Annotated in this window: 105 protein-coding genes, 1 other RNA gene and 2 riboswitches (2 of these 108 running past the window's edge); of the genes, 56 read left to right on the top strand and 50 right to left on the bottom strand. The window is 39.5% G+C overall.

Features of this window, described 5'->3' with window-relative positions; all coding sequences use genetic code 11:
• The 3 genes in view from NK987_RS08930 to NK987_RS08920 are tightly spaced (at most 47 nt apart) and all read right to left on the bottom strand, a layout consistent with a single transcriptional unit that may run on beyond the window.
• A protein-coding gene (locus NK987_RS08930) for a DUF819 family protein (protein ID WP_259263563.1) crosses the window boundary here: on the bottom strand, positions 1–1,139 show its 5' portion. It extends 112 nt beyond the left edge of the window; 1,139 of the gene's 1,251 nt are visible here — the first part of the coding sequence; it begins with the start codon at positions 1,137–1,139; its stop codon lies beyond the left edge, outside the window.
• Between the two features lie 47 nt (positions 1,140–1,186).
• A complete protein-coding gene (locus NK987_RS08925) occupies positions 1,187–1,819 on the bottom strand; it encodes an NUDIX hydrolase (RefSeq protein WP_258422672.1) in 633 nt (210 codons plus the stop codon).
• Positions 1,806–2,489, bottom strand: coding sequence for a bifunctional isocitrate dehydrogenase kinase/phosphatase (locus NK987_RS08920; protein WP_259263562.1), 684 nt, complete (start codon positions 2,487–2,489; stop codon positions 1,806–1,808). The genes NK987_RS08925 and NK987_RS08920 overlap by 14 nt, the downstream gene beginning before the upstream one ends.
• 439 nt (positions 2,490–2,928) lie before the next feature.
• Here NK987_RS08920 and aceK point away from each other — a divergent pair, with 439 nt between their 5' ends.
• The 3 genes from aceK (at position 2,929) to NK987_RS08905 (ending at position 7,327) form a co-directional block, all read left to right on the top strand.
• Positions 2,929–4,656 (top strand): bifunctional isocitrate dehydrogenase kinase/phosphatase, encoded by a 1,728-nt coding sequence (gene aceK / locus NK987_RS08915; protein WP_259263561.1) that lies wholly within the window; start codon positions 2,929–2,931, stop codon positions 4,654–4,656.
• 132 nt (positions 4,657–4,788) lie between these two features.
• On the top strand, positions 4,789–5,886 hold the full coding sequence (locus tag NK987_RS08910; RefSeq protein ID WP_259263560.1) for a DUF6920 family protein: 1,098 nt from the start codon (positions 4,789–4,791) through the stop codon (positions 5,884–5,886).
• A gap of 79 nt (positions 5,887–5,965) precedes the next feature.
• Entirely contained in the window at positions 5,966–7,327 is a 1,362-nt protein-coding gene (locus NK987_RS08905) for a DUF5723 family protein (RefSeq protein WP_259263559.1), read from the top strand.
• A 30-nt stretch (positions 7,328–7,357) separates the two neighbouring features.
• On the opposite strand, the gene NK987_RS08900 is transcribed toward NK987_RS08905, so the two are convergent.
• The 3 genes from NK987_RS08900 to rsmA all read right to left on the bottom strand — a co-directional run bounded on the left by NK987_RS08900 (position 7,358) and on the right by rsmA (position 11,500).
• The gene (locus tag NK987_RS08900) at positions 7,358–9,265 is read right to left on the bottom strand and encodes a sialate O-acetylesterase (protein WP_259263558.1); all 1,908 of its coding nucleotides are present in this window, start codon (positions 9,263–9,265) and stop codon (positions 7,358–7,360) included.
• 97 nt (positions 9,266–9,362) lie between these two features.
• On the bottom strand, positions 9,363–10,730 hold the full coding sequence (mgtE, locus tag NK987_RS08895) for a magnesium transporter (RefSeq protein WP_258422666.1): 1,368 nt from the start codon (positions 10,728–10,730) through the stop codon (positions 9,363–9,365).
• Complete coding sequence (gene rsmA / locus NK987_RS08890; RefSeq protein ID WP_258422665.1) at positions 10,718–11,500, bottom strand: 16S rRNA (adenine(1518)-N(6)/adenine(1519)-N(6))-dimethyltransferase RsmA; 783 nt, start codon at positions 11,498–11,500, stop codon at positions 10,718–10,720. The genes mgtE and rsmA overlap by 13 nt, the downstream gene beginning before the upstream one ends.
• 197 nt (positions 11,501–11,697) lie before the next feature.
• Between rsmA and pdxA the strand changes: the two genes are divergently transcribed.
• From pdxA to NK987_RS08840, 10 genes are all read left to right on the top strand, one after another.
• A complete protein-coding gene (gene pdxA, locus NK987_RS08885; RefSeq protein WP_259263557.1) occupies positions 11,698–12,726 on the top strand; it encodes a 4-hydroxythreonine-4-phosphate dehydrogenase PdxA in 1,029 nt (342 codons plus the stop codon).
• 162 nt (positions 12,727–12,888) lie between these two features.
• Positions 12,889–13,461, top strand: a complete 573-nt coding sequence (locus NK987_RS08880) for a YceD family protein (RefSeq protein ID WP_258422663.1) — start codon at positions 12,889–12,891, stop codon at positions 13,459–13,461.
• 17 nt (positions 13,462–13,478) lie between these two features.
• The gene (gene rpmF, locus NK987_RS08875) at positions 13,479–13,670 is read left to right on the top strand and encodes a 50S ribosomal protein L32 (RefSeq protein ID WP_113922858.1); all 192 of its coding nucleotides are present in this window, start codon (positions 13,479–13,481) and stop codon (positions 13,668–13,670) included.
• Positions 13,671–13,946: 276 nt separating this feature from the next.
• The gene (locus NK987_RS08870; protein WP_259263556.1) at positions 13,947–14,945 is read left to right on the top strand and encodes a beta-ketoacyl-ACP synthase III; all 999 of its coding nucleotides are present in this window, start codon (positions 13,947–13,949) and stop codon (positions 14,943–14,945) included.
• 28 nt (positions 14,946–14,973) lie between these two features.
• Complete coding sequence (gene efp / locus NK987_RS08865; protein ID WP_258422661.1) at positions 14,974–15,537, top strand: elongation factor P; 564 nt, start codon at positions 14,974–14,976, stop codon at positions 15,535–15,537.
• A gap of 105 nt (positions 15,538–15,642) precedes the next feature.
• A complete protein-coding gene (accB, locus tag NK987_RS08860) occupies positions 15,643–16,119 on the top strand; it encodes an acetyl-CoA carboxylase biotin carboxyl carrier protein (RefSeq protein ID WP_259263555.1) in 477 nt (158 codons plus the stop codon).
• Between the two features lie 27 nt (positions 16,120–16,146).
• Positions 16,147–17,496 carry an acetyl-CoA carboxylase biotin carboxylase subunit gene (gene accC, locus NK987_RS08855; RefSeq protein ID WP_258422659.1) on the top strand — a complete coding sequence of 450 codons (1,350 nt, stop codon included), beginning with the start codon at positions 16,147–16,149 and terminating at the stop codon, positions 17,494–17,496.
• Positions 17,497–17,799: 303 nt separating this feature from the next.
• On the top strand, positions 17,800–18,840 hold the full coding sequence (locus tag NK987_RS08850; RefSeq protein ID WP_259263554.1) for a hypothetical protein: 1,041 nt from the start codon (positions 17,800–17,802) through the stop codon (positions 18,838–18,840).
• Between the two features lie 204 nt (positions 18,841–19,044).
• On the top strand, positions 19,045–21,678 hold the full coding sequence (locus NK987_RS08845) for a valine--tRNA ligase (RefSeq protein ID WP_259263553.1): 2,634 nt from the start codon (positions 19,045–19,047) through the stop codon (positions 21,676–21,678).
• 155 nt (positions 21,679–21,833) lie between these two features.
• Positions 21,834–22,889 carry a hypothetical protein gene (locus tag NK987_RS08840; protein WP_259263552.1) on the top strand — a complete coding sequence of 352 codons (1,056 nt, stop codon included), beginning with the start codon at positions 21,834–21,836 and terminating at the stop codon, positions 22,887–22,889.
• 191 nt (positions 22,890–23,080) lie between these two features.
• Here the strand turns inward: NK987_RS08840 and NK987_RS08835 are convergent, their stop codons facing one another.
• From NK987_RS08835 to NK987_RS08770, 14 genes are all read right to left on the bottom strand, one after another.
• On the bottom strand, positions 23,081–24,163 hold the full coding sequence (locus tag NK987_RS08835; protein ID WP_259263551.1) for a sugar transferase: 1,083 nt from the start codon (positions 24,161–24,163) through the stop codon (positions 23,081–23,083).
• 81 nt (positions 24,164–24,244) lie between these two features.
• Entirely contained in the window at positions 24,245–26,284 is a 2,040-nt protein-coding gene (locus NK987_RS08830) for a hypothetical protein (protein WP_259263550.1), read from the bottom strand.
• A gap of 5 nt (positions 26,285–26,289) precedes the next feature.
• Positions 26,290–27,363, bottom strand: coding sequence for a DUF354 domain-containing protein (locus NK987_RS08825; protein ID WP_259263549.1), 1,074 nt, complete (start codon positions 27,361–27,363; stop codon positions 26,290–26,292).
• Positions 27,364–27,400: 37 nt separating this feature from the next.
• Positions 27,401–28,075, bottom strand: a complete 675-nt coding sequence (locus tag NK987_RS08820) for a class I SAM-dependent methyltransferase (protein WP_259263548.1) — start codon at positions 28,073–28,075, stop codon at positions 27,401–27,403.
• Between the two features lie 142 nt (positions 28,076–28,217).
• Complete coding sequence (locus NK987_RS21505) at positions 28,218–29,066, bottom strand: O-antigen ligase family protein (RefSeq protein WP_476727004.1); 849 nt, start codon at positions 29,064–29,066, stop codon at positions 28,218–28,220.
• Positions 29,067–29,496: 430 nt separating this feature from the next.
• Positions 29,497–30,117, bottom strand: coding sequence for a hypothetical protein (locus tag NK987_RS08810; protein ID WP_259263546.1), 621 nt, complete (start codon positions 30,115–30,117; stop codon positions 29,497–29,499).
• 519 nt (positions 30,118–30,636) lie between these two features.
• A complete protein-coding gene (locus tag NK987_RS08805; RefSeq protein ID WP_259263545.1) occupies positions 30,637–31,878 on the bottom strand; it encodes a lipopolysaccharide biosynthesis protein in 1,242 nt (413 codons plus the stop codon).
• 26 nt (positions 31,879–31,904) lie between these two features.
• The gene (locus NK987_RS08800; protein ID WP_259263544.1) at positions 31,905–32,546 is read right to left on the bottom strand and encodes an acetyltransferase; all 642 of its coding nucleotides are present in this window, start codon (positions 32,544–32,546) and stop codon (positions 31,905–31,907) included.
• Positions 32,547–32,676: 130 nt separating this feature from the next.
• Entirely contained in the window at positions 32,677–33,639 is a 963-nt protein-coding gene (locus NK987_RS08795) for a Gfo/Idh/MocA family protein (RefSeq protein ID WP_259263543.1), read from the bottom strand.
• Entirely contained in the window at positions 33,636–34,220 is a 585-nt protein-coding gene (locus NK987_RS08790; protein ID WP_259263542.1) for an acyltransferase, read from the bottom strand. Before NK987_RS08790 ends, NK987_RS08795 begins: the two co-directional genes overlap by 4 nt.
• On the bottom strand, positions 34,217–35,344 hold the full coding sequence (locus tag NK987_RS08785; protein ID WP_259263541.1) for a DegT/DnrJ/EryC1/StrS family aminotransferase: 1,128 nt from the start codon (positions 35,342–35,344) through the stop codon (positions 34,217–34,219). Before NK987_RS08785 ends, NK987_RS08790 begins: the two co-directional genes overlap by 4 nt.
• 383 nt (positions 35,345–35,727) lie before the next feature.
• Complete coding sequence (locus NK987_RS08780) at positions 35,728–38,157, bottom strand: GumC family protein (protein ID WP_259263540.1); 2,430 nt, start codon at positions 38,155–38,157, stop codon at positions 35,728–35,730.
• Positions 38,157–38,975, bottom strand: a complete 819-nt coding sequence (locus tag NK987_RS08775) for a polysaccharide biosynthesis/export family protein (RefSeq protein WP_259263539.1) — start codon at positions 38,973–38,975, stop codon at positions 38,157–38,159. The genes NK987_RS08780 and NK987_RS08775 overlap by 1 nt, the downstream gene beginning before the upstream one ends.
• Positions 38,976–39,228: 253 nt before the next feature.
• On the bottom strand, positions 39,229–39,510 hold the full coding sequence (locus tag NK987_RS08770; protein WP_259263538.1) for a hypothetical protein: 282 nt from the start codon (positions 39,508–39,510) through the stop codon (positions 39,229–39,231).
• Between the two features lie 142 nt (positions 39,511–39,652).
• On the opposite strand from NK987_RS08770, the gene ffs reads away from it, so the two are divergent.
• From ffs to secG, 10 genes are all read left to right on the top strand, one after another.
• Positions 39,653–39,739: signal recognition particle sRNA small type (ffs, locus tag NK987_RS08765), an RNA gene on the top strand.
• A gap of 138 nt (positions 39,740–39,877) precedes the next feature.
• Positions 39,878–40,537 carry a fructose-6-phosphate aldolase gene (fsa, locus tag NK987_RS08760; protein WP_258422642.1) on the top strand — a complete coding sequence of 220 codons (660 nt, stop codon included), beginning with the start codon at positions 39,878–39,880 and terminating at the stop codon, positions 40,535–40,537.
• Positions 40,538–40,686: 149 nt separating this feature from the next.
• The gene (locus NK987_RS08755; RefSeq protein WP_259263537.1) at positions 40,687–40,890 is read left to right on the top strand and encodes a fructose-6-phosphate aldolase; all 204 of its coding nucleotides are present in this window, start codon (positions 40,687–40,689) and stop codon (positions 40,888–40,890) included.
• Positions 40,890–41,600, top strand: a complete 711-nt coding sequence (locus NK987_RS08750) for a cell division ATP-binding protein FtsE (RefSeq protein ID WP_259263536.1) — start codon at positions 40,890–40,892, stop codon at positions 41,598–41,600. Before NK987_RS08755 ends, NK987_RS08750 begins: the two co-directional genes overlap by 1 nt.
• Before the next feature lie 106 nt (positions 41,601–41,706).
• Positions 41,707–43,116 carry a S41 family peptidase gene (locus NK987_RS08745; protein ID WP_259263535.1) on the top strand — a complete coding sequence of 470 codons (1,410 nt, stop codon included), beginning with the start codon at positions 41,707–41,709 and terminating at the stop codon, positions 43,114–43,116.
• A gap of 130 nt (positions 43,117–43,246) precedes the next feature.
• The gene (gene miaB, locus NK987_RS08740) at positions 43,247–44,707 is read left to right on the top strand and encodes a tRNA (N6-isopentenyl adenosine(37)-C2)-methylthiotransferase MiaB (RefSeq protein WP_259263534.1); all 1,461 of its coding nucleotides are present in this window, start codon (positions 43,247–43,249) and stop codon (positions 44,705–44,707) included.
• 16 nt (positions 44,708–44,723) lie between these two features.
• On the top strand, positions 44,724–46,010 hold the full coding sequence (locus tag NK987_RS08735) for a sigma-54 interaction domain-containing protein (RefSeq protein WP_259263533.1): 1,287 nt from the start codon (positions 44,724–44,726) through the stop codon (positions 46,008–46,010).
• On the top strand, positions 46,003–46,542 hold the full coding sequence (lptE, locus tag NK987_RS08730) for an LPS assembly lipoprotein LptE (protein WP_420841176.1): 540 nt from the start codon (positions 46,003–46,005) through the stop codon (positions 46,540–46,542). Before NK987_RS08735 ends, lptE begins: the two co-directional genes overlap by 8 nt.
• A 36-nt stretch (positions 46,543–46,578) precedes the next feature.
• Complete coding sequence (locus NK987_RS08725; RefSeq protein WP_259263532.1) at positions 46,579–47,400, top strand: hypothetical protein; 822 nt, start codon at positions 46,579–46,581, stop codon at positions 47,398–47,400.
• 10 nt (positions 47,401–47,410) lie between these two features.
• Positions 47,411–47,776 (top strand): preprotein translocase subunit SecG, encoded by a 366-nt coding sequence (secG, locus tag NK987_RS08720; protein ID WP_258422634.1) that lies wholly within the window; start codon positions 47,411–47,413, stop codon positions 47,774–47,776.
• 31 nt (positions 47,777–47,807) lie between these two features.
• Here secG and NK987_RS08715 read toward each other — a convergent pair whose 3' ends face one another.
• Positions 47,808–48,515: a hypothetical protein gene (locus NK987_RS08715; protein ID WP_259263531.1), complete on the bottom strand. Its 708-nt coding sequence runs from the start codon at positions 48,513–48,515 to the stop codon at positions 47,808–47,810.
• 217 nt (positions 48,516–48,732) lie between these two features.
• Between NK987_RS08715 and NK987_RS08710 the strand changes: the two genes are divergently transcribed.
• The 7 genes from NK987_RS08710 (at position 48,733) to NK987_RS08680 (ending at position 60,130) form a co-directional block, all read left to right on the top strand.
• Positions 48,733–49,011, top strand: a complete 279-nt coding sequence (locus NK987_RS08710; RefSeq protein ID WP_241125064.1) for a co-chaperone GroES — start codon at positions 48,733–48,735, stop codon at positions 49,009–49,011.
• Between the two features lie 43 nt (positions 49,012–49,054).
• Positions 49,055–50,683 carry a chaperonin GroEL gene (groL, locus tag NK987_RS08705; RefSeq protein WP_258422632.1) on the top strand — a complete coding sequence of 543 codons (1,629 nt, stop codon included), beginning with the start codon at positions 49,055–49,057 and terminating at the stop codon, positions 50,681–50,683.
• A gap of 179 nt (positions 50,684–50,862) precedes the next feature.
• Positions 50,863–51,237, top strand: a complete 375-nt coding sequence (locus NK987_RS08700) for a response regulator (protein WP_259263530.1) — start codon at positions 50,863–50,865, stop codon at positions 51,235–51,237.
• Positions 51,234–52,244 carry a magnesium/cobalt transporter CorA gene (corA, locus tag NK987_RS08695; protein WP_259263529.1) on the top strand — a complete coding sequence of 337 codons (1,011 nt, stop codon included), beginning with the start codon at positions 51,234–51,236 and terminating at the stop codon, positions 52,242–52,244. Before NK987_RS08700 ends, corA begins: the two co-directional genes overlap by 4 nt.
• Before the next feature lie 376 nt (positions 52,245–52,620).
• On the top strand, positions 52,621–57,672 hold the full coding sequence (locus NK987_RS08690) for a T9SS type A sorting domain-containing protein (protein WP_259263528.1): 5,052 nt from the start codon (positions 52,621–52,623) through the stop codon (positions 57,670–57,672).
• A 138-nt stretch (positions 57,673–57,810) separates the two neighbouring features.
• Positions 57,811–58,896: a glutamate 5-kinase gene (gene proB / locus NK987_RS08685; protein ID WP_259263527.1), complete on the top strand. Its 1,086-nt coding sequence runs from the start codon at positions 57,811–57,813 to the stop codon at positions 58,894–58,896.
• A complete protein-coding gene (locus tag NK987_RS08680) occupies positions 58,889–60,130 on the top strand; it encodes a glutamate-5-semialdehyde dehydrogenase (RefSeq protein WP_259263526.1) in 1,242 nt (413 codons plus the stop codon). Before proB ends, NK987_RS08680 begins: the two co-directional genes overlap by 8 nt.
• Positions 60,131–60,157: 27 nt before the next feature.
• Here NK987_RS08680 and NK987_RS08675 read toward each other — a convergent pair whose 3' ends face one another.
• A complete protein-coding gene (locus NK987_RS08675; RefSeq protein ID WP_258422626.1) occupies positions 60,158–60,667 on the bottom strand; it encodes a hypothetical protein in 510 nt (169 codons plus the stop codon).
• A gap of 416 nt (positions 60,668–61,083) precedes the next feature.
• Here NK987_RS08675 and NK987_RS08670 point away from each other — a divergent pair, with 416 nt between their 5' ends.
• Positions 61,084–61,647 (top strand): hypothetical protein, encoded by a 564-nt coding sequence (locus NK987_RS08670; RefSeq protein WP_259263525.1) that lies wholly within the window; start codon positions 61,084–61,086, stop codon positions 61,645–61,647.
• On the opposite strand, the gene NK987_RS08665 is transcribed toward NK987_RS08670, so the two are convergent.
• On the bottom strand, positions 61,644–62,003 hold the full coding sequence (locus NK987_RS08665; protein WP_259263524.1) for a DUF2237 family protein: 360 nt from the start codon (positions 62,001–62,003) through the stop codon (positions 61,644–61,646). The two genes, NK987_RS08670 and NK987_RS08665, sit on opposite strands and share 4 nt — an antisense overlap.
• Positions 61,993–62,379, bottom strand: a complete 387-nt coding sequence (locus NK987_RS08660) for a DoxX family protein (protein ID WP_259263523.1) — start codon at positions 62,377–62,379, stop codon at positions 61,993–61,995. The genes NK987_RS08665 and NK987_RS08660 overlap by 11 nt, the downstream gene beginning before the upstream one ends.
• Before the next feature lie 210 nt (positions 62,380–62,589).
• On the opposite strand from NK987_RS08660, the gene NK987_RS08655 reads away from it, so the two are divergent.
• Entirely contained in the window at positions 62,590–63,993 is a 1,404-nt protein-coding gene (locus NK987_RS08655) for an alkaline phosphatase (protein ID WP_259263522.1), read from the top strand.
• 65 nt (positions 63,994–64,058) lie between these two features.
• Here the strand turns inward: NK987_RS08655 and NK987_RS08650 are convergent, their stop codons facing one another.
• Positions 64,059–64,445: a DUF983 domain-containing protein gene (locus NK987_RS08650; RefSeq protein ID WP_258422621.1), complete on the bottom strand. Its 387-nt coding sequence runs from the start codon at positions 64,443–64,445 to the stop codon at positions 64,059–64,061.
• 589 nt (positions 64,446–65,034) lie between these two features.
• On the opposite strand from NK987_RS08650, the gene NK987_RS08645 reads away from it, so the two are divergent.
• Positions 65,035–65,916, top strand: coding sequence for an HAEPLYID family protein (locus NK987_RS08645; protein WP_259263521.1), 882 nt, complete (start codon positions 65,035–65,037; stop codon positions 65,914–65,916).
• Between the two features lie 40 nt (positions 65,917–65,956).
• Here NK987_RS08645 and NK987_RS08640 read toward each other — a convergent pair whose 3' ends face one another.
• From NK987_RS08640 to NK987_RS08615, 6 genes are all read right to left on the bottom strand, one after another.
• Complete coding sequence (locus NK987_RS08640; RefSeq protein ID WP_258422618.1) at positions 65,957–66,166, bottom strand: hypothetical protein; 210 nt, start codon at positions 66,164–66,166, stop codon at positions 65,957–65,959.
• A gap of 5 nt (positions 66,167–66,171) precedes the next feature.
• A complete protein-coding gene (locus tag NK987_RS08635) occupies positions 66,172–66,597 on the bottom strand; it encodes a hypothetical protein (RefSeq protein WP_258422617.1) in 426 nt (141 codons plus the stop codon).
• Positions 66,590–67,099 (bottom strand): DUF4920 domain-containing protein, encoded by a 510-nt coding sequence (locus NK987_RS08630; protein WP_258422616.1) that lies wholly within the window; start codon positions 67,097–67,099, stop codon positions 66,590–66,592. Before NK987_RS08630 ends, NK987_RS08635 begins: the two co-directional genes overlap by 8 nt.
• Before the next feature lie 65 nt (positions 67,100–67,164).
• Positions 67,165–67,734, bottom strand: coding sequence for a peptide-methionine (S)-S-oxide reductase MsrA (gene msrA / locus NK987_RS08625; protein ID WP_258422615.1), 570 nt, complete (start codon positions 67,732–67,734; stop codon positions 67,165–67,167).
• Between the two features lie 129 nt (positions 67,735–67,863).
• Complete coding sequence (locus NK987_RS08620) at positions 67,864–68,130, bottom strand: DUF3253 domain-containing protein (protein ID WP_259263520.1); 267 nt, start codon at positions 68,128–68,130, stop codon at positions 67,864–67,866.
• A 162-nt stretch (positions 68,131–68,292) separates the two neighbouring features.
• On the bottom strand, positions 68,293–68,841 hold the full coding sequence (locus NK987_RS08615; protein ID WP_258422613.1) for a class I SAM-dependent methyltransferase: 549 nt from the start codon (positions 68,839–68,841) through the stop codon (positions 68,293–68,295).
• Between the two features lie 88 nt (positions 68,842–68,929).
• On the opposite strand from NK987_RS08615, the gene NK987_RS08610 reads away from it, so the two are divergent.
• Complete coding sequence (locus NK987_RS08610) at positions 68,930–70,960, top strand: LTA synthase family protein (protein WP_259263519.1); 2,031 nt, start codon at positions 68,930–68,932, stop codon at positions 70,958–70,960.
• On the opposite strand, the gene NK987_RS08605 is transcribed toward NK987_RS08610, so the two are convergent.
• Genes NK987_RS08605 through NK987_RS08585 form a run of 5 tightly spaced genes read right to left on the bottom strand, consistent with a single transcriptional unit; the run spans position 70,957 to position 76,836 of the window.
• Positions 70,957–72,171, bottom strand: a complete 1,215-nt coding sequence (locus NK987_RS08605; RefSeq protein WP_259263518.1) for a hypothetical protein — start codon at positions 72,169–72,171, stop codon at positions 70,957–70,959. The two genes, NK987_RS08610 and NK987_RS08605, sit on opposite strands and share 4 nt — an antisense overlap.
• Positions 72,171–73,412 (bottom strand): YaiO family outer membrane beta-barrel protein, encoded by a 1,242-nt coding sequence (locus tag NK987_RS08600; RefSeq protein ID WP_259263517.1) that lies wholly within the window; start codon positions 73,410–73,412, stop codon positions 72,171–72,173. Before NK987_RS08600 ends, NK987_RS08605 begins: the two co-directional genes overlap by 1 nt.
• A gap of 7 nt (positions 73,413–73,419) precedes the next feature.
• Positions 73,420–74,883 carry a glycosyltransferase family 2 protein gene (locus NK987_RS08595; protein ID WP_259263516.1) on the bottom strand — a complete coding sequence of 488 codons (1,464 nt, stop codon included), beginning with the start codon at positions 74,881–74,883 and terminating at the stop codon, positions 73,420–73,422.
• The gene (locus NK987_RS08590) at positions 74,876–76,468 is read right to left on the bottom strand and encodes a hypothetical protein (protein WP_259263515.1); all 1,593 of its coding nucleotides are present in this window, start codon (positions 76,466–76,468) and stop codon (positions 74,876–74,878) included. The genes NK987_RS08595 and NK987_RS08590 overlap by 8 nt, the downstream gene beginning before the upstream one ends.
• Before the next feature lie 5 nt (positions 76,469–76,473).
• Entirely contained in the window at positions 76,474–76,836 is a 363-nt protein-coding gene (locus NK987_RS08585) for a response regulator transcription factor (RefSeq protein ID WP_259263514.1), read from the bottom strand.
• Between the two features lie 253 nt (positions 76,837–77,089).
• On the opposite strand from NK987_RS08585, the gene NK987_RS08580 reads away from it, so the two are divergent.
• From NK987_RS08580 to NK987_RS08565, 4 genes are all read left to right on the top strand, one after another.
• On the top strand, positions 77,090–78,787 hold the full coding sequence (locus NK987_RS08580) for an amidohydrolase family protein (protein WP_338021197.1): 1,698 nt from the start codon (positions 77,090–77,092) through the stop codon (positions 78,785–78,787).
• A gap of 19 nt (positions 78,788–78,806) precedes the next feature.
• Positions 78,807–80,189: an amidohydrolase family protein gene (locus NK987_RS08575; protein WP_259263512.1), complete on the top strand. Its 1,383-nt coding sequence runs from the start codon at positions 78,807–78,809 to the stop codon at positions 80,187–80,189.
• Between the two features lie 31 nt (positions 80,190–80,220).
• Positions 80,221–81,522, top strand: a complete 1,302-nt coding sequence (locus NK987_RS08570; RefSeq protein WP_259263511.1) for an amidohydrolase family protein — start codon at positions 80,221–80,223, stop codon at positions 81,520–81,522.
• 123 nt (positions 81,523–81,645) lie between these two features.
• Positions 81,646–81,969 (top strand): YbjQ family protein, encoded by a 324-nt coding sequence (locus NK987_RS08565; RefSeq protein ID WP_259263510.1) that lies wholly within the window; start codon positions 81,646–81,648, stop codon positions 81,967–81,969.
• Here the strand turns inward: NK987_RS08565 and NK987_RS08560 are convergent.
• The gene (locus NK987_RS08560) at positions 81,966–82,922 is read right to left on the bottom strand and encodes a DUF4097 domain-containing protein (RefSeq protein WP_259263509.1); all 957 of its coding nucleotides are present in this window, start codon (positions 82,920–82,922) and stop codon (positions 81,966–81,968) included. The genes NK987_RS08565 and NK987_RS08560 overlap by 4 nt on opposite strands.
• A gap of 297 nt (positions 82,923–83,219) precedes the next feature.
• Positions 83,220–83,327, top strand: a riboswitch (SAM riboswitch).
• Between the two features lie 188 nt (positions 83,328–83,515).
• Here NK987_RS08560 and NK987_RS08555 point away from each other — a divergent pair.
• Both NK987_RS08555 and NK987_RS08550 read left to right on the top strand, forming a co-directional pair.
• Entirely contained in the window at positions 83,516–84,814 is a 1,299-nt protein-coding gene (locus NK987_RS08555) for an O-acetylhomoserine aminocarboxypropyltransferase/cysteine synthase family protein (RefSeq protein WP_258422601.1), read from the top strand.
• Between the two features lie 45 nt (positions 84,815–84,859).
• Entirely contained in the window at positions 84,860–85,915 is a 1,056-nt protein-coding gene (locus NK987_RS08550; protein WP_258422600.1) for a homoserine O-acetyltransferase family protein, read from the top strand.
• A 49-nt stretch (positions 85,916–85,964) separates the two neighbouring features.
• Here NK987_RS08550 and NK987_RS08545 read toward each other — a convergent pair whose 3' ends face one another.
• Complete coding sequence (locus NK987_RS08545) at positions 85,965–87,104, bottom strand: DUF4221 domain-containing protein (protein WP_259263508.1); 1,140 nt, start codon at positions 87,102–87,104, stop codon at positions 85,965–85,967.
• 173 nt (positions 87,105–87,277) lie between these two features.
• Between NK987_RS08545 and NK987_RS08540 the strand changes: the two genes are divergently transcribed.
• Positions 87,278–87,667: a VOC family protein gene (locus NK987_RS08540; protein ID WP_259263507.1), complete on the top strand. Its 390-nt coding sequence runs from the start codon at positions 87,278–87,280 to the stop codon at positions 87,665–87,667.
• 70 nt (positions 87,668–87,737) lie between these two features.
• Here NK987_RS08540 and NK987_RS08535 read toward each other — a convergent pair whose 3' ends face one another.
• Both NK987_RS08535 and NK987_RS08530 read right to left on the bottom strand, forming a co-directional pair.
• A complete protein-coding gene (locus tag NK987_RS08535) occupies positions 87,738–88,301 on the bottom strand; it encodes a hypothetical protein (protein ID WP_259263506.1) in 564 nt (187 codons plus the stop codon).
• A gap of 94 nt (positions 88,302–88,395) precedes the next feature.
• On the bottom strand, positions 88,396–88,839 hold the full coding sequence (locus tag NK987_RS08530) for a DUF2147 domain-containing protein (protein WP_258422596.1): 444 nt from the start codon (positions 88,837–88,839) through the stop codon (positions 88,396–88,398).
• A 112-nt stretch (positions 88,840–88,951) separates the two neighbouring features.
• On the opposite strand from NK987_RS08530, the gene pdeM reads away from it, so the two are divergent.
• The 12 genes from pdeM (at position 88,952) to NK987_RS08470 (ending at position 100,945) form a co-directional block, all read left to right on the top strand.
• Positions 88,952–89,626: a ligase-associated DNA damage response endonuclease PdeM gene (gene pdeM, locus NK987_RS08525; RefSeq protein WP_259263505.1), complete on the top strand. Its 675-nt coding sequence runs from the start codon at positions 88,952–88,954 to the stop codon at positions 89,624–89,626.
• Between the two features lie 51 nt (positions 89,627–89,677).
• The gene (locus NK987_RS08520) at positions 89,678–90,568 is read left to right on the top strand and encodes a cell division protein FtsX (RefSeq protein WP_259263504.1); all 891 of its coding nucleotides are present in this window, start codon (positions 89,678–89,680) and stop codon (positions 90,566–90,568) included.
• A gap of 1 nt (position 90,569) precedes the next feature.
• The gene (locus tag NK987_RS08515; protein WP_259263503.1) at positions 90,570–90,779 is read left to right on the top strand and encodes a DUF3098 domain-containing protein; all 210 of its coding nucleotides are present in this window, start codon (positions 90,570–90,572) and stop codon (positions 90,777–90,779) included.
• Positions 90,780–90,782: 3 nt separating this feature from the next.
• Positions 90,783–91,577 (top strand): undecaprenyl-diphosphate phosphatase, encoded by a 795-nt coding sequence (locus tag NK987_RS08510; protein WP_259263502.1) that lies wholly within the window; start codon positions 90,783–90,785, stop codon positions 91,575–91,577.
• 1 nt (position 91,578) lies between these two features.
• Complete coding sequence (truB, locus tag NK987_RS08505) at positions 91,579–92,262, top strand: tRNA pseudouridine(55) synthase TruB (protein ID WP_259263501.1); 684 nt, start codon at positions 91,579–91,581, stop codon at positions 92,260–92,262.
• Positions 92,249–93,181, top strand: coding sequence for a bifunctional riboflavin kinase/FAD synthetase (locus NK987_RS08500; RefSeq protein ID WP_259263500.1), 933 nt, complete (start codon positions 92,249–92,251; stop codon positions 93,179–93,181). The genes truB and NK987_RS08500 overlap by 14 nt, the downstream gene beginning before the upstream one ends.
• Before the next feature lie 19 nt (positions 93,182–93,200).
• Complete coding sequence (locus NK987_RS08495) at positions 93,201–93,899, top strand: CoA transferase subunit A (RefSeq protein WP_259263499.1); 699 nt, start codon at positions 93,201–93,203, stop codon at positions 93,897–93,899.
• Positions 93,900–94,053: 154 nt separating this feature from the next.
• On the top strand, positions 94,054–94,713 hold the full coding sequence (locus NK987_RS08490; RefSeq protein WP_259263498.1) for a 3-oxoacid CoA-transferase subunit B: 660 nt from the start codon (positions 94,054–94,056) through the stop codon (positions 94,711–94,713).
• Between the two features lie 108 nt (positions 94,714–94,821).
• On the top strand, positions 94,822–95,166 hold the full coding sequence (gene gldC, locus NK987_RS08485; RefSeq protein ID WP_258422587.1) for a gliding motility protein GldC: 345 nt from the start codon (positions 94,822–94,824) through the stop codon (positions 95,164–95,166).
• Between the two features lie 279 nt (positions 95,167–95,445).
• Entirely contained in the window at positions 95,446–98,409 is a 2,964-nt protein-coding gene (locus NK987_RS08480; protein WP_259263497.1) for a TonB-dependent receptor, read from the top strand.
• A 167-nt stretch (positions 98,410–98,576) separates the two neighbouring features.
• Entirely contained in the window at positions 98,577–100,328 is a 1,752-nt protein-coding gene (locus tag NK987_RS08475; RefSeq protein ID WP_259263496.1) for a SulP family inorganic anion transporter, read from the top strand.
• Positions 100,328–100,945 carry a carbonic anhydrase gene (locus NK987_RS08470; protein WP_259263495.1) on the top strand — a complete coding sequence of 206 codons (618 nt, stop codon included), beginning with the start codon at positions 100,328–100,330 and terminating at the stop codon, positions 100,943–100,945. The genes NK987_RS08475 and NK987_RS08470 overlap by 1 nt, the downstream gene beginning before the upstream one ends.
• Before the next feature lie 63 nt (positions 100,946–101,008).
• Here NK987_RS08470 and NK987_RS08465 read toward each other — a convergent pair whose 3' ends face one another.
• Positions 101,009–101,662, bottom strand: a complete 654-nt coding sequence (locus NK987_RS08465) for a Crp/Fnr family transcriptional regulator (RefSeq protein WP_258422583.1) — start codon at positions 101,660–101,662, stop codon at positions 101,009–101,011.
• Positions 101,663–101,776: 114 nt separating this feature from the next.
• Entirely contained in the window at positions 101,777–102,541 is a 765-nt protein-coding gene (locus NK987_RS08460) for an SDR family NAD(P)-dependent oxidoreductase (protein WP_259263494.1), read from the bottom strand.
• A 146-nt stretch (positions 102,542–102,687) separates the two neighbouring features.
• Between NK987_RS08460 and NK987_RS08455 the strand changes: the two genes are divergently transcribed.
• A complete protein-coding gene (locus tag NK987_RS08455; protein ID WP_259263493.1) occupies positions 102,688–103,512 on the top strand; it encodes a universal stress protein in 825 nt (274 codons plus the stop codon).
• 64 nt (positions 103,513–103,576) lie between these two features.
• Here NK987_RS08455 and NK987_RS08450 read toward each other — a convergent pair whose 3' ends face one another.
• A complete protein-coding gene (locus tag NK987_RS08450) occupies positions 103,577–105,229 on the bottom strand; it encodes a Na/Pi cotransporter family protein (RefSeq protein ID WP_259263492.1) in 1,653 nt (550 codons plus the stop codon).
• A 52-nt stretch (positions 105,230–105,281) separates the two neighbouring features.
• Positions 105,282–105,839: a PepSY-associated TM helix domain-containing protein gene (locus NK987_RS08445; RefSeq protein WP_258422579.1), complete on the bottom strand. Its 558-nt coding sequence runs from the start codon at positions 105,837–105,839 to the stop codon at positions 105,282–105,284.
• Between the two features lie 331 nt (positions 105,840–106,170).
• On the opposite strand from NK987_RS08445, the gene NK987_RS08440 reads away from it, so the two are divergent.
• Entirely contained in the window at positions 106,171–107,223 is a 1,053-nt protein-coding gene (locus NK987_RS08440) for an acyloxyacyl hydrolase (RefSeq protein ID WP_259263491.1), read from the top strand.
• A 47-nt stretch (positions 107,224–107,270) separates the two neighbouring features.
• On the opposite strand, the gene NK987_RS08435 is transcribed toward NK987_RS08440, so the two are convergent.
• From NK987_RS08435 to NK987_RS08420, 4 genes are read right to left on the bottom strand one after another with little or no spacing between them, the layout of a single operon-like run.
• Positions 107,271–108,119 carry a hydroxymethylglutaryl-CoA lyase gene (locus tag NK987_RS08435; protein WP_258422577.1) on the bottom strand — a complete coding sequence of 283 codons (849 nt, stop codon included), beginning with the start codon at positions 108,117–108,119 and terminating at the stop codon, positions 107,271–107,273.
• 22 nt (positions 108,120–108,141) lie between these two features.
• Positions 108,142–109,095, bottom strand: coding sequence for a methylenetetrahydrofolate reductase [NAD(P)H] (metF, locus tag NK987_RS08430; RefSeq protein ID WP_258422576.1), 954 nt, complete (start codon positions 109,093–109,095; stop codon positions 108,142–108,144).
• A 5-nt stretch (positions 109,096–109,100) separates the two neighbouring features.
• Positions 109,101–111,806 carry a methionine synthase gene (gene metH, locus NK987_RS08425; protein ID WP_259263490.1) on the bottom strand — a complete coding sequence of 902 codons (2,706 nt, stop codon included), beginning with the start codon at positions 111,804–111,806 and terminating at the stop codon, positions 109,101–109,103.
• Positions 111,799–112,842, bottom strand: coding sequence for a homocysteine S-methyltransferase family protein (locus tag NK987_RS08420; protein WP_258422574.1), 1,044 nt, complete (start codon positions 112,840–112,842; stop codon positions 111,799–111,801). The genes metH and NK987_RS08420 overlap by 8 nt, the downstream gene beginning before the upstream one ends.
• Before the next feature lie 58 nt (positions 112,843–112,900).
• Positions 112,901–113,001: riboswitch (SAM riboswitch) on the bottom strand.
• 138 nt (positions 113,002–113,139) lie between these two features.
• Here NK987_RS08420 and NK987_RS08415 point away from each other — a divergent pair.
• Positions 113,140–113,730, top strand: a complete 591-nt coding sequence (locus tag NK987_RS08415; RefSeq protein WP_259263489.1) for a RidA family protein — start codon at positions 113,140–113,142, stop codon at positions 113,728–113,730.
• Here the strand turns inward: NK987_RS08415 and NK987_RS08410 are convergent.
• The gene (locus NK987_RS08410) at positions 113,727–115,034 is read right to left on the bottom strand and encodes a hypothetical protein (protein ID WP_259263488.1); all 1,308 of its coding nucleotides are present in this window, start codon (positions 115,032–115,034) and stop codon (positions 113,727–113,729) included. The genes NK987_RS08415 and NK987_RS08410 overlap by 4 nt on opposite strands.
• Positions 115,035–115,096: 62 nt before the next feature.
• Positions 115,097–115,343: the 3' portion of a PAS domain S-box protein gene (locus NK987_RS08405; protein WP_259263487.1), read on the bottom strand. The gene runs 4,067 nt beyond the window's last position; 247 of the gene's 4,314 nt are visible here — the last part of the coding sequence; the start codon falls outside the window, past its right edge — the gene reads right to left on this strand; its stop codon occupies positions 115,097–115,099.

The raw sequence follows: 115,343 nt of genomic DNA, 5'->3' as shown, positions 1-115,343 counted from the left end.
GCAGAAGCGACAATAGGTGCAGATGCTGCACCTCCGATATTTGCCTGCGATCCTACTGCCACATAAAAGAATGGAGCCTTGATCAGAAAAGCGACCAAGAGCATGATCATAATATGGAAAAGAATCCAAATGATTCCGATCAAAAATAAGACAGGATTGTCAAATATAGCCATCAGGTCCATTTGCATGCCGATGGTCGCCACTAAAACATAGAGAAGTACAGAACCCAATCGGGACGCTCCCGCTCCTTCGAGTTCACGGGCTTTGGTAAAAGACATCAACAAACCACCGGTAGTGGCAATGACCACTATCCAAAAAAATGTAGAATCTAAGGAATATTGACTTAACTGAGGATAATTTTCTCCAATAAAAGGTGCAACAATATCTGCAACCCAATGCGAAAAACCTGTAACAGCAAAGCCAATTCCCAATATCAGCATGGTATCCGAAAGCGTTGGAATCTTCAAAATTCCAGCCCTATATTTTTCTACTTTCAATTGTAGCTCCAATATCGCAGAACTGTCAGCCTTGAATATACTGTCAATTTTCCTGGGCTTTGCAGCCCAAAAAAGCAATACTGCCATCCAAAGATTGGCTACCAATACATCCACCGCAATCATTTGACTGAATAGAGAGGGACTTGCTCCAAAAACCTCCAACATTGCAGTCTGATTGGCACCTCCGCCTATCCAGCTTCCGGCGATCGTTGACAAACCTCTCCATACTTCATCAGGCCCTACGCCATTTAACATCTCAGGATAAATACCAGACACTACCAACAATGCAAAGGGTCCACCCAAAACAATTCCTATTGTCCCAGCTACAAACATCACCAAGGCCTTGGGCCCAAGTTTTAAGATTCCTTTGAAATCAATACTCAGGGTCAACAAAACCAATGATGCCGGAAGTAAATACCTTGATGCTACTTTATACAAACCTGATGATTCACCTGAAATAATCCCGAATGAATTGAAAAGTGCAGGGATGAAATAACACAAAAGGACAGAGGGAACAATTCTATAAAATTTAACCCAAAAAGGTGATTTACTTGAGGAGGTAGAAAAGACCAAAGCCAGAATGGTCATCAATAATCCAAATACAACGGCATCATTACTGATCAGGGGACTGCTTTCTTGCATGCTTGTAAAATGTTAGACATACAACAATACCACAATTAGGAGAAACTTCAAAACCTGGAATTCTCCCATAAATAAGTGAATTCGCCCAACATCATGGCTGTTGCACCCCACACTACTTCATTGTCAATATCAAAATAAGGCGTTTCAAATCTTGAACCTGAACTTCCCACCACTTGGGTAAGTTTTCTGATTTCTTTGTCTACAAGAACAGGAAAAGGACAGCTAATAATTCTTTCCACTTCTATGGGATCAGGAATAAAATCCGGCTTTTCGGAGATAAAACCAATAAATGGTGTAACCAAAAAATTGCTTGGCGGAATATATACATCGCTAAGTTTTCCCAGCAAAGTCACTTTTTCAGCATAAACTCCTATTTCCTCTTCGGCTTCTCTCAATGCAGTGACGCTCAAATCTCCATCCTCAGGTTCCCATTTTCCTCCAGGAAATGCTATTTGTCCGCTGTGTACTCCCGGATATTCCGGCCTTTTGATAAAAGGAACAAAACTGCTGTCGGAATCAGGAAAAAAAAGCATCAGAACTGCTCCCTTTCGGTGGTCATCCCTGATTGAAAATCTCTCTTCATTGACCCCTCCCGGTAACATCCGGAGCTGTCCTACCCTACCCGGCAATGGGTCTTTCAACAGCTTTTCTAATTTTCTTACAACTTTAATTAGCTCCATTTGAAAAATCGATGTTTTGGAGCTTTTTGGTAAGGTATCCGTTCTTTGGATAATTGGAGGTATAAAGCGGATGTTTAAAAGTCAGGTATTTGTGATCATTGGGCATAATTATCCAAATCTTGGGAGTAATTCCTCCCTCCTCTTCAAAAAACCCTGCGACCATCAAATGGTCCGGACTGACCCAAATGGCATCTTCAAAGCCACCTGAAGGCCCCATAAACATCAATCTTTCTCTCATCCCATTTGATTTGAAATAAATGACTTCAGAATCAGGATTGAATGAAACCTGGGCTTCTTCCGGACGGACCACTTTATAACTATAGATATCAACCACACCCTGACCTTCAGGATTAGGGACAAGGTATCTATAGAGCGGATGGTCCTGTTTTATAAAATTATCCTCGGGCCATTCCAAAGGTTCATAGGTTATTTCCCTTCCTATTTGAAATCCGGAAACATCAAAAGTCGGTACTTGGGATTTCCAATAACCTGTCCAATTATCCAGCTGTTGAAGTCCTGATGCCAAAAGTTGGTTGATCTCCTCTTCCTCAGAAACAGACGACACTTCCTCCGTTTCTTCTGTCTTTTCTTTTTGAAATGAGCAAGAAGCAAAGAAAACCAAGAAGCCAAGAGAAAATCTATTGAGAAGGGATTTGGAAAACCGTCGCATCTATTGATAGGATAAAGAATACGAATGAAATATAAAAACCTCAAAAATCAAAAAAGGTCGGAACATTGTCCCAACCTTTTTTATCTCTCAAACCTATTAAACCTATTGTAGATATTCATTGAATGAATAACGTGCTCGAAAGGTAAATAATGTTTTTATATTGTCCAAACAATCGATTGCGAAAATTATATTTTGTGCTTCTCAAAATCTTAAAACAAACATTTTTAACAGCTTTTTGGATCAGATATCTTACCTTATAACATGTTGAAATACTTAAAAATAACCTCATCCAACAGAAATTTTTATACTTTTTAATCAGCTTTATATTTTGTGAAAAAAAACCAAAATCAATTTTTTTCACAAGGACATAAAAAAAAACCTTGTTATATTCTCGATTTATAAAAAGTCAAAACCAAAAAAGGTCATTTGAGCTATTTCCATGAGTGAGCAATTGATAGATAAGACCGCACAATTCCTCCTTGCAGGATTTGAAACCTACATAAGGGTCTTCAGCGAATTGACGGATTTGACGCCAATCTTTTTCAAAACAAGGAACTGGAAAGCTCTTCAGCAAAACCATCGAAAAAGACTTCGTCTTTATAAAGATCAGGTAAATGCTACCCGCCAGATTTTGAATGAAATTCTCTTGGAAAATACCAACAGTTTTGATTTTTGGAAAAGCGCAAAGGCACATTATTCAATGCTGATTTCAAACAAAAAGGATAAAGAATTGGCAGAAACTTACTTCAATTCTGTAATCCGCAAATCTTATTCAGGTCTTGTCATCAATGAAGATTTGATGTTTGTCCATGAGGGTTATAATTCTTGTGCCATTTATCCAAATGACAACCTTTATCATAGCTATCCTTCGGATTGGGGATTGGACAGAATTATCCAAAAAATTCTTGAAGATTTCGATTTTGGTGTTCCTTATATGAACAAGGAAGAAGATATTAAATTTTTGATCAAATCTGTGAAAGATGTGATTTTGACCAGATACATACCCACTTCAGACAGCACAACCCAAGTTCTGAAATCTGTTTTTTACAGAAACAAAGGTGCTTATGTCATCGGTAGAATCAGGTTTGGGGGAAAATGGATGCCATTCATCATCCCTTTTCTCAACGGACCAAAAGGTGTGTTTGCTGATACCATGATCTTTGACCCAAACCTGATGTCAGGACTTTTCAGTTTTTCCCGTTCCTATTTTATGGTAAAAACAGACATCCCGTCTCAAATGATCTCCTTTCTGAATGCCGTGATTCCAAACAAAAAAATCCATGAACTTTACAACGCCATCGGATTCAACAAACACGGGAAAACAGAATTTTATCGGGATTTCCTGAATCACCTCAGCCAAAGCCAAGACAATTTTGTCCTTTCAGAAGGAGTCAAAGGTATGGTTATGACTGTTTTCACCCTTCCCTCCTACAATGTCGTTTTCAAGATGATCAAGGATTATTTTGACCCGCCCAAAACCATGACGCGACAGGAAGTCCGGGAAAAATACAAGATGGTCGGACTTCATGACCGGGTTGGAAGAATGGCGGATACGCATGAATTTGAAGAATTTCATTTGCCTCTAAATAGAATTGATCCTTTGTTGTTAGAAGAACTCCGCAGTACTGTCAATTCTTTGCTATATACCACTTCCGATGAACTCATCCTCAGGCATGTTTACATCGAAAGGAGGATGACTCCCCTAAACATCTACCTTGACACCTGCTCCACCGAAGATGCCAAACAAGCTGTGGAAGAATATGGCAATTCAATTCTCGAAATGGCCAAAGCAAATATTTTTCCCGGGGATATGATGACCAAAAATTTTGGGGTCACGAGACAAAAAAGAGTGATTTTCTATGATTATGATGAAATCGAATTTTTGACTGACATGAACTTCAGGGAAAAACCAAAACCTGAGACTTTCGAGCAGATTTATGCATCTACACCTTGGTATGACATTGCGCCAAACGATGTTTTTCCCCAAGACTTCAAGCGCTTTATGATCGGAAGACAAGATGTCAAAAACTATTTTTTCGATTACCATACAGATCTTTTTAATCCCGAAAACTGGAAAAAAATCCAGGAAAAAATCATTTCCGGATCGGGCATCCACGCATTTTCTTACCCTCAAAAAATCCGCTTCAGGCCGGATGAGGAAATATAAAATCATTTTCAACCATAGAAAAGTCTTTAGACAAAATCCATTTTCAATGTAAAATCACCTGAAAACCTGACATCTGTCAGGGAATTTTAATTCGGTCTGGATTACATTTGATTATCAAAAATCCAGAAAGCCATGAAAATCTTATTCATGATTATCCTTCTGATTCACGGCCTAATTCACCTACTTGGGTTTTTGAAAGCGTTCCTTCTCGCTGAACTTAACGAAATCACCAACCCCGTATCCAAACCGATGGGATTGCTATGGCTATCAGCAGCTTTGATATTGGTCATTTCAGGTGTATTTATCTTCCTCAAAAATCCACTTTGGTGGCTATTTGCGATCATAGGTGTTCTGATATCCCAAGTGCTGATTATTCTTTTTTGGAAAGACTCTCTATATGGAACCTTACCCAATATTCTGATCCTGACAATATCGTTGATTGCATGGGCAAATTATGATTTTGACAAAAAAATCCAGTCTGAAGTTTCTTCTATTTTGGAAAAAGTACCAAAAGAAATACCCCCAATAATTACTATTGAAGATATTTCTCCCCTACCTGAACCGATCCAAAACTGGCTTAAAGTTTCGGGTATTATTGGAAAACCAGCTATCCAAAGTGTCTACATGTCACAAAAATACCAGATCAAGCTAAAGCCAGAACAAAAAAAATGGTATCCGGCATTTGCAGAACAATATGCGACAGTAATTGATCCGGCATTTGTCTGGCAGGCAGAGATTAAGATGATGCCTGTGATCAGTGCATTTGGTAGAGACAAGTTTATAAATGGAGAGGGAGAGATGGATTTTAAGCTTTTATCAGTTTTTGCTGTGGCTAATGATGGTCCGAATCCGCAAATCAATGAGGCTGCTTTGCAGCGCTTTCTGGGAGAAATGGTATGGTATCCTTCCGCTGCTTTAAGTAATTATGTTGTATGGAAAGATTTGGGTCCACAAACAGCAAAAGCCACAATGACTTTAAAAAGCCTTTCAGGATCCGGAATTTTCACCTTTGATGAAGTGGGCCATGTTAGGAGTTTTTCAGCCCTAAGATATCAGGGTAGTGGTCCTGATGCCAAAAGATCCGAATGGACAGTAAATATCACCTCAACAAAAGAATTTGAGGGGATTATGGTGCCTTCTTCCGGTGAAGTTACCTGGAAATTAGAATCAGGGGATTGGACTTGGGCAAGGTTCGAAATAGAAGATTATATTTTGAATCCTGAAGATTAGAATTTCCGATTTTCCAATTTGTAAAAATTCCTATGCATATCATTTTAATCTTTAATTTGCGAGAGTTTATCCAGATAATATGAATAAAGCGCTACTACTTCTTTTAATTACTTTTTTGATCCCAACAGCTGTAATGGCTCAGTTTCCTTACGTCGGAATCCAAAACAGCCAAAGAAAAGGGATAATCAGTGCGATGATGAATCCTGCTGAAATGAACAACTTGTCCCGATCAGTTGAAGTGCAGTTTTTTGCAGGAAATGCGGCCTTTGGAAATAATGTACTCACTTTTTCGGAAACACTGGAATACAGCAATGACCTTTGGAACAAAATGATGGAAAGGGCGGATCAGCCTGTCAATGGAAATACTGACGGATCGGTAATCATTCCTTCCTTTGGAATGAGGACAGGAAAATGGTCTTTTGGTCTTATTTCCCAAGTACAGAGTAGGGCCACCATCTTGAATCTCAATCCTGAATTGGGAAGGTATGTAACTGAAAATGAAGTGAATTTCGATTTAATCCGCCTGGCAATAAACAATCCTAACAATCAAAGGGCCAACACCGCGACATGGTTTGAATCGGGTATAGTAGTCGGTAGAGAAATCTGGAAAAGCCCAAAAAGCAAATTATCGGTGGGTACAAATTTCAAATTACTCTTCCCTACAGGATATACCAATATTGGGGTGGGAAATTTGAGGGGTACTTTGGTAGTGGATCAAAGTGAAGTCAGTTTGACTAATGCTGAAGGTATCATTAATTTTTCTTATAATGAATCTGTGGTGGATACAAGGAATTTTAATATAGATTACAATAACCTGTCATTTGGAAATTTGAATGGGTTGGGATTTGACATTGGGTTCAATTATCAATTGAAAAATAACAAAGGAGTATGGTTGAATACCGGTATGGCATTTAGAAATATCGGTAAGTTAACTTTCGGAGGTGGTCAAAACAATCAGACCTTCAGGATGTCCATCCCTGAAGGAGAATCATTCCGGATAGACCTTTTAGAACCCGATTTAAAAGCAATAGAAAGGGATTTTTTGGAAAGTGGCTATTTTTCCAGAGAATCCAATCAGGATGGTTTTGTAGTAGGACTACCTACGGTATGGGCTGCAAATGCAGATTTGAAATTAACGGATAAGTTTTTTGTAAGCCTTTATGGACAGACATTCATTCAAAACAAAAACAATAACCTTCAGATTCCGGCCATCAACCTTATAGCCCTGACTCCCAGTGCAATTTTTGGAAAATTTGAAGTTTATTCTTCTTGGGGATATTACGACATTACTGGATTTACAGGCGGACTTGGATTCCGGTATGGCGGATTCTTTATAGGTTCACAATCCGTGATGACGGCTTTGATAAATCAGTCAAAAAAAGCCGACATACAGATCGGCTTAAGTTGGGGCTTTGGAAAGAAAACTTCAGGAAATTTTTAAGTTATCAATCCTTTCGAAGTCTTCAGGAATTTACTGAATCTTTTGTCTAAAAGGCACTGCAGGCAAGTCGAGACTATTGTATAAATTGACTTCGGGATTGTCGGCCCAAGCATACCTGATTTCGGTCGGGTTTTTGATTGCGGCACTATACACCTCTACTTGGTTTGGACCAATGATACTTCCTTTTGCGGATTCAAAATTCCCATCTTCCCCTTTAAGAATAAAGCCCAATACTTCAGTTCCTGAAGTCAATTTCAAACTATCCCCAACAAAATCAAAAGTGATGATTACTTTGTCACCTTTCTTTTCGGCTTTGGAAACAGTAGGACCTGCATGAACTACTTCTTCTCCATAAGCCACTTTTTTGGCAGCCTGCCACAGTCTATGACCCACATCTTTTTTATTTCTCGGATGAATATCATCAGCATTGCCAACATCAATGGTCACAGCCATTCCGGTGTTTGGCAGTTCTAAAGTTTGGGTCTGAGCCTCTCTCAAAAATGCCCAATCAGAATCCGGCTGAACATCCTTCCTTTCCATAAAATTGGCTAATTGAACAAATAGAAAAGGAAAATCACCTATTCCCCATGCCTCTCTCCAGTTTTGGATCATTGTGCCAAATAACTGTTTGTAGTATTGATGTTCTCCGGCATTACTTTCTCCCTGATACCAAATCACACCCTTTATTGGATATTTCACGATAGGAGCAATCATGGCATTATACATCATTCCAGGAAGCCAATTGTACCATTCTACCTTTGGTATTTCCTCCTCCACTTTATTGTTATATTTCCACTCTCCCTCAAGGGATATTTTCTTCCCTCGTGATTTGATAAAAAACTCACCGCTTTTGCCCAAAACAGGTGAATTGTTCCAAGTATTGACGATCCTCACAACCAATAAATTTTCTCCTTTGACTAGCATTCCGGCTGGGAGAGTAAATTCTTTTACCGCATCTCCATAATCTTTTACTAAGAGTCTGCCACCATTGAGGTAGATATAGGCCATTTGTTGGATATCACCAAGGTTTAAAGTGATATTTTCGGTTTCTGTCAAAGTGAACTTCTTTCGAAACCAAGCTATGTCAGAGAAAGGATTGTCTCTGGGAAGGTTAACAGTCTGCCAATTGCTGTCATCGAAATTGGTATTGACGACTCCTTTGATTTCACCGTTTTGTGGGGCAGCGACAAGTTCATTTCTTTTTAATTCCCTAAGCTTGTTATCGATTACTTCTTGGATCCAATATTCTTTTCTTTCTTCGACATCTTTTGCTTTTTCAGAATACGGCGGGAAATCAATCAATTTGCTCGAGGCCGTCCAACCTTCTGCGGGTGTTCCGCCCCAATTGCTTTCAATGATCCCGATCGGAACTCCTTTTTCAAGATGATTTCTCTTTGCAAAAAACCAAGCTACAGCGGAAAAATTGAGGATATTGTCCGCATTAGCCATTCTCCATTCCCCTCCTCTGACATCATTTTTTTTGACGGCATCATAATCATGGGGGATTTTGAAAAATCGGATCAGGGAATAATCACTGTCTGCAATTTCTTCCTGAAGCCCTTCCACCTGTGCACTCATCACCCACTCCATATTGGACTGGCCACCGGCTACCCACACATCACCGACCTGCACATCCCGGATTTTTTTTCCGTTAACATCTAGTTCGAATGGTCCTGAGGCAGGCATGGGATCGAATTCTACCATCCAAAAACCCGCATCGTCAATCTCCGTTTCCTTTTCCTGATTATTGAATTTGGCAAGCACTCTTTTGCCGGGAGTGCCGTCCCCCCAAACTCTTATGGGTTGATTTCTTTGTAAAACCATGTGGTCAGCAAAAAACTTAGGCATATATACTTCTGTCAAAGGTTCGTTAGATTGACAGGAAAAAGTTGCCACAGCAAATAAAATGAGCGTGGTTTTGAAAATCGAATTTAACATAGATACAGGTTATTTTGGGTACGGACGAAATTATTTATTCAGCGAAATTGTGTCAAGAAAATTTGTAAAAACCTTGAAATTCATGACCAAAATCCGTTTATAACTTTAACAAAAGCATCGCCACACCAAAATAAACCGATAGACCTAAGAGGTCATTGGCAGTAGTGATAAATGGACCAGAAGCAATGGCCGGATTGATTCCAAACCTATCCAAAACCAAAGGAGTGACGGTCCCCATAAAAGACGAAAGCAAAACAACACAAAACATTGCCAGGCCGATCGTAAATCCAAAAATACTTTCAAAACCATATATGAAAACAACAACCAAAAATACAAAAGTAGCCAAAACAACGCCATTGACTAAAGCAATCAACAATCCTTTGATAAAACGCTGCCATGGAGTATCATCAAAAACAGATTTGGATGCCAAAGACTGCACGACCAATGAGGAAGACTGGATACCGACATTTCCTCCCGTAGCCGCCACCAAGGGGATAAAGGAAGCCAATGCAATATATTTGCTGAGGCCGACTTCAAAAAACCCGATGATCTTTGCTCCCATTAATCCTCCGATAACCCCGATCAACAGCCATGGCAAACGTGCTTTAGAAATCCTAAAGATGGAATCCGATTCCTCCACATCTGCCGAGATACCTGTCATAGCCTGGATGTCCTCTTCAGATTGCTCTCTTATCAAATCCAAAATATCATCCACTGTAATCCTGCCGACGAGCCGGTTTTTTGCATTTACCACAGGAACCGATTCAAGGTCATATTTTCTCATGATCTCGGCAACTTCCTCACCCTCCATATGGGTAGGGATGGAAATCAATTCCGGCTCATAGATATCAGAAATTTTGGTATCTGAAGAAGCAAGGATGATCTTTTTAAGCGAAACCCTACCCAAAAGATGTTGCCTGTTGTCCACCACATAAATGGAATAGATTTTCTCTACTTTTTCAGCCTGCCTTCTGATTTCTTCTATAGTCTGGACTACATTCCAGTTTTTGTTTGCCCTGATAAATTCTTTGGCCATCAGACCCCCTGCTGAATCCTCATCATATCGGAGGAGATCTAGGATATTGGCCGACTTCTCTTTTTCTTGCAGGTGACTGATGACATCTTCCCTGTCTTTGGTGGGCATCAGGATCAGGATATCGGCGGCATCATCAGATTCCATCTGATCGATCAAACCTGCCAATTCGGTAGTTTCCAATTCTCGGATTACCTGAATCAAAGAATCTTCATCCAACTCTATCAAAATATCAGCTGCAGTAGTTGCCGGAAGCAACCTCAAAACATAGATCGCCTCATCCATATTGAGTTCGTCCAATAAGGAAGCGATATCCGCTACATTAGCCCCTTCAAAGGACTCAATGATGAAACTGTTGTTTTGGATTTCAATACTGTCCTGAAGGCTTTCCAGATATTCTTTGGAAAGTTCAAATGATTTTATTGGTTCCAAGATTCCTGTATTTTAAGCGTTAAACCGATAAATTCCTGCACATCCAACTGCTCTGCCCTTTTGTCCATGATGGGATCTTTGCTAAGTTCCTCAGAAATGCCTAAAGATTTTAGACAATTTCTCAATGTCTTTCTCCTTGTTCCAAAACCTTGCTTCACGACCCTGAAAAACAGTTTTTCATCACACTCCAATTTGTTCACCTGATTTCTTTTCAATCTGATCACCCCTGAATTTACTCTTGGTGGAGGATTGAATACCCCGGGAGGTACCGAAAACAAATATTCAATATCATAAAACGCCTGCAACAAAACGGATAAAATCCCATAATCTTTGTTTCCTTTTGGAGAAGCTATCCTTTGGGCCACTTCTTTTTGCAACATACAAACTACCTCTGTCACTTGATTTCTTTGGTCCAATACATTGAAAAGTATCTGTGAGGAAATGTTATATGGAAAGTTCCCGATAATAGCATAAGGGTCCCGCATAAGTGACGCAAAATCCTTTCTCAAAAAATCAGCTTCAATGATCTTTTCACCAAGATCAGGATACTTCTCTCTTAGGTATTTGATCGATTCCCTGTCGATGTCGACAAGGTAAAGGTCCCATTTCTCCTTTAAAAGGAAATCAGTCAGCACCCCCATTCCAGGTCCAATCTCAAGGACTTTGGTGATGGCTCCATGACCCGTAATGGCCTTGGCAATATTCTCGGCAATTCCCAAATCTATCAGGAAATGCTGTCCAAGGTGTTTTTTGGGTTTGACCTTTTCCATGCGGTATACTCTAATTATTTTATTTAAATTGCGTGTCAAAAATAAGAGAATTATCACAAAGCCCTACTATTATTTAAAAAGGCATTGCGGTGCTTTTTCTCACTTTGGAAGTATTCATTTTCTCCAAAAAAAGGAAATCCCGGAGTTTTGAACACAATAAATCTAAATCAATAACCATCAGTAGTCGATAAATTTTAATGAACCAAAGAAAAAACAAACCGGTCATTGGCATCAGTATCGGAGACATTAACGGGGTAGGTGCTGAAGTCACTATCAAAGCACTTTTAGACAACAGACTGATCAAACTGGTCACTCCCGTGATTTATGCCCATGGCAAAGCGCTTACTTTTTACAGAAAACATCTCGGTATAGAGGATTTTAACTTTATGCAGATAAAAAGCATTGATGAAGTCCACCACAAAAAAATCAATGTCATCAATGTCTTAGAGGAAAGTCCTGAGGTATTACCCGGAATGGAAACCAACGAAGCTGGAAAACTTGCACTTGCAGCCCTTGACCATGCCATTAAAGACCTAAAGGACAATAAAATTGAGGCTTTGGTCACTGCACCTTTGAATAAAAACAACATCAACAGTCCCGAAAAGAAGTTTGTTGGACATACTGAATATTTGACTGAAGCTTTTGGAAGTAAAGACAGCCTTATGTTTTTGGTAGCCGAAGGGATTCGGGTAGGTTTGGTGACCGGACATATTCCCCTAAAGGATGTATCCAAGAACGTCACTCCCGAAAAAATAAAATCCAAGCTTAATATCATGATGAAGTCCCTAAAGGATGACTTCGGAATAGCAAAGCCAAAAATTGCCGTATTGGGTCTTAATCCACATGCAGGAGAAGAAGGTCTCTTGGGTGATGAGGAAGAAAACATTATCAAGCCTCTAATTAAAGAATACAAAGACAAGGGTCATTTGGTTTTTGGCCCATATTCAGCAGATGGTTTTTTTGGAATGATGCACCAAAAGAAATTTGATGGAATTCTAGCCATGTATCACGATCAAGGCCTTATACCGTTCAAATCACAGGCATTTGAAACAGGGGTGAATTTTACGGCTGGTCTTCCTGTAATCCGAACATCACCAGACCACGGCACAGCTTACAATATTGCAGGAAAAAATGTTGCTGATGAGGGTTCCATGAGGGCAGCAATTTTACAGGCCTATGATATCATCAGACACAATGGAAACTGGGAGGAAGAAGGAGAATTGTAATAGTTTGAAAAAGAATGATTTGTAAGATAAAACTTGAAACAAAAGCATAGAAAAACCATCCTTCATCCTTTATCTTTCATGCTTGCCAAAATAATTTTACACCAAATTTTATTTTTCTAAAGCATTTTCCTAAATTTGCGGTCTTGAAATAGCAGGAGGTTCGTGAAATTCTTAAGAAACTACGATATTGATATCATCAAATTAAAGGATGGAAAGCATTCTTTTACTTTTGAAGTCAATGATGAGTTCTTCAAGTATAATGAAGCTGAAGATTGGGTCAACGGAGCCAACATCACTGTTTCGATCAATGTGAATAAAACTGTTTCCGTCATGGAAGTGGATTTTGTCATCAATGGCACAGTGGGATTGACTTGTGACAGGAGCTTGGAGGAATTTGACCATCCTTTGGAATTGACCGAAAAAGTCATTTACAAATATGGTCCGATGGTGCAGGAAATCAGTGAAGACGTCTTCATGATTACCAAAGATACTCCGAGTATCAACGTCGCCCAACTGATTTATGAATTCATCCTTTTGGCTATTCCTGCCAAAAAAATCCATCCTGATTACATGGATGAAACAGATGAGGATGATTTCGATGAGGAAGGAAGTTTAATTTATCTTTCTGATGAAGATGATGAAATAGAATCCGGTAATTCAGATGAAGAAATTCAAGAAGAAAAACCGGCAGATCCCAGATGGGAAATATTAAATAAATTAAAGAAAAAAGAATAATCTAAAATAGTATAGAGATGGCACATCCTAAACGAAAAATTTCGAAAACCAGAAGAGACAAAAGAAGAACTCACTATAAGTTGACAGCTCCAGGTCTTGCACAATGCCCTACCACAGGCGAATTTCATTTACCTCACAGAGCGTTTTGGCTTGATGGCAAACTGTACTACAAAGGACAGGTTATCATGGAGAAAGAAGTTCTTGCATAATTATCATAGAAATTTCCATTTGATAAAATCCATCCCGGAGCTGTTCGGGATGGATTTTTATTTTCAAGAAAATCCGTTTTGAAAAGCCCCAAAGGGTCTATTTGTCAATGCTGCTATTCTAAAACCAAAAACCTTTGGTGGAAAAGCACATTTTAGATAATTTTGTCGCCTTGAATGGAAATCTGAAAATCTCCTCAAGGTCAAATTCCATTACCACATCAAAGCCTGATATATTAGGATTATTCCTCCTACATTAGGGCCTCAAACAAAATTTGAATGAAAAAAACCAGAGCAGTCATTACGGGGGTCCAAGGTTGGGTACCTGATTATATCTTGACCAACCGTGAATTGGAAACCATGGTGGATACCAATGATGAATGGATAGTCACAAGGACAGGGATCAAAGAAAGAAGGATACTCAAAGGTGAGGACAAGGGAACTTCTGTCATCGGTATCAACGCTGTCAAAGGACTTTTAAAAAAAACCAACACCAATCCAGAAGACATAGACCTGATAATATGTGCCACGGTCACACCTGATATGCCTTTCCCTGCTACTGCCAATATCATAGCGGACGGAGTGGGTGCTGTAAACAGTTATAGTTTTGATATATCGGCAGCCTGTTCGGGATTTTTATATGCATTGACTATTGGAAGCCAGTTTATCGAAACAGGTATGCATAAGAAGGTAATCATCATTGGTGCAGATAAAATGTCTTCCATCATAGATTATCAAGACCGTGCAACCTGCATCATATTCGGTGACGGTGGAGGTGCTGTCCTATTAGAACCAACAACGGAAGACGTCGGTGTCATGGATTCACTCCTACACTCCGATGGTTCCGGGGCACCATATCTTCATATGAAAGCCGGAGGTAGCCGTAAGCCTGCTACCATGGAGACTGTCGCAGCCCGAGAGCATTATGCATTCCAAGAAGGTGCTTCAGTATTCAAATTTGCCGTTACCAACATGGCAGAAGTCAGTGCGGAAATCATGGAACGAAATAGCCTCACAGCGGAGGATGTCTCATGGCTAGTACCACATCAGGCAAATAAGCGAATCATCGATGCCACAGCCAACAGAATGGGTATCGGTCCCGATAAAGTAATGCTCAATATTGAAAAATACGGAAATACAACCGCAGGAACACTTCCATTGTGTTTATGGGATTATGAATCCAGACTAAAAAAAGGTGATAACATCATCTTGGCCGCGTTTGGAGGCGGATTTACGTGGGGTTCTATTTACCTGAAATGGGGATATGACCCAAAATAACGAATAACAAAAAAACCAAAATATAATAATGGCAAGTACCGCAGATTTCAAAACCGGATTGTGTCTGGAGATGAATAATGACATCTACACAATTGTGGATTTTCAACATGTCAAACCAGGAAAAGGAGGAGCTTTCGTCAGAACCAAACTGAAAAGCCTTACTTCAGGAAAAGTTTTGGACAAAACCTATACAGCAGGTGAAAAAGTAACCACTGCAAGGGTTGAAAAAAGACCACATCAGTTTATCTACCAAGATGACTTGGGTTATAATTTCATGGATACCGAAACTTTCGAGCAAATCTCCATTCAAGAAAAACTCATCGAAAGACCAAAGCTTCTCAAAGAAGGCCAGACTGTAGACATTTTGGTACATGCAGAAACAGAGACACCTATTTCGGTGGAACTCCCTCCTTTTGTAGAGTTGATGATTACCTATACAGAACCGGGCATCAAAGGAGATACTGCGACAAATGCTTCCAAGCCTGCAACTTTGGAAACAGGCGCTGTGGTGATGGTTCCCTTGTTTGTTGAACAAGACATCATGATCAAAGTAGATACTAGAGACGGCTCTTATTCCGAAAGAGTAAAATAATTTTAATAAGCTATGTGATTTACCTAAATTACATAGCTTCTTTGTTTTTATACAACATCAACCATTAACCCGAAAAAGAAGCGGGTTTTAACAAAAAGACATATCATGAAAGCAAAAGAAATCCAGGATTTAATAGATTTTATTTCAAATTCCGGCTTAGCCGAGGTGAAAATTGAAACAGAAGAGTTTAAACTTTCTATCAAAAAATATTCTGAAGCTCCTGCTGTAAAGTTTGAGGCTGCTCCTGCTGCTCCCGCTCAGGTAGCACACCCTGCCCCTATGTCTTCAGCACCAGCCGCGGCACCTATAGCTGCTCCTGTCAAGGAAGACACTTCCCGTTTGATTGAGATAAAATCACCGATGATCGGAACTTTCTACCGTACATCCAATCCTGATGCAGATCCATTTGTATCCGTGGGTGATTCAGTGTCTTCGGGTCAGACTGTATGCATTATCGAAGCCATGAAACTTTTCAATGAAATCGAATCTGAAGTTTCGGGAAAGATTGTAAAAATCTTGGTGGATAACGCCACCCCGGTTGAATACGACCAGCCACTTTTCCTAGTTGATCCTGCGGGATGATTTTTGTTTCACTAACCTGAATTAATTGTGTTTAAAAAAATATTAATAGCCAACCGAGGAGAAATTGCCCTTAGGGTAATCAGAACCTGCAAGGAGATGGGCATCAAAACCGTCGCTGTATATTCTACAGCTGATAAAGACAGCCTTCATGTTCGCTTTGCAGACGAAGCTGTTTGCATAGGTCCTCCTCCAAGTAGGGAATCTTACCTCAATATTCCCAGAATCATCGCCGCTGCGGAAATCACAAATGCTGACGCCATTCACCCGGGATATGGTTTCCTATCTGAAAATGCTGAATTTTCCAGAATCTGTGAAGAGTATGGAATCAAATTTATCGGAGCAAGCCCTGAAATGATCAATAAAATGGGAGACAAGGCTACAGCCAAAGCTACCATGAAAGAAGCTGGCGTACCAACAATACCTGGTTCTGAAGGATTATTGGATTCGATAGAGCAAGGAATTAAAATTGCCAAAGAAATGGGTTATCCTGTCATCCTTAAAGCAACCGCCGGCGGCGGTGGACGCGGAATGAGGATAGTTCGAAATGAAGGAGAATTCAAAAAATCATGGGATGATGCACGTCAGGAATCAGGTGCTGCTTTTGGAAATGATGCGCTATACCTCGAAAAATACGTAGAGGAACCAAGACATATCGAAATCCAAATTGTAGGCGACAGCACAGGAAAAGCGTGCCATTTGTCCGAGAGGGATTGTTCAATCCAAAGAAGACACCAAAAATTAGTAGAGGAAACTCCCTCTCCTTTCATGACAGACGAACTCAGGGAAGCCATGGGAAAAGCTGCTGTCAAAGGTGCCGAAGCCATCGCCTATGAAGGTGCCGGTACTGTGGAGTTTTTGGTGGATAAGCACCGCAACTTCTATTTCATGGAAATGAATACCCGAATTCAGGTAGAGCATCCCATAACTGAAGAAGTAACTGATTTTGACTTGATCAAAGAACAAATCAAAGTTGCAGCAGGTGAGAAAATTTCCGGTAAAAATTACTTTCCTAAGCTTTATGCCATGGAGTGCCGGATCAACGCTGAAGATCCAGCCAATGGTTTTAGACCTAGTCCCGGTAAAATATTGAACCTTCACATGCCAGGAGGAAGAGGTGTCAGGGTGGATAGCCACGTCTATGCAGGGTATGTTATTCCGCCAAATTATGACTCCATGATTGCAAAGCTTATCGTAAGCGGCCAATCAAGAGAAGAGGTAATCGTCAGAATGAAAAGGGCATTGGAAGAATTTGTCATTGATGGCATCAAGACCACTATACCTTTCCATATCGCCTTGTTGGATGATTTTGAATTCCGAAATGGTAATTATACCACCAAATTTTTGGAGACTTTTGACTTTTCAGTCATCAAAAAATAAAATTTCATAGCTTTAAAAGTGATCATAAAACCGGGGATAATTCTCCGGTTTTTTTGTTTTGAAAAGAATTTAGGAAAAAATTATTACAAGATTTTGCCCTTTTTTTTATTTTTTCTCCAAATGATGATTTTAATGAACCAATCGCATTTTTTATGATAAAACTAACATTTTTATTTATATACAACTGATTTATAATACATTACAAAATAATTAAAATATAAAGTACTGGGTCTTAAGGTTTACTTTTTCGAATTCCAGTAATATATTTGACCTTATTAATCACCCTTAACTATTTAATTTATAATGAAAATTCAACCTATTTTAATCTTTTTGGTTGCAGCATTTTTTGCTTTTGGTTGCCAAGAAGAATCAGACGAATTACTGTGGGAAACTACAGAAGTATATCACCAAGATTTCAATGGTGATGGGAAACCGTATTGTTATTGTACTGAAGGAAATACTTTCCCAGGTCAAACTTTCGGTTATAAAAATTGGGGATCTTATGAAACTCATTCTAGTGAAGGCCAACGCTGCAAAGACCTTGGCTATACTATTGACGAATTAGGGATTTACTATAGCCCTAATGGGAAAGAATCACCAGGATCTACAAGCTATTTTGGGGACAAATATGGCGTGTTCAACTCAGGAAATTCTGGAGGTAGTGGAAGTGGAACTGCCGCCCCGGCCGGTACTAGCTATTGGAAAAGGTCTGATGGAACAAATACTCTCGTTTCCCTCGGAGGCTCGACAGCTAAAGTATGTACAAACGGAACAGAAACAGTTGGGACATTCAATTCATCCACACCTTCGATGACTTTTGTTGTCAGCAACAATACAATTGTTTTTCCGCTGATATTTAAAAGCAGCACTGAACTCATTGTCCGGGTACCCTCTCAGGCTTCAAATTCCCATGAAGATGTCCTTTACACCAAAGTAAGCACCTATTCCTGCGGAGGTTCCTCGAATGTGAACCCTTCTACCCCTCCTCCAACAGGGAACTTTAGACTCAGGGTATACGCTCCAAAAGGCGCATGTGCCAATTCAACAGGCATCACAGGATTCCGTGGAACTCTAAAGGGATATTGGTATAGCCCGCAAACTAAACAGTTTAAAACAACATCGATTGGTATTCCTTCAGGTTCCGGAAAATCCGACTCAAAAGGCACATATTGGGAATCCCTTTATAACAACACTCCAGCCTCCGCGGATGGATCTAGGCTTTATAAAATAGAATGGGAATTTTATCCAAACGTTTCGTTTACTTTCCCTAATTCCTGTTGGAAAAAAGGAAGTTCCTCAATTGACTCAGATGGGCAAACTAAAAATGTTACAGTTGAATGGTAATTATTGCCATTTAGGCATAAATAACCATTCAATTTAAATTCAATCCAAAACAGCCAAAGATTCAATCCGGCTGTTTTGGATTCTTTTTTCGAAAATTGCCCTATTTTTTTTGATTCCTACAAAGTGTCTTTATCCGGATTTCATGACTGACATAGAGAAATTCTCTTAATTTTGCGCCTTGAAGTTTTAAGCTCAAAATCAATTATGTCATTAGCTACCAAATACAGTCCTGAAGCAACCGAGTCAAAATGGTATGCCTATTGGATGGAAAACAAATTTTTCTCCTCCAAAGTAGACCACAGCAAAGAGCCATATACCATTGTCATCCCTCCGCCAAACGTCACCGGAGTGCTGCACATGGGACACATGCTCAACAATACGATTCAGGATGTATTGATCCGAAAAGCCCGCATGGAAGGCAAAAACGCCTGTTGGGTTCCCGGGACTGACCATGCTTCCATCGCTACGGAAGCCAAAGTCGTAGCCATGCTCAAAGAAAGAGGCATTGACAAAAAAAACATCTCTAGGGAGGAATTCCTCAGGTATGCCATGGAGTGGAAAGAAAAATATGGCGGTATCATCCTAGAACAACTGAAGAAATTGGGAGCTTCCTGCGATTGGGACCGAACCAAATTCACCATGGATGCCGACCTTAGTGATGCTGTGATTTCGGTTTTTGTGGACCTGCACAAAAAAGGAAAAATCTACCGGGGCATCCGCATGGTCAATTGGGATCCACAGGGCAAAACCGCCCTTTCTGATGATGAGGTAATCATGAAAGAAATTGCCTCGAAGCTTTATTATATCAATTACAAAATCGAAGGATCCGAAGATCAATTCCTGACCATCGCCACTACCCGACCCGAAACCATCATGGCCGATGTGGCTATCTGCATCAATCCTAATGATGCACGATTCTCACACCTAAAAGGAAAAAAAGCCATCATCCCAATTATCAACCGAACTATCCCAATCATCGAGGATGACTATGTTGATATGGAATTTGGTACAGGCTGCCTGAAAGTCACTCCGGCCCATGATATCAATGATTATGAATTAGGGATCAAACACAAACTACCCGTCATAGATATCCTGAATGACGATGGGACTTTGAATGAAAAAGCGCAGATTCTCATCGGAGAAGATAGGTTTATCGCAAGAAAAAAAATGGCCAAACTTCTCGATGAAGCGGCTCAATTGGATAAAATCGAGGACTATAAGTCTAATGTAGGTCACTCAGAAAGAACCAATGCTGTGGTGGAGCCAAAGCTCTCCCTACAATGGTTTTTGAGAATGGAAGATATCACCAAACCTGCCCTCAGTTCGGTGATGGATGACATTATACAACTCCATCCTCCCAAATTCAAAAATATGTACCGGTCCTGGATGGAAAATGTCCGGGATTGGTGTATCTCACGCCAACTCTGGTGGGGACATCAGATCCCTGCTTTTTACCTTCCTAATGGGGAATATGTCGTTGCCAAAACAAAAGAGGAAGCACTAAAATTGGCAAATGAAAAATTCAAGAGCTCTTATTCTTTGGAAGACCTGAAGCAAGATGAGGACGTTTTGGACACATGGTTTTCCTCTTGGCTTTGGCCGATTTCGGTTTTCGATACTGATATATTTTCCACAGGCGAGAAAAATGAAGACCTGAAATACTACTACCCAACCAATGACTTGGTAACTGCCCCAGAAATTTTATTCTTTTGGGTAGCACGTATGATCATTGCGGGATATGAATACACGGGAGAAAAACCTTTCAGTAATGTCTACCTGACCGGAATCGTGCGGGACAAACTCGGTAGGAAAATGTCAAAGTCTCTAGGGAATTCCCCGGATCCACTCGAATTGATCAAAACCTTTGGCGCTGATGGAGTACGGTCAGGAATGCTGTTTAGCTCTCCTGCAGGAAATGACCTGCCTTTTGATGAAAAACTGGTGGAACAGGGTAGGAATTTTTCCAATAAAATATGGAATGCTTACAGATTGGTACAGGGATGGGAAATTGATCCCAATCTTGATGGAAATGAAAATGAGGCAGCTATAATTTGGTTTGAAAACAGGTTCAATGAAGGTTTGACTGAAATCGAGGAACACTTCCAGAAGTTCAGGATTTCAGATGCACTGATGGCTACTTATAAACTGGTTTGGGATGACTTCTGTTCTTGGTACTTGGAGATGATCAAACCTGCTTACCAGCAGCCAATTGACCAAAAGACTTTTGATAAGACGATCGTTTTCTTTGAAGATATTCTCAAAATTCTCCATCCTTTCATGCCATTCCTAACCGAGGAACTTTGGCATCAAATCAAGGATCGGAAAAAAGAAGAGGCCCTTATCATCGCCGCTTGGCCAAAACCGAAAAGCTTTGATTTCAAAATCATTGCCGAAGCATCTCAGATTTTTGAGGTAGTTTCCCAAATCCGAAATACCAGGGCTTCAAAGGGAATTTCTCCAAAAGAAGCTTTTTCCCTTACCGTCAATACCAAGCAAGGAGAGATTTACAGGAATTTCGAAGCCGTATTGAAAAAATTGGCAAACTTATCCGAGCTTTCTTTTGGTGAAAAAGTGGACAATGCCATGAGTTTTGTGGTGAAGGCCGATGAGTGTTTTATCCCAATGGGAGATAAATTGGATGTGGAGAAAGAAAGGGAAAACATCCTGAAAGAATTGGAATACACCAAAGGCTTTCAGAGTTCCGTACTCAAAAAACTCAGCAATGAGCGATTTGTCGCCGGCGCACCACCACAGGTGATCGAGATGGAAAGGAAAAAACTCGCAGATGCCGAATCTAAAATCAAAGCTTTGGAAGAATCGCTGGCGAAATTGTCCTAACATTTGTTTTAAAGCTTCAAAGTCAAAAAAAATCCCGTCATCCAAATAAAATTTGGGTTACTGGATTTTTTTTAATTCCATAAAAGCTATTTTTAAAACTCTAATTCAAACTTGACCGTACGACATAGTATTATTTACCATAAAACCCGTTAGCCATGAGATATTCTTTCAAACTCGTTTTAATTTTGGTAGTACTATTAGGCTTTCAGACCTGTAATCAGTCTGAGGATAATGTCCCTGAAATAACCAAAGAAGAGTTTCCCGATCTAAAAATTTTTCTAGACAAATTTGAAGCAGAAGCCAAACTTAGAGGCTATAATTTTGATTTTTCCAATTTAGACCTTGTCTATGTGGATAAACTTACGATGCCGGATGGATCTGAATATTGTGGACTTGGAATAATTAAACACCCTGTTTCCGGTAAAAGAACCATACAAATTTCAAAATCTCCCGGCCATTGTGATTGGGCCAAAAAAACAGATATTGAAAGAGAAAATCTTTTTTTCCATGAGATGGGGCATGCATTTCTAGGTTTATTACATGATAATGCCCTGATGTGTAATGGCAAACCATTGTCAATGATGACTGATGACTTCAATCAATTCTTTATCTATAAGGAAAATGAACCTGAACTCAGAGAATATTATTTAGACGAACTTTTTGACAGGTTAGCAGCCAATGAAAAGTGCATTGATTTCGGGCAAAATTTTGCAGAAAATCCAGTTTTTTTCAAAAACGATTTGGCTGACCCTATGTGGAGATTTTCTAATGACAATGGTAGATATCAAGTTTCAAGAGGAATTCATCCAAATTCATTCAGCACCACGTATTTGGGGATTTCATCTTCAGGTACAGGCCAAAATAATGGTTACATTTATAAAGAGTTAGAAGTACCCAATATTCCTGAAGGTGCCACGGTAATTTTGCGAACAAAAGTCAACGCTGAAAACCTTGAAGGGCCCGGAGTAGCTATCGCCATGAGAGTTTACGATACCAAGATCGGTACAACTGGAGCTACTACAAATGAATCTCACACCTTAACCACAGAACCTAATCCGGTAAATGGGAAATTAGAGAACCATGTTTTGGAATTGAGACTCCCCAATTTTACCAGAAAGACAATATTTATTTTACCCTTTGCAGTTATGATGCCGGGGACAAAAGGGGAGGCATTTTTTGATGATTTTGAGATTCTGGTGGAACCGGTCTAAAAAGATTGTAAAGCTGAAAAATTAGAAAGTTGGGGAAGTTCAAAAGTTTTAAGATTAAGAAAAGATTGAAAGATTGGTACCAACTTGGCTACAAACACTGATCACTTCCCCTAAAACCCTCTTCTGCCAACTTTCTTACTGTGACTGATTTCACTGGATACTGACCACCGCGACTGCCTATTGAATACTGCCTACCTACTCCTAGCTCCTTTGAAAAGAATGTTTTTCAAAATCTTGAAAAAATAGCTGAGGTCGGTATATACCGGCGATTTGGAATATGCCTCCAGATACCGCATTTCGGACTCCATGATTTCCTCCAAAGTATTTGGCATATCAGCATAATAAGGAGGAATCAACCCGGGTTTAAACTGGATCCTTTTTTCCTTTAACTCGCCATTGTAAAGGTTAAAGTATTGCTTGCTCAATGGCCTGACTCCAACGATTTTTATTTCTCCCTTAATTAGGTTCCAAACCATTGGGATTTCGTCTAACCAGAATTTTCGTAAAAACCTCCCTAAGCTTGAAATCCTGAAATCATCCTTGAATTTTCCTCCTTCCGAAAGGTTGTTCTTTTGGTAAACCATATCCTGAAGGTATTCAGAATAAGGATACATTGTCCTCAGTTTGTACACAGCAAACTCCTTCCCTCCTATTCCAATCCTTTTAAGTCTGACGATAGGCCAAAATGTAGGATGGGCATTTTTGGATGGATTGATTATTTTTTTTGCTACAAAATATAACCTATCTCCTATTTCTTGCTGATCGATCATTTCAAAACCGGATGCATATATCCGACCCAATGCCTCCACCTCAGACATCAAATTACTTTTTCCCTTGTACGCCATTCGGTAAATTCTACCAGTAATTGGCATTTTCGGGATAAACCGATGGAGAACGGAATCCCAATTGTACGCTAAATTGCCAAGAAAAGCAGGGTACTTTGACTTTATCTGAATTTTCCTGTTGGTATATGTCTCCACAGATCCTATCAACAAACCTCCAATTGAAAGTGATTGATTGGCTGCTGACAAAAATTGGTCACAATATGGATAATCATTCAGCCTTAATTGACTCACCAGACATGAGAATGTGGAGGAATTGACCGAAAAAAGTGCAATAGGATCATTAAGATATAGGATATTGGAATCCGATTTCTCAACATGTTTTTGGATAAAATACCTGGCTTTAATTGGAAGTTCAAAAAGCTCCTTTCTTTCCGAAAGGAATTTCGATTGCGGTAAAATTTCTGAATCCGGATATGCGTTGAAACTCATTTGACTTAAAATACTCTTTTTGACCAGAAAAGAATTGACAAATTAATAGGTCAATCAATTCGCAATTTATTGATAATTCACTCAAAATAGCTTTGGAATGCTATTGATTTTTTGGATTGCTTCCTGAAAATCAATGCCTACTATCTCAAGATACCAACGGATAGTTTCGAATCTAGGCTTATTCTCTTCATAGACAAGTTTCAATGCATCTTCTCTTGTGATCATTCCTTCCCGTATTTGGTTTGACCTGAAAGTATCGACCTCCGAAAAACCCGCAACAGTATGGTAGATATAATTATAAAAACCCGCCGTACCATCCCCTATCCTCCAAGTGGAATTGGTATCGGGGGATTTTTCCCAATCATATTCTGACAAAATCAGATTGTTTATCTCATTTTCATCCCAAGGATAGTAATCAAATAATTGAATATAGTCCTTTTTGGGGGCCAAATACCTTACCGCAAAAGAGCCAAGACTATCCAAAACAGATTGATTGAGATATGTAGGATTTGAAAGAACTTCCTTTCCAACAAACCCAAAAAGCTTCAATTGGTTGATGGCAGAAAGGGAAAATATTCGCTGTTTTTCAAACTCCGGTTTCAATCCTGCAAAACCCACCTTGAAATCAGTATTTTCCAGGTGATTGACTCCCCAGATATTGAGGTTGATACCTGTTAGCTTTTTGAGCCTGTCTGTATAATAAAAGAAGTATTTGTCACCGGCCATGAAAAGAGGAATCATTCCCAAGGCAGGTTTGCGCAGCCAAGCCTCAATGTTTTTTTTGATGTTTTGCCGCTTCCAATGTATGTCCGCCGCCACCACAATATTTTCCACCCCGAGCTTCCCACAAACCCTTGAAATGTTTCTTCTTGCCAGATCGGTGACCATCCCCCAATCATAAGTAAATGCAATGGGATTCATTCCAAGCTCTTTTTTGACCATATGCAAGGCAAAAGTACTGTCTCTCCCTCCACTAAAAGGAACAATGCAATCAGGTTTAGAAGAATTGCTTTTATAGGGCTCAAGAAGCTGTCGCAAGTATTCCTGATTATTTGCTTTGGGCTTGGGTTTGTGGTTTCTGCAGTAATTGCAAACTCCCGCCTGATCAAAATCTATGAAAGGAAACGTTTCGGGCAAGACACACCTGCTACACCTTTTTATCTTTTCGATCTTTTCAGACTGATTTTCCAATAATCCAAACAGGTGCCTTTCCCTATTTCTATTGAAATTTAGCTCCGGCTCGATGACGATTTCCTTTCCAAAATCAGGGTTTTTGACCGTTGATACGGTGACCATGTAAGGAAGATTTTCTTCAGATTTGATCTTCCTTTTTGGTTCTTTACCAAAATCAAGCTTTTCTAATTCCAAATCAGGTATGCTAAAAAGCAATACTTCACCGGGATTGATTTTCGTAATTGCTAGCTTGGCTGATTCTGATATTTTTGAAGGCAGGTATTTTACCAAATTCTCCAGGTAATATGCTTCTGAACCAAAAATCAGGAATTTTTTGCTGTCAGTAAGGCAATACAGGGATCCGGTATTGGTGGCTAAAATGTATTTCCCAATCTGCGGTATAAAAGCCATAATGGAATAAGTGCCTTCCAATTGGGAAAGGGAATTTCTGATGGCCAACCCCAAATCATTTGGGTTTTGCAAAATGGCTTGGTGCAAAAGAGCGAGGATAATCTCCGAATCGATTTTAAATTCCCGCTTCAATTCCTTGTACTTTTCCCAAAGTGAATCAGTATTGACAATGATACCGTTGTGGATGAGAAGATTGCCATCTTTGATGACAGGTTGGTTGTTTTCCTCCTGCAACTGTGACCCGTTGGTGACCAATCTCGCATGGCCAAAAACCGAAAAAGAGCCATGAAGGCTCCTGTATCTCTTCAATGAATTTGAAAGGGAGGTTTGGAATGGCTTGGTCGAAATCAATTTTCTGATTCTGACATCTCCTTTGGTCACCTCGATTTGCCTGCTTTCTTGGTTGACAAATGCCATTCCTGAGGAATCTTTTCCCCTTGACTCGCTCAATAGGGCAAGTTTGGAAGTCAGTTTCCTGATATCGCTCTCAGAAAAATCAGATTCAGGATTGATGAATAGACCAAAGATTCCGCACATATGCTCTAAAATTTGGTTTTGGGATCAACTTCTCCAAGAAGCAATTTTTTCTTGGATTCAGGATATTCTGTTACCAACCAAGTTAAAAAATCGGTCAGGTTATACCTTTCCTGATTTAATGCTTTTACTTTTTCTTTCAATAGGATTTTAGCCTTCTCATCATTTAAAATTTCGTAGGCTTTTTCAAGTGTACCATCTTGATATCGCTTATTGATTATCAATCCATCTGATTCCTGTCTTTGCAAAGTACCCGCGTCAAGTGAGTTCACATAAATGGCGGGGGTACCCAAAGCAGCACATTCAGAAGCCATTGTGGCACCTTCCCCAATAAACAAAGCAGCATAATACAAAACATGGTGAATGCGATTGGGTTTGATTTTGATGTGGAAAGGCTGAAGTTCAAGCGGTAATGTTCTTTCTGAAGAGATAAAAATTTTGTATTCTTCGCTGAGCTTTTTTATCAATGAGATTTTGTATTCATCCGAAAAACCCATTTGCCCTTGGTCATGCAAAGCTCCCCAAGACACAAATCTCAGGAAAATAAAAGAGGTATTTTCATCTATTCCCATTTCAGAAAAAATACCTGTATCGGGCTTAAAATACTTCTTATTCAGGTAAAAAAGCTCCATATGCCCTTTAAATTTGAATTGCTTGGACCCCAAATCGAGAAGGTAACTTTCAGGATTCAGGACAAGGTCAGTAAATGGCAGGTAAAGTTTTCTGTTCAACCCGGCATGCTCTGTATCATCAAAAGAAATGTGGGGCAACCTAAAAATCCATGACATATGGGCCACATAGGAAGCTGCAAAACTTAAAGCAATATCAGGTCTTTTCTTTAGGTAAAGTTTAAATATATTCCATTCACATTTAAACAGAAACAGGAATTTCCCCAAAACGGACTTTGGATTCTTTCCCATAGGAACATAATCCAAGCCTTCCAAATCCAATAATTCATAAGTAATTTCTTTATTTCTGCAGGTAATGATAAGCTCATAACCCATCGCTTTCCAATTAGAAATCGCATGCTTGAAATAATGCACATTCGCAGGATGAATGATGTCGATGTGGATGGATTTCAATTAGGTTTTTTTAGAAAGGTGATTAAATTATTCCTGATCAAAATTTTTGAAAATCGGAAATATTATAAATATCTTCAATGCGTTCATAAATATAAAAATCTGATACAGAGGTCATTTCTGTTCCATTAAAAGGATATTTGTTTGGGATTCTTTTAATTAATTTAAATGAAGAAAAGTTATTCTCAATCCAAATACTAAAGTCCCTATTTTTAAAATGAGGAGGACAGTTCGAAGTATTTTTGTCAGTATCAGAGGAATAAATAATAACGAATTTTAAAGATGAAGAAAAAAGCCTGTTCATATAATTTTCAAAAACTTCGTCTTCAATTAAGTGAAAAATAACATCTAAAGACAGCACCAATTCTGCTTTGTCGTCATCTTGATAGTCCTTTGTAAGTTTAAATCCTTTGGATTTATCCTTTCTTAATTGAGTCCTACAAAGTTCAATAGCACTTTTGGAAATGTCAAAACCCAAATAATTCTGTATCTGTAAATATCTAAGTTGATTTCCATCACCACAACCAAACTCTACTACACTTTGAATCTTATTTTCCTTCAAAAAATCATTAATAACGGAACCTTTAAATTCTGCTAAATGGCCATAAGAACCCGACCCTGAATTTCCTCCCTTATTATATCTATTTTCCCAATATTGCTCTGAACCTAAGAAAGTAGCTTGTTTAAGTAGCCGTTTTAATTTTGAATAAAACATAAAAAAAATCCATTTTTCTAATTTTAATGAATTGAAGTTTTATTTCTATAGAATATTGTTAGAATATTTTGAAAAGGGGATAATTCCCAAATCCAAAAATTAATTCGACCCAAAATAGGAAAGGAACAAGACTCAATAAAACTCAAATTTCAATTAAATTATTTTTCTTTTTTTTCGCTAAATACAACCTAGAATTAAATTGGTGCTTCCTCTGTATATCATGGCTTAATTTTAAAAAGTAACCAATTAATATGTAACAAAAGGCATTATACCCCAAATAGGTAATACCAGAACTGAAATCGCTGATCAATCTTAAACTGACAAAAACTAATCCAAAATAAAACAGGAGTTTAAAAGGATTTAATTTATTTCTAAAAAGTTTGAATGAAACATACATCGCTTTGATCTGTATCCAATAAAAGTATAAAAACAGCCCCAAACCAATTATCCCTCCATTCCAAAAAATTCTCGCGTATGAACTATGTACTTCTCTATCTTCTTCGTAAAAAGTATAGGCAATGTATTTCCTGTCATTAAAGACTTCTCCGGACCCAAAAATCAGTTTCAAAGGATTGTCTTTCATGAGAGAAAAAACATAGAAATTTTCAGTCACTCTTCCTTCATTCATGATGTTATACTCAGTATTAAACCTGCTTTCCCTGGATTCAAAGGTTTTTTGGAAGTCCGAATAGAAATACCTGAAAAAAATCACTCCTGAAAAGAGCAGAGTAATTCCAATTTTTAATAAAAATCTCAAATTAAAATTATACGCTACCAAAGCAAAAAGGCCCAAAACCAAGATCAACAAAAGGGTACGCTTCAAAATGGATAAGGCAATAGCAATTGCCAGAATGGAAAACAGAAAGGTGATAAATTTGATTTTGGAATTTGAAATTTTTTGGAAGAAAAAAGAAATCAATAACAGGGAAAAAACAGGGACATACAATCCATTCAATGAATAAAAACCAGTCTTTACCCCTCCAAAGTACATTTCATACCCCAATCCGAAATAATTAACAATCAAAAAGTAAAAAACAAAATAGGCTAAAAAAACCCAAACATAGTTTACTACGAAATAACTCAAGTAATAAGACGGTAGAGAATACCCTATTAATAGAAAAATAAGAGGAATCGAAAATTTCAAAAACATATTCAAGGACAACAATAAATCAGTGCTGAAAAAGCACATTACAAAAAACAAAAGGATCAACAATAAAGGGGCAATAAAATCCTTTGAAAATTGGATCTTGAATTTTTTAAAGTAGAGGAAAAGGAAAAAACCCAGATTCAAAAGTAATTGGGCTAGAATTATAGTAAACCTGTCTTCAAAATATAAAAGAAAGGATTCGATGACGGTATTTCCGAACAGAACCCAAAAGGCTGCCCTAACCACTTTTTTCTCCAAACTATTTGCAAATTGGTTATTCATAGAACTTCATCCAATCTTCAAGTACACTGTAATGGTAATCTCTTATAACCACCTCCCTATTATGATTCAGTTTATCAATAAGTTCATCATCCGAAAGGATTTTTTCAATACATGGATTGATTTGGTGAAATTCAGAAATCACTTCAATTTTTACTTTTTCCAAATAATATTGGTAAGGAAGCCAATCACCTGTAATGATTTGACAATAAGCCATATTACTCTCAAACATAGATGCTGCCATCATATCTATCTTCCTCAAATGAAGAAAAATTTCACTTGCCATCCGGAGTGAGGCAATTTCCTTATGAGAAACAAAGTCAGGAATAAATTTAAAATTCCCTTCCCCCAGTTTCTCGTTTGCAAGATTGGTTATTTTTTTTAGCCTTATCCCGGATGTATCCAACCGGTTTGAAAATGGAATGATAAAATAATAATTTTCCAGATTTTTAAGCCTATGAATTTGCTCAATCATTTTCTCATGTTGCTCATTATCAGTACCATTATTCCCAACCATAATCACAATCCTGTTTTCAGGAATTCCCAGCTCTCTTTTAAATTTGACCTTATCCTCAAAACTGAATGGTTCATATAATTTAAAATGGTCTTGAGGCAAAAAAATTACTGTCTTCTTTTTTTCAATTTTTGCTTGATCAAAGTATTTGTCAAGTATTTTAAAAATTGATTTGTTGGTTGCAATTAATCTATCTGCTGAATAGAAAAGCCTTTTAAAATTATTCTTGATAAAATTCCTGTCATTCAAATCACTTCCATAGAAAAAAATATATAATTTCTTGCCCAACCCTTTAATCAGTCTTGGAATCAACTGGAACTCTTCCCTGCAATAATTAATTTGGACAAAGTCGTATTTTCTTTGGTTTTTTAAACAAAAATAGATCAGAACAAGAAAGTTTAATCCCAAATAGGTCTTTTCCAAAAAAACCCATTTTGGCCAAAAATTATAATTTGTCTCAACTTTATCATTAACTGAAATATGGATTTTCCTTCTGGTATCGTATATATCCACCCTATTTCCATTTTCAATTAATTTAAAGATAATGTCGTCAATGTCTTTTCTGTTTGAAAAAAAAGGAGGTACAGAGCGAACTAAGAATAAGATGTTTTTCATAATCTATCAAACCAACCAAATCCCTGTCTCTCTTTTTACCAAACCAAACAGAAGCAAAAAACCAAAAAGGCCATTTAAAACTACCGCCCAAACTGCTCCTCGCAAACCGAAATTATATGCCAAGATCAAGGTAGACATAACAGTAAATACAAGAAGTAAAAATGTCCTTTGGAAATTTTCCTTCAATTTTCCCGTCATCACCAAAATTGAACCTCCCCATGAAATAAGAGCAAAGGGAATAATTCCCGCTATTGATAAAGCCAAATAACCAAGGGAATTGGCAAACTCAGGCTTATAATTATCCGTCAATATTTTATAAAAAACCAAAATAGTAGCAGCCTGTACAAAAACCACCACGATGTTTATATTTTTGATGTTTTGGAGGCTATGGGAAAGTTCTACCATGGTTCCTTCCACCCAGTGTTTCCCAATTAACGGGTTGATATTTTGCTGCAGAATTCCCGGAAATATGTAAAGCGATTTTGCGAAAAAAATAAAAAAACTATATACGCCAACCTCTGTGCTACTGATCAGATAGCCGATGATGATCAGGTCAAGTTTGTCATTCAATATTGAAAATGCCTCGGCAAAAAAGCTTTTTAAGCCGAAGGATAAATTGTTTTCTATGTCACTAAAAGTAAAATTGAATGTCAGCAGGTTGGAATACTTTGCAACACAAAACAAAAAAATGCCTACCTCGGCAGCCAAAAAAGAATAGTAGAGCCAAATCGTATCGGATGAAAAAAAAGCAACTGATCCAACAAATCCAATGATCATCAGCCAACGGAAAGAGCGCACATTGGAAAAGAGTTTTTGGTTTCGGGTACCTGTGGCAAAAGCCATGAAGTTTTTGTTCCAATTGAAAAAAGGCAATGAAAGTGTAGCTATAAACAAAGCCTTGGCCAATTCCATGGAACTGAAAACCGATGGAAATGAAAAACAAATAATTAAAATTAAAGCTGAAAAAAGAACCGTGCTGAAAGTTGTGATGGCAAGATTTGAAGCAAATATCCTAGGATGAAATTCTATGGAGCTTGAAGATATTTTTTGGATCAAGCAGTTATTGATGCCCAAAGAAATGAACGTGGAAAGGATCAGGTAAAATCCCAAGACTTGGTTGAATACTCCTAATGTGGTAGCCCCATATTGGTAGCCTATTATCAGATTGACCAAAAAGCCTGATATGATCAAGATCCCTTGAGAGGATATCAACCAAAAAGTATCGACCGTAAACTTCTTGTCTTTCAAATTGCTTAAAAAAAACTGATTTGACTTCAGTGATTTAATCCCTTGATTCGCTTCGCCGGATTTCCTACCCATACTTCATTGGCAGGAATGTCTGAAATCACCACTGAACCTGCACCGATGACACTGTTGTCGCCTATAGTAATTCCCTGCTTTGCCACTGCCCCAACACCAAAAAAGACTTTCTTGCCCAAAGTTACGTTTCCAGCCAAGGTTGCATTGGGAGCGACATGCGAAAAATCACCGATAACACACTCATGTTCTATAACCGCCGCGGTATTGATAATGACCCCGTCTCCGATCTTTGCTAAAGAATTAATGCATGCATTCTTTCCAACAAAAGTGGAAAGTCCGATAGTTGCTTTTTCGGAAACCAAAGCAGTTTTATCGATAATTGCCAATTGTGAAAAACCTTTGCTAGCAATAAAGCCAATAACTCTTTCCCTGACCTTATTGTCTCCAATGCAGGGAAAAATGTAATGATTTGTCAAAATCTGACCGACATCTTCTGCCATTTCATCGCCAAAAAAGTCAAGTTCATATGGATTGTCTACGTTATAATCCTTCGCAAAATAGCCGCCGACAACCAATCCTTGCTCTAGGATACTGTCCAAAACCACATAGGCATGGCCTGAGTAGCCGATGATGAAGATTTTTTTTTCTTGATTCATGTAGTTTTAGAATTTTGTATTAAGCCTTTTCGTTTTCTCTGCAAAAAGATTAAACTACTTCTTAGCCTTTGGAAGCCAATCTCAAAACACTTGATTTCTCAGTGAACTCAGTGTCCTCTGCGGTGATTCTTCAATGAAAGGGATGGTCTGCTAATGGTTTTTTGGAAAACGGGTGATAATCCCCCACCAATCCTACTCCTTTCTGTAATCTGATATCATGGACCAACTCCACAGAACTTCTTGCAGCTTCCAACCCAAATCCTTTTCCCTCTAAAATCTCTGAATAACTCTGTGTGTGTAAGTCAACAAAACCTTCACTGAATTCTATTTCATTTCCTTCTATTGTGAGAGACCGGTAAATGGTTTTTCCTTTAGACAATACAGATTCGGGCAATGTTTCTTGGTTAATGCTCAAAAACCACCTGACTCTTGCCCTTTCCAAATCTAGAAAACCCGAGGCCCTGTCATGGTTCTGAATATGTACAATATTGGTTTTGACTTTCCCAAAAATCCAGACCAGCATGTCAAAAAAATGAATCCCGATATTGGTTGCGATGCCTCCGGATTTACTTTCGTCACCTTTCCATGAGGTATAGTACCAATTGCCTCGGGAGGAAATATAAGTGAGGTCGATATCATGGATTTTATCGGAAGGTTCTGCCATCACTTTGCGTCTGAGTTCCAAAATCGCAGGGTGAAGTCTCAGTTGGAGGATGTTGAATACTTTAGAGCCTGTTTCCTTTTCAACCGACTCTAGCCCATCCATATTCCAAGGATTGAGAACCAGCGGTTTTTCGCAGATTACGTCCGCTCCAAGTCTTAACCCAAACCTGATATGCGAATCATGCAGGTAATTTGGAGAACATACGCTGACATAATCGACAGGATCCCCTTCCCTTTTGAGTTTTTCCATATGCCTGTCAAATCTCTCAAATTCGGTAAAAAATGAAGCTTTTGGAAAATAGCTGTCCATTACCCCAACAGAATCAAACTTATCAAATGCTGCCACCATTTGATTTCCGGTTTCTTTGATGGCTTTCATATGCTTTGGCGCGATATACCCCGCTGCACCTATCAGCGCAAAATTCTTCATTTTGGAACTTCAGATTTATAGACTTTCTTATTTTCCAATACATACACTTCGCCGCTTTCCGGACATATTGCTTTTCCTTCTTTGTCAAAATCAAGCTTATGGCCAAATTCACTCATCCATCCTGTCTGTCGGGAAGGATTACCGATCACTAAAGCATAATCAGGAACGTCTTTGGTCACTACTGCCCCGGCCCCGATAAAAGAATAAGCTCCGATTGCATTGCCGCAAACAATTGTCGCATTGGCACCTATTGTAGCACCTTTTCCAACTTTCGTGGATAAATACTCATTCTTCCTGCTGATGGCAGAACGTGGATTGATGATATTGGTAAACACCATAGAAGGTCCTAGGAAAACATCGTCTTCGCAGGTAACTCCGGTGTAAATAGAAACATTGTTTTGGACTTTGACATTGTTCCCAAGGACAACTTCCGGAGACACTACCACATTTTGACCGATGTTACAGTTTTTTCCGATTTTGCAATTGGCCATAATATGGGAGAAATGCCAGATTTTGGTCCCCTCTCCTATTTCACAGCCCTGATCGATATAGGCAGATTCGTGGGCAAAATAAAGTTTCATTGGAAAAAGCTGTTGATGGTATTTATAATCAATTCTAATTGCCCGGGATCCATTTCCGTATGGATGGGAATTGAAATTACTTCATGGCTGAGTTTTTCAGCAACAGGGAAATCTCCTTCTTGAAACCCATAATCTTGGTAAGCAACCTGAAGATGAACCGGAACCGGATAATACACCATGGTCGGAATTCCGAAGGAAGCAAGATGTTTTGAAAAATTCTCCCTGTTTACACCATTCAGCTTGACTGTATATTGGTGAAACACATGGGTGGAATTAGAATCACGCTTTGGAATGGAAATATGGCTGTGGTTTTCAAAAGCCAAATCATAGGCCGATGCGACTTCATTTCGAGCTTTTTGGTATTGTTCCAAATACCGGAGCTTGACCCGAAGCATTGCGGCCTGAATGGTATCCAAACGGGAATTTACTCCCAAAGAATGATGGTGATACTTCTTTTTTTGACCGTGGGTAGAAATCATCCGCATCTTCTCTGCAAGATCATGGTCATTGGTAAACAATGCACCGCCGTCGCCGAAACAACCCAGATTTTTGGAAGGAAAAAAAGAAGTTGTGCCTATATCTCCCATAGTTCCTGAAAAGGCCCGGTTGCCATCAGTGAAAGTGTAAACTGAACCAATGGATTGGGCAGCATCTTCAATGACTTTCAAGGTATGTTTTTTAGCAATTTTTAAAATGGATTCCATGTTGGAGCATTGTCCAAACAAATGTACAGGGACAATCGCTACGGTCCTATCTGATATTAGTGGTTCTATTTTGGAGGCATCAATCTGAAAAGTATCCGGATCAACATCCACAAAAACCGGTTTCAAACCCAAGAGTGCAATCACCTCTACGGCTGCGATATAGGTAAATGCAGGAACAATGACTTCATCTCCAGGCTTAAAATCCAAAGCCATCATCGCAATCTGCAATGCATCAGTTCCATTGCCGCAGGGAATGACATATTTACAATTCAGATATTGCTTCAATTCATCAGCAAATAACCTAACCTGAGGTCCATTTATAAATGCAGTCTGATCAATGACTTCCTGCATGGCAGCGTCGACTTCTTCCTTTATTTTTTCATATTGGGACCTCAAGTCCACCATTTGGATTTTTTTCATTTATTCACACATTTGCAACGGACTGTGCACAGCTTCGCCACCTGGGTCACAGTAAAATAAGTGAAAAGATAAATTTCTTCTTACTTTAGTCGAAGTGGATGGGAAACTACCAAGATCTAAACTGGCTTTACCAAACCATTTCCTTTTTAATAAAAACAGTTTTATTGTTTAGTTTGAAGCCGATTGGCTAGACCTGCGACGTCACTCTGAAAGAAGCGAAGAATCTCACCTATAGAAATGAGCTTCATGGGTCTTGCCTCCTTCAGGATGACGCTGTACCATTCATCATTCCCTTTGTGACCAAAATTAAAATGTAAATGAATAGGGATACTTTTCACACCTTTTCTCCATCCGCCATTTTAAATTTTTAATTCCTAATTCCTTTACCCTCTTCTCATCGCACGCTTCCACCAAGGCAACTGTACTTCGTCATGGTAGCCATAATGGCTGGAATAACCGTAGCCATACCCATACCCATAGCCGAATCCATATCCTTTGTCTATGTGTACGTCGTTGAGAATAGCATAAATTTTGGAAACCCCTCCTTTTTCGATCAGATTATTCAATATCTGGATATTGCTTTTATTGGAAAATCCCTGTCTGAAGATGAAAAAATTCACATCGGAATGTTTAAAAAGTTCCTTGGTCTCGGAAACCAATCCTGCCGGAGGACAATCCAAAATAATCACTTCATATTCCTGCTTGATTTCAGCCATGATTTTGGAAAATTTGCTTTGAAGCAAAAGCTCTGCAGGATTTGGCGGAATTGGTCCAGAAAGGATGATGTCAAGGTTTTCGTATTTGGTCTGTTTTACGACATCTCGCCAAGGCATATTCATACTCAAGCAAGTACTCATACCTTTGTCATTGATCAGTCCAAACTCTTCTGCAATTTTTGGTTTTCTAAGATCCAAGCCTACCAACAAGGTCTTTTTGCCCAAAAGGGAATATACTGATGCCATATTGACTGAAGCAAAAGTCTTTCCTTCGCCCGAAATGCTCGATGTAAAAAGGATTGTTAAGTGTTCCTTGTTTGGGCTGAGATAGGACATATCGGCCCTGATATTTCGGAATGATTCTGTCACCGATGACCTTGGATTATTCAATACCGGTTTGGGGTCATTACTTTGATTCCTACCTATCATGCCGATCAATGGCGTATTGATTTGTTTTTCAAGTTCTTTGGGATCTTCGATCTTGGTATTCAAAAAATCACGGATAGAGATATAACCGATAGAAAAAAACAGACCTATCGCCAGACCAATCACCAGGTTGACTATTTTCTTTGGGAAAACTGGTATCTGCCCTGCTCTGGCAAGATCTAAGATTGCATTTTTGGGCATATTGGATGCCCTTGTGATTTCCGATTCAGCCCTTTTTTGGAGCAGGTAAACATAAATGTTTTCATTGACAGTGAATTTCCTTTGTATTCCCAATAGCCTTCTTTCTGTTTCAGGAAGTGAATTGATTTCTCTTTCCACTCTTTTTATTTGAGAATTGACTTCTTGAAGATAGGTATTGGTATTGCGGATAGAAGAGGCAATGTTTTCTTGAAGGGCCTTTTTGGTCATCCTTATTTGGGAATTGATCTCCCTGATAGGTGGAGCTTCTTCCGAAAAATTGTTAGATAGTCTCATTTTCTCGGCTTGTAGTTCACTGATACTTACCACCAAGGACTGTAACAAAGGATCTGTATTCCCAATTATGGACGGAGCGACGATTTCTTCAATATCGTCCCTATTGATGTAATTTTGAAGTGTCTGATAATATTTAAGGTTGATTTCGGCTTGGGATTTGTCTTTCTCAAACTCCTGCAGCCTTTGGAAAATCTGAGAACCTTCTTCGCTCAGATTGAAAATCTTGTTTTCAGACCTATATTTTTCAAGGCTTCCTTCAAAAAAACTCAATGAATCAGTAATACCGCTGAGTTGATCTTCGATAAAACGAATGGTATTTTCTGATGCTTTGTTTTTTTCATCCAATTCTCTTTGAAGGTAAACTTCCATCAGCTTATTAAGGTATTCCTCACCCATCCTTCTGACAGGCGTTTCAAATGAAATATTTAAAATAGAAGCCTGTTTGTTGATGGGTGAGACGCTGATTTTATCTTTTAAAAAAAGAGCCAACGACGGGGTATCCACCAATTGGAAGAAGATTCTATCGCCTTCTTTAGCCTCAATACTTTCAATCTTAATTTTAAGGAATTCTGATTCGATATTTTCTCCAAAAGCATAAACCGGTTTTAACTCGGGAATATCATTGATTTCTTGTTTGTAAAAAGGATCGGAAGGGTTGAAAATTTCAAAATCATCTCCGTCCGGTTCAATGCTGAAGGTCTGATTATCCAAAACCTCAATGACAAATTTGCCTTTGACCAATTGGGGATGGGTCCAATCCACATCTACCTTCACCGGAACTCCTGAATGGACCTGGATGCTGCTTAATAAATCATCTGTAAAATAAAAAACATCAAGTCCAAGTTCCAAAATTGCTTCTTCCGCCAAGGTGTAGGATTTGAGAATGCCAATTTCGTTTTCGACATTGTTTTTGATCGGCATCATTCCAACTGCATCAAAAATTTCTGATCCCAAAGGTTGGGGTTCTTCTGTGATAATTACCGAAGATTGGACTAGGTATACCGGGGTAGCGTATTTGTTGAAAAGGAATGCTGCCAATACACAGACCAAGGTGCAGGTCACAATAAATGGCCAATATTTCAGATAATTAAAAAGTACAACCTTCAATTCAATGTCATCCTCATGGGGTGGCAAAAATGGATCAGGAATATATGGATAAGGATTGCTTTTACTCATCAATTTTGTAGAATAAGATTCAAAATCAAAGCGACGGCCGTGACAGATGAAAGGATCAAAGCGACAGTTTGGGCGGTATTTTCTCCCGTACCTATTTCTCTTGCTTTCAAAGGTTCGGCGTAAATCTGATCATTTGGCTGAATGAAGTAAAAAGGAGTCTGAATAATCTGCCTGTCATTGAGATTGATTCTGTGCAATTTGGTACCGTCAGGATATTGTCTGATCAAGAGAATCTCATCTCTCTTGGCTACGGTAGTCATGTCGCCTGCCTGAGCGATTGCTTCAAAAATAGTCAATCTATCCTGTAGAACAACATACTTCCCAGGTCTGCGGAATTCCCCCAAAGTCGAAAATCTGATCCCGCCAAGTTTGACCCGAACAAAAATCTCAGAGGTCACATACTTTTTCAAAGCTTCTTCTACAATCACCCTGACTTCATCTAGGGTCTTGTCATTGACTTGGATCTCTCCAAGAAGTGGCATTCTGATAAAGCCATGTTTGTCGATGGTATAGCCCGTCATGTAATAGATATCGCCACCGCTTTGGGCAATCTGACCAAAAACGGCATTGTTGGCTTCATTTTGAATTTTGGAAGTAATACCATTTTCAAGAATCTGCTCCACAGTTTGGATCTGAATATCAATGATATCATTGAATTGCAATCTATACTCCGGCAACTCATAGCTGATCAATTCCCCATCCTGAATAGCTTTGTTTCCTTCAAGATTTTGGTAGTACATAATTTTTTCATTAGGTACACAAGAGGAGTAGGCAAGGATGACAATCAATACGAGAAGACTCCAAACGACCTTTCTCATGGCTAGATAAAAGGAAATATTCATAGGCAACTTAATGCGTAAACTTAACCAAATAATTTAATTTTTGAACAGGTCTGTAAACTACCCGAAACCTGACTTACAGCATAGGGGCTAATTACAAAAAAAAGCAAAGATTCAGCATTGTTTGTTTCTTTTTTAGGAAAAAATATAGGAATCACTCTGAATTTTAATTCAAAAACCCAAAAGCAATTCCTTAAATATAGAATTTGGAGAAAAATGCCAACAAATAAAATTATTGGTCTTTTATCAATTCTTCCATCATTTCAGGTCCAAATTCCTTTTCCTCAAGTTTGACAAGATATCCATCTTCGAATGTGGCAAGCACATAAAATTTCTCATCTCTAACCACCCTGTATGTCCTCTGATTTCCATCAAGGTGACTGATTACGGCGGCATCGTTCCGTCTCAAAAATTTTTTTTCCTTCATACCCTGATAATATTCCGGGTTAGGGCCAAATGCTCCACACGAACTTAAAAGGAATACGGAAAGGAATAATACGAGTAATTGCTTCATTTTTTTTATTGTTTTTTCAAGTTAAAATATTGCAAAAACTTTGCCACGAAATTTATCGCTGATTTTGAGCGACTTAAGAATAAATGGTTTTGTTTTTATTTCAACTGTTTGAAACCGGAGAATTTTGCCCTACATTTGCGTCCTAGCGGCACGACCAGCTCCTGCTGAATCCCCCAGGTCCGGAAGGGAGCAAGGGTAAGCAGTCGTAGCGGTGCGATGCCGCTTCTTTTTTTTTAATTTTTTCCCATTTTTTGAATTTTGGATTACACAACATTTCAATTATCCATTTATCATTTTACATTCTTTTTCCCCTTCCATTTCCTGATTTATCAATTAACTTTGTACAATCAACATAAACAAACAACATATGAAATTCTTTATTGATACCGCCAACCTGAATGATATCAAGGAAGCCTACGATCTTGGCGTATTGGACGGCGTCACCACCAATCCATCCTTGATGGCCAAAGAAGGCATCAGCGGAGAAGATAAAGTTAGAGCACATTACAAAGCCATCTGCGATATCGTGGATGACAATGTCAGTGCTGAAGTCATTGCCACAGATTTTGAAGGTATGATCAAAGAGGGTAAAGAACTTGCAAAAATCGATGACAAGATCGTGGTAAAAATCCCGATGATCAAGGACGGTATCAAAGCCATCAAATACTTTTCCAATGAAGGTATCCGAACCAACTGTACTTTGATTTTTTCAGCAGGCCAGGCACTTCTTGCCGCAAAAGCCGGAGCAACCTACGTTTCACCATTTATCGGAAGACTGGATGACATCTCTTACGATGGCTTAGAGCTGATCGATCAGATTGTCAATATTTATGAAAATTATGGCTATGCCACCCAAGTTTTGGCGGCATCAGTAAGACATACCATGCACTTGATCAAATGTGCCGAACTCGGTGCAGATGTAGTGACATGTCCTTTGAAAGTTATTTTGGGATTGTTGAACCATCCGCTCACGGATTCAGGGTTGGCGACTTTCCTTGCAGACCATGCTAAAGCAGCAGGAAAGTAATTGACTTAAAATAATGAACCGGACTATTGGCAACATAATCCGGTTCCTTCGTTTCAATAACATAGTCCCCCAGTTTGATTAGAATCAAAAAAAAACAGAATCCGGGAAAAAGTTGTTTAGCATACCTAATAGAGAAAATAAACAAACTTATGTATATCTTAAAAGTAAAAGGAAAAGCCAAAATCCCGGATTATATACAGATCAGAGATGATAATTTTGTCTTGGTGGCTTACTTCAGGGCCGACAGACCTTTGAAGAATATTGAGAAATTCGGTTTGGAAGGAAAGGAAGCAGAACTCGAGACCTTGATAAGGGAACTGCCATTTGGCAAAACACAAAAAATTGAGATTTAATGGAATTTGGAAAGAATGCAGTAATTGAGGTAAAAGACGCCTGTATTTTTCAGGGCTTGGATGCAGTCCTGCAGGATGTAAATTTTTCAATAGAAAAAGATGAATTCGTTTTTTTGATCGGGAGGACAGGAAGCGGTAAAAGCTCCCTTTTGAAAACCCTTTATGCCGATCTTTCCCTTAAAATGGGCCAAGCTGAAATAGTTGGTTTTCAACTTTCAAAAATCAAGAAAAGCGAAGTCCCCTACCTCAGACGAAAGCTTGGGATAGTATTTCAGGATTTTCAGCTTTTCCCAGACAGGTCCATAGCCGAAAACCTTTTCTTTGTCATGAAGGCTACTGGATGGAAGGATAAAGAAAAAATGAAAAACAGGATGATTGAAGTTCTCCTCAAAGTTGGTCTTGCAGATGCAGCCACCAAAATGCCCCATCAACTTTCGGGAGGTGAACAGCAGCGGGTTGTCATTGCAAGGGCTCTTATCAATCAACCTTCCATAGTTTTGGCGGATGAACCAACAGGAAACCTAGATCCAGATGTCGCAGATGGGATTTTTAAACTTTTTCAGGAAATCAATAACGAAGGCACTGCTATCCTGATGGCGACCCACAACCATGATTTATTGAGAAAATATCCCTATCGTGTATTGAAATGCGAAAAAGGGAAACTCCTTGACAGTAAGACCTCCGACATTACGATCAATACCTCTTATTGAGTCCCAATAATTTGAAAATACCAATTATATTTCAAATCAATTTGACTGATATCTGCGTTTAGTTCTTTGTTAGAACCTAGAGATCAATCCATTAAAGTAAATGCTTATGAAATACCTATCCTATAATAAAGCCGGTCTTGCCCTGGTTTTTGGGGCGTTGATATTCTTAAACGCCTGCAAAGACAAAACCGATGATCCTGTACCAGAACTGTCTGCCAATGCCAAAGTAAATACCTGGATTCAAGAAGTAATGGATGAAGTTTACCTGTGGCTTGATGATATGAGAAATCCCATTTCTCTTGAATCTGAACCCGAAGATTATTTTGAATCTTTACTTTTTAGACCTACCGATAGGTTCTCTGTCATTTATCCGGATTATCAGGAATTGATCAATAGCCTCTCAGGAGTATCCAAAGAAGCGGGATATGAAATCACACTTGCCCGCGAAAGCAGTACAAACAACAATGTAATTGCTTTTATTACCTACACAAAAAAAGGTAGCCCTGCAGAAACCGCAGGCCTCAAACGTGGCGATTTGATCACGCACATCAATGGTGTGAGGATGACACTGGACAACTACCAAGAAATATTAGGACAAAGGTCAGAGGCTCATTCTATTTCCTATTTGAGATACAATGAAAGCTCTTCTAATTATGTCGCACAGACTCCCGTGGACTTAACGACATCAGTGCTTTCTGAAGACCCTAACTTCCTTGACTCCATTTACACCATTGGGAATCAAAAAATCGGATACGTGGTTTATCATTTCTTTGCTCCGGGCATTGAAGGCCAAGCAACTAGGTATGATGATGAAATGGATGCTGTCTTTGCAAAATTCAAAGCAGAAGGCATCAACCACCTGATTTTAGATTTTAGATATAATGGAGGAGGATACCAATCAAGTGCTATAAACTTGGCAAGCTTGATCGCTCCTAATGTGACCAACGATGATGTTTTTACCAAAATTAAATACAACAGTTACCTGATGGGATTTGATCAATTGAAAAATGTACAGATCAAATTTGAAAGTAAGCCTCAAAACCTTGGTCCGATACTGTCGGGAAACAAAGTTTATATCATAACCTCTTCCAGAACAGCATCTGCAAGCGAACTGATTATCAATGGGCTTAAACCATATATGGAAGTATTTATGGTTGGAGGATTGACTTACGGAAAAAACGTTGGTTCCATCGCCATCGAAGATGAAGAAAATCCTTCCAACAAATATGGTCTTCTGCCGATTGTATCTCAATCATTCAACAAAAACGATCAGTCTGACTACGCTTCAGGATTCCAGCCTAACATTCAAGGCAACGAGCTGTCACAACCTACCTTATTGCCATTGGGGGATACGAATGAATTTTTGTTGAAACTCACATTGGAACAGATAACAGGAACGCCTTCACCTGACAGAATCCAAATGATAGAGAGGATTGACATGGGAAGTTCTATAGAAAAACAGACAAGGTTTGGGAGATTAATTGATGATCAAACCAATCTAAAGGTCAAGCACTAAATTAAATCGAGCTCCTTCCTCTACGGAAGGAGTTTTTTTTGACAAAAGAATTCAATTAACAGAAATGATAGAATAAAACCTGTCAAATTGTCGGTATTTTTTTAATTTCGCAATCCAAAGTAAAATATCCATGGAAAATATCATCAAAGATATAGATATCCTCAGTCCTGAGGAGGCGCAAGCCACTGATTACAAAACAACCGAGGAAGTCAATACCGGCAAGCAAAAAAAGCTCTACATCGAGTCTTACGGTTGCCAAATGAATTTTTCTGACTCCGAAATCGTCGCTTCCATCATGAAGGACAATGGTTATGATACCACCTCGGATTTTGAGCAGGCAGATGTCATATTTTTAAATACCTGCTCTATCAGGGACAAAGCAGAACAGACAATCCGCAAAAGACTCAGCCAATTCAATACACTTAAGAAAAATAGGCCCGAATTGACAGTAGGCGTTCTTGGTTGCATGGCTGAAAGGCTGAAAGAAAAACTACTTGACGAAGAAAAAATAGTAGATGTGGTCGTTGGTCCGGACGCTTACAGGGATCTTCCAAATCTTGTGACCGGTGCTGAATTCGGTAATAAAGGTGTGAACACTTTCCTTTCAAGGGAAGAAACTTATGCAGACATCGCTCCTGTCCGACTCAATTCCAACGGCGTCAATGCCATGATTTCAATCATGAGAGGATGTGACAATATGTGCTCTTTTTGTGTGGTTCCTTTCACAAGAGGAAGGGAAAGAAGCCGCGATCCACATTCCATTGTAAGTGAGGCAAGAGACCTTTTTGCGCAAGGCTACAGAGAAGTAATGCTTCTCGGCCAAAATGTAGACAGCTACAAATGGTCTCCGGAAGAAAACAACAAAGCGAGACTCAGTAAAAAAGAAGATGAAGTATCCGAGGTGGTCAACTTCCATCATTTATTGGAGATGGTCGCTGAGATCAGTCCCTTGCTGAGAGTCCGGTTTTCGACTTCCCATCCAAAAGACATCACCGATGAGGTATTGTACACCATCAAAAAACACGACAACATCTGCAAATACATTCATCTTCCTGTCCAAAGCGGTAATTCCAGAATACTAGAACTGATGAACAGAACTTATGATCGGGAATGGTACTTGGAAAGGGTAAGTAAAATCAGAGAAATTCTTGGTGAGGAATGTGGGATTTCATCCGATATGATTGCAGGATTTTGTACCGAAACAGAGGAGGAACATCAGGATACACTCACATTGATGGATATTGTAAAATACGATTTTTCATACATGTTTTTCTATTCAGAGCGTCCGGGAACTTTGGCTGCAAAGAAATTTGCAGATGATATTCCTTTGGAAGTAAAGAAAAGAAGGTTGGCTGAAATCATCGACAAACAAAGTCAGCTATCCTATGAAAGAAATAAACTTGACTTGGGAAAAATCCAGGAAATCTTAATAGAAGGAAAATCAAAAAGATCAAATGAGCAGCTTAAAGGAAAAAATTCCGCCAACAAGGTGGTGATTATTCCTGATGGCCCATACCAAAAAGGAGACTATGTCATGGTAAGAATTACCGATTGCTCACCGGCAACATTGTTTGGAGAAGTTGTTTCCTGATATTTAAGATGAAATAATGATCACATCCTCAGAGATTCAAAGTATAAAACAACGATTTGGCATTATTGGAAACAGCCCATTGCTGAACCATGCCATACAAGTGGCAATGCAAGCCTCTCCCACCGATATGACTGTTTTGATCACAGGAGAAAGCGGCAGTGGAAAGGAATCATTTTCAAAAATCATCCACTCACTTAGCCTCCGCAAACATGGTAAATTTATTGCCATCAACTGTGGCGCTATTCCAGAAGGAACAATAGATTCAGAACTCTTTGGCCATGAAAAAGGCTCCTTTACCGGCGCACATGAAGCGAGGAAAGGATATTTTGAGGTGACAGACGGTGGTTCCATTTTTCTCGATGAGATTGGGGAAATGCCTTTGGGAACACAGGCAAGGCTTTTGAGGGTCTTGGAAAATGGCGAATTCATAAAAGTTGGCTCCTCCAAAGTACTCAAAACCAACGTACGCGTCATTGCCGCTACCAATGTCAACCTGATCAAAGCAGTAGAAAAAGGGGAATTCAGAGAAGACCTTTATTACAGATTGAATACCGTGCCTATCTATGTGCCGCCTTTGCGTGAAAGAGGCGATGATGTCGTCATGCTGTTCAGAAAATTTACGACTGATTTTTCAGAACGGTACAAAGTGAAGCCGATTTCCTTGGATGATGCTGCCAAGAAATTATTGGTAAAATTCCCATTTCCCGGAAATATCCGACAACTCAAAAACATTGCAGAGCAGATTTCCTTATTGGAAGAAACAAGAGAAGTTGACGCAGCTACATTATCAAAATACCTTCCCACTGACCAAAGCAGACTTCCAGCCCTGACAGGAAGTTCAGGAGGCTCAAATGAATTCTCAGATTTTTCGGAAAGAGAAATCCTGTACAAAGTTCTTTTTGACATGAAAAAGGACATGAATGAACTCAAAAAACTGGTACTTGAGGCATTTCAATCCGGAGGGCTCACCTCCAATATCATGACCAAGCATCAAAACCTGTTTGATGATTTGGAACCGTCTTCCTCGTTTGAGGAGAAAAAACCAGCAACACCTTCCACAAATATGCCGTTGGTAATTGACCACCAAAACCAAAACGAGGAAACAGAAGATTATGATGACGATACTATTGAGGACATTATCCATGAGGAAGACGATAATTCACTTTCTTTGGAGAAAAAAGAAAAAGAAATGATCCTCAAAGCACTCCGCAAACACAATAACAAAAGAAAATACGCTGCAAGTGACCTAGGGATATCCGAAAGGACGTTATATAGAAAAATCAAACAATATGACATTGAGTAGGAAAAAAAGAAGCTTTGTTTTGACTTTGCTTATACCGGTTTTCTTACTTCAGGGATGTGCTATCAATTACAGCTTTACCGGAACGAATATTAATTATGAATTGACTAAGACATTTTCGGTAGAAAACTTCTTCAATGATTCTGGAGGTGGGCCTGCCAATATGGAACAGCTTTTTACTGAATCCCTCAAGGAGTTTTATCAGCGAAATACCCAGCTTGAATTGGTTAGGAACAACGGAGACATACAATTTCTGGGTGCAATCAAACGCTATGCGATAACTCCTCAGGCGACTGTGACCAGTACAGATCCTAATCTACCGGATAGAGCCGGACAAATGAGGTTGACCATTTCCATAGAAGTCGAGTACCTTAATACAGTGAATGAGGAAGAAAACCTCAAGCGGACTTTCTCCTTCTTCAAAGACTATGACCCGAGAACTACTTCCATTCTTCAGGTCGAAAGCCAGTTGATAGAGGAAATTTTCCAGAATATTATTCAGGACATCTTTACAGCCACAGTTGCCAATTGGTAAAAATGAGTAAATTGGAATTTATTCGATGACCAAACCGTGAACAGCCACCAACTTCTCTCCATATTGAAAGTGAGCAACAACCTCCAAAAGGAGGATATTGCCCATCTGATCAAATTACATGAAAGTTTTCCTTTTTTTCAGGTTCCAAAAGTATTGCTTGCCAAATATGAATTTGAAAAATCAAGAGGAAAATCTCTTGATCTGCTTCACCAGGCATCAATTACTAGTCCAGACCGGGCTTGGCTTAAACTAATGATTGAGTCAGATACTCCCTTCCGGTTTTTAGAAAACAAGATTGAAGAAAATATGGAGACTTTCTCCAGCTTAAAATCAAGCAATCAAAAATCAATAATTTTAGAAGGATTCGAACAATCCCTAATTCCTGAACCCCCCAAAGAAACAGATCCAGAGATAAGAGCTAAAATCCTTAAAAAACTTGAGGAAAACCTCAACAGCCGAAAAGAAAATGTGGCTAACTTAGAAAAACCTGAGTCCAAAGAACAAACGAAACCCAAAAGGAAAAAGCCTAACGATGATTTGATTGAAAATATCCGTAAAAGAGAAAAAAAGGAAATCCTCGATGAAAAGAAAAGGGAACAAATTGACCTGATCAAAGCATTCAGTAAAAAAGAGTTTAAACTTGCAACACTGAAAGAGATGGAAGATTTCCAAAAACAGGCAGATCTATCTGAAAACAGCACGCATCTTCACCCTACCCTATTATCAGAATCCTACGCCAAATTGCTGGTAAAACAAGGTAAAAAACAAAAAGCAAAAGAAATTTATCAAAAATTAATGGTGAAATTTCCAGATAAAAACATTTACTTTGCGGACTTAATAAAAGGCTTGGATTTATAAAATCACTCATATGTTTACATTTCTTATTACACTTATTATCATTTTGGCTGTTCTGTTGGTTCTTGTTATCCTTGCTCAGGATTCAAAAGGAGGAGTTGGTGCAGCATTTGGTGCAGGTGCATCGCAAATCATGGGAGTCACAAAAACCGGAAATATACTTGAAAAATCAACTTGGGTTTTGGCAATAGCCATATTGGTACTTTCCCTATCTTCATCGGCTTTTTATTCTACTATTCAGCCGGGACAATCCTCATCTCCAAACATTGAAAATGCAAGGAAGCAAATAGTCAGTCCTTCTTTTGGTGATTCGGAAAGCCTGTTGCCGACTGAAGGAACCGAAACTGCTCCGGCAGATACCACAGAAAACGAAAAATAAATTGTTTAAAGCCCTCTTCTAGCGGGCTTTTTTATTCCACTGTTTTTAGAAGCAACCTTTTACTGATCGGAACAAAACTTTCCTCCATTGGAATCTGCTGTGTACAACAGATACTGTATGTTGCAGGATTTGGAAGTTCCCTGTTTGTTTTAATAAGATCAAGCTTGATTTGTTCGTAGGTATTCAAAATAGACCTTCGCACTTTTTGAATCAATTGCATCATGATACCTTTGAAAGTATCTATGCTGTTTTGAAACAGGTTGACTTTGTACCTATAAACAAAAACCTCTTTGGACTTATCGAACGAAAGAAAAACATACCCTTCTTTTTGATAAAGGGGAGAAATTCCGATTGGTTCGATTTTCATTTCACGTTCCAAAAAATCATAAATATTCTTCCCATCTTCTATATGGTTTTTGAGTTGTGGAAGGGAAAATGCTACAATTTCTTCAAGCTGTTTCATCATTTCATCATCAATGACCAATGGCTTGTAAGTAAATCTCAATTCTTTTGTATCAGGTCCTTGAAGCATTTTTGGAAAAGCAGATTTAATCTGATCTCTATTTTGTTCAAAACTCTTGAGCCGGCTGTAATGCTGGATCAAATCGGCCAAGGGAGGGTAAAGTTTCACCTCTTTAAACTGTCCGCCTACATGTTGCAAATAGGCCAAAAGAAGGTATTTTTTGTATTCAAAATCAATCCAACCTTCTGTAATCCAATTTTCAGATAAGTTTTTCATAACATTCCGTTTATGAAAATTTAAAAAAAACTGACAGGTTTAAAAAGCGTATTGGAAAAATTGACAGAATTATTTTTTGACAAAAGCGAATTATGACATGACATGGGGCAAATTGACGGACTATATGTCAGTTGATGAATTCTAATTTATATTGGCACAAGAAGTGATAATCATGCATTACAAGATTTTGTTACTAACCTTTAAAAATTCAATAATTATGTCAAAAGTAAACATCAAACCTCTTGCAGACAGAGTTCTGGTGGAGCCTGCTGCAGCAGAAGAAAAAACCGCATCCGGACTTTACATTCCTGATACTGCCAAGGAAAAACCTCAGAAGGGCACAGTAATCGCAGTGGGAAGCGGTAAAAAAGACGAGCCGTTGACTGTAAAAGTAGGTGACCAAGTGCTTTATGGCAAATACGCAGGTACAGAACTTGCAGTTGAAGGACATGATTACCTTATCATGAGAGAGTCAGATATTTTTGCCATTCTCTAATTATCTATTTCAAACAATCAAAAGAACCTAAAACAACAAAAAAATGGCTAAAGAACTATTTTTCAATACCAACGCAAGAGACAGATTGAAAAAAGGAGTGGATGCTCTTGCTGATGCAGTAAAAGTAACCCTAGGACCAAAGGGTAGAAATGTGATTATTGACAAAAAATTCGGTGCACCTGCAATCACCAAAGACGGTGTAACTGTGGCAAAAGAAATCGAATTGTCTGAGCCAATTGAAAATATGGGAGCCCAGCTAGTAAAAGAAGTAGCTTCAAAAACCGCCGACAATGCCGGTGATGGAACTACTACTGCTACTGTTTTGACCCAGTCAATTTTTGGGCTTGGAATTAAAAACGTAGCGGCGGGTGCCAATCCAATGGATTTGAAGAGAGGTATTGACAAAGCAGTATCTGCTGTTGTAGCTCAATTGAAAGCCAATTCAAAAGCAATCTCTACAAGCAAAGAAATACAGCAAGTAGCGACTGTTTCTGCCAACAATGACGAAGAAATCGGTAAAATGATCGCCGATGCTATGGACAAAGTAGGCAAAGACGGTGTCATCACAGTAGAGGAAGCAAAAGGCACTGAAACTGAAGTACGTACCGTAGAAGGTATGCAGTTTGACAGAGGTTATCTTTCCCCGTACTTTGTAACCAATACGGAAAAAATGGAAGTCGAATTGGATAGACCATATATTTTGATCTATGACAAGAAGATTTCATCAATGAAAGAATTGCTTCCAGTATTGGAACCAGTTGCACAATCCGGCAGACCTTTGTTGATCATTTCTGAAGATGTGGACGGTGAAGCTTTGGCAACATTGGTAGTAAACAAAATAAGAGGTGCTTTGAAAGTGGCCGCTGTTAAAGCTCCAGGTTTTGGAGACAGAAGAAAAGCAATGTTGGAAGACATCGCAATCTTGACAGGTGGAACAGTAATTTCAGAAGAAAGAGGTTACAAACTTGAAAACGCTACAGTTGATTACCTTGGAACCGCAGAAAAAATCAACATCGATAAAGACAATACTACAATTGTCAACGGTGCAGGTGATAAGTCTGCTATACAGGCAAGGATCAATGAAATAAAAGCTCAGATAGAAAAAACAACTTCTGACTATGATAAAGAAAAACTTCAGGAAAGATTAGCAAAACTTTCAGGTGGTGTTGCCATCCTTTATATCGGAGCTGCTACTGAAGTCGAAATGAAGGAAAAGAAAGACAGAGTTGATGATGCTTTACACGCAACAAGAGCAGCAGTTCAAGAAGGTGTTGTTGTAGGTGGCGGTGTTGCCTTGGTAAGAGCAGTATCAGCATTGGACAACTTGAAAGGTGAAAACGAAGATCAGGATACAGGTATCAATATCATCAGATTTGCGATCGAATCTCCATTAAGAACAATCGTGGCAAATGCCGGAGGTGAAGGATCTGTTGTTATAAACAAAATCAAAGAAAATAAAGGTAATTTCGGTTACAATGCCAGAACAGATGTTTATGAAGATCTATTTGAAGCAGGTGTAATTGATCCTACCAAAGTGACTAGATTGGCCCTTGAAAATGCCGCTTCTATCGCAGCATTGCTATTGACTACCGAATGTGTGGTTGCAGATGTAAAAGAAGAGTCTCCTGCAATGCCACCAATGGGTGGAGGAGGAATGGGCGGAATGATGTAATTCCAAAATCTGCCCTATTTGAAGAGAGGAACTAAATTAGTTCCTCTCTTTTTTATTTTAAAATTCTTTACTTGATGTGATTTTATAAAAAATCAATTTCATCTAAATCAGTTATTTTATAAATTAGAGAAGTATATTTGAAATAACTTAAACAACTTTCATAATTCGGAGAATCGTTCATGCAAAGATTTTATTCCATTATTTTAGTAGATGACGATCCTATCAATAACCTGATTAACAGAAGGTTGATATCTAAATTAAAATTAACTCCTCAGATAGAAGAATTTTTAGAGGCAGAACAGGCAATCGAAAGGATTAGGGAAATTGACAATGAAGAAAGTATACTGATTTTTTTGGATATCAATATGCCTGTAATGAATGGTTGGGATTTTCTTAACCAATACTTGAAAGAATTTAAGCTCAGAAAGGACCGAATTATCGTTCTTTCGAGTTCAATTGATTTTCAGGACAGACAAAAAGCAAAGGAGTTTTCATGTGTAGAAGGATTCATAGAAAAGCCACTTTCTCCTGAAAAAATCAAAAACATTTTATGATCAAATCGGAAAAAGCTTCTCCAAAGGATGTAATTATTGAAGTTTATGAATTTGGTGAGAATGTTTTGAAAAAACACCACATTAAAAACACCGAAGATATCAGACCTTTTCTGGAGGTCAGTCATAAATTTTGGCTCAATCTATGCGGTCTGGAAAATGAGGCGGTACTGAAAGAAATAAGTGAACTTTTTAATATTCATCCATTGACCCTTGAGGATATAAAGAACACCTCTCAACGTCCAAAATTTGAGGAATTTGATGATAATATTTTTGTGGTAACAAAAATGATTTATCATCAAAATAAATCCCACAGTCCTATCACCGAACAAGTGAGCATCTTATTTGGAAAGAATTACATAATTTCAATTCAGGAAAATCCTTATGATATTTTTGACCCAATAAGGACAAGGTTAGAGAATCCAACAGGAAAAATGAGGAAAATGGGCACAGATTATTTTGCCTATACGCTTCTAGATATCATCGTTGACAAATATTTTGATTGCCTGGAGTTTGCAGTAGAAAAAATTGAGTCTCTGGAGGATCAGATCATTAGCCAATCCAAAAAAACGAAGTTACCTGAAATTTTTAATCAGCGAAAGGTAATCCAACAGATAAAACGGAATGTTTGGCCGACAAGGGAATTGTTATCGGCTTGGAAAAAATCAGAAAATCCCTTGGTTAAGAAAAAAACCAATCCTTTTATAAATGACGTCTATGAACATGTCATTGAGATAATTGAAAACCTTGAAATACAAAGAGAATCTATTTCAGCTTTGGTCGAATTGTTCATGTCTAATCTTAGCCTAAAACAAAACGAAGTGATGAAAACCCTTACCATCATCGCTACTATTTTTATTCCTTTGACTTTTATTGCAGGTGTATACGGCATGAACTTCCAGTTTATGCCTGAATTAGGCTGGAGATATGGCTACTTTTTTATTTGGATCCTTTTCTTGGGATCGACACTTGCCATGGTATATTATTTTAAAAAGAAAAAGTGGTTCTGATCCATTTCGCTTTTTTGATTTCTAGTATAATCTCTCAATAGTCATTCATTCAAGATGAATTCCTAAGGAATCAACTTGGAATTGACCTTCTGCAAGCTCCATTCGAATTACCTATTTAGAAAAATTTTATCCGGACATAGCTAACAAGATTACAGTGTCGAATACCTAAGATTAATTCTGCTCCCGTTTATTTACATAAATATTCCTTTTATTTTAATATTTTTTATTTATTTTTCTGAAGTGATCACCCTAGAATTACAAAAAACATCTGATAAGTATTGAAGTCCGAATAATTGCATATGAAAAATGTACAATTATTTGGATTCTAAATGACCCAGTTTTCAAGGCCTATGTGACCCTCATTTCTCCAAGAAAAATGAAAAAAATTTTATTGTTAAATCTTATTTTTATTTCCGTTGTTTTTGCCTCCTTAGGCCAAACTTGGAATGGTAGCGTAAGTTCCGATTGGAACAATGCTGCAAACTGGACTCCGGCAAATATTCCAAATGCCAACAACGAAGATGCTGTCATCAATGGTGCAGGTACATTTCAGCCGGTTCTTACTTCTAATATTGCTATCAGAGACCTTACTATCTCCGGAGGGACCCTCAATCTTGGAGGTTTTACACTCACTTTAGGAGACGATGGGTTTTTTAACGGCGGTACAGTAAGCAATGGTACTATAAATGCAGTAGATTTCAGTTCAATGCAGAATACTACTTTTTCCGGAAACATCGTATTGACAAAAACAGCCGGGGGAAACAATGACCTCTCCGGAGGAAATATTTTTAATGGACCGACAACGATTACAAACAATGACAATAATAGATTGAGATTTGCATCCACCAATGGAGATACTTTCAATTCAACATTGATAGTAAATAAAGGAGGAACAGGGAACGTTGAATTGGCTTATAACGGGGCCACCACATACTCAAGCTTGACCATAAACAATACCAGTACCGGCGGGCAGATGAATTTCGGGGCCGGGGGTGGCACATCGACACTCAACACAGGTGGATTGGTGACCTCAGGATTTGTAGGAACTTTGGTGATCAATAACTTGACCCAAGTAATGAGTGTCGCCAACAGTACATTTTCCTTGGCAGTATTTACAGTTGCAAACAGTACATTTTTGGGAGATTTCCAAGTCACGACTACTGGCGCGATCAACTTTAATGGAAACAATACCTTTGCAGGAAACAATACCTTTGTTGCCGGAAATGGGATGACTATGCCAACTGGTAATAATTCCTTTAGCAACCCCGGAGGAACAACCAATTTTACCAGAAATGCAGGTGGAAACTCTACTTGGGCAGGGGGTAATTCTTTCGGAAACCTAAACTTTACAGATAATGCACCCGGATTTTTCTATTGGAATGGTGGTAATACATTTAATGGAAATTTGGTGATTACCAACAATACCAATTCCAACTTCAGGATGGCAAGTGTAACAGGAGATACTTATAATGGCTTGGTTACTTTCCAAAACAACGGAACTGCCTTCATGGACATTTCATACAATGGCACTAATGTTTTTGCACAGCAAATCACAATAAACAACACTTCTACCACTGGCGAAGTAAGAATCGGGGAAGTGGGCGGTACTTCAGTATTACAAACAGGAGGTTTGGTAACTACAGGATTTCCGGCATGCAATATCTTGGAAATCAATAATTTCACCCAATTAACAAATGCTCCCAACGGGAATTTCAATACGGTAACATTCACTTCAGCAAACAATAATTTTTTGGGGGACTTCGGGGTTACGACTTCAGGTAACATGACCTTTACCAACGCCAATACATTTGAAGGAAACAACTCGTTCATTTCAGGGGGGCAAATTACAATGACTGCTGGGGGTAATACCTTTAGTTCACCTACCAATGCGACTACCATTATTAGAAATGGTGGTGGCGGTATCACTTGGGGACAAGGAAATACTTTTGGAAATCTTACTTTAACTGATAATTCAACTAGCACACTTACTATGCAAGGTGGAAACACCTTTAATGGAAATACACTGATCACCAATAATTCCAATACCAATTTAAGGTTTGCAAACACTTTGGGAGATACTTTCAATGGACCTGTTACTTTCCAAAATAATGGCACTGCTTTCATGGATATTGCCTACAGAGGGGCTAATACTTTTGCGCAGCAAATCACAATCAATAATTCTGCTCCAACCGGTGAAGTCAGATTCGGTGAATTGGGGGGAACTTCTGTGCTGCAATCAGGGGGATTGGTAACTGCTGATTTTGCAGCATCAAATGTGCTTGAAATCAACAATTTCACCCAATTGACCAACGCTCCAAATGGCACTTTCAATACGGTAACCTTCACCTCAGCCAACAGCACTTTCTTGGGGGATTTTGCGGTCAATACCACGGGAACAGGTACTTTGACATTCACAGGTTCAAATAGGTTTGACGGGACTAATACTTTTAATTCCAATGCCCGAATAGTCATGGGTGGTTCCAATTTTTTTAGCACAGTTCCAGGAAACAATTCTACTTTCATAAAAGGAGCTGCTTCAAATACCGATGATGCTTGGTTTGGGGGAAATACTTTTGGAAATGTCCACATCACAAATAATTCTCCGGGTGGGTATTTAAGGCTTGCCAATACAAATGGAGATACATTCCTCGGTACAAGTACCTTTATCAACAACAGCCCAGATATCTTCGATATAGCTTACAATGGGAATTCATCATTTGCCGGCCAAATTACAATAGACAACAATGCCGGCGGGACAATGAGATTTGGAGGAACAACAACTCAAAACGGTACTTCCACACTCAGCAGTGGGGCCTTGACCACTACCAACTTTAATTCAGGGGTATTGAATATCAGAAGGTTTACCCAAACCAATCCGGTTGCTAACAGCACTTTTAATCCAGTAACTTTTGAGTCAGAAAGCAGTAATTTCCAGGGTGATTTCAATGTAAATGCAACGACTATCTCATTTTTGGGAGGAAGTTCTTTTGCCGGAAACAACTCATTTATATCTGCCGGGCAAATGAATATGGTGACAGGTGGCAACTTATTTAGTAATCCCGGAAACACGACAATTTTGACCAGAAACGGAGGCCCAGCCGCGGTGGTATGGGGTCCAGGAAACACTTTTGGTACATTGGTATTGACAGATAATTCCGCTCAAAATCTAACCATGCAGGGCGGTAATATTTTTGGTCCGGCTACTATTATCAACAATGGAAACAAGCTTGTCAGATTGGCTAATACCCAAGGAGATACATTTGCGAGTACAAGTACATTCATTAACAATGGCACCAATACATTCGAAATTGCCAGGGCGGGTATTAATTTATTTGGTGATGACATTACAATCAACAACCTGAATGCCGGGGGAACTATGAATTTTGGTATCAATGGAGGAACAACCACCTTGATATCCGGGGGCTTGTTGACGACAGATTATTCGGCAGGAAATACCTTGACTTTGAACAATTTTTCGCAGATCTCTTCAGATCCAAATGGGAATTTTTCCATGAACACATTTTCTGCATCAGGAAGTACTTTGAGGGGTGACATAGGTATCACCACACTTTCAGGCTCCATTACTTTACAAAACGGGAGTTTGTTTGCAGGTAATGATACTTTCAATTCTGCAGGTTTGATTTCAATTCTGAATAATAGTTCCTTCCCAGGAAATGACATTTTCAATGCTGCTACTTCTATTGCCATTTCCAATAGCAATACCTTTTCAGGTAGTAATGAATTCCACGCAGGTACTACTATCTTAATAGCCACCAATAATAATATTGGGGGAGATAATATTTTCACAACCACTACAGGTGGAATCACTATTTCCAGTGCCAATTCATTTCCTGACAACAATACTTTTAATTCAGGCGCCGGTATAGCATTTACAGTTGCAGGCGGAAACAGCTTTAGCACCAATCCTGGAACCTCAACCGTCATGACAAGAACAGGGGCCACAAACAATGATTGGATAGGTGGAAATACTTTTGGTGATTTCACATTGGTCAACAATGGAACAGGAAGGGTACGTACCGCAAATTCAGGAAGTGGTGACAATTTCGTCGGGGATGTGACTTTCATCAAAAATTCAACAGGAGCTATCGAACCGGCCTACAATAATGTGAGCACTTTTGGAGGTGATATTTCTACAGTGGGATCTAACTCAGTATTGACTTTTGGAATTGGCACAGGTACAGTTGAAATAAATGGAAATACTACCCAAGAACTATTTGCAGATCCTGCCAATATTCCGCTAGTCAGAAGACTTACCATGAATACTTCAGGTACTTTGGAATTGAATATTCCCTTGACAATTTCAGTCACACTAACTCTCGACAACGGAATAATCAATAACGATGAAAACTTACTTACCTTAAATTCCGGACTATTGGTTTTGGGATCTCCTTCCAATGCTTCCCATGTCAATGGCAGAATCAGAAAAATCGGAAATACAGCGTTTACTTATCCTTTTGGTAATGATGGATTTTATGCCCCTCTCACTTCATCTGCATTAGGCGGAGCTGCGACGCAGCACTTCACAGGAAGATATTTCCATGTCAATCCAGACCTAATCCCTTACGATAGAGAAAGTAAAGAACCATCAATCGGAATTGTAAACGAGTGCGAATATTGGGAATTTGAGAATACCAACTCAAGTGCCATCCCTACCCTGACGATGACCTGGTCCTCAGACAGAACATGTCCGATTGACGATTTTAATGAATTTATGGTGACCCAATGGGACGGAAGCCAATGGATAGATTTGGGTCAAACAGCATTATCGGGCGATGCCAATTCCGGATCTGTCCGAAACCAAACAGCAGTTCCCGGTTTTTCTTCAGGAATATTCACTTTGTCCCAATCGTTCAGAATCCTACCTGTAGAGCTGCTATCCTTTACCGCAGAAATCATTGAAGATGATAAAATCAAAGTTTCATGGTCCACCGCCCAAGAGAAAAATAATGCTTTCTTTACTTTGGAAAAATCTTTTGACGCTTCGACATGGTCTCCTATAGGCCTTATTCCTGGAGCAGGAGATTCTGATATTGTCCTTCATTATGACTTTATAGATGAAAGTCCTGTTTTTGGAAGGCAATATTACCGGCTTACCCAAACAGACTTTGACGGAACAAGTGAGACTTTTAAAGTTGTGGGAGTTACTATCAATTCTAAAAATGAAAAAATAGACTATAAAGTATATCCTAATCCTTCAACAGGTTTGGTGAAAATCCTTTCAAATAACACCAATATGGAGGATGCTGAGATTACAGTCTTAGATTATCAAGGTCAGATAGTTAGAAGCATAAAGGGTGTTACAGGCAGGCTTGTGGAAATGGACCTCAGCAATTGTCCAAAAGGGCTTTACCTCATCAAGATCAAAAACAATCATTATTGGGAAACCAAAAAAGTCGTAATCCATTGATTTGAATTAAAATCATACAAATCAAAGTCCTGCTAGATTTAGCAGGATTTTTTTGTTTTCTTTTATTCAGTTCCTTTCTTTTGAAAAAAGTCAACATAAAGGCTAATATTGTAACATAACTGCAACAACACATAGGGAATGTTACAAAAACCCAAAATATTGGTTATCAAAATAGGTTCAAACGTCCTAACAAAAGAGGGCGGGCAGCCTGACGTCGAAAGGATGGATTCTTTGGTAAACCAGATTGCTTCCCTAAAATCAGTAGGTATAAAAATATTATTGGTTTCCTCCGGCGCAGTTGCATTTGGAAGAGGGGAAATTAAGCTTCCTGAAAAAACAGATCCCATTTTGAAAAAACAGATTTGGGCATCAAGTGGACAGATCGAATTGATCAATACCTATAAGAGACTATTTAAAAATCACGAAATCAACATTTCACAAATCCTCGTTACCAAAGAGGACTTCAGGGACAGGAAGCATTACCTCAACATGAGAAATTGCCTCCTTGGACTTATTGCTCAGGGAATAGTGCCTGTGATCAATGAAAATGACACTGTGGCTATCACTGAACTGATGTTCACTGACAACGATGAATTGGCTTCTTTGACGGCAGCAATGGTCAATGCCGACAGTTTGATTCTTTTGACCAATGTAGATGGAATATTTGATGGCAACCCCACCGATCCGGACTCGAAACTTATCAACTCGATAGGCCACAAAATGCCTGACCTTGGAGGAATAATCAGCCCGCTAAAGTCATCCTTTGGTCGGGGAGGCATGTTGACCAAAACAAACATGGCAAAAAAAGCCGCAGAATTGGGGATTCAGGTTTGGATAGCCAATGGAAAAAAAGAAGATATCCTCCTTGATGTATTTAGTCAAAAAGCTCCTTCCACATATTTCGAGCCCAACCAAAGGAAACAAAGTCCCAAAAAATGGTTAGCACACGGGGACCAATATTTTAAAGGAGAAGTGTTCATCAATGACGGTGCAAAAACAGCACTTTCTTCCAACAAAATCAGCAGTCTGCTTCCCGTAGGAATCGTTTCGGTCAAAGGAGATTTTTCAAAAGGGGATATTATCCGGATTACCGATGAAAATGGTCTGAAAATCGGTCTGGGCAAAGCCGAATATCCGGCTTCACTTGTGAAAGAAAAAATCGGATTGAAAAACCAAAAACCTTTCATCCATTACGATTATCTCTACCTATTTCAAAATGGCTGAATACATAGAAACTTTTAAAAAAGTAAAATCGGCAACCCGAAAATTAATGGCTGCAGATGATGCTTTAATCAAAAAAACATTGGCCTCTCTGGTCAAAATCACTTTGACTGAAGTTCCTTTCATTTTGTCAGAAAATAACAAGGACTTATCGCTGATGGACATCAGCGAGCCAAAGTACGACAGGTTAAAACTCACTGAAGAAAGAATAAAATCAATTTGTGGGGAATTGAGCCAAGTCCAAAACCTCCCTTCTCCACTAGACAAAGTCTTGGATGAAAAACATTTATCGAATGGATTGTTTATCAAAAAAATCACGGTTCCACTTGGCATATTGGGTGTGATTTATGAAGCCAGGCCCAATGTAACTTTCGATGTGTTTGCACTTGCCCTCAAGTCAGGAAATGGCTTAATCCTAAAAGGTGGATCGGATGCTGACCATTCAAACAGGGCAATCATTTCTCTGATTCATCGCGCGCTAAAAGAAAACGGATTGCCTGAAGATGCTTTCCAACTTCTGCCACCTGACCGCTTAGCTACCAAAGCTTTGTTGGAAGCGGTGGGCTATGTCGATGTCATCATCCCGAGAGGTAGTCAGGGGCTGATTGATTTTGTAAGACAAAATTCCAAGGTACCTGTTATAGAGACCGGAGCCGGGATAGTCCATACTTTTTTTGATGAATCTGCAGACCTTGAAAAAGGAAAAGCCATCATTTTCAATGCTAAAACCAGACGGCCAAGTGTCTGCAACAGTCTTGATTGTCTGATAATCCATGAAAAAAGATTGCCTGATTTACAGGAATTGATCGAAAATCTATTGCAACATGGAGTCAAAATATATGCCGATGAGACATCTTTCCATTTTTTGAAGCCACATCCACTGATCGTGAAGGCCAATACCACACATTTTGGCACAGAGTTTTTATCTCTTCAAATGTCAATCAAAACTGTTTCGACACTAGAAGGTGCTTTGGAACATATCTCCCAATATTCCTCCAAACATAGCGAAGCCATCATTTCGGAGGATCAAAAAAACATAGCTTACTTTCTAAAATCCGTTGATGCTGCTGCAGTTTATGCCAATGCATCCACAGCATTTACAGATGGAAACCAGTTTGGACTCGGGGCGGAAATCGGTATCAGTACCCAAAAACTCCATGCGCGGGGTCCCATGGCCCTTAATGAACTGACAAGCTACAAATGGGTCATCAAAGGTGATGGACAGATTCGAAATTAAAATGTCCTTAATTTTTTGAAATGAAATTCAAAAAGCATAACCAAAAGAGACCTGTGGCCAAAATGGATTAAACTCCCCTTTTTTGATCATGGGCGTGAATCCTGCCCTAAATAAAAAACCACCACCAACAGGATGATATCTATAACCCAAACTTATGGCCCCTGACCAACCCTCCCATTTGGCGATTTCAGGGTTGTCAAAAAGACCAGCCCCATTGTCAAAATCCGTTACCAAAAAATTTGCCCCCGCTCCCATTTCAAAATAGTGACCATTTTTTCCCAAAAGGTAATTGACTAAAAAGGGAAAGGAGGAATAATGGCCTCCATCTATGCTAATATATCCAAAACCGACTTTCCCACCCAAACCATCCACTTTTTTCGAAAACCGGGTATCATAATTTACCGAATAGAAAATACCGTTACCCAACAATTCCAAAAAAACGCCATGATTACTTCCTTCTTTTTCCTCTTGTCCAAAAGCATTTTGTGGCAAAATCCCAATAAGAAAAAACATCAGTAAGGTTAAAAATTTATCCATGTCATTTTTGTTTAAGTGAGATATCAAACTTGAATCCATCTTATTTCCTGACAGATATAAAGTTACGCTTTCGCTTTAAAACACCCTTATAATTTCGCTTTTATAATGAATTCCTTTGCCGGTGTTATAAAAAATTAATGTAAAGTATTTCCATTTGGTTTGGCTGCCATATCTACCAACGTATTTCCCGAATTCAATACTTCCAAAAAATCTTATACCCATAAATCTTTTTCTGTATTCATTAAAATCAAAAATCCATCCCTGTCCCAAGACGGTTTTGAATCCTTTATCTCATCAAATCTATTTCTGATTTTTAGTTTAATCGGAAACAAAAATGCGCTTCATTGATTAAATTAGAGACATAATCTTATCATATTCGGATCTTTTGTTTTGGTTTAAGATTGACAAATATCAATATGAAAACCCGACTAATCATTGTGACATTGTCGTTCATCTTCTTGGGAGGTATTTTTTCGTGTATAAATGATAACCAGTTTGACAGTGAATGCCCTTATCCTGATTTGGCTGAGCTCGATAGCATCAATCAGATTTTCTTCAGTCCATACCTTAACAAGGAATATTCAACAAAAACAGATACAGTGGATTTTAAGGATTTTAAATTCCATATTGAATTTGGGTTTGAAAAAATCCAAAGGAACAATGGACTAACCGAAACACCGAGAAACCCTGTCTGCGAACCAGAATATGATGTTCAAGACATTTCAAACATAGCCATCATTCTCACCGGAAATTATGATGGTATTCAGATCGGCTCTGATGTTTCTTACCTCTTTTTACTTCCCGATGGCAGCAGGATCAATAGATTGAGGGAATTTTCGAGAATGAAGCAATATATGACTTTAAATCTCAGGGATAAGCCTTCCACAACCAGCCAGCTAAAAACCGAAATGGTAATTTTCTTTGTTGATGGTTCTCAAATCAAAAAACAATCCATTTCCCCTTTTATCAAACCTGATTAAACTTTGGCATACTTTACCAATTCAGGCAATGAAATGAAATCAAGGGTTTTTTCGTGAGTCGCTTCCAAAATCACAAACGGGGCTACACCTGCCTTGTAGGCTTCAATCCAACGGCTGAGACACAGACACCATTGATCTCCGGGTTTTAGTCCGCCAAAGGAATACTCCGGTCTGGGAGTGATCAAATCGTTTCCCCTTTTGTAACTGAAAATCAAAAATTCTTCCGTCATTAAGGCACAGACAGTATGGGTACCGAGGTCATCGGGGCCTGTTTCACAACAACCATTTCGATAATATCCAGTTTTAGGGTCATTGCTACAGATCGCAAGAGGTTCTCCAAAAACATTATTTGCCATATGATTTATTTTTGGTGAAAATATAAGCCCAAAAAATCAATATCGGATGAATCAGCAAAAGTCTTATCCACGCCACCCATTTTGGTACACAAAGCCCATTTTCTACACAAGCCCCTATTTGAATAAAATAGATATGGGAAGGTATAAATAGTAAAAGCAAAACAATGATTCCCCAAGCTGCCATTTTGGAGTATTTCTTAAACAAGATTCCCAATCCCAGAAGCATTTCAAAAATTCCTGAAACACTGTTAATCAAGTCAGGGAAAGGCAAATAATCCGGAATCAAAGGCAAATAGAATTCAGGATTTTCGAAATGATTTCTCCCCGCAAAGATGAAGAATATCCCCAGCAGATATTTAAAGAATATTTTTACCATTTATTTGGCTAAGCTTTATTATAAAGACCATTCGAACAAACTAAATCTAACAGGGTAATTTCAAAATTAAAACCATTAATTGACCATTGGATTAGAAATTTGAATGTTAATGATAGGGTAATTTTTAATTTCCATTTCAAAACTAGAATAAAGGTAATTTTCAACGTGATTTTAAACAAAAAATGAATTAGCCATCCAAAATTTAAAGACATGAACAGACGGGATTTCTTCAAAAACGGGGTTTTCACTACAATCGGATTAGGTGCGCTTTCTTCCTTCTCCTCTTTTACCTCTATCTCCAATTCCAGATTGGGACAGGCGAAAAACATCATCTTCCTCGTCAGTGATGGGATGAGTGCAGGTACACTCAATATGGCAGACCTATTGTTGAGAAATAAAGAAGGACGCCCTTCCAACTGGATAAATCTCTATGAAAAAAACACCGTCAAACGGGCTTTGATGGATACCGCTTCCGCCAATTCATTCATCACAGATTCGGCCGCAGCAGGATCAGCTTGGGGCGGTGGAATGAGGGTGAAAAACGGCGTATTGAACATCGGACCAAACGGAGAAAGACCCGTCCCCATTTTACAAAAATTCAAATCTTTAGGAAAATCAGTCGGATGTGTCACAACTGTGCAGATCACCCATGCAACTCCTGCCTCATTTTGTGTCAACAACAGCAGCAGAAATGCCATGCCTGAAATAGCCGAAGAATACCTCAAATTGAGGTTTGATGTGATGATGGGCGGTGGGGCCGAATTTTTCTCTGCGGAAGGAAGGCAGGACAAAAGGGACCTTTTTGAAGCCTATAAGCAAAGCGGCTTTGAAGTAGCAAGAAACAAAAGTGATATGATGAAGGCTGATGGAAGTAAGCCAATCCTAGGAGTTTTTAGCAATGACGGCCTACCATATGCCATTGACAGAGAAAATAATGACAAACTTAAAAGCGAAATTCCTACCCTGGCTGAAATGACTAGGAAAGCCATTGAGGTTCTGAGCAAAAATCAAAAGGGGTTTGTCATGCAAGTGGAAGGTGGTAAAGTAGACTGGGCTGCCCATGGCAATGATGCCTCTGCCCTACTCTATGATCAGGTTGATTTTGATCAAGCTGTCGCAGTAGCCATGGATTTTGCGGTTAAAGATAAAGAAACACTCGTCATCATCACCACAGACCATGGAAACAGCAATCCGGGGCTATTCTATAGCAATCAAGCAAACAGGAATTTTGAGAAGCTTTATGAATCCAAGGCCTCAAATGAATGGATTTTGAACCAAATCACCCCCGAGACAAGTCCTGCCCAAGTGATAGATTTGATCGTCAGCCACCAAAAAATAACCCTCAAAACAGAAGAAGCTGAAACAATCCTGAAAAGCTACCAAAGGGGGGCAGACGGATTGTATAACCCGCGAAATCTTCCATTTATGACTTTAGCCTCTATGCAATCTCCCCATACTTCTATACAATGGGCAGGAAGTAACCATTCTGCGGACTTTGCTGAATTAGCCATGTTTGGGCCGGGTTCAGAAACTCTGGCCGGATATGTCAAAAATTTCGAACTTCACAACTTCATGCTTCAGGCTTGTGGAGTTGAAAAATCACTTTTTGCCTAAAAACAAAATCATCAACCCAAACGAAATACCATCCTGATTGCAAAAACCGGGATGGTATTTTTCTTTTATGCTTTGGTGTATTTGGGATCAAATTTCAATTTCCCCACCCCATATAGGTACAAAACTTTAGAATAACGCAGCATCACAGGAAGCAGAATCAGGTTGGTAACCACCACCGTAACACCGTAAACCCACATTTCGGGATCATCAAAGAAATAATTCAGAATAATCAACACATTGATTACCAAAGCCACAGAAAAAGCATAGCTGATATACATGGCTCCATAAAAAAAATCAGGCTCAGGCGTCAACACTGCCTCACAATGTGGACATTTATGCCGAACTTCCGTCAATTTATCGTAACTGAATATTGAGGTTGGAAAAATATTCCCTTCCCTGCATCTTGGACATTTTCCCTGAAGGATGGCTGATCCGAGACTTTTCTCTTTCATAATTCTTAGCTATAAGACTGCGAATATAGCCAATCTAAAGGGAATACCTGTGATCAAAATCACCCACTTAATTCGAATGGGGCCAAATTTTCCAATACTTACTTATTTCTTTTAATTTTGCCAAATGTCAAGGGGTGCAATCAAAAAAGGAATTACAAATACTATCACCTATTTGTTGTTGATTAATTTCATCAACCTGACTGCAAACTTTTACCAATTATCCAACCTGGACCAAACCCTACTTAAATACGACGACCCATATGATTCTGTCGCAGAAATTGTATTGGAATATTTTTTGGAAATGGATGAAGACACTGTTCCGGATACAGAATTACCAGATGACAAAAGGAAAATATTTGATCTAAAAAGCCTTTTTTCCAACCGGAAATTCCACTTTCCAAAAATGTCAATCCGGTATGAAATATCCTGTATTTGTTATTTCAAAAACTTATACCAAGACATAGCGGCTGAAAAACTCAACCCTCCACCGAAATCCATTTTTTTTAATCACATTCAGTTTTTAAATAATTTCTAATCCTGATTTTTTTTAAAAGAGGAAATTAGGATCTCAATCAAAAAAATATTCAAAATGAAAAAAAAATATTTCATTGTGGCAATCCTATTTTGGACTGTCCAATATTCATATAGCCAAGAAATCAAATCAGATAGTCTGAGAAGAGAAAACATCATCCTCGATAGTCTTTTTTTAGCCGAAACAGAGGAACTCAAACCTAACGAAAAACCAAAAGTCCTACACGCCGAACCGCTTTACATTGACTTGATCCGTGATTTGGGGGCTAGAAAAGGTGAAAAAGAATGGAATATTGGAATGGGAATGACGGATAAAAGGGGCTTTGACGAATTTGAAGCGCTTATTGAATACGAATGGGCAGTTATTGACAGACTAGGATTGGAAATAGAACTTCCTGCCACTTTCTTTTCAAAAACAAACCAATTATCGTCTAATATCGAAAAGCCATCCAATAGGCTTGAATCTCTGAAATTGGCTTCACAATGGTCGTTCCTTGTATCAGAAAAAGCAAAAACCACCCTCGCTTTAGGCTATTTGCACGAATTCAAATTGGCAGATCTCAATAAATGGGGTGAGGAAAATTTATATAAAGGAAATATTTTTAATCCATTTCTTGTTGCGGCCAAACGATGGGGAAGAAATTTCCACACTTTGGTCTATACCGGTCCAAAAATCACAAACGAATTTGAAGGAAAGAAGGAAGCAAGATATGACATCAACACTAGCTTTCATTACATGCTTTCGGGAACAAGGAATTTTATAGGAGTAGAAATCAACCAGGAAATTCAAAGCGGAAAATTAACAACTGTACTAAGGCCCCAGATGCGTGTTGGATTTGCTGAAAATTTCCTGATCGGGATTGTTTCAGGTATTCCAATCAATAGGGAAACAAGTGGATTAAGTACATTTCTCAGAATTATTTATGAACCGGGTCACTAGTTCCAATAAAAAAGGCTTTGGGATTACCAAAGCCTTTGTATTATTCCTCCATCCATTCATCAAGCTCATAATCCTTACCTCTTCCCCATCGCAGCAGTTCCTCAATGGTATAGACTTCTGTGGTATCCATATCTTTAACCTTGAAGTTATCTCCTGATAACCTGGCCAAAATCTCCAGTTTCCTTTTTTCTCCCATATTGGTAAATGCATAAACTCTTCCTACTCTAAGATTATCCAATGCTATTGCCATGATACTTAATCAATTTGAAGGTTTGTGATTTTTTTGATCGGGCCTGGGCAATATTTCTCATGGCAAGCCAAACAATAACTGTAAATGATCTTATACTTTGACTCTTTTAATTCATATGGTCCAAGATCCATCTGCCTCAGTGATTCAAGATATCCTATTGCCATTTGATCAAACTTGGCATCTTTCACTTTGGGATCTGTGGCTTTGGCAGTAAGTATAGCCTTATGCTTCTCGAGGTAGGATTTGATGTCTTCTTTTTTTTCCAATGACATCTTCATTTCCTCCATATCGAGGTACATTTCCCGCATCAACAAGGCTAAAGGTGCATCTTGGTTGGGATACAGAACTGGAGTTGTTTTTTCCTGTTCTTTTTGTTTGCAGGAAAAAACAATACCTACCAAAAGGAAAATAACCAAACAATTTTTAAGCATTCTCCTTGATAATGACTCCAACTGCTTCAAATGCATATTCGTTCTTTGATTCAGTTATTTTTTCAATTTCTTCTTTGGATTTGCCCGCATCTTCCGCGTAGTGTCTGAGGGTTTCTACATCAGTCACTTTCTTGGTAGCGATTCCTTCTATGACAACGGGATATCCGCTTGAATTAAGAGGAACAAAAAAACCATAATCTTTGAAAGTGACCCTCATGCTTTGTCCGTTAGGCAGGTCAATCGTCATCCAACATCCTTTTTTGGAACATACTTCTTTGATTTCACCCACAACTTTTCCTGAAAATTCGTCTTTGCTTTCAAGTTCAGCGACTAATTCAGCCAAAGTCACAACACCGGAGTCATTGATGTCGGCTCCAAATTTGCCCGCAGCAGTTTCTGACTTTGAGGTTTCGGTGAGCGATTCAGAATCTTCAGTTCCTCTTTGCTGACATGAAAATCCAGCCGAAGCGATCATCAGGAAATAAATCAAGGTCTTTTTCATAATGTATATTGTTTTACCAAAACTAAATAGGAGGAAAATCTAATCCAAAATTTAATGCCAATCAATTACTTCAGTTTTTCAGCAAAGGCTTTTTTGAACTTTTCCATTTTTGGACGGATTACAAACTGGCAATAAGGCTGTCCTCCGTTTTCCTTGAAATAATTCTGATGGTAATCTTCTGCACTATAGAAGTTGCTGAATTCAGTTATTTCGGTGACAATTGGTCTGTTGAATGCCTCGGATTCATCCAATTTCTTTTTGAAGAATTCAGCTTTTTCCTTTTGTTCCGCAGAGAGATAAAAAACTGCGGAGCGGTATTGCGGTCCGACATCAGCGCCTTGTCTGTTTAAAGTGGTCGGATCATGGGTAGCCCAAAATATTTCCAATATTTCTTCGAAAGAGATCACTTTGGGGTCAAATACTACCTGGATCACTTCAGCATGCCCCGTGGTTCCGGAAGTCACCTGTCGGTATGAAGGCTTATCAATATGGCCTCCGCTATATCCTGATACGACTTTTTCAACACCTATCAAATCCTGATAAATCGCTTCAGTACACCAAAAACATCCGCCTCCCAAAATGGCCGCTTCTTTTCCTTCAGGTATGTTCAATGAGGTTGTGGGTAGTTTTTGCATAGTTTTTTCGTTTTTAGTAGGAGTTTGAGCACAAGAAATGGTTGCCAAAATGCTGAAGCCGAAAACAAAGGGTATAAATTTCATTTGAATTTGATTTTGGAGTATAAACACCAAGTAGGAAGATGAAGTTTAACTTTTCGACCTTATTCTTAAATCAGCATTAGCAAACCCCTGGGAACAAACCGGTTCCCCATTTTCCAAGACCTCGATTTTCCCCTTCTTTTGAAGATCATCCATTGCGGCATGGACATCCTCCACAAAATATTCCCAAGATTCGGGAAAGAGCCATTTTACCACATCTTCAGGCCTGAATTCTTGCCCCTTTCTGACCCTGCACATTTCCATGATGGCTAGGGTCAGAATATTCGGGTTTTCAGAATCGGGAAAATTTGCCATAATCAACACCTTGATTTTCTTGAGCTCCGCAATCAAGTAACAATTCAATATTGCCCAATGAGACTAAAAAAACAATCCTTATCGGAAAAGAAAAAATAAAAGCCTAATTCTTTTCAAAATGAAAAAGAAATAGGCTCCAGTTAGAATCTCAAAAGGTATTTATTACTGCTCACAGACAAGGATAAATGTCGGAGGAAAATTCTTGAACATCAGGTGACTCTTGATTTCTTCAAAGTATTTTCCAAACTGGAATTTGAGCAAATAAGAGTAGCATATCTGAATCAATTTCCCATTTTCAACGATGTTTTCCTTGCACTTTCTGTAAATTTCTTCGCGGGAAGGTTTTGGGATCAAGGTCAATGGAAGCGAGGACAGGATCAAATCCGCCTTTTTTCCTCCTAAGTATTTATCCATATTTTCAGCTGAATCGCAGATAATTTTGATGTTTTTTTGCGGAAAAATCTTTTCCATATTCTCGCAAAAAGATTTGTTAATTTCAAAAACCAACAAAACCGCATCGGAATCCATGCGATCCACAATTCCCTGCGTAATGCTACCATCCCCACCTCCCAATTCCACGATAAGCTTTGCTCCCCGGAAATTAGCATAAGACAACATTTTATTTACCAAGGGTTTAGAACTAAAAGTAACCGCACCGGTAGTAGAAAGGTTTGTAAAAAGCTCTTTGAGCAAAGCTCCCTTATTCTTCATAGATTTTTATTATTTGCGCAAGATATGAATTTTAGAAAATTTATATTTGTAGTCATACCCTAAAAATTAAGTATTCCCTAAATTAAGTATGTCTTCCCCGCAGGCCCAGATCAGATCCAATTTTTTGCTTAATCTCAAACAAAGCTTTATCAACTTTTGGAAATTGGCAATTCCTTTTCTGTTGATATTTATACTGCTTCGTTTGGTAGAGGTTTTTGTTGTATTCAATTTACACAGTCTGGCGTATTCAAAAACCCAAATAACCCTGATAGGATGGGTTTATGACCTGGAGTGGGCATTTTACACGCTTGGTTTCCTCTTGATTTTGAATACAATTTTGAGCTCGATTTATCCTGTGGCTACTAGGGATTTAATCAAAATTACCCTGACTCTTCTCATAGTACTTCAGGGAGGACTTCTTTTTTATTTTACCAAAATGCTTCTTCCACTTGGAACAGATCTTTATGCCTATTCTCTCAATGATATTTTTCTTACCATCAAAGCATCAGGTGAACTGAATTTGATCAATGTCTTTGGGATCGTTTTTATTCTGGTCTTGGTTTATATTGTCCTTGGATTGGGAAAGTGGGTTCCTATGGGATTCAATTCAGCGATGGTCTTGACGGTAATTTGCTACGCTTACCTCTTAGGAACAGACCTGATGAAAAATGCCCAAAAGGAGCGCCCCATTGAACTTGAAAGTAACCTTTTGGCCAATAAATCATCCTATTTTTATGACCAATCCTACAATTACTTCACTTCCAATGATTACATGTATTTTGACTTTTTCCTTGCCTCCAACACTTCTGAGGGAGTACTCGTATCCAAGGACCTGACCGAAACAGAATATCCGTTCTTGCACAGCAATAATTACCCAGATGTATTGGGACCCTATTTTGATGAGTTTGATAGCTTGCCTGATATTGTATTTGTGATAGTAGAAGGGCTAGGAAAAGCTTATTCAGGGGAGGATGCTTATTTGGAAAGTTTTACACCATTTTTGGACTCTTTAAGTGATCATTCATTGTATTGGAAAAATGGATTGTCGACTACTGGAAGGACTTTTGGAGTATTGACAGGAATATTTGGTTCCTTGCCTTTTGCCCAAAAAGGATTCATGGATCAGGCGCCTAACCTGCCGCTTCACCATACCATCCTCTCATTGCTCAAAACCAATGGTTATTATGTCAATTACCATATCGGAGCAGACAAAAATTTTGACAATGTTAATTTTTTCCTTCAATACCAACAAGTTGATCGGATTTTGGACATGACTTCTTTTGATCCGGATTTTGAGGAAACGCCTTCCAAGTCCGGCTTTTCTTGGGGATATCCTGACAAAGCGATGTTTGAGAATGGCATGAGAAAACTGCCTGTCAGCCAGAATCAGCCACAAATCAGCATATTTCAGACCCAGACTTCACATGACCCATTTCTTATTCCTGATGAAGAAAAATATTTTGCGATGTTTGAGGATTACATCAAGAATGAGCTAAAAATATCTCCTTCCAAAGTGGCTGAATATACCAAGTATAAAAATATGTATTCGAGTATACTCTACGTGGATGAAGCTATCAAGGAGTTTTTTGAGGATTATCAAAAACTGCCAAATTATCAGAACACAATTTTTATCATCACGGGAGACCATAGACTTCCCGAGATTCCACTTGCGACGACTATTGACAGGTTTCATGTGCCGATTATGGTTTTTTCGCCAAAGCTCAATACTTCCAAAAGAATGCACGGCGTGACCAGTCACTTTGAAATCACTCCCACACTACTCAGTCTGTTGGGAAATAGGTTTGATTTGGATTTACCTTCAAAAGTGGCTTGGAAAGGATATGTCATGGACACTTCATCCGTATTTCAATCGAAGATATCCAATCCTTTGATGAGGAATAAAAACCAGTTGGTCGACTACATCAGTGGGGAATACGTTCTTGCTGACAACCAACTTTATCGGCTTTTTGACAATATGGGATTAGAACCTGTAACAGATGTATCAATGAAAGAAAAATTACAATCTGAATTCGAAACTTATAAAAACTCCAACAGGTATGCCACGGGTAACAACAGGATTATTCCTGATTCCTTGGCTGTGTATATTCCAAAGAATTAATTTTTTTGCTTCTTGAGTTCATTTCTCTGATAAGTATCTTTCAGAATACTTCCCATCAAAGGATAATAATAATTCCAAAAAAAACTATTTCGCTGGGAATAATCCTCTGAGTGCAAAAACATCCTCCAGAGTTTTTCTATTCCATAAAAATTATATGAACTTCCTGATACGGGGTTATCAGCAAAGTCCCCACTGAAATAGTAGAATTTACCTGTACCGTTTTTCTTCATAACTACAGCGGGAAAGTATCTTGGAAGACCCAATTCACTGAGTTTTGCGACACCTGCATCTGTCGGGGCAAGGTCGTAATAGGAAATCACCTCAAATTCCCTGCTAACAAAAATAATGTCGATCCAATAGGGATATTTTACTATCTCAGGTATCCCATAAGTATCCTGGCTTTTTGGGCTGGAAATGATGTTAGGGACTGTATTTTTTATTTCAATTTTGTCTCTGAGGATTTCGATCTGTCCATTTTCATGCAAAAAAACCATAGCGGGACCTGAAAAGTCCCATACCTCCTGATGCTGCTTCTTGTAGCTAGCTACAAGCCAAGGCGGAAGTTCCTCATTCAACACCGTATCAAGTTCATCAAAATACCTTGCAATCCAACCGGTCCATTTGATGCCTGCAAACTCTTCAAATTCTTTTCTTACTTCTTTTTTTGTGGGACTGGCAATGGTATTAAACTCGCCGATGATGTCAATTTCCTCTTGGTAGGCTTGCTTCATAAAACTCAGATCGAAGGTGTCCATTCCTCCATAAATTTTCTTAGAAGGAGTCAACGAAGGCTCTTGTTTTAGATCGTTTTCATAAACCCCATAGGTATCCGAAAAATAAACTAGTTGGGAATTTTTAAGGATTTGTTGCTTTTGAGAATCGGTCTGACCTGACAAGTCGGCAATTTCGAATTGGTCTTTTTTATCTCCGGGAAAAAAACCAAAATAGTCTTTTGACTCGTCAAAAATACTACCGTCACTTTTGGTGAATTTAAAATGGTTGAGTAGCCAATGAAGGGATTGATGCTCTTGGAAGTTTTGAGTGGAAACCGTTTTGTCAATGACCACAACACCCAATGAAGCAGATGGAATCAGATGCCAAATCAAAAGACTTGTCAGTGGAATCAAAATGAAAACAAATACCACTACCAAAACCCCACGAAAAAAAACGCGGAATTCGATCGGTAAATGTTTGTTTAAAAAATTCCCCATCAAAATCTGAATTCAGTACCTAATGAAACATTGAGGTTGTTCCGAAACTGATTTTCGGATATTTCATCTCTTGAATAGCCTACAAACCCAAAACCCATCCATCTGGATGTCCAAAGGTGTTGGTATCCAAATCTAGCTCTATAAGAATTGAGCAATTGTGACTGAAAGTCTCTTGTTTCCTCGTCAGGGGATACTCCGGTGGACAATTGTAAGCTGAAGAAATCTTCAGGACCATTGAAATAATATCGGGTCTGAAAGTTGGCACTTGTAGAAGAACCATCCTTACCAGGAATGAAATTTAACCTGAGATTGAGCCACCAATTACTGATGTATTTCCCTGCAGAACCGGTTATGATGTGTGTGACATCTGAAAATTGAAGCAATCGGTAACCTGCTTCCAATTCGTATGCTTTTGGAAGGTTCCAAAAAACGCTAGTGCCGAATCTGAATTTTGGGAAAAAAGAAGATTGGGAATAACCGACATTGAAATAGCCGTATTTGTTTTTGCCCAAGGATGGAAATGCATCTAATTCAGCTTGGGTTCCTCTACCATCAAATCTCTCGGAATGGGTAACCCTAGCAATCAGAGATCCTGTAAAATCAGTATGGGTTCGTCCATACACAGAGTAAGTATTCCAAGGGGTAAGTTCTCCATAAAAGTAATCGTAATCATAAGTGGTGCCTACTGCATTGATTCGGGTCTTTCTTCTCAGCGTTTCGATGTATCCAAGCAATCCCTCCGTTTTAGGAGCTTTGGCAAATACTTCATTTGCAATTTTCAAAGCTGTTTTGTAATCCTCCTTGTAGTAAAGCACCCGTGAAGACCTGTATTTCAAATCCATAGATTGGGGTCCGATTTTTTCCAAACCCAACCGGACCACCGAATCTGCCTTCTCATAATTTTCACTCCAAAACAAATCATCGATATAGGCAATATATGCGTCTTCGTAGGTCGGACTCGAAACAAGTGCCCTTTCAAAATAAATGGCAGCCGAATCGTATTTTCCGTCCCAGGCAAATGACCTTCCCATCAAAATCAAAACATCACCGTATTCAGGATACTTTTTTAGAACTTTGTACAAGATTTCCCTGCCTTCATCTCTTTTTCCATCCAAAATAAGTTTTCGGGCATCAAGAAAAAGTTGGTCCGGATCAAATGACTCCTGTGCCCATCCTGCATTGGATATTGACAAAGCCAAAAAGAGGAAACCATAAAAAAGTAATGTTTTGAAATTTCTCATAACCTGCTTATTGTAGCTGTATGGGTGAATTTATTTTTTTCTTATCCTCGGCTTTTTTGAATCCTGTCCTGATCATTTCTCCCCATCCGCCTTTGCCTTTGATAAAGTGCCAATGACCTTTTAGACCCCAAAGTACAATTTTGGGATGGATCAGAAATGGCTCCAATAAAACAGTCCTCATTAGCTTGTTTAGATCCGCTTTGTCTTTATAGTTATTATAAGCCACTCCTTCATACAAAATACTGAATGAGGATATCATGACCGAAAAGACATACATCAAAACAAAAAGACCGATAAAATACAATGCGCTGATATCTCCTTTGAAAATCATCAATGCCGTATATAAAAATCCTGCCATTTCGATGATTGGACCTGCCTTTTCAAAGATTGACCAATAAGGATAGGACACCAATCCCAATACCCCATATTTAGGATTCAGTTTTATCTTTTTATGGAGCTGAAGTGTTTCTATGGTTCCACGCATCCACCTGTTTCGTTGCTTTGAAAGGATGTTTTCAGATTCCGGAACCTCAGTCCAGCACAAGGGGTCAGGAACAAACCCGACTTTGTATTTTTGACCCGTCTCCTCCATGTACCTCCTCATTCTGACGACAAGTTCCATGTCTTCACCCACAGTTTTCGGGAAATATCCTCCCACTTTTAATACCAACTCTTTATTAAAAAATCCGAAAGCACCGGAAATAAGCATCAACCCATTGATCCTTGTCCAAGCCATCCTTCCCATCAAAAAAGCGCGGAAATATTCAATTACTTGAAATCTTCCCAACAATGTCTCAGGCACTCGATATTCAGTAACTGTTCCGTCTTTGACCTGACAATTATTTGCAACACCAATGACGCCTCCGACGGCGATAACCTTTCTATTGGTCTCTTCCATAAACGGTCTCACCATCCTTGTCAGGGAATCACTTGATAGGATACAGTCTACATCGATGCAAGCAAGAATTTCGAATGCCGCAATATTGATTCCTGCATTCAAGGCATCTGCTTTGCCCCCGTTTTCTTTATCTACGAGAGTAAGTTTTGCATAAGATGAATTGGTGGATTTATATACTCCTCTGATGTTTCCGGTTTCTACATGTTTGTAATAAGCATATTTGGTTTTTACCAAATCAAAACTTTCAATCATTTTTTGAAGGGAATCATCCTTAGAACCATCATTGACAATGATCACCTCATATTTGCCATAATGCAGCGTAAGGAGACTTTTGGCATTCTGAACAATGTTTTGTCCCTCATTATATGCAGGGGCAATGACCGAAATCCCGGGTGTGACAGGACTTGTAATGACGTCTCTGTAGTCAGCAAACTTGTTTTTCTTCAAGTGGTCACGCATCTCCAATGCGGAAAGAACAGTCATTGTCAAGTAAAATAAAATGATCGAAAAACTGTAAACCAAAAACAGGATTCCAAAAATATCAACCAATATGTCTAAAAGTAAATTATACATTGATCAGAACTGGGTCTATCAGGTGGTCATAAATTTGGTGGACTTCGGCATCTTTGGATTGGATATTCCATTTTGCCAAGTCCTCAGGATTCAAAGCATTCAGAGTTTGCATCACAGCTTTTTTGGATTCAAAATCCAGTCCTGAGTTAAGTTTTTCCTGCAAAAGTGATTCTGAAATCGGATTGCCTATATTTTGTAAAACTCCTACTATTCCCAAAAACAAGGCCTTGTCACTGGTATATAAATCTCTGTGAAGGAGATCAAGGGCATCTTGGTAACTGAAAGCATCAAAACATTTAATCATTTCTGTTTTTTCGGCAATAGTGGCATTTTTATACTTGATTAAAAGGATATCTAGCAATTCAAAAAGTCCAAGGTACCTGACGAGCTTATATCCGAAAATCCGTACGGATTCGTTTTTGGATTCAAACAAAAAATCAACCCGGACTTTTTCCTGACTGTTGTTTATGAATTTGATGATTCTAAAATAAACCATTTGCTGCCACTTGGAAAGCGGATAATCCTGGTTTACGAGTACTTTAAGCTCAGGGTCATTGGAAATGTTGAGTAGGGTGGCCACTGCATTGGACCTGACATTGAAATTCTCCGATCCTGCAAATTTCTTGACTTTCTCTACTGCCTCCACCACATCCATTTCGTTGATTTCAACTATTCCTGCTGTAATGACATCCCATTTTTTAGAAGAAAGTTTTTTGATTGAATGAAGATCCAATTCAAGTTTACGGTAGATCGTTTTGAGTTTGGATTTGAAATCACCTTTCATGTTTTTATTAAGGCTGATGATTTCCATGATCATCACATCCTTGAAAAGATTGTTTTTTAGGTGGTCTACAGGAAAAAAACTTTCAAACTTTTTTTTGTCAAAGTTTTTCAATTCTTCCAAAGAATGCTCAAAAAGGAGGTTTGAAAGAGGTTCGAAACTCAGCTCTTTAAACTTTTGGGTAAGTAAATCCCTTTTCCCTTTTTTTACTTTGACCACATACATGATCGAAACCAAAATAACAGAAGCGATCAAAAAAAGAACAAGAGTAGATACCAACAGCAACATTTTGGTGTCGCTCAAAATCTTGGTTTTCATCTTATGATAAGGTGTAAAAGGAACTTTGGATGCCATTACCAAAAGTGCTCCTTCCTCAAAGCCATTGGCGTTTGAAATATCATTTTTCAGCAAGAGTTCATTTCGAACCAGGTTTTCTAAAAATTCACCCGTAGCCTCTGCTTCAGCTTCTTTTCCGAAAATCAAAAAAGTAAGCCGTCCTTCATGGCCAGTAGCCAAAAACACGGTATCCTTGAGTTGGGCGATACTATTAAAATCTGCGATAGTATCAGAAACCCAAATTCCATTTTCCGCTGATCGATTTAGGTCAAAAACAGATAGGTCCTTGTCATTTTCTTGAACCTGAAGTACAAAAGAAAGCCCGGGGATTTCTTGTGATACCTCAAAAAGTCTGGATTCTATTTTAAGTCTCAAGGAATCCTGTGCATGAAGGTACCCAAGCGGAAAAACCAAAATTAAAAGTAGCTGAAACAATTTCAGCAAATGCCGCTTTCCCGATCCATTCATCCCATTTAGTTATTGATTAATCTGCGAACACGCACTGCAAGTTCATTTGGATTAAATGGTTTTGGGACAAAATCAGAAACACCAAGATTAAAAGCTTCCATCACAGTGCTTTCTTCTTCTCCAAGAGAGCTTAAAACGATGATAGGCACTTTAGGATATACTTTCCGGGCATGGTTTATGATTTCAATTCCTGTCTTGAAAGGAATCATCACATCGGTGATAATCAAGTCCGGTTCAGAAGCATCTATGGCATCCATTCCGGACAAGCCATCCTCAGCCATTGTCACATGGTATCCATCTTTTTTAAGTCTAAAGTTCAACAGACTGGATATAAGTCTATCGTCCTCGATGATTAGGATATTCTTCATTTTTTTCAATCTTTTGGGTGATAAGAGATTTAAATATAGAAGTAAAAAAAATAAAAAAACAAGCCTTGAAACTCTCGAAAAATTGAAAAAATTCTATGAAAAAATACAATAGGATTAAAATGTATTACATAAAAAAATATTTGCCGTTCCTAACCGTTTAAGGGTTTTAAAAAAAATAAATTTTTTTTGAAAAAATTTCTTTTGTTAGCTTACTCACTGAACAATTCTATCATTTCAAGCAAACAATATGATTATGAACCCTAAGATTCAGGTATTCAAACATGTATTGGTTTTGGCTCTTTTTCTTTCCTTTCAAAATATCAAAGCGCAAAGCGATCCAAGCGGAGAAAAAAGAGTAACAGGAACCATTGCCTTCAAGAATGCCACAATCACAACATCACCCGGAAAAACCATCCCAAACAGTACGGTTTTGATCAAAAACGGACTTATTGAGGCTATTGGCACCAACATCACCATACCAAAAGAGGCACAGGTAATTTTGGCAGACTCATTATTTATCTATCCGGGATTCATTGACGGAGCAAGTAGTGCAGGTGTTGGAAAATTTGCAGACCCCGAAAAACCTGCAAACTTCAATCCCGCCAATCCTCCTGACGAAATGGCGGGTATTACTCCTTGGAGAAATGTGATTGACGTTTTTGATAACAAAAACAACCAGATTAATGATTGGAGAAAGAGTGGTTTCACCATCGCACAATTAATCCCCGATGGTGGAATGATTTCAGGAAAGACTGCCGTAGTAGTTTTTGGAAACCAATCCTCCACCAATATTTTATCACAAAATTCTGCCTTATCAGTAAAATTCCAAGGAGCAAGAGGAAGCTCAAGGGTCTACCCGGGAACACCACTCGGTATCATGGCAAAATTCAGGGATGTGTACAAAAATACAGAGTTGGCTTCCAGACACAGTAAACTTTTTGCTTCCAATTCCGGACTTAACAGACCTGAAATTAACAAGACCTATGAGGCTTTATATCCGGTAGTTGATAAAAACATCCCGGTTTTGTTTGAAGTATCCGATGACATTGAAATCAGAAGAGCCCTTTCATTGCAAAAAGAAAATGGATTCAGGCTGGTTTTATTGGGAGGTTCAAATTTTGAAAAAGTCATCAATGAAATCAAAAGTTCAAACGCCCAAGTATTGCTCTCTCTCAAATTGCCTGATGATAAGGTAACAAAAGCCAAGATGGAAGAATTGTCTGAGGAAATGCAGGCTAGAACCAAGAGAATTCAAGAGGCATACCAAAGCCAATTGAAGCAGGCATCATACTTGGAGTCAGCAGGAATACCTTTTGGATTTACATCTTCAGGATCGAAAAGCGGAGATACTTTCAAAAACCTTAGACTGATGGTAGAAAATGGCTTATCAGAAAATGCTGCCTTGGCGGCACTTACTATCAACACAGCTACCATCTTAGGCATCCAAAAATATGCAGGGACTTTGGAAAAAGGCAAACTGGCGAATATGATCATTTTAACGGCTCCGTTGTTGGACGAAGAAACACAGATTAAGCATGTGGTAGCTGACGGCTATATATTCGATTACGAAGTAAAAGCAAAGAAAAACGGGAATGGCGACAAGAACGGCAATAATGGAGCTATGGCGATTGATGGATTTTGGGAATATACCTCAGATACTCCGGCAGGAAGTTCTTCAGGCACTTTGGAAATCAAAAAAGAAGGAGACTCCTTCAAAGGAACCATCACGTACGACAATCCAGGTGGTAGTGGAAAAGCCAGTTCCGAAATGAAAAATATTACTCTTTCAGGCAGCAATTTGTCTTTTTCTTTTGATGTTGCGGCAGGAGGAATGTCTTTGGTTGTAAATGTAAGCGGTGAAGTAAACGGGGATAGACTAACAGGCAACCTGTCACTCTCAGAATATGGAAGTTTTCCGATGAATGCTACCAAAAAACCTAAATCATTTTAAAAGCTAATCACCAGAAATCATGAAAAAGATAATTTATATCATAGCGGCTGCAATGGTGATGGGTTGGAATCCGGCTAATTCCCAGACCCAAAAAGGATCTGTTTTGATCAAAAACGCCACTGTTCTTACTGTCACTAAGGGGACTTTAGAGGACACAGATGTACTAGTAGAAAATGGCATAATCAAAAAAATCGGCAAGGGACTTACCGCCTCAAATATTACCACCATTGATGCAAAAGGAAAATATTTGATGCCGGGAATCATTGATGCCCATTCCCATGTGGCTTTAGATGCGGTAAATGAAGGTACGGCTCCCATTACCTCAGAGGTAAGGATGGCAGATGTGATTGATCCATATGATATCGGTTTGTACCGTGCACTCGCCGGCGGGGTGACGGTTTCACACGCCATGCATGGTTCTGCCAATGCCATCGGAGGACAAAACATTACCCTCAAACACAGGTATGGTTCTGGCAATCCCGATGACCTTATCATGAAAGATGCTGCAAGGACAATTAAATTTGCACTCGGGGAAAACCCTACAAGGGTACACGGAAGAGGCAACGGGATCCAGCCCAGATCAAGAATGGGTGTGGAAGCGGTGATCAGAAACGGCTTCAACGAAGCGATACAATACAAAAAGTCATGGGAAGACTACAACAATGCACTCAAAGTAAAAGGAGCAACCCCTGTGCCTCCAAAATTCAGTGAAAGGCTTCAAACACTTTCGGAGATCCTTGATGGCAAAATCATCATCCACTGCCACTCCTACAGAGCGGATGAAATCTATATGCTGATCAATGTCTGTAGGGAGTTTGGTATTACCAATATCGTTTTCTCCCACGTCAATGAAGGCTTTAAGGTAGCTCCAGAATTGGCAGCTTATACAATGGGAGCTTCTGTTTTTGCTGATTGGTGGGCGTACAAGTTTGAGGTGTATTATTCCACGGCATACAATGCCGCTATATTGACCCAAAACGGTGTCATCACTTCTATCAATTCAGATTCCGGTGAATTGATCCGTCACCTGTACCATGAGGCAGGAAAAGCACAACGGTATGGCGAATTGACACACGAGCAAACATTGGCCCTGATCACCATCAATCCTGCCAAACAACTTGGAATTGCGGACAAGGTAGGTTCCATCGAAGAAGGCAAACAGGCTGATTTGGTCATTTTCAACGATCATCCACTTTCAGTTTATGCTATCCCTCAGATGACTTTTGTGGATGGTGTCAAATATTTTGACATAAATGAGGATCCCAATGACATGAGATTGAGAGTATCTGCTACAGAATCCATTGAACCCATATTCCTTAAAGAACATGATCATAAGTGTATGCATGGGGTAGATTTCTTCTTTACCAATTTTGGTAGAAGCTTATTTGACCACGAACACTAAAATCTAAATGGAAGATCAAAACATACTGAAGATGAAGAAGATAAATCAAATCATATTTACAGTCGCTTTATTGGTTCTCCCATTTTTGGCACAAGCCCAATTTGACGGAGAGTTTATCAAGCCTAGAAACGGCAGATTTTTGCTGCAAAACGCAACCATTGTCACTGTAACGAAAGGGAATATTGAAAATGGAAGTGTCCTTATTGCCAATGGGAAAATAGAAGCCGTCGGAAAAAACATCCCGGCGGGAGATGCGGAAGTCATAGACTGCACAGGACATTATATCTATCCTGGAATGTTTGACGGGGGAAGCAGGCTTGGATTGGTTGAGGTTAATTCTGTGCCTGAAACACAGGATTATGCCGAAATTGGTCAAGTTACACCCAATATGCAGGCTATTGTAGCAGTAAACCCAAACTCTGTAGCCATTCCGGTGACAAGGGTAAGCGGTGTCACCACCACATTGGCCGTCCCTTCAGGAGGAATATTCCCGGGAACGGCAGCCCTTATAAACCTCAATGGCTATACTGCTGATCAAATGTATGCAGGCTTCAAAGGTGTTGTCATGAATTTTCCTTCCTCTGCACGTCGCAGTACTTGGGATAGAAGGAGTGATGAAGACATCAAAAAAGATGCTGAAAAAGCTGAAAAAACGCTCAATGAAATTTGGGAAAGGGCTGTCACTTTTCATCAGCTGAAGCAGGCCAATGCCACTTTGGATTACTATCCTGAAATGGAGCAATTGGCAAAAGTTATTGCAGGAGAATTGCCTTTACTTGTCGAAGTAAATGCTGCCTCTGACATCACTTTAGCAATAGAGTGGATCCAGTCTAAAAACGTAAAGGCCATATTGACCGGTGTTGCTGAAGGTTGGAGAGTTGCCGACAAAATCGCTGCCTCCAAAATCCCAGTGATCACAGGTCCAATGCTTTCTATCCCGACGAGGAATTCTGACCGTTTTGATGCAGCCTATACCAATCCAGGCAAAATGGCCAAAGCAGGTGTGAAAGTGGTCATCCGGTCCAATGATGCCGAAAACACAAGAAACCTACCTTTTAATGCAGGTTTTGCGGCTGCTTATGGAATGGGCAAAGAAGAGGCTTTAAAAGCTGTTACGATCAATGCCGCCGAGGTATTCGGCGTTGCAGATCGAATGGGTTCCATTGAACAGGGAAAAGATGCCACGCTGTTTGTTTCCACGGGAGATCCTTTTGAAACCAAAACTCAAATCAGGCATGTATTCATAGACGGTTACAGGGTACCGATGAGTAACAGGCATATCAAGCTGTATCAGGAGTTTTTACAGCGATCACCAGGACTAAAAGAAAATTGATTTGATCCAAAATCAAACCGCAGCCCGAAAAGCTGCGGTTTATTTTTTTGTTAACTTGCTGAAAATAGAGATATCCAATTGTCTTGGTATCCGTAAGAATGTTGAATCATAAACCATAAAAAAATGATAGTAAGTACTACACCAAGTCTAGAGGGATATAAAATTACTGCTTACCTCGGCATTGTTTCAGGCGAAACCATTATAGGTGCCAATGTTTTCAAAGATTTTTTTGCAAGTATAACAGATATTGTGGGTGGCCGTTCAGGTGCCTATGAGCAGGTTTTGCGGGAGGCAAAAGCCACTGCCATGTCCGAAATGGAAATGCAGGCAAGGGCTTTTGGCGCAACCGCAATTGTTGGTATTGACCTGGATTATGAAACGATCCGCGATGGAATGCTGATGGTGACCGCAGCAGGTACAGCTGTCAAAACCGAGAAAATATTTTAATTCACGATTTCAATTTTCCCGGAGTTCACTTCTCCTCTGATGGTAAGGGCCGAACCGTTGTTGATCACAAGGTTTCCCGATGATTGGCTATCACCAACCCTGACAGAACCAGAACCTGAACTGATGTTGAAATTGAAGCTGTTCAGATCGCTCATTGTCTGAATATAGATATTTCCAGAAGAGGCTTTTAGAGAAGTTTCCGCACTCAATCCTGTACTAGTAGCAAACAACTGACCGGATGACAAGGTAGCTTTCCCTAAAGCCTTTACTTTTGACAGTTGAATTTTTCCCGAGCTGATTGCAACATTTGCTATTCCATTGATTTCTGAAAGTTTGATTTGGCCGCTTGAGCCTTCAGCTTCCACATCCCCATCTATCCTGAGCAATTCAAGGTTTCCTGAAGATACCAAAGCCTCAACTTTACCTGCGATATCCTCACCATAGGCATTGCCTGAGGAGGAGTTGATAGTAACAAGTGTCGAGCTGATATTCTTGGCATATATTTCACCGGAGCCTACAAGGAGTTTGGTTTCAGTACTGACCACATCTTTTGCACTTACTTTTCCTGAACCGGTTTCAAGATCAAGGACCATTGCCTTTGGACCGGTCAGCCGGATATAACCTTCCGCTCTAAGATTTCCGGATATGCCGCTGCCTGATTTTACTTCGATTTTAAGCTTGGTTCCATCCACGACATCAAATACTATTTCATATCTCTTGTTTGAATTGGACTTGAGCAAAGCGTCTAAAGAAACATCTTGCTTTCCGGTTTCTCCTAGGTATTCTACTTCCAAAAAAGCCCCATCTACCTCAACAGAAGTTATGTTGCTGAAGTCTTGGTTGATTTCTGAAACTATAGAAAGCTCATTATCCAAACAGGAATTGAGACTCATAAGGGCCAAAAACCCCGAAACGATTACTAATAATCTGGATTTTAAATTAATGGTGTTCATGATAATTAAATTTATTTGTTGGTTTGATTTAGTTTATTTCCCAATTCAGCTTCATTGTTATTAGATAAAATCTGCTTTCAGATTCTTTCCTTTTATCTATGACAAGCCAACCAAGAATTACCCCTATCCCGAATCAAAAAAAATTTGAGAAACGGTAATTAATTCCATTTTAATTAGGGCAAATGAAAATGCTTGAAGTTTTTCCAAAAAAACTAATTGCAAAATAATCTTCAAGATATTTTGCAATTGACATCAGAGGCGTATTAATTTGTACTGTCCTTTCACTTTTTGTGTGGGGATTTATAAAGAAGAGGTAAGAGACAGGCTCTGTGACCCTCTGGCAACCAGGAAAATCCAAGGTGCCAAATCCTGCCAGGTAAAATTTATTTCCTGGAAATATAAATTCTTAACATTATGGATCAATTTCTTTTCAAACATCCCTTCGTTTTAAGATACACGCCATCAGTTTTGGGTGAAATTTTGCGCACCTTTCCGTATTCGGAACTAATTTTTTTCTTTTACCAAACCAAAAGGTTTAAATTTAATCCTTTCAAAATCTAAAATTTTTAATAACACCATAAACCAGAGATACCATGTCAAATTATCGTTTCGAAACTTTGCAATTGCACGCAGGACAGGTTCCAGATCCTACCACCAATTCCCGTGCTGTACCCATTTACCAGACTACATCTTATGTGTTCAATTCCGCAGAACACGGGGCTAACCTTTTTGCCTTAAAAGAATTCGGGAACATTTATACAAGGATCATGAATCCTACTACAGATGTTTTCGAACAACGAATTGCTGCTTTGGAAGGTGGGGTGGCAGCCTTGGCTACTGCATCCGGACAGGCCGCACAGTTTTTAGCCTTGAACAACATCTTACAGACCGGAGAAAACTTTGTTTCAACTTCTTTCCTTTACGGAGGTACCTACAATCAATTTAAGGTAGCATTCAAAAGAATCGGCATTGAAGCACGATTTGCCAAAGGCAATGACCCGAAGGAATTTGAAAAGCTGATTGATGAGAAGACCAAAGCCATCTATCTGGAGACTATCGGTAATCCTGAATTTAACATTCCTGATTTTGAAGCTATTGCCGCCATGGCAAAAAAACATGACCTGCCTGTCATTGTGGACAATACCTTTGGTGCCGGCGGCTACTTGTTTCAGCCTCTGAAGCATGGCGCCAATATCGTCACTGCCTCTGCCACCAAATGGATCGGCGGACATGGTACTTCCATCGGAGGAGTTATTGTCGACGGGGGAAATTACAATTGGGGCAACGGAAAATATCCTCAATTCACAGAACCATCTGAAGGTTATCACGGGATGAAATTTTGGGAAGTATTCGGAGAAAATAACCCATTGGGTCTTCCAAATATGGCCTTTATCATCCGTGCAAGGACTGAAGGGTTGAGAGATTTTGGACCGGCCTTGAGCCCTTTCAACTCTTTTTTATTAATTCAAGGATTGGAAACTTTATCCCTTAGGGTCCAAAGAACAGTAGACAATGCACTCGCCATTGCACAATGGCTAGAGGCCCATCCTAAAGTGCAAAAGGTGAATTATCCGGGTTTGAAATCTTCTCCTTACCATGAACTTGCCAAGAAATACCTGAGAAATGGCTTCGGTGGGGTTTTGAGTTTTGAATTGAAAGGAGATAAAGAAAGCACCTCCAACTTTATCAACAACCTCAAGTTGATCTCCCACCTTGCCAATGTCGGTGATGCCAAAACATTGATCATCCAACCTGCCGCGACCACCCATCAGCAGCTGAGTGAATCAGAACAAGCCGCTGCGGGTGTCACTCCTACCCTTTTGAGGATTTCGTTGGGTATTGAGCATATTGAAGATATCAAAGCCGATTTAGAACAAGCTTTCAACAGTTAAAAATATCAGGCCAAGTAGCCTGAGAAGAATTCCAATAGTAAAGTAATGAATGTAGCAAGCAACTACCTGATTATTGATATGGCGCAAGAAACGTACACGCATGAGGACGTATTTGACCTGGAGTCCGGAGAGTCTCTTCCCGGATTCCAACTGGCTTATACCACCCAAGGACGTCTGACCACAGCAAAAGACAATGTCATCTGGGTCATCCATGCGCTCACCGGAGATGCCAAAGTCCAAGAATGGTGGAACGGGATGGTCGGAGAAGATAAGTTTTATGACCCAAGCAAGTATTTTATCGTTTGCGCCAACTTACTGGGTTCTTGCTACGGTTCGAGCAGTCCCCTCTCAGAAAATCCCCTGACAGGCAAACCTTACTACTATGATTTCCCTAACCTCAGCACAAGAGATATGGCGAGATCGCTTGACCATCTCAGAGAATATCTTGGAATCAATACCATCAATACGGTCATTGGAGGTTCGCTAGGTGGACAGGTAGCTATCGAGTGGGCTTACCTTCTTCAACATCAGGTCAAAAACACCATCATCCTTGCATCCAATGCGAAGACTTCCCCCTGGACCATAGGCTTCAATGAAACCCAAAGAATGGCGATCGAGTCCGATTGTACCTGGGGAGAAAACCATGCAGATGCAGGCAAAAAAGGGATGGAAGCCGCAAGGGCCATTGCGATGCTTTCTTACAGACATCCTGAGGATTTTGCCCTTAAGCAAAGCGATACTGAAGAAAAACTTGACAACTTCCGCATTTCCTCCTACCTCAGGTATCAGGGCCAAAAACTCGGGAATAGGTTCAACGCATTTTCCTATTGGGTGCTGAGCAAAGCTATGGACAGTCATGACTTAGGACGCGGACGCGGAGGAACGGAAAAAGTACTCCAACAAATTCCTTCCAAAGTGTTGGCAATCGGCGTAGACCGGGATTTATTGTTCCTCAAAGAAGAATCCCAATTCATATCACGGCATGTTCCCAAAGGGACGTACAGAGAAATCCAATCTCCCTACGGCCACGATGCTTTTCTAATCGAATATGGGCAGTTGCAGTATATTTTGAAGGGATTTTACCTAGAGAATAATGGGTAATTGCACTTATAGATTTTGAATGAAAAGGGATTCTGCAAAAACAGGTCCCTTATTTTTTTATCTCTATCAATTGAAACCTTATAAAATCTTCAGAAAGTGCAGGATTGTCCGGATGGTCTGTACAAATCCAAATCCCCTCCTCGTCTTCAAAAATGTATTGCCCATTATACCTATTCGGTTCCAATTCCATCTCCCCGACTTTGTTGAATTCCTTATCCAAAAAAACCAATCCCCACTTTGAAGCCAAAAAAGAACCTGTTTCAAACACGTTTTCAGGGACATCCTCAAATTTTGCGACCCTTACCATCAGCTCCAGATTTTTGAAATAAAAAAGGTCAGTATAGATATCCACATGGTTTATGATTTTCATAATCTCGGGCATGTCCTCAAACATATTGGGAGATTTGGATATCGGCGGATCGTTAGGGAAAGCAGAATGTCCTGCAAACGATGGAACAATTTCTCCCTCTTTTAACCGGTAAATATTCCTGAAATTCATGTTGATCACAGGCATGTCGTCAGGCCCCAAAGACAGCAAAGGAAAGATTGACTTGTTGAGATTATCTCCCACAAATTCCTCAGGAAAGTAACTTACCGGTGTAAATGTTTTACTAAGGGTATCATACCTAATGAGGTTAGGGATTTCAGTCAATTCCTTAGGAGTCACCGATGTCCATGCAAATACCATTGGAAAGGCAGGAAAGTAAAAGCCGTCCTTCGCCAAGGTGAAGATATTAGAGAATAAACTGATTCCATTTTCTTCCAATCCCTCTACATTGATCGGTGTTTTTTGGAGCAAGTTTCCGTCACCGTCAAATTTGAAAAGTGTATTGATCCCCGCAGTCAGGTAAATCACATCGGGGCTTTCGATAAAAAGACCTGCAATATTGTTCCCGACACCGGCAGGACCCTCTTCTTCAAACTTGATGGTTTTGAGCAGGCGGTTTTCAGGGATGGAATAGGTCAAAAGTTGCTTGGTTTTGTAATCGAATAGAAAAAAATACTTGTCCTCAATGGACTGAAAATACAAATCCAAATGCCCGATATCCGGTGGCAATGGAAAAGTTTTGAATTTTTCAGTGACCACAAACTCGAGTTCAGTTTTAGCTTCCTTCTTTTCTGGAGCTGAACATGACCAAAATAGGAGCAAAAACAAAAGAAAGTAATTAATGGGATGCAGGTATTTCATAGGATTGGATTAAACTAACAAGATAGCATATTGAAATCAAAAAACAGCGTAGTCCAAATCCAATTAGATAATTTCATTTACCATTTATTCCAAAAAACCGAAAGGTTAAAAAAGTATAGTTCACTCCTCCACATTTATCTTTCTGCGGCATTTGTTTTTTTGTAGCTTCTGTAATGAAATATACCCAAATCAAGGAAACCTGCCTGTACGTCACAGACTTGGATCTGGCAGAAAATTTTTACGGCCAAATCCTTGAAATGCCCATCATATCCAAAGTGGCAGACAGACATATTTTTTTCCGTTGCGGCAGTTCTGTGTTGCTGTGTTTCCTGCCTGAGGTAACAAAATTTGAAAAGACATTGCCTCCACATTATGCTTACGGAAAGCAGCATTTAGCTTTTGAGGTAAGTAAAAGAGATTACCTGAAGGCCAAATCTAATCTACTCGAAAAAGGAATCACCCTCACTCACGAACAGGATTGGAACCACGGCCTTAAAAGTTTTTATTTCGACGATCCATTTGGAAATGTATTGGAGATAGTGCCGGTGGGGATTTGGGATTAAGAAACTTGGAAAAACTTATCTGATCTTTCCCTGACAGATTTCTATGAATTTGAACTTGATTTTCAATAATTCAATTGTCATTCAGGCTTTCTATGAATTTGACAATATCCTGCCGGGAAACATCCTCCAACTTCTCCAATGCTTCAGGATCATTTTCAAAAAAAACTTCCAACTTCTTTTTCCAACCACTGACTCCGCTGACAAAAAAATCTATTGAATCCCCATTTTCATCAAACAATATATAATATGAAGTCGTGACAGTCACGCCTTTGGTGGTCGAATTGATATTTTGGATGTATAACTTGTAGGGGTCTCCTTTTTCCACCAACTTGTAAAATCCTGTTTCGACTTTTATTCCCCTATCTACAAACAAATAATCAAACGGCACACCGACCTGATTGAAACCATAAGCAAAAACCTTTTTGTCTTTTGTTTTAAAAATCTTCTCCTCCCCTTCCTTCGTCACTATCGAGATTTGGGTTTTGTCAGTTCCTTTTGGCCCACCAAAAACAATTTTACAATTGATTGTATCTCTTTTGGCGAGAACGACATAGCCGTCTCTTAGCTCTTGGGCTTGCCCGTTTTTTGTAAAACAGAAAAAGAGCGCGATAAATATGAAAACAACCTGTTTCATGTATGTGTAAAGGATTGAATGTATTGACGGTTAGTGGTTAAGTAAGGCGAAACTTTAATTGGCTCAAAATATACCTATCAGGAATAATTCACCGCTATTCCGCCTTGGTCCACTCCACTGTCCTTCCGATCATTGAAAAGCCTACAAAACCACGAACCTCAAGCGTCTTGTCATTTTTCTTTTTGATGATGCAGGAATAAGTTTTACCGTTTTTCGGATCATAAATGGTCCCATTTTCCCAAGTATCACCTGTGTGTTCGAAATTACTTAGCAGCTTCATCCCCATGATTGGCCTTGTCCGCTTGGCCTGGTCGGTGTTGTTTTTGTCTGTTTTGGGTTTGCCGTTCTCGGTTGGGTCTTTTAGCCAAACTATTTTGCCTGAATATTTGCTTCCTTCTTTGAAGATCTCTACTTGGGCGTCTTTTTCGGTATTGTACCATTTGCCTACAATGGCATCGGCAGATTGGGCTTGGACATTGATCCCAAATCCGACCATCAATAAAACGATAAATGACAAAATTGCTTTTTTCTGAGTCATGATGAAGTTATTTTTCAATCTCAATCGAATAATAATACTTTTACGGTGCTATTTCAATAGGGGATATTATTTTCTTCTAGAGTCCCTCCATTATCTGATCTAAATCCAACAGATGGAACTAAATCCAAAAGGTATTCAAATCATCCATTTCAATCAAAATAACTTGCAGCTTTTACCCGAAAAAGCTGTTTTCCTTCCCCAATTCGAATCATTGCTCATTGCTGACCCACATTTTGGCAAAGCTGCACATTTCAGAAAGGCCGGAATCCCGGTAACCGAAAAAGTACACATCCATGATTTTGTCAAAATCCAAAAACTGATTGAAAGACACGAGCCTACCGACATCTACTTTTTAGGAGACCTCTTTCACAGTGATTGGAATGAGTCTTGGAATGATCTTGAATTATTTGCAGGAAATTTCCCGGGTTGCCAGTTTCATTTGATCAAAGGCAACCACGACATACTTCCTGAGAGACTTTATCGTTCGGAAATATGGAAAGTCCACCCCGAATCTCTGATTTTGGGAGATTTTATCCTTACCCATGAACCAATGTATGAAGTTCCTGAAGGATTGTTCAATTTCTGTGGACATATCCATCCGGGGATTTCTCTCTATGGAACCGGTAGGCAGAGATTGACGCTTCCCTGCTTTTTCCTTTCGGGAAGGCAATTGATTCTTCCAGCATTTGGGAGGTTTACCGGATTGTATGGGATGAAATGTGAAAAAAGCGATCAGGCCTTTGCCGTGACGGACAAAAAAGTAATTCCTGTCAATTTCATGGAATAGGTTGGTTTAATTGGCCAAGCTGTTTAATTTTGAACCCATTAGAAAAAAAAGATGAGTACATATCCAAGGAAAAAAGCAAAACTGGGAAAATTCAAATTTGCATCAGTTCTTTTCAGCACTACCCTATCCTTGTTTATTTTGGGACTTTTTGGGGTGATTATTATTCAGGCCAAGACTTTGACCAAAATCATCCGGGAGAATATCGAAATCCAGGTTTTTTTGAACAAAAATGTCACTGAATCTGAGTTGAAGGCTATTGGCAAATCTTTTGAATCTAAGCCTTATGTATTACAATCAGGTGATTCGCTTGCCATTACATTTATCTCACAGGATGAGGCGGCAAAATCTTTCCTTGAGGATACAGGCGAAGATTTTACACAGTTTTTGGATGACAATCCACTGAGGGACAGCTATACAATCGCCATTGCGGAAGAATACCAAACCGCTGAGCAAATTGAAGAGATAGTCAAAGAAATCGAAGCAATGAACGGGGTTTTTGAAGTGACATACATGGAAGACCTGGTGGAATCAATAAACAAAAACCTCTTCAAAGTGGCCCTTGTTATGGGAGGGTTTATAATGATTTTGGTTTTTACTGTTGTGATGCTGATCAACAATACCATCAGGTTGGCACTATTTTCTCAGAGATTTTTGATCAGAAGTATGCAATTGGTTGGCGCTACGAGAGGATTTATCCGAAAACCTTTTTTGGGAAGGGCTTTTGTATTTGGAGTGTTATCAGGAATTATGGCTTCTGCCATCTTGCTTGGGATCATCGAATATACCAAGGCCAATATTGACGGATTTGCGTTGTTACAGGATTACAACTTGCTTTATGCCTTATTTGGGGGCTTGATCATAATAGGTATTTTACTTTCGGTTTTAAGTACTTTGCAGGCGGTAAACAAATATTTAAACATGTCTTTAGACGAACTTTATTAATATGGACCAATCACCTTTTCCTTTTTCAAAGAAAAATTACCGATTGATGCTGATAGGAATCGGGATCATCATTTTGGGTTTTGTCATCATGGGTCTGGATTCTGAGCCACATGGCTTTGGTTTTCTTGGCCTGACATTGGGTCCGATAGTCACTTTGGCCGGGTTCATTTTTCAATTTTATGCGATTTTTGCCCATTCTGATAAGAAATAATTTATGGAAATAATTGATGCGATCATTCTTGGAATCGTCCAAGGTCTGACCGAATTCTTGCCTGTATCCTCCAGTGGCCATCTTGAATTGGGATCGGTCATTCTCGGCAGTGACAAATTACCCGAAGAAAGTTTGTTATTTACCGTGGTCCTTCATTTTGCAACAGCCTTGGCCACATTGGTGGTTTTCAGAAAGGACATTGTAGTCCTTTTGGAGGGGTTATTGAAATTCAAATGGAACGAGGAAACCCAGTTTACCGTCAAAATCATCATTTCGATGATTCCTGCGGTGATTGTCGGCTTGTTCTTTGAAGAGCAACTTGAGCAGTTTTTTGGAGGAAAAGTAGTTTTTGTGGGTTTTATGCTCCTTGTCACTGCCTTCTTGTTGTTTTTGGCAGACAAAGCAAAAAGCACAGAGAATGATGTAACATTCGGAAAAGCAGTTTTAGTGGGCCTTGCCCAAATGGTGGCCATGCTTCCGGGAATCTCTCGGTCAGGGGCTACGATTTCGAGTTCGGTACTTTTGGGAATCGATAAAAATAAAGCAGCAAGATTTTCATTCCTGATGGTAGTTCCATTGATTTTTGGGAAAATTGCCAAGGACATCATGGATGGTGCATTGACTTACAATGAAGCTAGTTTTGGCTATTTGTCAGCCGGATTTGTTGCGGCTTTTATTGCTGGTTTTTTTGCCTGTACTTGGATGATTTCTTTGGTCAGGAAAAGCAAACTGGTATATTTTTCAGTTTATTGTGCTATTGTTGGCCTGATTGCCATCTTCTCAGGCTTATATTTGTAACATGCAGGAAGAACCTTACGGTGAAGTTTTTCTGATTGACAAACCTTATCAATGGACTTCCTTTGATGTGGTCAAGAAAGTCAGAAATGCTTTGAAAATAAAAAAGGTAGGACATGCCGGTACTTTGGATCCATTGGCGACAGGATTGCTGATTGTCTGTGCCGGAAAGAAAACCAAATCCATAGATTCCTACATGGCGCAGGAAAAAGAGTATACAGGCACCTTTATTTTGGGCAAAACCACAGAAAGTTTTGACCTGGAAAAAGAAGTAACTGATGTCTCAGATCCCTCTGACATTACTTTTGACCTAGTCAAATTAGCCGTAGCCCAATTGACAGGTGATATCCTCCAAATTCCCCCTATGCACTCAGCCATCAAAGTCGACGGAAAAAGAGTATATGAATCTGCGAGAAAAGGCATTGAAGTGAAAATGGAAGCCAGGCCGGTAACAGTTTCTGAATTTGAAATTACATCATTTGAAAACCCTGAAGTCCATTTCAGAATAGTGTGCTCCAAAGGCACCTATATCCGTAGCCTCGCTAGAGATCTTGGGGAAATTTTGGGAGTGGGGGCATATATGTCCGCCTTGAGAAGAACAAGAATTGGTGATTTCAGTTTGAATGAAGCATCTCAATTGACTGACCTCATCGAAAAAATAAAAGCCAGACAGGATGAAAATCTATGAAGGTATAGAAGACTTCAGCCGAGTTCCCAATCCGGTAGTGACGATTGGGACTTTTGACGGAGTCCACCTAGGCCATCAAAAAATTCTCAAAAGAATAAGGGCCATCGCTGACCAAATCGGTGGTGAAACGGTTATGATTACTTTTTGGCCACATCCCAGACTGATTCTTTATCCGGAAGAGCATAACCTCAGGCTACTTACAACATTCGAAGAAAAGGCAAAACTGCTGCGGGAATTTGGTATTGACCATTTGTTGACGATCCCTTTTACCAAGGATTTTTCAGAATTGACTTCGGAAGAATTTATCCAAAACATCCTGATTGATAAGATCCAAACACGTAAATTGGTAATTGGCTACGACCATCGTTTTGGTAGAAACAGGGAAGGGAGTTTTGAGTACCTGAAGGAAAACATCGGTCGATACCATTTTGAATTAGAGGAAATTTCCCGTGAAGACGTAGATGATGTGGGAGTTTCAAGTACCAAAATCCGACAGGCATTGGCAGTGGGAGAAGTGGATGTCGCCAATGAATTTCTTGGCAGACCTTATGAACTCAATGGCATCATCATCAAAGGTCAACAACTTGGCCGTTCTATTGGATTTCCGACAGCCAATATCCATATTCCCCATGATTACAAACTTATTCCTTGTGACGGAGCCTATGCGGTGAGTATTGACATTGAAGGAGAAACTTTCTACGGCATGCTCAACATCGGCAACCGACCTACCATAAACGGAAGTAGCCAGACGATTGAAGCGCACTTGTTTGATTTCAATGGAGATTTATACGATAGAAGAGTGTGTGTCCATTTGAAATCTTACCTGAGACCTGAGATCAAATTTTCAGGTTTGGAGTCTCTCCAGGAGCAATTGTCCAAAGACAAGGAATTGGCAAGACAGATTTTGACCAAAGTATAAACCCAAAATAAATTTTTGTATGATCACAAAAACCGTTACGAATGCTGCAGAAGCCGTGAAGGACGTTTTCTCCGATTCGGTGCTGATGTTTGGAGGCTTTGGCCTCTGTGGAATTCCCGAAAACTGTATCCAAGCTTTGCTACAAAAAGACCTGACAGGTCTCACCTGTATTTCAAACAATGCCGGGGTAGATGATTTTGGAATCGGACTGATGCTCAAAAAGCGCATGGTCAAAAAGATGATTTCAAGCTATGTCGGTGAAAATGCCGAATTTGAGAGGCAACTGTTGAGTGGAGAATTAGAAGTTGACCTGATTCCTCAAGGAACCCTTGCTGAAAGAATCCGGGCAGGCGGCGCAGGAATTCCTGCGTTTTTTACACCTGCCGGAGTCGGAACAGAAGTCGCAGAAGGAAAGGAAATCAGGGAATTTGATGGAAAAATGTACCTGATGGAAAAAGGCCTGATAGCAGATTTTGCATTTGTCAAAGCATGGAAAGGAGATACTGCCGGGAATCTGATTTTCAAAGGAACTGCCAGAAACTTTAACCCCATGATGGCAACAGCCGGCAAAATCACAATCGCCGAAGTAGAAGAATTGGTTCCTGCCGGCCAACTCGATCCAAACCATATACACACCCCGGGTATTTATGTCCAAAGGATCTTCCAAGGTGAAGATTATGAAAAGAGAATCGAGCAAAGGACGGTGAGTAAAGGGTAGAAGTTTGAGACGAGAGACGAGAAGCGAGAATCGAGAGAAAAGAGTTGCAGTAGAATTTCCACTTAAGATCGGACAATGAAAACCTGAGAACTTGGCAACGCGAAGCAGACAACTATTACAACAACTCCAACCATTACAACAAATTAAAACTCCCATGCTAGACAAAACCCAAATAGCTAAAAGAATAGCCCGAGAGGTCAAAAATGGACAATACATCAACCTTGGAATCGGTATTCCAACTTTGGTTGCCAATTATATTCCTGATAATCTCGAAGTGGTACTTCAGTCTGAAAACGGATTGTTGGGAATCGGCCCTTTTCCTACCGAAGACAAAATAGATCCGGACCTGATAAACGCCGGCAAGCAAACCATTACGGTGGTAAAAGGTTCTGCTTTGTTTAATTCCGCAGATTCATTTGCCATGATCCGTGGTGGACACGTCCATTTGACTATCCTTGGGGCGATGGAAGTTTCTGAAAACGGAGACATTGCCAACTGGAAAATCCCCGGAAAAATGGTCAAAGGAATGGGTGGGGCGATGGACTTGGTAGCTTCTGCCGAAAACATTATCGTGGCCATGCAGCATTGCAGCAAAGACGGACAGTCCAAATTACTAAAAGAATGTAGCCTTCCGATCACAGGAATCAAATGTGTAAAAAAAATCGTGACTGATCTTGCGGTTTTGGATGTGCTTCCAGGGAGAGGGTTCAAATTGCTAGAAAGAGCGCCTGGAGTAACTGTGAAAGAAATTATCAGTAAAACTGATGGCAAACTATTGGTCGAGGGGGAAATCCCCGAAATGGTTTTTGATTGAAAGACAAAATTTCATTTTCAACATATTATAGAAGAGACAAAATATTATTGAGTATTCAGGAACTTGCAAAGTCCTTTCCTAGTTTTGCATTGAAATTATCAAACCACGATGAAAAATTCAGAAATAAAATTCTCTATAAATCTTGACGATAAAAACCTTCCAAAATCCATTCAATGGGATGCTTCTGACAAGGAAGAAGAAGGATTTGAAACCACCAAAAGCATCAGCTTGAATGTTTGGGACAACCTAAATCAAAGTACCTTAAGAATTGACCTTTGGACTGAGGATATGTCTGTAGTAGAAATGAAAAGATTCTATATAGATATTTTGGGAGGAATGGGACAAACAATACTAAACAGTACAGGAGATGAATATATTTCCGAGGAAATCAAAACCCTTTGCGACAGGTTAGTCACCCATGTCAACGAAGAAAACAAAAAAACTTTGAAATAATCCAAACCCTGCATCACGGCAGGGTTTTTTTATTTTTTTTATCTGATTAGAAACATTAAAATTCAGCAAATCCTGATAAAAAATTAATAAACACTAAACTTTATTATTTTTTTGGCAATTTTCAGCGTCGAGAAACTCAATTGCCCATATTTATTGCAAAAAAATTGAATCTTAATTAAAATTTTTTTCGGCTAATTATATTGATAATTGGTAATTTAATCTAAATTTCAAACAAAAAATCTGCCCTCAAAATTATCAAATAACAAACCCAAAATACATATGCAAAAATTTACTAAAAACAGGTGGCAAGTTGTACTAATGCTGCTCATGATGGTTGCCTTCATTACTCCTGAGGTATTCGCGCAAACGACTACTATTTCTGGAAAAGTACTAGAGGAAGGTACAAAAGAAACCCTAGTTGGCGTCAACATTGTGGTCAAAGGAAAAGTGGTCGGCACGATCTCAGATTTAGATGGAAATTTCACCCTTCGGGTAAATCAAGCTCCTCCCCTTACTTTGATTTTTTCGATGGTAGGCTTTTCCAGCAAGGAAGTTGAAATCACGCAAGACAATGTATCAAACTTGGAGGTAAGCCTTGCTGAGGCTTCTATCCTAGGGCAGGAAATTGTTGTTTCAGCCTCCCGTGTAGAAGAAAGTGTTCTTCAATCTCCGGTCACCGTGGAAAGAATGGATATCATTTCTATCAGAGAGGCTCCTCAAGCAAGTTTCTATGATGGTTTGAACAACCTCAAAGGTGTAGAAATGAGTACCCAATCACTCACTTTCAAATCTTTCAATACAAGAGGTTTCAATGCAAACGGAAACGTGCGTACTGTTCAGATGATTGACGGTATGGACAACCAAGCTCCTGGATTAAACTTCTCTGTGGGTAACATTGCAGGTATCTCTGAATTGGATCTAGAAAGTCTTGAATTGCTTCCGGGAGCAGCTTCAGCCCTATATGGACCAAATGCCATTAATGGAATCTTGTTGCTCAACAGCAAAAATCCATTCCAGTACCAAGGACTATCGGTGCAGATGAAAGGCGGCTTGATGAGCGAAGGTTCCCGAACCAATCCATCCACAGGGTTTTATGACTTCTCCGCAAGATATGCCACCGCACTTAGCGACAAAGTAGCTATCAAAGTAAATGTCAGCTATCTGTCAGCTGATGATTGGCAAGCCAATGACTTCAGAGACCAATCTCTTTTGAATGGTTCGACTATTGAAAATGGCAGCAGAACAAACAACCCAGGATTTAACGGTGTCAACATCTACGGAGATGAAACCAACGTTAGCATGCAAAGTGTAGGTCAGTCTTTAGTGAATGCAGGATTGCTTCCAACAGCTGCTCTTGGTTTGATTCCGCAAAACACATTTGTATCCAGAACAGGTTATCTTGAAAGAGATGTGGCTGATTATAATACAAGGTCTCTGAAATTGAATGCAGCATTGCATTGGAGAATCTCAGATAAAGTAGAAGCTATCTTCCAAGGAAACCAAGGTATGGGTACTACGGTCTATACCGGTGCAGATAGGTATTCTATTGCCAATTTTAAATTAGGTCAATACAAAGCTGAATTGAGAGGCTCAAACTGGTTTGTAAGAGCATATACTACTCAGGAAAGATCAGGTGATGCTTATGCAGTAGGTATTGCAGCCCAAGGTATAAACGAAGCCTGGAAGCCAAGCACAACATGGTTTGGTCAATATGTGGGAACTTATGTAGGTGCAATATCACAGGGAGCTTCTCCTGACGCAGCACACGCAGCCGCAAGAGGTGCCGCTGATACAGGAAGATACCTTCCGGGCACACCCGAATTCAACCAAGCTTTGGCAGATGTGACTTCCAGGCCAATTCCTGGCGATCAAAATGGTGTGGGTGCAAAATTTGTCGACAAAACAAACCTTTACCACTATGAAGGCTCTTACAGTTTTAAAGACATCAAATTTGCTGACTTCATCGTGGGAGCCAATTTCAGGACTTACCAGCTGAATTCTGAGAAAACGCTTTTTGCCACAGATGATGATGGCAATGAATTTACCATCCAAGAATATGGCGGATACGCTCAGGGGTCAAAAAGAATGATCAATGACAAATTGAAATTGACAGCTTCTATCCGTTATGATAAAAACGAGAACTTTGAAGGTCAGTGGTCACCAAGGGTTTCTGCAGTTTATACCGCAGGACAACACAACTTCAGGGCTTCCTATCAGACAGGCTTCAGGTTACCTACTACACAAGATCAGTTCATTGATTTGGTAACTCCCCAGGCAAGATTGATTGGCGGTCTTCCTTTGTTCAGAGAAAGATATAATTTCAACACAAACCCTGTATACTCTTTAGCCACTGTAACTCAATTTGGTGGAGCTGTACAACAGTGGGCAGGAACTCCTGCTAACCAAGCAGCTGTAATGGCTGAGGTTTTAGCTCAATTCCCTCCAGGAACACCTCCTAACGACCCTGCAGTTTTAGCTGCTTTCTCTCAGTTACTTCCATTCCGTGCAGCGATGGCAAACCAGGACAAGAAAACAGAATACCAAGCAACAACCTTTAAACCTGAAATCGTGAAATCTTATGAGTTTGGCTACAAGTCTTTGGTGGCTAACAACAAGCTCTTGATTGACGGATACTATTATTATAACAGATTTGAAAACTTCATTGGAGGTCAGGTATTGGTTCAGGACAGAAATCCAAGTGCCACCAATCCAGCGTCTTTCTCAGGTCTGAATCTTTTGAGCGCCAATACCAGAAATGTGTATTCTATGCCTGTCAACAGAGAGGAAATCATCAAGTCTTATGGCTGGGCTTTGGGATTGGATTACCAGTTGCCTAAAGGCTATACCATCGGTGGTAACGTCTCCTTCAACAAACTGGACAACATAGATGATTTGGATGGCTTCCAGCCTTCATTCAACACGCCGGAATACAGAACTGTATTCAACTTCGCAAATAGAGAAGTGATCAAAAACCTCGGTTTTGGTATCTCTTGGAGATGGCAGGATGAATTTGTATGGCAGTCTTCTTTCGTATCGAACACCGTTTCTACTCAGGGATTGTCTGTGATGCCTGCTTTCAGCATCTTCGATGCACAGGTAAGCTACAAAGTGAAATCTATCAAATCCATCATCAAAGTTGGAGGTACAAACTTACTTAACAGTGGCTACCGTCAGGCTTGGGGTAACCCAACCGTTGGATCCATGTACTTTGTATCCATTACATTTGACGAATTCTTGAATTAATCAAATACTAAAATTAAGTTCAAAGAGCCATCCCCAAAGGATGGCTTTTTTTATTGCGTAACAATCATCACAAATTCCAAGTCCATTTTTTTGGAATTTTGGGGATGATTTCAGGGCTAAACATACAAGTCCTTGAATTTTGCTAACTTGAGAATAGAATTTCAGCTATGAAAAATAATTTCCTACAAAGTGTAAAAGGGTATATCCCTATCTTGGAATGGTTGCCAAACTACAAGAAATCCGACCTTCAGGGTGACCTCTCGGCAGGTCTAACGGTGGGCATCATGTTGATCCCACAGGGTATGGCTTATGCAATGCTTGCAGGATTGGAACCCATCCATGGACTTTATGCAGTGACTGTTCCTCTAATTTTATATGCCATATTTGGAACTTCAAGGCAATTGGCAGTAGGTCCGGTAGCGATGGTTTCCTTGCTTACGGCTGCCGGGATAGCTACGCTGAATGCATCATCTCCCGAACAATATTTACTTTATGCACTTTCTTTGGCCTTTTTGGTAGGTCTGATTCAGTTTGGTATGGGACTTTTCAAATTGGGGTTTGTAGTCAACTTCCTCTCCCACCCCGTCATCAGTGGTTTTACCTCTGCTGCGGCCATTATCATTGGATTGAGCCAAATCAAGCATTTGTTTAGAATCAACCTTCCCAATTCAGAGCACATCCAAGAAATGATTGTTGCCATATACCAGAATATCGGTGATATCCATTGGATAACCTTTGGAATTGGTGTAGTCGGCATTATCATCATCAAATACGGAAAGAAAATACATAAAAGCTTTCCGGCACCTTTGGTGGCCGTGATAGTAGGTATTGCATTGGTTTCGGGATTGGACCTGACAAGCCAAGGAGTCAAAATCGTGGGTGATGTCCCAAGTGGATTACCTTCATTTTCAACTCCTTCTTTTGATTTGAACACTTGGAGAACGTTGATTCCAATAGCCTTAACCATTTCTTTGGTAGGCTTTGCAGAAAGCTTTGCAGTGGCAAAAACGATCCAGGCAAAACATAAAAACTATAGATTGAATGCCAATCAGGAATTGACCGCATTGGGGATGGCTAATTTTGGGGCTGCCTTTTTTCAGGGATATCCTGTGACAGGGGGATTTTCCAGAACTGCCGTCAACAATGATGCAGGCGCCAAAACAACTCTTTCTTCCATCTTCAGTGCCATTTTGATCGTGCTTACCTTGTTGTTTTTCACAGGACTATTCTATAACCTTCCAAGTGCCATCCTTGCCGCTGTGGTCTTGGTGGCAGTTTCTGGACTGATTGATTTCAAGGAACCGGTGCATTTGTGGCACAAAGACAAGGCAGACTTCGCCATGTTGGTCGCCACATTTGTCATCACGCTGACCTTAGGGATCGAAACAGGAATTATCTCAGGTATGGTCTTGTCCTTGTTGGTAATCATCTACAGGGCTTCAAGGCCTCACATTGCCCAACTTGGAAGAGTACCTGGAACTAATACTTTTAGAAACATCAGCAGATTCAAAAATCTCGAAGTAAGGGATGATTTATTGATGGTGAGGATTGATGGTCCGATATATTTTGCCAATGTGGAATTTATCAAAGACAAATTGGACCTCTGGATTTCTGAAAAAGGAAAGAAAGTGAAAATGCTCGTTTTCAACATGGAAAGTGTGACCAACATTGACAGCACGGGTGCCCATGAACTCAATGAGTGGATCAATACCTGGCGAAAATCCGGCATGGACATTTCTATGACAAGCATCAAAGGGCCTGTTAGGGATGTATTGAACAGATGGGCTTTGCTGGAAAGCGTAGGTTCGGACCATATCTTCTTGGACGACAATACAGCACTATCTGCTTTTGACCATGCCATCACGGAGGAAACATTGGAAAAATATTCATCCTACGCCACCCAAACCAATTCAAAGTAATGTGCGCGACCGATATCAACCACTACCTAGAAAATAACCAAAATTGGGTCAAAACTGTATTGTCCCAAAACGAAGAATATTTTGATGTCTTGAAAGAAGGTCAGCATCCTAAAGCACTTCTATTGGGATGTTCGGATAGCCGCGTTTCGCCTTCAATGGTTTTGGGTTCAGAACTTGGTGAACTTTTTATCCACCGGAATATCGCCAATGTTGTGTCACATACTGACCTCAATTTCCTTTCTGTAATGCAGTTTGCCGTAGAAAATCTCGGGGTTAGGGATATCATTGTCTATGGCCATTATGGATGCGGTGGAGTCAAAGCCGCCTATGAAAACAATTCAAACGGATTGATTGACAATTGGCTGGCAAACATCAAAGATGTAATCAGACACCATAAATCAGAATTGAACAGCATCGAAGACCAAAATACCAGACTTAACAGACTTGTTGAATTGAACGTCTTGGAACAAATAGAAAACATCAAACAGACTTCAATTTACAGACAGGCGATTGATTCAGGAAATAAGTTAAAGCTTTATGCATGGGTGTTTGATTTCAATACTGGAATGGTACATGACCTGAAGAAGAAATATAACATCAAACCAAGCATCGTCTAAAAAAATAACCCACGAAAAACAAAAGCGCTTTCGGGGGTTATTTTTTCTATTTTATTGATGATTTTAGCTGATCAATTCTTCGAAATCATCCCTGACATAGATGATGTTTCTACCGAGTTCTATCCATTTTTTCTTCTCCAACTGCTTCAGTAATCTTGATATCACCTCCCTGGAGGTTCCTAATTCATTTGCAATTTCCTGATGGGTGGTATGCAATTCATTGGATTTGTGTTGTTTCATTTTGGTAAGGATATACCGCATTAGGCGTTCATCCATTCTTTTGAATGCCACTGCATCCAATGCAACCAACATTTCATGAAATCTTGACTGATACGTCATAGCCACAAAATCTTTCCATTGTTTAAAATGGTCAGACCACTCCTCATGTTTTTCTACAGGCACAGCCAATATCACTGTGCGTTCCTCAGTGACTGCCTTGATCTCGCTTGGCCGTGAAGAGGTACAGCAAGTCAAAGAAAGTGCACAGGTTTCGCCGGGTTCTAAATAATAAAGAAAAAGTTCCTTCCCGTCTTCATCCATCCTCATGATTTTGATAGAACCTTCCAAGACAATCGGAACCATTTTCACAAATTGTCCCGGTTCAGTAATTACTTTTCCGGGTTGAAACACCAACTCTTTACCATTTTCCAAAAGTGCTTTCAAAAGCGCAGGGTCAGTTATGTTGGGTAATTTTTGTTTTAAATCTTCTAATTCCATAGTCAAAGTTTGGTCAAAAATATCCTTGTCACAGGAGCAATTTAGTGACAACTATCACAAAAAAAAAGGCTGAAAATCCTTCCAGCCTTTTTTAACCTTTTTAACCCTATGAAATTAAATGACGAATCCACCATCTACGATATGCATGGATCCGGTAATATACTTGCTTTTATCTGAGGCAAGGAAGGTAACCATGGAAGCGATGTCTTCATTGGTTGCATATCTTCCCAAAGGAATTTGACTTTCAAAGCCTTTTTTGACTTGGCTACCAGCTCCCGGAGCAAATCCTTCCTCCAAAGACCTCATCATTCTGTTGTCAACAGGTCCTGGATGGACAGAATTGACTCTGATGTTATGAGGAGCGCCTTCCAAAGCGGCCACCCTCATGCTACCGATCACAGCATGCTTGCTGGTGGTATATGCCATCATCTGGGCAGTTCCTGTAAGTCCCGCAACGGATGAAGTGATGATAATTGAGCCACCTGATTTTTGCATATGTGGAAAAGCATATTTCAAACCAAGCCAAACACCTTTGACATTGATATCAAGAACTTTATCAAAAATATCTTCAGGATAATCTGTCAATGGTTTTACTATCCCTTCATACCCTGCATTCAAAAAAACCACGTCCAGTTTACCAAACAGTTCCACGGCTTTGTCGGTATAAGCTTTTACATCATTAGACTTACTGATATCAGCGACATAAGTTTGTACTCCGGAATGGTTTAACTCTATTTTTGCTTCCTCCAATGCTTTTGGATTTATGTCTACCAAGAGCACATCCGTGCCTCCTTCATCAAGAAACATCCGTGCAGTGGCCTTTCCGATACCCCCTGCTCCTCCGGTAATTATGATGGATTTATTGTGTAATGGTTTCATGGTCTTTTGACATTGATTTATCAAATCTATCTCATAAACAAATACTTAAACAGGAAAACAATCAGATATTCACATGATTTTGATCATAGAATTTTTTCGATTAATTCCGGACCTTTAGGAAATTAGCAACCAAAAATCCGATAACCATGAAAAGAATAATCGTCCCCATCGACTTTTCCTCCTATTCAGATTTTGCTTTATTGAGTGCTTTGAAAATCGCACAAAAAGCCAATAGCAGCATTACCTGCGTGAATGTTGTCAGTTCATTGTTAGACTGGAATAGCTTATCAAATGAACAAAAAGCAAAGAACATCGAAATACTGGATCTGGAAGCAGAAGCAAAAGATAAATTGAAAGCGTTTGTTTTGGAACATAAACTGCATGCTGTACCTGTCGAAACTGTAGTGGAAATAGGAGTACCCCAGCATGTCATATTGGAAGTGGCCCAAAAACACAAAGCTGACCTAATTGTAATAGGCGCTTATGGTGCAGGTTATCAGGAAGGAAAGTTTATAGGATCAACAATCCAACATGTTCTCCGAAATGCAGATTGTCCTGTAATGGCGGTCAAAAAAATACTTAGCGGAAATGACTTAAGGAAAATGGTTTTTGCTTCCATGTTCAATGAAGATTCAAGGCCTGCCTTTACTAAAATGAAAGCAGTATTGAAAGATTTTCATACCTCTGTCCATTTCTTGTTTGTCAATACACCTTCCCATTTTGTCAATTCAGATATCGCAGAATCAAGGATGGATGCTTACGCCAAGGGATTTGAAGATTTGGTGATCCATAAACATGTCTATTGCCATACAGAACCCGAAAATGGGATAGTTGAATTTGCAAAGACCAGAAAAATAGGTTTTATAGGTATTGCCTCAGGAAATAGAAAAGGCATGTCAACATACCAAGTCGGGGTAACTGACACCGTGCTATACAAATCTGATATTGCAGTCCTGAGTATCAAAATTTAATAGCAAAGTCTGTTTTAAAAAAAAAGACCTTTGAGAAAATTTCTCAAAGGTCTTTTGCTTTTTTTTAAGGCATCACATCGATAACTTCCTTCTTTTGGTGTTTCCAATGAATCACAGCACTTCCCAAATTGTCCATACTGGAAATTACCTGTTTGAGGACATTTGTAAGGGTAGATATAGGAAATTCAAGGTTGTTTGATTTCATGTCTTCATATAATTCGGAAATCCATATTTTATATTGCTTCGCATTTTCATTGATCCATGAAGGTTCCTTTTCCGGTACTGTCTCCAAATTTTTATAATCATCCATTTTCCCAAGAAAAGACATGATATAGGACTTGATCTTGCCATGTAGTTCCACTACAAGACGATCTTCTTCATCTTCCATATCTCTGATGTTGTGCATGACATCCTTGATGTCTTTAGCGGCAAAAACCATAGTCCGGAGAGACAACATCAAGGAAGTCAGCTTTTGTGCTTCTTTTTCACTCAAAAACTCTTCCTGAAGAAGAATATGGTATTTGGTAATCTCGTCTTCTAGGCTTTTTATCCTGTTATATTCATTGAGCAAATCTATAGGCTGATACAAAATCTTCCTCCAAATCGAAATGTTCTCATCATTTGTTTCACCGTTATTCAATAAATTGACAATGAAGTTTGTGGTAGCCTCATAGGCCAATAGAATTTCTTTTTCCAAAGCTTCCAATGCCACTGAGGGAAGTTTGGTACTTACGTTTTTGATGTATTTAGAAATGCCCTGTGGTTCATCTTTTTTAAACAGCTTTTTAAGAAATCTCTCCAATGGAGCAATAAAAGGATAGAACAACAGGATTCCGATTGCATTGAGTAAAGTATTGAATAACACCAATTCCATCAAAGGGTCTTCAACTGAAAATACGGTCATTGAAAATTGAAGCACCCAATCCAATAAAAGAAAAATCAAAATCCCCGTAACCACATTGAACAAAAAATGGGCAAATGCAAGACGTTTTTTGTCTGCTGTTCCTCCTAAGGATCCGATTCCAAGGGTCACTGTTGTACCGATATTGGCCCCGATGACCATCGCAGCGCCTTCTGTCAATCCGATCAAACCTGCATTCATTGTACTCAAGACAATAACAATGGCAGCCGAACTTGATTGGATCACGGCTGTAATAATCAATCCGACAATCAGGAAAAGCCAAGTTCCATGGCCTTGGAGACTTTCCAGATCCATACCGCCGGCAACTTCTTCTATGGATGTTTTCATAAAATCAAGTCCTAAAAACAGCAAACCGAAACCAATGGAAATTGCTCCCAAGTTTTTAAGAAAAGGCCTGTCTTTCAAAAATAAAAAAAGGAAACTACCAAATCCGAGAAATGGAAGTGAAAAAGCTTCCACACTTAACTTGAATCCCAAAGTAGCTACAATCCAAGCTGTGGCGGTAGTCCCGAGATTTGCTCCCAAGACAACACCAAGGGCATTTTTGAGATTTAACACACCTGCGCCCAAAAATGCCAATACCATTAGTGTGACAAGTGAACTGCTCTGCAGAATAGCAGTCACCAAAGTCCCGGTCAAAATACCCTTCCAGGCAGATCCGGTAAACCTATGCATCAAATGCTTGAGAGAATTACCGCCGATTTCCTTGATCGCATTTTCAAGTTGAAAAATCCCCCATAGGAAAATCCCTATCCCTGCAAAAAATTTCCAAAAGTCAAAGTCAACATGATCCATAACCTTTCAACCTAAACCAAATATAGAAAGCAATGGTGACAATTAGAATGATTTAGGAGGCCTTCCGGTTTTTTAATTTCTTTATCAACCTAGGCAAATACCATAAAAAAAAACCCGTAAAACAAAGCAAAAGCAAGACAACTGAAGTCAAGGTACTGTAGGTGATTTTGGAAATTTCGGAATCGGAAACCATCAAAAAATCTAAAATGCTTCCGTCATGGATTTTTTCAACAAGATCAGAGTTTCTTTGGCTTACTGAAAGTATCTCTCCCGAGTAGCCATCTACCTGAATTTCGGTAAAATGCCTTTTAAAGACAATCTTTGCAATTCCCTTTTCAGGTCTGACATCTATCCTGTCGATCAAATCACTTTTTTTAAGACTGTCCCTAACAAATGTTTGCCCGATCTCCATCATTCTCTCCAAGGGAATCCAATTCGAAGGATTCTCGACTTTCGTAGTTTGGGTTTTGGGGATGAGACCCAATTCTTTTTTCCAAGCCAAAAGAATAGCCGTAATGCCAATGACCACAAGGAAAAACACAAAGACTATACTAATCCATTTGTGTATTCGCCTGTAGATACGGGTTTGATGGGCTTTTTTAGAAATCATAAGAAATAATCAATAACGATCGGCGAAAATAATTAAAATCGAGGCAGATGTATTTTATTTTTTTCAGGCGGTTTCTTGAAGGAAAGGCGAAACACAGTTTCCTGAAAATTATTGGAATTTGAATACCAGCGAGACCTCAAAATTCTGCGATTATTCTTCCGATATTGTTTATTTCAAAACATTAAGAGGACTCATTTTGGAGAAAATTCACCTTGAAAATCCTTTTGGTTAATATTTAATCAGAAAAGTTTATCAGTGAAAAGAATAAAAAAACATATTTAAGGCCTATACCTCTTTGTTTCATTTTCGTAGAAATCAAAAAAAGAAAATATTGAAAAAGGCAGTCTTTATTTTTCTTATTCTCAGTTTTTTGCCTGTAAATGCAGAAGCGCAGGTCAACTCTCACAAGATCGGGCTGGAAAGTCAATATGGATGGATAATTGCCCATAATCCTGAACTCCAGGATCTGGCTTCCAGCCGACCCATTTCCCTGAACATATCTTCCCAATGGATGAGAACAACCCGCAAAAACTGGGAAGCCTGCAATTGTTTCCATTATTTGGGGCTAAACCTATTGGTCGTAGATTTTCAAAATCCCAAAGAGTTGGGGCAGGCATGGAACCTTTCAGGGAGTTTTGAACCATACCTTTTCAGAACTGACAGGTGGTCGGCCAGTCTTTCTACAGGAATGGGGGTAAGCTACCTTACCCGGATTTATGACCCTTTCGAAAATCCAAGGAATACCTTCTTTAGTGCTCCGATCAGTTTTTTACTTTTTATTGCGCCAAAACTTTCCTTTGAACTTAGCCATCAATGGGAATTGCAAGCCTCATTTTCATACAACCACATTTCCAATGGGGGACAAAGTCAGCCCAATCGGGGGATGAACTATCCAATGCTGGGATTGGGAGTTGTTCATTACACCCGAAAAGCCGATTTACCAAGCTATGAAAAAAGCCCTCTCCCGAACAATTGGTCTATTTATGCAGACTTAGGATTCAACACACGAGACTCGGACAATGGAAACCGTCAACCAAACTTTACCCTTGCCGGAGGTACTTACCGTAAATTTACCGGAATAATTGGCTTGGGAGGAGGAATTGAGATTGCTAAGGACTTTTCACTGCCAATCCAGGAAAGTCGAATAGAGGCTGTGATTCCAGGAATCTTTTTGGAGAATCATTTCCTATTTGGAAAATTTGATTTCAGTCAGCGTATGGTCAAGTACATGTCCAAACCAATGGGGTATCAAGAGGATAGGGCGTTTTACCAGCGGTATACATTGAATTACATGACGGGAAAAAATATCCGAATTGGAGCCGGACTTAAGGCCCATGGGCATGTCGCTGAGTTTATGGATTTTAGAATAGGTTGGGTTTTTTAAAAAACTTTTACTTTTGAATACAAGAAAAAGGCCTATAATCTCCCAATTCAATGAAACACTACCTTGGCAAGTTTCATCGCTTCCGCAAATTCCATCCTTTTGAGGTCCAGTTCAAACCCTTCCTGTTCCAAAATCCGGATCAAGGATTCTGTGGCCACATTACCTACAAGGTCATCATTGGCCATGGGACATCCTCCAAATCCCAATACCGCACTGTCAAACCGTAAACATCCTGCTTTCAATGCCGCTGTAATTTTGGATGAAAGCTGTTCGGGATGGGTATGTAAATGCAATCCAAACTCAATTTTAGGATAGGAATGAGAACTGATCTCATACAGTTCTGAGATCAGTGTCGAATCCGCAGTACCGACGGTATCGGCAAAAGAGATGATTTTGATACCCATTTGATCCAAATTTCTGACAAATTCTGCTACCAGATCAGGGGAGTATGCATCGCCATAAGGATTTCCGAACCCCATACTAAGATAGGTGACCAAGGTTTTGCCTTTGGTCTCACAGAGGTTTTGGATTTCTTCTACCTCCTCCAAAGCTTCAGCAATAGACTTGTTGGTATTGCGCTGTTGGAAAGTCTCTGAAAGGGAAAGGGGAAAACCCAGGTAATCGATTTCTTCAAAATGGGAAGCGTCTTCCGCTCCCCTGACATTTGCAACGATGGCAAGAAGCTTGGATTTGGTTCCAAAAAGGTCAAGCTGCTCCAAAACATCAGCTGTATCCCTCATTTGAGGAATGGCTTTGGGGCTGACAAAGCTTCCAAAGTCAATGGTATCAAACCCCACTTGTAGCAGTTGGTTGATATAAGCAGCTTTAATAGAAGTATCTATGAACTCCGCCCGGCCCTGCATGGCATCACGGGGACATTCTACCAATTTGATCATGCCACGAATGTAGCAAAATCCCTCAAAAGACCTCTTTTGCTATTTTATAAGTGGCGTCAGCTTTACTCATGGTGTAATAATGCAATACATCTACCCCATTGGCGACCAACTCCTTACTTTGCTGAATGGCCCATGCAATTCCCACTTCTTTGACATCAGCATTGGTTTTGCATTTTTCGAGTTCATCCATCAAAGCATCCGGCATATCCAGGAAAAAAGTCCTCGGGAGCATGCTGATCTGACCAAGCGTTGTGATTGGTTTCAATCCTGGAATAATTGGCACCTTTATACCCAAAGCCCGGACGTTTTTCACAAAATCAAAATATTTTTGGTTGTCAAAAAACATTTGGGTAACGATATATTCGGCACCGGCATCTATTTTTTCCTTCAGATGCTTCAAGTCAAATTTCATATTGGGAGCCTCAAAGTGCTTTTCAGGATACCCTCCTACCCCTACACAAAAATCAGTATGGAAACCGGTTTCTGTTTCCTCATGCAAATACCTGCCGTGGTTCATTCCTACGATCTGCTTCACCAAATCCTTTGTAAATTCATGTCCATTGGGCTCAGGCCTGAATGTTCCCTCATTTTTTGGGGCATCACCCCTCAGAGCCAACACATTCTGAACACCAATAAAATTGAGGTCAATGAGTGCATTTTCTGTCTCTTCTTTGGTAAACCCTCCACAAAGCAAATGGGGCACGGCATCTACTTTGAATCTATTCATCAAAGCTGCACAAATCCCCACTGTACCAGGACGCTTTTTGGTACTTACTTTTTCCAAAAGCCCGTTGGGATGCTTTTTATAAATAAATTCTTCCCTATGGTAGGTCACATCCACAAAAGGTGGCTTGAATTCCATCAATGGCTCTATCCCAATGCAAAGTTCATTCAAACTCTGTCCCTTCAAAGGGGGTAATATTTCAAAAGAAAACAGGGTTTTTTTCGCCTGTTCTATATGTTCAGTGATTTTCATGTATTTTATTCTTGAACTTGTAACAATGGTGAGTAAGCTAAGTTTGGTGATAACCATCTTTCTGCCTGCGCCTTACTGACCCCTTTTCGTTTGGCATAATCTAAAACTTGGTCCTCCCCTATTTTGCCCAGACCAAAATATTTGCTTTCAGGATGACCAAAGTAAAAACCACTTACTGAGGATGTGGGATACATCGCATAACTGTCGGTCAGGGTAATCCCGATACTTTTCTCGACCTGCATCAAATCAAAAAGTGTCTTTTTCTCAGAATGTTCAGGACAAGCCGGATATCCCGGTGCCGGTCGGATTCCTTGATATTCTTCCTTGATCAATGCTTCATTTTCCAATATTTCTGATTTGGCATAGCCCCAAAGCTCTTTTCGGACCTTTTCATGCAGATATTCAGCACCTGCTTCTGCAAGCCGGTCTGCCAAGGCCTTGAGCATGATGTCATGGTAATCATCGTGGTTTTTTTGAAATTCCTCCAGTTTGGATTCTATTCCCCAACCGGCAGTCACCGCAAATCCGCCCATATAATCTGTTTTTGAAGGATGGATATAATCCACCAAGGATCTGTTGGGAACACCTTTCCCCTTTTTGCCCTGCTGACGGAGGAAATGGAAGTTGAAGCCGGTCTCAACTCCTTTGGAAAGGACAGCTACATCTTCCCCATTTCTTTTGACAGGAAACAAATTCACTATTGCTTTGGCCTGCAGCCATTTTTCAGCAATCACCTGATCGAGCATCTTGTTGGCTTCATCAAACAGTTTTTTCGCCTCATTTCCCACTACCTCATCATCAAAGATTTTGGGATACCTTCCTGTCAGCATCCAAGTGCTGAAAAACGGCGTCCAATCAATATATTTTCTCAAAACCGCCAAGTCAAGATCTTGGAAGATCGTTTCTCCCAATTTGGCGGGAACCACAGGCACGTATTGACTCCAATCGATATAGACGGGATTAGCTTTGGCTTCTTCGTATGTGGCGAGTTGCTTGACCTGTTGCTTGGCCTCATGCTCGGCCCGCACCTGACTGTATGTTTCCTTGATCTGCTTGTGATAAGTTGCCTTGGTCTCCTCGTTGATGGATTCCCCTGCTATCGGAACCGACTTGGAAGCGTCAGTCACATGGATGACAGTCCCGCTGTAGACCGGATCAATTTTTACTGCGGTGTGGATTCTTGAAGTCGTAGCTCCACCGATTAGCAGTGGTATCTGCATTCCCTGACGCTCCATTTCGGAAGCGACGTAGACCATTTCGTCAAGGGAAGGTGTAATCAGACCGCTCAATCCGATAATATCCACTTTGTTTTTGATGGCTTCATCGATTATTTTTTGGGCGTCTACCATCACGCCAAGGTCGATGATCTGATAACTGTTGCAAGCCAAAACCACCCCTACAATGTTTTTTCCGATATCGTGGACGTCCCCTTTGACAGTAGCCAAGAGGATTTTTTTGATGCTGCTTTGCTCGGCATTGTAATCCAAATCCCCGATTTTGGGCATAAATGGCTCCAAATAAGCAACGGCTTTTTTCATCACCCTCGCAGATTTCACTACTTGGGGAAGGAACATTTTGCCCTCACCAAATAAATCTCCGACCACATTCATCCCGTCCATCAGAGGCCCTTCGATGACTTTGAGTGGGTTTTGGTATTTCAACCTAGCCTCTTCCGTATCTTCAATGACAAAGTCAATAATACCTTTGACCAATGCATGCTCTATTCTTTTTTCAACAGGAAGTTCCCTCCAGGCTTCGTTGATAACTTCTTTCTTTCCGGAAGCTTTTACAGTTTCTGCAAAAGAAAGCAATTGCTCGGTAGCATCTTCAGACCTATCAAAAAGGACATCTTCGACTCTTTGAAGCAAATCTTTTGGAATATCGTCATAGATCTCAAGCATGGTTGGATTCACAATTCCCATATCCATCCCGTGACGAATGGCGTGGTAGAGGAAAGCGGCGTGCATGGCTTCCCTCACAGGATCATTGCCTCTGAAAGAAAAACTCACATTGCTTACACCGCCACTGACTTTGGCTCCCGGAAGATTTTGTTTGATCCATTGGGTAGCATGAAAAAAGTCAAGGGCGTTTTTCCGATGCTCGTCCATTCCGGTTGCAACAGGAAAGATATTCGGATCAAAAATGATGTCCTGAGGGTTGAATCTGACAATATTGACCAAAATATCATAGCTCCTCTTGCAAATATCTATCCGGCGCTGATAAGTATCGGCCTGACCTTTTTCATCAAAAGCCATGACCACCACCGCCGCACCAAATTTTTTGATGGTCTTTGCCTGATTGATAAATTCGGTTTCGCCATTCTTTAAACTGATCGAATTGACAATTCCTTTTCCTTGAATGCATTTGAGTCCGGCAAGGATTATTTCCCAACGTGAACTGTCGATCATGATCGGAATCCTGCTGATTTCCGGTTCGGAAGCAATGAGGTTAAGAAACTTTTTCATAGCCACCACACCGTCAAGCATGCCTTCATCCATGCAGACGTCCAATACCTGTGCGCCGCCTCTGACTTGATCCAATGCAATTCCAAGCGCTTCATCGTATTGGCCATTGAGAATCAGTCTGGCAAATTTCTTTGACCCGGTGATATTTGTTCTTTCACCGACATTGACAAAATTGATTTCAGGAGTGAAAACCAACGGTTCCAGACCTGACAATTTCATGGCATTATATTTTTGAATTTTACTCATTTTCTGCTGTGACAATTTCAACCTTACGTGGGGCGTATTTTTCAGCCGCTTTGGCTATGGCAGCAATATGTTCGGGTGTCGTTCCGCAACAACCTCCCAAAATATTGACGTACCCTTCTTTCAAAAACTCCTCGATCTGCCCTGCCATTTCATTTGCTCCCTGATCGTATTGGCCAAATTCATTTGGCAAGCCGGCATTGGGATAGGCCGAAACCAGAAATGGTGCATTGTCTGCCATTACTTTGAGGTATGGTCTGAGCTCTTTGGCTCCAAGTGCACAATTCAATCCTACACTGAAAAGCGGTACATGGGAAACTGAAATCAGAAATGCTTCCGTCGTCTGTCCTGAAAGTGTCCTGCCTGAAGCATCAGTGATGGTTCCTGAGATCATGATGGGAATGCCACCTTCTTCAGGATTCAATGGGATACTTCTTTCCTCAAATACTTCCTGAATAGCAAAAAGTGCCGCTTTTGCATTGAGCGTATCAAAAATCGTCTCTACCAAAAGGATGTCAGATCCACCATCAAGCAATCCCCTAACCTGTTCTTTGTAAGCTTCAGACAATTGGTCAAACGTGATTGCCCGGTATCCGGGATCATTGACATCTGGAGAAAGGGATGCTGTTTTATTGGTCGGCCCAAGGGCACCTGCCACGAAACGTGGTTTGTCAGGATTTTTTGCGGTGAATTCATCAGCCACTTCGCGGGCAATTTTTGCGGATTGGAAATTGATCTCATAGGCCAAGTGCTGCAAAGCATAATCCTCCTGTGCAATGGATGTTCCACTAAAAGTATTGGTTTCAATGATATCGGCCCCAACTTCAAGGTAGGCTGCATGAATGGATTTGATGACATCCGGTCTCGAAAGTGAGAGCAGGTCATTGTTACCCTTCAATGGTTTGGGGTGATTTGCAAGTTCTGGTGTTCTAAAATCCTCCTCATTCAGCTTAAAACGCTGAATCATCGTGCCCATGGCACCATCAAGGATGAGAATTTTTTTCTTGGCTAAGGAGAGTAATAACGCGGTTCTGTTCATGTATGATAAATTTCAAAAACTTATACGAGCAAGAACCGGAAAAAAGAATTCATTCTTCCGCTCATCTTCTTCCGGCTTTTCCGGAATAGGAATTAGCACCTTGTAAGTCAGGTTGCCAAGACGTCATAGGGCCTTTCCCTCAGTCTTTCTCGATAAGCAATCCAAATTTAAATCCAATAATTGAATTTTGCTGTTTTTTATAGAGATTCTTTAATGAAATAGGTATATATTTCTCATATCTGCTAAATCAAACACTTCCTTTAAAAGGAAATTTAACCGACAACAAACAAACTCCTTATGGACTTAAAAGCCCAAACCTTCAGATGGCTATCTTTCGCTTTATCAACCCTGATATTGCTGATTACATTTTCCTGTAGTTCCACAGAAAATCAAAATCAACAATTACCCAAAAATCAGGAGGTCTGGGATGCAGAGCAAAAACTCAAAGATTTGGGAATTGTTCTTCCTGAGGCAAGTGCTCCTGTAGCCAATTATGTCAATGCGGTTAGAAGCGGTAACCTTCTTTTTCTTGCCGGAAAAGGTCCTGGACTTCCTGACGGAACATTTATAACAGGAAAGGTGGGGCAAGACCTTACGATTGAAGAGGGAAAAGAAGCAGCGAGGATGGTTGCAATCAACCAATTGGCAGTCCTAAAAGCTGAATTGGGAGATTTGAATAAAGTCAAAAGAGTGGTTAAGGTTTTGGGCATGGTCAATTGTGGACCTGATTTTACCCAACAGCCTCAGGTCATCAATGGCTTCTCTGACTTGATGGTAGAGGTCTTTGGCGAAAAAGGAAAACATGCAAGGTCTGCTGTTGGTATGAATGCACTGCCAATGGATATATCTGTGGAAGTAGAACTGATCGTAGAGATTGACGACAATTAATGTTTGATACCAACGCTTACCTGAAAATAAGGATTTGAAATGTAATCAGACATTGGCAAATCGAGTAGTTTGTAATTGGCCAAAGGGATTTCATAGCCACCATTGATTCCAAACATGATTTTGGAGGAGTGGTTTGGTGACAATGGGATCCCGTAAGCTACAAAAACCTCAGGCTTGGCCATCAAGCCACCTTTTCTCAAAAACGCATCATGAATGGGCTCTTCAAATAATCTTGGAAAATCAGGTTTTTCATTACTGATGAGACTATATCGGATATTTCCATATCCTAATCCGCCTGTTCCGCCAAGTTCAAGATTTCTTCTTTCAAAGAATTTCAGTCCCACGTTTCCATAAACTCTTAAACTGTTTAAAGTATGGCTTTTTGATTCATCTGCTTCTCCCGAAAGCCCAAGATTATAAAAATCGATTCCATAAAGGAAACCTTTACTTTCTCCTAATACTTTTAGACCGATATTATTTGGTCTTCCCTTAAATGGCGTAAGACCTTTTTCTTGAAGAATAGCATTGAAGCGATCTGGTTTGGTAAAATGGAATCCATAGAGCAAATGGGCTCCAATGGCAGCATCTTTGTAGAAAAAATTGTGATCCGGTATAGTCAATCCTGCCCCCAATCTCAGAAATGCCCCACTTTGTGCACTATTAAACCTGATTCCATTTAATTTCCAAGAATCCTCAAAAGGGCTAAAAGAATATCCAAACCTCGCCAAGAGCTCAATAGCTTCACCTCTGCCCGGAATGGGAAAATCATAACTCATTTGAAACCCAATTTCGGTCAGAAATCCGGTCATATTCAAAGTCCCTTGGTGAAGGTTTCCGTCTCTCAGAATAAAGCCATGCTCAGGATTTTCGAAAAACTCTCCTAGATTTTCAGCCGGGTTTTCTTTTAACATCTGAAAATTGAGAAATCCTGTTCCAACTGACATGTAATGGATCAATTGAAAATTACCTTCTTCTGTAAAGGCAAAACCTACGTTTACATAAAACCTAGTGGTATGGTAATCAATTTGGTATCCGTCAAAGATTGATTTAGGACCGCTGTTTTGAAAAAGTTCTAATCCAATAATGAAGTCATTGAATCTCGTCAAATACCCAAAGCTAAGGTTGGAGTAGCTGTTTCTCATCGGAGAAAGCCCCTTACCCGATAGCATCTGATTGAACTCCCTCAGGTTTGCCCCCGTTTTGCCGTATGTCATGTACATGGTAGTCCTATTGGATTTTGGGGACTGTGAAAAAGCAGTGAATCCAAAAGAACATGAAAGAAACAGTACCAAGAAAAGTCTCATACCAATTTGTTTGCCTTCAAAATTATAATGAAAGTGGCTATTGCGAACTCCTTTTTTCAAATTTATGGCTTAAGGTATTTGAGTATTTTGGTATAAAGGTTATCAGGGTTAAACGGTTTGCTTATATAATCATTCATTCCCACTTTATCCAATTGGTCTTTTACTTCAATCAACGAAGAAGCTGTCAAGGCAATTATAGGAACATTCTTCTTTTTTGCCTCATCCAAGTTTCTGATGTATTCAGCAACAAAAAAACCATCCTTCTCGGGCATCTGAAGGTCAAGCAAGATCAAATTAAAATCCTGATCC

Origin of the sequence: Aquiflexum gelatinilyticum (assembly GCF_024813435.1) — a bacterium.
Taxonomy (GTDB): Bacteria; Bacteroidota; Bacteroidia; order Cytophagales; family Cyclobacteriaceae; genus Cognataquiflexum; species Cognataquiflexum gelatinilyticum.
This window is presented reverse-complemented; position numbering and strand designations above follow the sequence as displayed.

Bases quoted from the DNA above. Each gene is read 5' to 3' on its own strand.
- NK987_RS08780 (WP_259263540.1), bottom strand. From the start codon at position 38,157: ATGAGTAAAAGCAATCCTTATCCATATATTCCTGATCCATTTTTGCCA.
- NK987_RS08530 (WP_258422596.1), bottom strand. From the start codon at position 88,839: ATGACTCAGAAAAAAGCAATTTTGTCATTTATCGTTTTATTGATGGTC.
- pdeM (WP_259263505.1), top strand. From the start codon at position 88,952: ATGGAACTAAATCCAAAAGGTATTCAAATCATCCATTTCAATCAAAAT.
- NK987_RS08830 (WP_259263550.1), bottom strand. From the start codon at position 26,284: ATGTGCGGAATCTTTGGTCTATTCATCAATCCTGAATCTGATTTTTCT.
- corA (WP_259263529.1), top strand. From the start codon at position 51,234: ATGATCAAATCGGAAAAAGCTTCTCCAAAGGATGTAATTATTGAAGTT.
- NK987_RS08900 (WP_259263558.1), bottom strand. From the start codon at position 9,265: ATGTTAAATTCGATTTTCAAAACCACGCTCATTTTATTTGCTGTGGCA.
- NK987_RS08465 (WP_258422583.1), bottom strand. From the start codon at position 101,662: ATGGAATTAGAAGATTTAAAACAAAAATTACCCAACATAACTGACCCT.
- NK987_RS08460 (WP_259263494.1), bottom strand. From the start codon at position 102,541: ATGAAACCATTACACAATAAATCCATCATAATTACCGGAGGAGCAGGG.
- NK987_RS08515 (WP_259263503.1), top strand. From the start codon at position 90,570: ATGGACCAATCACCTTTTCCTTTTTCAAAGAAAAATTACCGATTGATG.
- NK987_RS21505 (WP_476727004.1), bottom strand. From the start codon at position 29,066: ATGTACTTTGGAGGGGTAAAGACTGGTTTTTATTCATTGAATGGATTG.
- groL (WP_258422632.1), top strand. From the start codon at position 49,055: ATGGCTAAAGAACTATTTTTCAATACCAACGCAAGAGACAGATTGAAA.
- aceK (WP_259263561.1), top strand. From the start codon at position 2,929: ATGAGTGAGCAATTGATAGATAAGACCGCACAATTCCTCCTTGCAGGA.
- NK987_RS08610 (WP_259263519.1), top strand. From the start codon at position 68,930: ATGTCTTCCCCGCAGGCCCAGATCAGATCCAATTTTTTGCTTAATCTC.
- metH (WP_259263490.1), bottom strand. From the start codon at position 111,806: ATGAGTAAAATTCAAAAATATAATGCCATGAAATTGTCAGGTCTGGAA.
- NK987_RS08845 (WP_259263553.1), top strand. From the start codon at position 19,045: ATGTCATTAGCTACCAAATACAGTCCTGAAGCAACCGAGTCAAAATGG.
- NK987_RS08655 (WP_259263522.1), top strand. From the start codon at position 62,590: ATGAACAGACGGGATTTCTTCAAAAACGGGGTTTTCACTACAATCGGA.
- NK987_RS08500 (WP_259263500.1), top strand. From the start codon at position 92,249: ATGAAAATCTATGAAGGTATAGAAGACTTCAGCCGAGTTCCCAATCCG.
- NK987_RS08925 (WP_258422672.1), bottom strand. From the start codon at position 1,819: ATGGAGCTAATTAAAGTTGTAAGAAAATTAGAAAAGCTGTTGAAAGAC.
- NK987_RS08735 (WP_259263533.1), top strand. From the start codon at position 44,724: ATGATCACATCCTCAGAGATTCAAAGTATAAAACAACGATTTGGCATT.
- NK987_RS08750 (WP_259263536.1), top strand. From the start codon at position 40,890: ATGGAATTTGGAAAGAATGCAGTAATTGAGGTAAAAGACGCCTGTATT.
- gldC (WP_258422587.1), top strand. From the start codon at position 94,822: ATGAAAAATTCAGAAATAAAATTCTCTATAAATCTTGACGATAAAAAC.
- NK987_RS08410 (WP_259263488.1), bottom strand. From the start codon at position 115,034: ATGAGACTTTTCTTGGTACTGTTTCTTTCATGTTCTTTTGGATTCACT.
- NK987_RS08820 (WP_259263548.1), bottom strand. From the start codon at position 28,075: ATGTTTTATTCAAAATTAAAACGGCTACTTAAACAAGCTACTTTCTTA.
- proB (WP_259263527.1), top strand. From the start codon at position 57,811: ATGTTACAAAAACCCAAAATATTGGTTATCAAAATAGGTTCAAACGTC.
- NK987_RS08670 (WP_259263525.1), top strand. From the start codon at position 61,084: ATGAAAACCCGACTAATCATTGTGACATTGTCGTTCATCTTCTTGGGA.
- NK987_RS08510 (WP_259263502.1), top strand. From the start codon at position 90,783: ATGGAAATAATTGATGCGATCATTCTTGGAATCGTCCAAGGTCTGACC.
- NK987_RS08535 (WP_259263506.1), bottom strand. From the start codon at position 88,301: ATGAAACAGGTTGTTTTCATATTTATCGCGCTCTTTTTCTGTTTTACA.
- NK987_RS08700 (WP_259263530.1), top strand. From the start codon at position 50,863: ATGCAAAGATTTTATTCCATTATTTTAGTAGATGACGATCCTATCAAT.
- NK987_RS08635 (WP_258422617.1), bottom strand. From the start codon at position 66,597: ATGCTTAAAAATTGTTTGGTTATTTTCCTTTTGGTAGGTATTGTTTTT.
- NK987_RS08585 (WP_259263514.1), bottom strand. From the start codon at position 76,836: ATGAAGAATATCCTAATCATCGAGGACGATAGACTTATATCCAGTCTG.
- NK987_RS08565 (WP_259263510.1), top strand. From the start codon at position 81,646: ATGATAGTAAGTACTACACCAAGTCTAGAGGGATATAAAATTACTGCT.
- NK987_RS08710 (WP_241125064.1), top strand. From the start codon at position 48,733: ATGTCAAAAGTAAACATCAAACCTCTTGCAGACAGAGTTCTGGTGGAG.
- NK987_RS08490 (WP_259263498.1), top strand. From the start codon at position 94,054: ATGCTAGACAAAACCCAAATAGCTAAAAGAATAGCCCGAGAGGTCAAA.
- NK987_RS08715 (WP_259263531.1), bottom strand. From the start codon at position 48,515: ATGAAAAACTTATCTGAAAATTGGATTACAGAAGGTTGGATTGATTTT.
- NK987_RS08615 (WP_258422613.1), bottom strand. From the start codon at position 68,841: ATGAAGAATAAGGGAGCTTTGCTCAAAGAGCTTTTTACAAACCTTTCT.
- NK987_RS08645 (WP_259263521.1), top strand. From the start codon at position 65,035: ATGAAAAAAAAATATTTCATTGTGGCAATCCTATTTTGGACTGTCCAA.
- NK987_RS08630 (WP_258422616.1), bottom strand. From the start codon at position 67,099: ATGAAAAAGACCTTGATTTATTTCCTGATGATCGCTTCGGCTGGATTT.
- rsmA (WP_258422665.1), bottom strand. From the start codon at position 11,500: ATGGAAAAGGTCAAACCCAAAAAACACCTTGGACAGCATTTCCTGATA.
- msrA (WP_258422615.1), bottom strand. From the start codon at position 67,734: ATGCAAAAACTACCCACAACCTCATTGAACATACCTGAAGGAAAAGAA.
- NK987_RS08450 (WP_259263492.1), bottom strand. From the start codon at position 105,229: ATGGATCATGTTGACTTTGACTTTTGGAAATTTTTTGCAGGGATAGGG.
- NK987_RS08595 (WP_259263516.1), bottom strand. From the start codon at position 74,883: ATGTATAATTTACTTTTAGACATATTGGTTGATATTTTTGGAATCCTG.
- NK987_RS08755 (WP_259263537.1), top strand. From the start codon at position 40,687: ATGTATATCTTAAAAGTAAAAGGAAAAGCCAAAATCCCGGATTATATA.
- NK987_RS08775 (WP_259263539.1), bottom strand. From the start codon at position 38,975: ATGAGAAAGGTCGTTTGGAGTCTTCTCGTATTGATTGTCATCCTTGCC.
- NK987_RS08550 (WP_258422600.1), top strand. From the start codon at position 84,860: ATGAATGTAGCAAGCAACTACCTGATTATTGATATGGCGCAAGAAACG.
- NK987_RS08920 (WP_259263562.1), bottom strand. From the start codon at position 2,489: ATGCGACGGTTTTCCAAATCCCTTCTCAATAGATTTTCTCTTGGCTTC.
- NK987_RS08745 (WP_259263535.1), top strand. From the start codon at position 41,707: ATGAAATACCTATCCTATAATAAAGCCGGTCTTGCCCTGGTTTTTGGG.
- NK987_RS08620 (WP_259263520.1), bottom strand. From the start codon at position 68,130: ATGGCAAATTTTCCCGATTCTGAAAACCCGAATATTCTGACCCTAGCC.
- pdxA (WP_259263557.1), top strand. From the start codon at position 11,698: ATGAACCAAAGAAAAAACAAACCGGTCATTGGCATCAGTATCGGAGAC.
- NK987_RS08420 (WP_258422574.1), bottom strand. From the start codon at position 112,842: ATGAACAGAACCGCGTTATTACTCTCCTTAGCCAAGAAAAAAATTCTC.
- fsa (WP_258422642.1), top strand. From the start codon at position 39,878: ATGAAATTCTTTATTGATACCGCCAACCTGAATGATATCAAGGAAGCC.
- NK987_RS08415 (WP_259263489.1), top strand. From the start codon at position 113,140: ATGGACTTAAAAGCCCAAACCTTCAGATGGCTATCTTTCGCTTTATCA.
- NK987_RS08675 (WP_258422626.1), bottom strand. From the start codon at position 60,667: ATGGATAAATTTTTAACCTTACTGATGTTTTTTCTTATTGGGATTTTG.
- NK987_RS08545 (WP_259263508.1), bottom strand. From the start codon at position 87,104: ATGAAATACCTGCATCCCATTAATTACTTTCTTTTGTTTTTGCTCCTA.
- NK987_RS08870 (WP_259263556.1), top strand. From the start codon at position 13,947: ATGAAAAAAACCAGAGCAGTCATTACGGGGGTCCAAGGTTGGGTACCT.
- NK987_RS08650 (WP_258422621.1), bottom strand. From the start codon at position 64,445: ATGAAAGAGAAAAGTCTCGGATCAGCCATCCTTCAGGGAAAATGTCCA.
- NK987_RS08770 (WP_259263538.1), bottom strand. From the start codon at position 39,510: ATGAAGCAATTACTCGTATTATTCCTTTCCGTATTCCTTTTAAGTTCG.
- NK987_RS08455 (WP_259263493.1), top strand. From the start codon at position 102,688: ATGAAAAGAATAATCGTCCCCATCGACTTTTCCTCCTATTCAGATTTT.
- truB (WP_259263501.1), top strand. From the start codon at position 91,579: ATGCAGGAAGAACCTTACGGTGAAGTTTTTCTGATTGACAAACCTTAT.
- NK987_RS08555 (WP_258422601.1), top strand. From the start codon at position 83,516: ATGTCAAATTATCGTTTCGAAACTTTGCAATTGCACGCAGGACAGGTT.
- NK987_RS08520 (WP_259263504.1), top strand. From the start codon at position 89,678: ATGAGTACATATCCAAGGAAAAAAGCAAAACTGGGAAAATTCAAATTT.
- NK987_RS08495 (WP_259263499.1), top strand. From the start codon at position 93,201: ATGATCACAAAAACCGTTACGAATGCTGCAGAAGCCGTGAAGGACGTT.
- NK987_RS08680 (WP_259263526.1), top strand. From the start codon at position 58,889: ATGGCTGAATACATAGAAACTTTTAAAAAAGTAAAATCGGCAACCCGA.
- efp (WP_258422661.1), top strand. From the start codon at position 14,974: ATGGCAAGTACCGCAGATTTCAAAACCGGATTGTGTCTGGAGATGAAT.
- accB (WP_259263555.1), top strand. From the start codon at position 15,643: ATGAAAGCAAAAGAAATCCAGGATTTAATAGATTTTATTTCAAATTCC.
- NK987_RS08660 (WP_259263523.1), bottom strand. From the start codon at position 62,379: ATGGTAAAAATATTCTTTAAATATCTGCTGGGGATATTCTTCATCTTT.
- NK987_RS08850 (WP_259263554.1), top strand. From the start codon at position 17,800: ATGAAAATTCAACCTATTTTAATCTTTTTGGTTGCAGCATTTTTTGCT.
- NK987_RS08905 (WP_259263559.1), top strand. From the start codon at position 5,966: ATGAATAAAGCGCTACTACTTCTTTTAATTACTTTTTTGATCCCAACA.
- NK987_RS08690 (WP_259263528.1), top strand. From the start codon at position 52,621: ATGAAAAAAATTTTATTGTTAAATCTTATTTTTATTTCCGTTGTTTTT.
- NK987_RS08570 (WP_259263511.1), top strand. From the start codon at position 80,221: ATGAAGAAGATAAATCAAATCATATTTACAGTCGCTTTATTGGTTCTC.
- NK987_RS08795 (WP_259263543.1), bottom strand. From the start codon at position 33,639: ATGAAGAATTTTGCGCTGATAGGTGCAGCGGGGTATATCGCGCCAAAG.
- NK987_RS08835 (WP_259263551.1), bottom strand. From the start codon at position 24,163: ATGAGTTTCAACGCATATCCGGATTCAGAAATTTTACCGCAATCGAAA.
- NK987_RS08435 (WP_258422577.1), bottom strand. From the start codon at position 108,119: ATGATCAAATTGGTAGAATGTCCCCGTGATGCCATGCAGGGCCGGGCG.
- NK987_RS08480 (WP_259263497.1), top strand. From the start codon at position 95,446: ATGCAAAAATTTACTAAAAACAGGTGGCAAGTTGTACTAATGCTGCTC.
- NK987_RS08580 (WP_338021197.1), top strand. From the start codon at position 77,090: ATGAACCCTAAGATTCAGGTATTCAAACATGTATTGGTTTTGGCTCTT.
- NK987_RS08790 (WP_259263542.1), bottom strand. From the start codon at position 34,220: ATGAAACTTTATTTTGCCCACGAATCTGCCTATATCGATCAGGGCTGT.
- NK987_RS08540 (WP_259263507.1), top strand. From the start codon at position 87,278: ATGAAATATACCCAAATCAAGGAAACCTGCCTGTACGTCACAGACTTG.
- metF (WP_258422576.1), bottom strand. From the start codon at position 109,095: ATGAAAATCACTGAACATATAGAACAGGCGAAAAAAACCCTGTTTTCT.
- NK987_RS08590 (WP_259263515.1), bottom strand. From the start codon at position 76,468: ATGAATGGATCGGGAAAGCGGCATTTGCTGAAATTGTTTCAGCTACTT.
- NK987_RS08800 (WP_259263544.1), bottom strand. From the start codon at position 32,546: ATGAATCAAGAAAAAAAAATCTTCATCATCGGCTACTCAGGCCATGCC.
- secG (WP_258422634.1), top strand. From the start codon at position 47,411: ATGTTTACATTTCTTATTACACTTATTATCATTTTGGCTGTTCTGTTG.
- NK987_RS08665 (WP_259263524.1), bottom strand. From the start codon at position 62,003: ATGGCAAATAATGTTTTTGGAGAACCTCTTGCGATCTGTAGCAATGAC.
- NK987_RS08470 (WP_259263495.1), top strand. From the start codon at position 100,328: ATGTGCGCGACCGATATCAACCACTACCTAGAAAATAACCAAAATTGG.
- NK987_RS08910 (WP_259263560.1), top strand. From the start codon at position 4,789: ATGAAAATCTTATTCATGATTATCCTTCTGATTCACGGCCTAATTCAC.
- NK987_RS08840 (WP_259263552.1), top strand. From the start codon at position 21,834: ATGAGATATTCTTTCAAACTCGTTTTAATTTTGGTAGTACTATTAGGC.
- NK987_RS08605 (WP_259263518.1), bottom strand. From the start codon at position 72,171: ATGGGGAATTTTTTAAACAAACATTTACCGATCGAATTCCGCGTTTTT.
- NK987_RS08560 (WP_259263509.1), bottom strand. From the start codon at position 82,922: ATGAACACCATTAATTTAAAATCCAGATTATTAGTAATCGTTTCGGGG.
- NK987_RS08445 (WP_258422579.1), bottom strand. From the start codon at position 105,839: ATGATTTCTAAAAAAGCCCATCAAACCCGTATCTACAGGCGAATACAC.
- NK987_RS08640 (WP_258422618.1), bottom strand. From the start codon at position 66,166: ATGGCAATAGCATTGGATAATCTTAGAGTAGGAAGAGTTTATGCATTT.
- miaB (WP_259263534.1), top strand. From the start codon at position 43,247: ATGGAAAATATCATCAAAGATATAGATATCCTCAGTCCTGAGGAGGCG.
- rpmF (WP_113922858.1), top strand. From the start codon at position 13,479: ATGGCACATCCTAAACGAAAAATTTCGAAAACCAGAAGAGACAAAAGA.
- NK987_RS08785 (WP_259263541.1), bottom strand. From the start codon at position 35,344: ATGAAAAAAATCCAAATGGTGGACTTGAGGTCCCAATATGAAAAAATA.
- NK987_RS08575 (WP_259263512.1), top strand. From the start codon at position 78,807: ATGAAAAAGATAATTTATATCATAGCGGCTGCAATGGTGATGGGTTGG.
- NK987_RS08600 (WP_259263517.1), bottom strand. From the start codon at position 73,412: ATGAGAAATTTCAAAACATTACTTTTTTATGGTTTCCTCTTTTTGGCT.
- NK987_RS08475 (WP_259263496.1), top strand. From the start codon at position 98,577: ATGAAAAATAATTTCCTACAAAGTGTAAAAGGGTATATCCCTATCTTG.